We start from the raw sequence: 115,343 nt of genomic DNA, 5'->3' as shown, positions 1-115,343 counted from the left end.
GTGGCTTTATGCGCGCAAGGCAGTCGCCTCAACTGGCCAGTGCTGGCATGTCACAAAATGCATTTAAACAAGCACCTATTGAGCATGAACAAACAACAAGTACAGGATTTGCTAGTACTGCGCACGGCGACGATGTGCCTTTTAACTTACCGCCTGGCTTTGATACAAACGGCTTTTTACAAGGTGCTCGTGAGCATTACCACACACTACAAAATGCGTGGAACGAAGCTGATTATCACACTATGGCTGAGTATTTAAGCCCTGAATTAGTGGCCGAATTTAAAGCAGAGCGCGAAGCAATTACAAGCGTAGCTACTGAAGTGATGTTTATAGATGCAGAACTAGTACGCGCAGATACGCTGACTGACAAGTGGCAAGTAAGCGTACGCTTTAAAGGTAAGTATCGCGATTTAGCAGATAAACAAGAACAACCTATTTTAGAAATTTGGCATTTAGAGCGTTTAACGCTTACTGATGCACCTTGGCTGATTGTTGGCGTTGAAGATTTAATAGACGCATAGGCTCTAAATACGAGGCAAAAATAAACCGCACTAACCTAAGGTTGTGCGGTTTTTTAGTTAAATAATTTAACTAACCTGAGCTCCGGATAATAAACTTATCTCAAGCAGCTGTTTTCAGCGCTAACTGCGTTGAATTTACTTGCAATAGGCCAGCTATTGACGCGTAAATTCGCCTTGTTTTCACTGAAAACCTCTGGCTAGAGAAAATAAAATTAAATATAACGATGATTCAATATGTTAGTAAATCTCTTAACCAGAGTTCAGGTTAACTATTATGATTTACATACGTCGGCAACTGCATTTGCAAAGTATTCAATATTTGCATCACTCACGCCCGCTACGTTTACACGACTTGAGCCAACAATATAAATGCCGTACTCTTTTTGTAGGCGAGTAATTTGCTCTTTATTAATTCCTAAGAAAGAAAACATACCGTGCTGACGCTCAATAAACGAGAAGTCTTGCGCTATGTCTTTAGTCGCTAGTGTTTCTTTAATTTGTGTACGCAAACCATTTATACGGCTACGCATTTCATCAAGCTCTTGATGCCACATTTGCGTAAGCTCAGTGCTGCTTAAAATTGTATTTACAATGTCAGCACCATGCGCTGGCGGCATTGAATAAATACTACGTACAACACTAAGTAATACTGAGTTTGAAATATCAGCAGTTGCGCTGTCTTTTGCAATTAGTGAACACGCACCAATACGTTCGCGGTAAAGACCAAAGTTTTTAGAACATGAAGAACAAATAATTAACTCTTCAACTGCGTCAGCTAAAATACGTAAACCACGTGCATCTTCTTCTAGTGAAGAGCCAAAACCTTGGTATGCAATATCAACAAGCGGCGTAAAGCCCACTTCTTTTGCAAGCTCAGCAACTACCTTCCACTGTGCTTCGTTTAAATCCATACCACTTGGGTTATGACAACACGCATGTAGTAAAACCACATCGCCTTTAGGCACTTGCTTAAGTGTGTTGATCATCTCATCAAATAATAAGTCTTTATTTTCGTAATCGTAATAAGGGTATTCTTTTACTGTTAAGCCCGCTGCTTCAAATAAGCTAATATGATTAGCCCATGTTGGCGTAGTTACCCACACTGTTGCTTTTGGATTACAACGCATAATAAATTCAGCAGCAACACGTAATGCCCCAGTACCGCCTGGCGCTTGCGCCGTACGTACACGGTTAGCTAGTAATGTTTTGTGCTCACCTAATAGTAAGCTTTCCATTTTTTGACAGTAATCTAAATTACCCGCTAAACCAATATAAGATTTGCTGGTTTCATTTTCTAAACGAAACGCTTCTGCTTTTTTTACCGCTTTAAGTACCGGTGTATTGCCTAGCTCATCTTTATAGACACCCACACCTAAATCAATTTTATTAGGGTTAGTATCTTGCTTATAGGCCGCCATAAGGCCAAGAATAGGATCTGTGGGTAATGGTTTTAATACTGAGAACATTGACTATCTCTTATCATTATTTAGGGGGTTGGTGTGAGCTTAAGCTTATCATAAAAACACGCTAGGTTGACTAGTGTTATTGGTACAAAAAAGTGAGGAATTTTAATACAGCATGCCATTAATACAGTTAATGCCTTGTGCATGCAAAAAATCATTATTAAAAACCTCAACATAGTCTATTTTTGTTATTTAAACTAAAAATTGAGGAATTTTAATACAGCATGCAATTAGGACTGCGAGTACTTTTTCATCAAAAAAACCATTATGGAACGCCTCAGCATCAATAATTCCTACGCATTCACCACTCCTATTAAATAAAGGTAAGCACACCTCAGACTTAACCTTTGGGTCGCAAGTATAATACTCCCCTCCTTGGCTTAAGTATTGCTCAACATTATTAATAATACGGCCCGTTTTAGAGAGCGCAACTTGCACGTTGTTACTGCCCGCGGCAAAATCGGCTGTAAGCGGAAAAAGCGGCCTACTTGGCGCGCCATGATAAGCTAACTTTAAAAGCTGTTTACCCTGTGCAGTATCGTGAGTTTGATAAATACCATACCAATCAACCCCAGTTTGCTGCTGTATGTAGTTTACAATAGCCTGTAAGTTAGCAAGCTTAGTGTGCGTTTGCTCATTGTTAGTTACGTAAGTAGTTAACTTAAACGGTTCATCTTGCAGATAACCAAATAAACTACATGCTCCGCCCTCACCTAACTGTGGAATTTGATAATGCCAGCGAACTTCAGGCAAGCTAGTGCTTGCAAGTGCTTGTTCAAGCGCTGTTAGCTCTGCTGAAATTAAACGGGTGTCAGCACTGAGTTGTGCTTGTTGTAAATAGGAACTAATCATTTGGCCATCCATACTTCTATAGTGTGCAAATATTAGCATGGATTTTTTTACAGTGCTAGCTCAACTTATAACACATTTCAACTTGGTTCCCACTGCTGTTATAAGTCACTCTCTGTGCTATTTCGTCAAGCAGTGACAGCCCGCGACCAAACTCAGCTGCGTCATTAAATAGGGTATCTTGCTGGTGAGTGTACCCGCAGCCGCTGTCGCAAATAATAAAGTATAAGTTCAAGCTATCAGGGCAGTAACTTACATCTATAGAGAGTTTTGCATTACTAAGTTCTGCAAGTTTTTTTGCGCGCAATTTGTAATATTTAAAAAAGCCATCATCTTGAGTTTTTAATTGTGAGTCTAATTTAAGTACACCATGATCAAGCGCATTATTGTATGCCTCCGATAGGAGTAAAAATATATTCGCGCTATGTGCTTTTAAACCACTAATACTGCTGAGCATATTTACTAAATCATAAACCGGATCGGTGTTTTTTATTTGCTTCGAATCTAAACTCAATGACATATTAAACGCTAATTTAGAAAATGCCTCTCTGGGTTCCGGCTTTACACTTAGTGGTAAACAATTGAGTAACACTATGCTTATATCGTCTTGTTGTTTAGTACCATCAGCAAACTGACTTACGCTATTAACGATGTTTTCGCTGCTGATCATCGGGTTCATTTTTAAGGTTTCGATAAAGCGTTGTTCACTAAAAAAAACACCTTGTTTATTCGTTGTTTCAATTATGCCATCGGTTGCAAGTACAAGCCGTGTTTGCTCATTTACTTCAAAGTGAATAACCTCATGTTCAAACTCTTGATTGTTTAATATACCCAATGCCATATGTTGCGATTCGAGCGTTTTTTTAAGGTTACCTTGCTTATCTATTAAGTAAGTATCGGGAAGTCCGCCTAGCCATGCCGATATACTTTTACCAGATACACTTAGCTCTATAATAGTTGCAGCGCAAAACATATGTCCGGGCAGTAAATTGTATAATAATAAGTTTAATTCGCGGGCAATGTCGTGTAACGCCATACCTTTTTTAACCATAGTGTAAAACACACGCGATGCAGGTAAAGCGCCTATTGCCGCCGCTAAACCATGACCGGTAAAATCACCCAACATGCAATATAAATTACCTATAGGACTTTGCGCGACTAAAAACATATCGCCGTTAAACATGGTGGCAGGCGATAAATTAAAATCGAGGTGGGTTTTAAATTGATCTTGATTTTCGAGGGAGTTATTAAAAATATGCTCAATAATTTCATACTCTCGCTCACGCTGATTTTGATGCTCCTCAAGTAATATTTTTTGCTGGTTAGCCTTTTTACTTAATTCACGGGTTCTGCAGTGGGCTTTAATTTTGGCGTGTAAAATTACTTTTTCGAACGGTTTTTGAATAAAGTCATCACCGCCAACCGCTAAACAACGCTCAAAGCTGGCGTGATCATCCAGTGCCGTAATAAAAATAATAGGTAAATGAATATCGTTAAAGCGTTGTTTTATTATTTTTGCCGTTTCAAAGCCATCCATAATAGGCATTACTACATCAAGTAGCACAATATCAATTGGGGTTTGCGCGAGTATCTTTAGAGCGGCAACACCATTATACGCCAAAGAAACTGTATAGCCTTCTTGTGTTAATAGCCTTTGCAGTAATATTCGGTTAAGGGCTTGATCATCAACAACTAAAATATGCATCATAGGGCCTGTTTATCTTTCGAGGTTAAATTTGCAGCAGTATGTTTGGTATTTAGGCAAAGCAGAGCCTATGTAGTGTGGTTATTCCCCATAAATAGGCGATAACGCAGCATAAATGCCAAACATGCGCTGCCCTTTGGGTTCTTTCTAGGGACGATTAACTCTTTGTTGTTCGGTTTTTACTTAGCCCACTAGGTTACAAACCTCGCGCCGCGATTTAATCGCCCCTAGATAGAACAAATTTTAATCCTGAAAGGTCAACAGGCCCTAGTTAATATCAAACTTCTTATCAAACCGAGATATTTGTAATATTTTTTTTAATTGTGGTTGGCAGTTGCTGATCTCAAATTTATTGACCTGTGTATCTATGCTTTTTTGCATATTTAGCAGCATACCTAATGCTGAGCTGTCCATGTAATCGGTTTCCCTTAGGTCGATAATTACTTTAGTAATGCTTTTATCTATTTGCGCATACGCTTGGCGAAAAGATTGCACTAAATTAAAGTCAAACTTACCCTTTATATGTATTGTTAACGTAGCTGCATCGGCCGATATACTTTTAGTTAAACTCATATTATGTCCTATTAATATTCTTTGAATCAAATATAACTGTTTAAAACTAATTAGTAAAAATAAAAACATCAATACACAAATTTGCTATTATTTACGCCATTGTTTGATTCAATTTTTGTATAGGGTAATGATGAGCGATAGTCACTTAGTATATTCAACACAAACGGGGCGAATAGAGCAACCAAAACCAGAGAAAGAAGTTGCAGGTAAACTATTTAAAGACGGGTTTGTGCGTATTGAGCGCCAAACAAAAGGACGCAAAGGCAAAGGCGTTATGCTGGTAGTTGGAGTCGATCCTAAAGAGCATGATTTAAAAAAATTAGCTAAAACACTTAAAAGTAAAATGGGCCAAGGCGGCGCAGTAAAAGACGGTCTTATTGAAGTACAAGGTGATGATCGCGATAAACTAAAAGCTATTTTAGAAAGCTTAACCTTTAAAGTAAAAATTGCGGGTGGTTAAACCCGCAATTTAATTTTATTTTTCGTCCTTCGCCATTTGCTCCAATCGTTCAAAAAGCATGGGTAAATCGCGCTCTGCAATTGGCGGGCTAAAGTAATACCCTTGCACTATAAAGCAATTGTTATTTTTCAAAAACTCTACTTGCTCAACGGTTTCTACCCCTTCGGCAACCACATCGAGTTTTAGCTTTTGCGCCATGGCTATAATTGCCGCTGTTATTGCCATATCATTATTATCATCTGGAATATCTTTTATAAATGAGCGATCAATTTTAAGAATATCCACCGGAAAACGTTTCAAGTAACTTAATGAAGAGTAACCAGTACCAAAGTCATCTATAGAAATAGAAACCCCGAGTCCCTTTAATTCATGTAGTTGTGCTATAGCAGCTTCTACATTGCCCATCAGCATACTTTCGGTTAATTCTAAATGTAGGCTTTTAGCCGACACCTGTGTACTGGCTATTATTTTTTTCAGTGTAGGTAATAAGCTGGCATCTTTAAACTGTCTGGCCGATAAGTTAATCGAAATATTACTCGCTCTAACTTAACTGCAAAATTACATGCTTGGTGTAATACCCACTCTCCCAGTTCAACAATTAAACCGGTAGCCTCTGCAATAGGTATAAATTTAGTGGGTGCAATCGCCCCTTCTGTTGGATGAAACCAGCGTAACAATGCTTCGTAACCCATTACAAGCTGAGTGCGGCTATCAATCTGCGGCTGATAATAAACCGTGAGTTGTTTATCTTTTATAGCTTGGCGTAGCTCGTTTTCAATAAACAAGCGTTCATTTGCAGCAGTATTGAGCTCTTGGCTATAAAAATGAAAGGTGTTACGCCCTTTCGCTTTTGCTTCATACATGGCTAAGTCGGCATGCTTTAACAGTTGGTCTTCTTCTTGGCTGTCGTATGGCGCCATAGTAATGCCTATACTGGCACTAATAATAACTTCGTTACTGCCAAGTTGAATAGGCTCATTGAGGTTTTTTTGAATCGTATTTGCCACTTGAGTTGCATGCTCTTGATGCTCAATGCCACTGAGTAATATAGCAAACTCATCACCGCCTAAACGCGCAATAGTATCCTCGGCTCTTAGGCGTTGCTTTAATCTATTTGCAACTTCAACGAGTAATTGATCGCCTGCATTATGGCCTAAGGTATCGTTAATACGTTTAAATTCATCTAAATCAAAATAAAACAATGCAAAGGCATAATGCCCGCGTTCAGCGAGCGCCATCGATTTACGCAGCTGCATTCTAAAAAATGTTCGATTAGCAAGTCCTGTTAAAGTATCAAAATAAGCAAGCTGTTCCATTTTACGCTGGCTTTCTTTAACAAACGAAATATCCTGCGCAGAGGCTACGTAACTGGTAATTGTTCCGTCATCTTCGCGAATAGGTGAAATACTTAAAGAAACCCAAATAGGCGCTTTATTATTGCTTTCAATTAAGGTGTCGCCACGCCAACAATTACGACTGCGTAAATCAACATCTATATCATCAATTAATATAGCCATTTCGCTTGCAATAATGCTTAATAAAGGCGCTCGATTAAAATGTTCCTCTGAAAAGCTGGTCATTTCAAGCATTTTAGGGTTTACGTATTCAATGATAAAGTTTTTATCGGTGATCACCACACCAGTGCCAGAAAACGCCACGGCTTTGGATAGTCGCCTGGCTGCTTTTTCTGCAATTTCTTTTTCAATAATACGCTGGTTAAGCCCATCTATTAGCTTTCTAATTTCAATGGTCATGTCTTTAAATGAGCCGTTGAGAGTGCCTATTTCATCTTTGTTTTCTTTTGGAAATTCTATTTGTAACTGGCCTTGACCAAAGTTTGTAACGGCATAAACCAAAGAATGTATACGCCTAAGTACTAGCTGATAAAGTGCTTGATGTAAGAGCAAGGCGACTAAAATGGCATAGAGTATAAATAGCCCAAAAAACTTCATCTTTAAATCTTCTAACGCAGAGAATGTTGAAGAACGCTTTTTATATACCCCTACATACTAATCTAAGCCATCTACTTTATGAATATTAATAATATGCGCTTCATCATTTAATTTGAATGATGAAGCATATTCGGGCAGTTGCATTTTAATCGCATCATCTACAATTACTTGTAATGTGGGATCAATAAAGTCCTCAGGGAGTAGCTTTTTGCCTGCTTTACCATATTGTGCATAACTTGATTGGGTTAAAGTGGGGTGTGCTAATAACTGCCCTTGGCTGTCAAATACCACTAAGTGTTTTTCTTTGCCGCCAATTGGCAATTGCGAAATTAATGTTTTTAGCGCGATGTCGCTGCCAGTAACACCTAAAAGCTCACCCTATTTATAAATAGGAACCGTTAAACTAATAGCCCTTGAATTCAAGTATTAAGTGCAATCATTATGCAGCCACCAGAACTTCTGATTGCCCCGTAAATAATTCATGAGGGGTTTTATACCCTCTTGTTTTTCTTGGCCGATGGTTGAGCTTATCAACTGCCGCCTGTATCTCTGCTTCACTTAGCGCCATAAAGTCAGTTCCCTTGGGGAAGAAGCGTCTAAGTAAGCCGTTGGTATTCTCATTTATGCCCCGCTCCCATGATGAATAGGGATGAGCGAAATACACATCAGCTTCTAATGCTTGTGCAACATGCTCATGGTGAGCAAACTCTTTTCCATTATCTAACGTCACGGTAATAACCCTATCTTTATATGGTGTCATACACTTGATCAGCGCATCGGCTGTTATTTTCGCATGCTTGCTTTCAATTCTGTGAACGACTGTATATAACGTTTTACGTTCAACCATTGTGACAAGCGCATTTTTACGCCCTTTACCTATCACTGTATCGCCCTCCCAATCACCAATCCTAGACTTTGAATCCACAATACTTGGGCGTTCATCAATGCTGACTCGATTAACTATCTGTCCACGTTTATCATAGCTTCCATAGCGCTTTTTACATGCACGAGTGAGTGTCTTATGTAGCTTGCCACCACGAGCCTTGTCTCTGTAAATATATTGATAAATTGTTTCATGATGTAAAACGACCTGTTTCTCTAAAGCTAAGCGGCCTGCCACTTGCTCAGGGGAAAGTCCGTCATGCAACAATTTATTAATCCAGTGAGTGACGTCCTCTGTTAACTTACTTGCTTTGAAAGATGACTTACGTCTTTGTTCAGCAAAGTTATTGGCTTGGTTAGGCCGATAGCCTTTAAGTCCTTTATTGCGTTTTAGCTCTCTAGAAATAGATGACGGTGAACGAGTTAGTTCTTCAGCTATCTGCTTTTGGTTATTTCCTGCTTTTATTAACGCGTAAATCTGGTATCTTTCTTCTTGTGTCAGCTGTTTATATTTCATTAAAGCAATTTCCTTTGGCGAGAAAATGGCCGAATTATAACAGCTGGCCATCTAATCTGAGAAATTGCACTTATTATCCGAATTTAGGGCCCATTTATGCCATATATTATCGTAATAAACTTTAGACCAAACAGGCCTATGTTGAAGATTAGTAAGCGCCTTAGCGTAATTAAAGCGCGTACTTTGTGTAAATGTATAATTAGCTGGCGCATTTAAAGCCTCGTTAGGCGGCGCTATGCGAATAAAGTTATCTTTAGTAATGAGGTAAAAATTAAAAAAATCTTGAGTAAGTGTTGGCGATATGATTTTCCAGAGCGTTTCAGAGTCTGATATTAATTGTTTATAAAAAGGTGTATAGCTAGTTTGTGGGATAAATGCAGCCGAAAGCCCATCAGTAGAGACACTGCGTATCGTACCGTCATTATTTAATTGCAGTGTATTTACTTTATTACTTATTAACGATGACTGATCACTAAATAGCTGCTCACCCACGACTATATTTGCTTGCTGAGCAACTTTAATTTTAGTGTTTAGTAAGTTTTTGAATTGTTTTATAAGTAATTCGTTAGATTCTTTTAATACTTCATGCTCTTCAAAAACCAGTTGTTTTTCTTCAGATTTGAGCATTAACGCGGCCGCACACACTCCAGCAATTAAACATATTGCAGAAATCAACAATGACAACTTGACGCTAAGTGAGTTTATCCCGAAACGAGATGGGGGGCGTCGATACATCACAGGCGAGCCTTATTATTAATAATAATTATTATTTTAACCAGTAATAGAAATATACCAGATCCGAGATCATATTTATAAATTATTTGTAAATTATATATAAAAAGAAGGAGGACAATGCGAGTTTACGCATCAATAGCTGGCCTGTTGCAAGTAAATTCAATGCAATTAACGTTAGAAATAGCCACTAGAGATAGATTTATTATTCAAAGCTTAAGTTATTTAATAAAAGCGCTGTTGACATTAACAGTAACTCTCCATACATTATCAGCATGAACATTACTTACGCAGTTACTTTTTTTTCGTTTTTTAGCTTCTTTATATAGAAGAGGCTGAACTGTTTGTGAGATAAAATCAATCGAATAGCAAAGCCTCCCAACCGGGAGGCTTTTTTGTTTTTGCTGTATGAACAGCATACTTTTGGAATGAGGAAAGCCAAATGAGCAATGATGTACTAAATACACTTCGACACGATATAAATGAGATAGATTCTGATTTACTGGTTTTACTAGCCAAACGACGTCGTATTAGCCATGGTGTGGTGGAATATAAAATAGCGAACAATAAACCGATTCGTGATGAAGCCCGTGAATTAGCACTTCTAGAAAAGCTGATAGGTTATGGGAAATCGTTAGGATTAGACGCCTATTACGTAAATAATGTTTTTCAAACTATTTTAGAAGACTCTGTATTGCATCAACAAGCTATGCTGCAAAAAAACCTTAACCCGGATGCGTTAAGCGAAACCCATCGTGTTACGTATTTAGGTGGGCAAGGCTCATACAGCCAGTTGGCCTGTCATAAATACTTTAGCCGTCGCCCAGGTAAGTTAGTTGAAATAGGCTGTAGCTCATTTGACGAAATTACCGGTAAAGTAGAAAACGGCCAAGCCGATTTTGGTTTGCTGCCTATTGAAAACACCAGTTCAGGCAGTATCAACGAAGTATTTGATTTACTACAACATGCACAAGTGTCTATTGTTGGTGAAGTAACGCACAGTGTTGAACATTGTTTACTTGCCAACCCAGATACTGAGCTTAGCCAACTTACAAAAATATTTGCTCACCCGCAACCGTTTGCTCAATGTAGCCGCTTTTTACAAGGCCTTGGTGAGCTGCAACACGAAACCTGCGACTCAACTTCAAGTGCCCTGCAATCAGCACTAAATACGCCAAATAGTGCCGCTATTGGCTCTGCCCAAGCAGGTAAAAATGTAGGCCTAGAAGTGATTAAATCTAACTTAGCAAATCAAAGCGAAAACCACAGCCGCTTTATTGTTGTAGCCCGTAAGCCATTGCAGGTATCAAAGCAAATACCCACTAAAACCAGTTTAATTATGGCCACTAAACAGCAGGCTGGTTCACTTGCCGATGCATTAATGATTTTTAAACAACATAAAATTAATTTGGTTAAGTTAGAGTCTCGCCCTATGCCAGGTAACCCATGGGAAGAAGTATTTTACGTCGACTTAGAAGCAAACCTTGCCGACAGCCAAGTAAAAAATGCATTAGAGGAGCTAAAAGAATACACCCAGTATGTACGTATTTTAGGCTGCTATCAAAGCGAAACGCTCCAAGCTGTGAGTGTAAATACGCAATAGCGCGCAGCTTATAATGTAAAAAGGGCTTGATTCAGTAATGCTAGTCGTTTTTAGATAATTATTCGATCTTTCAGATATTTATCGGCTCTAAACTTTGTTAGAGCCGATTTTTATACCTGAACCTTCAAAAGAGATCATAAAACGAGCTAGTCAACAATGCTTAGTTAATGGAACTCAAACACACTTAGGTCAATTAAATTAGCCAAGCACACCCAGAATATAATAAGGTAGTTAAGCATACATTAAAGTTAGCAATAAATATTAAGGACTAATATGACAACAAAAGCTTTACGCTCAACTATTTTACTCCCCGTATTTTTGCCTGCCGTATTCATCATTCTCCTTTTAGTGATAGGTACGAGCAGTAACCCTGAACTTGCTGGTAAAGCATTCAGTATCGCCCTTACTTGGATAACAGAAACCTTTGGTTGGTTTTATATGTTATCTGTCGCTATATTTTTAGTATTTATAGTCTCTGTTGCCGCCTCTAGTTGGGGAAACATAAAACTAGGGCCCGATCACTCAGAGCCGCAATATAGCTTTGCAGAGTGGTTTGCTATGTTATTTTCTGCAGGCTACGGTGTTGCACTGCTCTACTTTGGTGTTGCTGAGCCTGTATTGCATTATGCATCTCCACCTTCGGGTGCGGCAGAAACAGTTAACGCTGCTAAACAAGCAATGCAAATTGCATTTTTCCATTGGGGATTTCATATATGGGCAATATACGGAATTGTAGGTTTAGTACTTGCCTACTTTGCTTTTCGTCATGGTTTGCCCCTATCAATTCGCTCAGCGTTATATCCTTTAATTGGCGATAGAATTTATGGCCCAATTGGTCACGCGGTCGATATATTTGCTATTTTAGGTACTCTATTTGGTATAGCCACGACCTTGGGGTTATCAGTAACGCAAATAAATGCGGGCCTACATTATTTATGGCCAAGCATTCCTATAAATACCACAGTGCAAATATCAGCCATTGCCATTATAACCGCAGCAGCAACCCTCTCTGTGGTAGCGGGTATGGATAAAGGCGTTAAGCGCTTATCTATTTTGAATATGACCTTGGCAATATCTTTAATGATGTTTGTATTTTTTATTGGTCCTAGCATTCATATTTTAGAATCTTTTTTACAAAATACTGGCAGTTACTTAAGCGGTATTGTTGAGCGTACCTTTAACTTGCAAGCTTATAGTCGCAGCGACTGGATAGGTAACTGGACCTTATTTATATTTGGCTGGACAATTGCCTGGGCACCTTTTGTGGGTATGTTTATCGCAAAAATTAGCCGTGGTCGCACCATCAGGCAATTTGTTGTTGGGGTAATGTTAGTGCCCACCATATTCACATTTTTATGGTTTTCGATATTTGGTGATACGGCTCTCAATTTAATCATGAATGAAGGCTTAGACACTTTAATTACTGATGTGCAAGCGAACCATGCCGTAGCACTATTTCAATTATTTGAAGTATTACCTTGGTCATTCTTTATTTCGCTATTAACGGTATTCTTAATTATCACCTTCTTTGTTACCTCGTCTGACTCTGGCTCACTCGTTATTGATTCATTAGCTTCAGGTGGTAATGCAAACACTCCTGCATGGCAGCGGGTATTTTGGGCGGTTCTTGAAGGTGCGGTTGCTGCAGCTTTATTACTGGCAGGCGGGCTCAGCGCACTGCAAACTATGACAATAGCCAGTGCATTACCCTTTGCTATTATTATGCTAATTGCCACTGTTGGCCTATGGCGTGCGCTTGTAATTGAAGGGCATCGCGATACCAGTTTACAAGCACATACTTTAAACGGCAGAAACTTAAATTTATCGCATTGGAAACGCCGTTTAGCAGCCATGATCGACTACCCAAACAAAAGCAAAGTACATAACTTTATTGACCAAGTAGTGACTAAAGCGATGAAAGAGGTGCAAGCCGAATTAAAATCTCGACAATGGCATGCTGAAGTAGTATTTGATGCCGACTTATGTCGCGCGCACTTAACTGTTTTACGCCATGAACATATGGACTTTGTATACGACATAAGGTTAACAGAGCATGCAATGCCTAGTTTTGTTCACTCTGAGCTAAAACCTGAAACAGATAACACTGAAACGTATTGTCGTGCAGAGGTATACTTACGCCGTGGTGGTTTGTCGTATGATATTTTTGGCTATAGCGAAGATGATATTGTGAAAGATATTCTCGACCAATTTGAAAACTATTTGCACTTTTTAGATAACAGCCCAGGCGAGCTTCCTTGGGATATGACTGAGCATGACGAAATGCTAAACACCGACAAATAATTTGCGCTAACCCAATTTAGCCCTTATCTGCATCACATAGTTAAGGGCTAAATAATCCATATCGGCCTCCTAGCCTAAGCTCCCTGTGTTTGGCCTTTTATTTTCCCTAAAAAGCAAAAAGGCACTTAAAAATAAGTGCCTTTGTTGGTTTGCTCAATTAGTTTGGTATTACAGCGCGTTAAATACGTCATCTGTTTTAGCAGCGCAAATAAAATCGTTTTTGTGTAGTCCCTTAATTGAATGGCTCCACCAAGTAACTGTTACTTTGCCCCACTCGGTTAATAAACCTGGGTGATGGCCTTCGTCTTCAGCCATATCGCCTACTTTGTTAGTAAACGCAATAGCTTGTTTAAAGTTTTTAAATTTGTAAACACGCTCAAGCTGCATAATGCCATCGCGTACTTCAGGTACCCAATCAGGGATTTTGGTAATTAATTGCGCTAGCTCTTCGTCTGATACTTTTGGCGCATCGGCATGACAGGCTTCGCATTTTTGTGCACTTAATGAAGACATTTTAAATCCTTATCTTTAGCGTTACTTTTTATATTAAAGTTAACTAGCTAATTTTTCTTTTGGTGAAAATTTTGGGTCGTGCAAGCCAAGTTCTTTTGCTTGTTCAACCAAAGCCATTATATCCATTTGCGATATATCAAACAGATCATGAATCGAATTTATGGTGTAGTACTGCGGTTGCATAATATCAATTCGGTACGGGGTACGCAGCACATCTAATACACTCATTGGCGTAATTTCTGGCGTGCTTGAGTATACGTACTGGGTTTCTCCTGGGCTTGATAAAATACCACCGCCGTATATACGCAAACCATTATCGGTTTGCATTAAACCAAATTCAACGGTAAACCAGTACATGCGCGCTAGGTATACACGATCTTTTTTCTCTGCCGCGTAGCCAAGTTTTCCGTATTTATGCGTAAACTCTGCAAAATCAGGGTTAGTAAGCATAGCGCAGTGACCAAATATTTCATGAAACACATCGGGTTCTTGTAGGTAATCAAACTCATCCCGGCTACGAATAAAAGTCGCCACCGGAAATTGCTTATTGGCCAGTAACCGAAAAAACTCATCAAAGTCGATAAGTGCCGGCACTGGCGCTACTTGCCAACCGGTAGTGGCTAGCAGTACTTCGTTTAGCTCACTAAGTTGCGGAATACGATCGTGTGGCAGGTTTATTTTTTTTAAACCTTCCATATATTCGTTACAGGCTTTGCCTTCAATGCACGCAAGTTGGCGCGCTACGAGCTCAGACCAAATTTTATTTTCTTCATCGCTCCAATGTATAACGCCATTTTCATCTGGTGTTTTGGAGGTGTATTTACTTGCTTTAGCCATTAGTACCTTCTTTGGGATTAACCCGAAACCGGTGTCAGGGTGATACCCAAGTAACTTGGATACCGATTGCAGCCATACTATGCAAAAGTGAACAAAAGTTTAATAGCTTGGGCTACATCTGTATTAGCCACGATCAGCCATCTTGTACACTTAAAATTACACGCCAGTAAATAATTTAAAACAACCTAGCAATTACAAGCTTTAAAGATGCAAAATATCGTACACAATTAAATACACTCTAATTTATTTGAGTAAATGCCTGATGAAGATCAGCAATAATATCGTTAACATCTTCAAGTCCAACCGAAAGCCTAATTAATCCATCGCTAATACCTGCAGCGAGTCTTTCCTCTGGTGTGTAAGGTGAATGGGTCATAGAGGCTGGATGTTGAATAAGTGTTTCAGCGTCGCCTAAACTTACGGCAATTGTACAAAGCCGCATACTATCAATGAATTGCGCCCCCTGCTGCAAACTACCTTTTAGCTCAAAAGCAATAACACCGCCTGCCGCTTTCATTTGTTTGCCAATAAATTTATATCCAGGGTGCGATTTAAGCCCAGGATAGTAAACTTTACTTACTTGTGGGTGCGCTTCTAAGTATTCGGCAATTGTTTGTGCGCTGATACAGTGGCGCTCAATTCTTATGGCGAGGGTTTTTAAACCTCTATTAATAAGCCAAGCATCGTGCGGGCTTATAGTGGCACCAATGTCTTTAAGCACCGTCATTTTTATTAGCGTTATATGCTCCATAGATCCACATACAATGCCCGCTACCACATCGCCATGGCCGTTTAAATATTTTGTAGCACTGTGTACTATAATATCGATACCGTACTGCTTAGGTGATTGTAGTAATGGCGTTAAAAAGGTGTTGTCGACCACGCTAATTAAGTTGTGCTGCTTTGCAACGGCGCCAATTAATGCTAAATCGATAACCGCCATAGTGGGGTTAATGGGCGTTTCTACAAATATCATTTTTGAATTGGGTTTAATTGCAGCGCGTAGTTCATCCTCGTTGGTCATATCAACAAAGGTGACTTCTATTCCCCAGCGCGGCAACATGTGCGAGAAAAACGCAAAGGTACACCCATATAAAGCACTCGATGCAATTAAATGATCCCCTTGCGATAAAAAGCTAAGTACTGAGGCCGATACCGCCCCCATACCAGTTGCCGTTGCTGCAGCCGCTTCACAGCCCTCTAATTGCGCTACTTTTTGTTCAAGCTCGGTAGTAGTTGGGTTGCCTAGGCGGGTATAAATATAGCCCGGCTCATCGCCAGCAAAACGTGCTGCACCTTGCGCTGCATTTTCAAAATGAAAAGTTGAGGTTTGATACAAAGGAGAAGTGAGTGCGCCGTGAGGGTCGTTTGCTTTTTGCGGGCCGTGAATACATTGGGTGTTTATATGATGCTTGCTCATTGAATACTCTCTTATTTTGATTGTTATTGGGTATTAGCCTTCAATCAAAACGTATGGGCATTCAAAGCACAAGCATCCCGGATGCTCAGATGGCTACTTGTGCAATATTTATACTTTTAGCTGTACATAAATATTGCCAAGTATTTCTTAATACTGCTTACTCCGTTGTCTCGGGCTTTTTACGGCTAATAATTTTACTAGCAATATTTTGTACCGTACTTTTTAATAAATTGCGTTTATTTTCAAGCCGAGGTAATGGGCGGCTTAGTTCCATTGCTTTGTAGCCAATGCGCGCGGTAAATATACCGGCACTTAAGCCCTGTGCTGCTCGCCCTGAAAGCTTACCTAATAACTCGGCGCTTAGCGCGGTTGCAGCTAAATCAGAAATAAGCTCGGCACTGCCCACAAACATTACTTGCTTTATTAGCATGCGATACAGTTTTATGCGACTTGCGTAACCAAAACCAATCCCGTAAATTTTTCCTATTTGCTCTATTAACTTAGTACCACGCCACAGCACAGCCATCATATCCACCAGCGCCAGCGGGCTAAGCGCAACTAGTAACGCCGACTCGGTTGCAAAGCGATTAATTAGCTTTTTAGCTTGGGTATCTTGCGTTATTAATAAACTATTGGCGTACAGCGTCATTATTTCTTTATCGCTGTGATGCGTTGCCACTTGATTTTTAAAAGTTTCAAAGTTATCAAGTTGCTGATGTTTATTTAGTTTTTCAAGCCAAGGTAATGCGCCGCCTACTTGCTCGCTATTTAACAGCCTGTCGGCTTCATGGCGATGTAACTGGTTACGTTTTAAACTGCGCAGCATTCGGTATTCGCGCCATAATAAGCGCCCTATTAGCAACACCCCACTCACTACAGCGGTTAAATATATACTGCCTAAAATAATCGACTGTTGAAAAGCCAGTACCAATGAAAAAGCAAACTCTAGCAATACCAGCACTATAAAACTAACAACAAAAATGCCTTTGAGCGTTTGCCATTTTGACTTTTTATATACTGGCGCTAGGTCAATTTCTGGCTCTAGCGCCTCGTCATTATCTTCTTGGTAATCACTTTGTCCATGTTCAATTATTTTTGCAGGCGCCAATTCAGGTTCGTTTTGCTCCATACTCTGGGTATTTATACGACGTCCTGCTTGAAACTCTTGGTTTGATTCACTCATGCTAACTTGTCTCCTAACAGGTACTGCATCACATGATCTAATCGAATATGTTTTAACTGCTTATCTGGGCTTGGCATTGGCGAAAACGATAAAAACTCAAACCCTTGCGCTGGCCATTCACTTTTATTAAGCATTCTATTAGGCGGCTGTGGCGGTAAGTAGGTTAGCCAATCAGGCTCGTTAAGTGGCTTGCCATAAATGCAGTCTAGCGTTTGGCCTTTGTCGGTTACTTGGCGCGGCTGTGTTGCGGTAATTGACGACATAGCCATGGTTTCTATTTGCACACCATCAAACTTTAAATGATTACTTTGCTCGTGCACTAATGAGTCGAGTAATAGTGCTAAATCTTTATGATGCTTAGCGGTTATATGATCTGATTTATTAGCGGCAAATAATATTTTATCTATATTAGGTTTAAATAAGCGTTTAAAAAAGCCCGATTCACCATAACTAAAGTGCGCCAATAACTGATTAATAACACTACTTTGCTCTTGCAAGGTTGCATGCCCTTCGTTTAAGGCACTAAGCACATCCACTAACACTATTTGGCGATCAAAATGGCGAAAGTGTTCATTATAAAAAGGCTTTACAACTTCTTTAACGTAGGCGTTAAAGCGTTTAATTAAATGCGCTAAGTTAGAGCCTGCAACTAGGTTATTACTATTTATCTCACCCGATACTGGAAAAAACAATAGCAATGGCGCGCCTTGTAAATCGCCTGGCATTAACATGCGCCCAGGTTGCAGCATAGCTAATTTAGTGTCTTTTTTAAGCCCTACCAACATGCTTTGATAAAGCTGTGCAATATGCGCAAGTGCGCTTTCATCTACCGGCGCATTTAGGTCGAGTTGCTCAACGGCTGTTAAAAACTCACTTGAGGTATGTACCCGCAAATGCTGCGTTAATAGCGGATATTGCAGCTCGCACCACTGTGCATAACTTTGCTCCAGCATAGGTAAATCAAGCAACCACTCGCCGGGGTAGTCAATAATATCTAAATAAAGTGTTGATTGCGGTGAAAAATGGCCACGCAGCCCAGCGTTACTTTGATACTTAATAGCTAAACGCAGCGTATTTATGCGCTCGGTTGAAGGCGGCCATGTTGGCTCGCCGTCACTGGGGAGTAACGCATTTAATGCTCGAGTATAATTAAATGTGGGCACTTTAAGCGCCTCTTGCGGCACTACTTTAGTGGCAATGTGACGGCGCTCGCGCATTACATCAAAAAAAGGCAGGTTTTTATCACTGGCTTGGCTTGTTAAGTGTTTAACTAATGCGGTAATAAACGCTGTTTTTCCGCTGCCACTCAAACCTGTTACAGCCAGTTTTACATGCTGATCTAAGCTGCGATGCAATGCTTTTTGTGCTTTGCCTTTAATACTGGTAAAGGTCTTTTTTGCAAATGAAGTACGACTCATAATGGTTTAGCACTTAGCACTTCACTTACTGTTTAATGTGTAGTTGCCGTGCTATTAAATCCTTTAAAGTTTGTTAATTTCACGGCTCACCGTAAATTCAGTAGAAGTAACATAGCGTTCTATATTTTGTAGGCGCGTATCTACGCGTGTTAAACGCTCTTTTAAGTCTTGCAATGCGCGGCGCGGTGGCTCGCCTTTTTGCCATACTTTAAATTTCACTTCTAGCGGATCGCCATAGTTAGTTGAATTTGTTTTATAGGCGCTAGTGGGTTCTTTTTTATCTAAAATAAACCAGGCTGCAATATACGCTACCACAAATAAAGGGCCGCCAGTTAGTAATACCGCACTAACAAATATAATACGAACTAACCATAATTCCATATTAAAATAATCGCTTAGCCCAGCGCATACGCCGGCTATTTTTCCGCGCTGCGGATCTCTTAATAATTCACGTTTGGTACTCATACTTTACGCCTCCACTGTGGCGACTCTTGATCAAGTAATGCTTCGAGTGTTTCGACTCGGTCTGCCATTTTTTCGGCTTTTTGAGCAAGCTCTAATAACTGGCGATGCTCGTGTTCACTTAACCCTTGGCTTACTTGTTTTTTGCTACGGTAGTGCAATATTAACCACAATGGCGCTACAAAAATCATAAATAAAATAAATGGTGCTACGAGTATTTCTGGATCAAACATAACCCTCTCCTGACTATCCGTATTAGTGTTTTAAGTAGGGGCACATGGGCCCCTTATATTATTATTGGTATGCGTTAGCTATACGTTACTTATCTGCTAGCTTCTTTTTAAGCTCAGCTAACTCATCGTCTACCTTTTCGTTTTTTTGCAGTTCGGCAATTTCATCTGCTAAGGTTTTTTTGCCTAAATCGTACGACTCTATTTGAGATTCTAGTCCATCTATTTTAGTTTCGTAACGCTCAAAACGATTAAGTGCATCTTCTACCTTTGAGCTATCAAGTGCTTTTTTAACTTCAAGGCGCGACTCAGCCGAACGCTGACGTAATATAATCGCTTTTTGACGAGCTTTAGCATCTGCTAGCTTTTCTTGTAGCGTGGTTACTTCTTGTTGTAACTTTTCGATGTGTGAGCCTACATGCTCAAGTTCACCCTCGACTGAGGCTACAGCTTCAGCTGACTTTTGCTTTTCGAGTAAAGCGGCACGTGCTAAATCGTCACGATCTTTGCTTAGCGCTAGTTCAGCTTTGTCTTGCCAATCATTCATTTGCGCTTTAAGTGTATCAACGCGACGTACTAATTCTTTTCGCTCAGCGAGTGTTTTAGCTGACGTAGAGCGAACCTCTACCAAGGTGTCTTCCATTTCTTGAATAATCAGACGAACCATTTTTTCTGGGTCTTCTGCTTTATCTAAAATGGCATTGATATTAGAATTAACAATGTCTGCAAAACGTGAAAAAATTCCCATAACATTTACCTCTATAATTTAAACTTAGTTTGTCTGCTATAACTGTATCAATATGCTTGCCAACTTTATAAAAGTTAAAATACATAATTTATTCATAGAGTTAAACTCAAATTACAAATTACTTTAGTTATCTCCCATTATGAAATACACTAACTGTTAGTAAAAATGACTAAGAGTTAGGAAATATGAGCCAATATCGCCAACAAGATAACTTACTCGGCCAATCTGATAGCTTTTTATCGGTACTTGATCAGGTATCGCAGTTAGCTAACCTAGATAAACCAGTGCTTATTATTGGTGAGCGTGGCACAGGTAAAGAGTTAATTGCAGCACGTTTACACTTTTTATCTAAACGTTGGGATCAAAACTATGTAAAGCTCAACTGTGCGGCGCTTAACGAAAACCTGCTCGAAAGTGAATTATTTGGCCATGAAAGTGGTGCTTTTACTGGCGCTAGTAAACGCCACGAAGGCCGCTTTGAACGTGCAAACAGCGGTACTTTATTTTTAGATGAGCTAGCAAACACCTCCGAAATGGTACAAGAAAAACTGCTACGCGTAATAGAGTACGGTGAATTTGAGCGTGTAGGCGGTAAACAAACAATAAAAGTAGATACGCGTTTAGTGTGCGCTACTAACGAAGATTTACCTTATTTAGCACAGCAAGGTGAGTTTAGAAGCGATTTGCTCGACCGCCTGGCTTTTGATGTAATAACCCTTCCCCCACTGCGTGAACGCCAAGGCGATATAATGCTGCTTGCAGAGCAGTTTGCAATGAATATGGCGCGCGATTTAGAGTGGCAATTGTTTAGCGGTTTTACCCGTAGTGCCACAGAAACACTGCTTAGTTATGATTGGCCTGGTAATATTCGAGAGCTAAAAAATGTGGTTGAGCGCAGTTTGTATCGCCATGGGAGTGAACAGATCCCCGTTCATCAGATTATTTTAGACCCATTTGAAAGCCGTTTTAGGCCAAAACCACGAGTAAAGCCCACTGCTTTTGTTAATAATAACATTAATACTCCTGAGCCAGCGGTTGCCGCAGCGCCGGTTGCTCAAGCACTACCAAGTGCAGCGCCTATTAATACTGAGTTTCCATGTAGCTTAAAAAAACTCTCTAACGACTTTGAAATTTTAATGATTAACAAAGCTTTAGAGCATAGCCAATTTAATCAAAAGAAAACTGCAGAAGTACTGGGTTTGACGTATCATCAATTACGTGGCTATCTGAAAAAATATAACTTGCTATACCCAAGCGACACCAAGGGGTGAGTTTCAGTTTACTTAGTTATAGTTCAATAATAGTTAGAGGTTACGCAGGTGCATAAATTATTACTTGCTTTGCTATCAACCAGCCTTATAGGGTGTATAGATAGTAAAGAAGAAATCTTAAAAGAAAAAAACCAAGGCTTAGTTTATTGCGCTGAAGCAAACCCTGTGTCGTTTAATCCGCAGGTAACTACAACAGGCTCAACTATAGATATTATTGCCAATCAATTATACGACCGCCTAATTAGCATTGACCCTGTTACTGCTGAATTTCAAAGTGAATTAGCCACCGATTGGAAAACGAGTAAAGACGGTAAATCGATTACTTTTACCTTACGTAAAGACGTAAAATTTCATACCACGGCGTACTTTACGCCGTCGCGGGATTTTAACGCCGACGATGTTATTTTTACTTTTAGCCGCTTATTTGATGTTTATAATCCGTATCACTTTGTTGGCGATGCTAATTATCCTTACTTTCAGAGTGTAGGAATTGATCAGCTTATTCGTAAAATTGTACGTGTGTCTGACTATCAAGTACGGTTTGAGTTGTTTAATGCCGAAAGTAGCTTTTTAGCCAATATGGCCACCGATTTTGCTGTTGTATTGTCACAAGAATATGCCATGCAACTAAAAGCCAGCGAACAAACCAATTTGTTTGATCACTACCCAGTAGGCACAGGCCCGTATATTTATAAAGAGTATAGGCGCGACCATTTAGTGCGCTTTTATAAAAACCCAGTTTATTGGAAACACGACGTGGTACTGGATCAATTGGTTTACGACATTACCCCTAACGGCACCACGCGTATAGCTAAAATGCTCACCAAAGAATGTGATGTCACTGCTCATCCAAGTAGCGCGCAATTGAGTATTTTAGCCCAGCGCGACGACATTAATGTAGAAAAAGAAACTAACTTAAATATTGGCTACTGGGCATTTAATACTGAGCGCCCCCCTTTTGACGATATACGAGTACGACAAGCACTCGCTCATGCAATTGACGTAGATAAAATAATGCAGGCTGTGTATTACGGCAATGGTATTCGCGCTCAATCAATTTTACCACCCACCTCGTGGGCGTTTGAACCACAAGCTAACATTCCAAATTTTGACCCTGCTTTAGCCAAAAAATTACTTATTGAAGCTGGCTTACCTAATGGCTTTAACATGAACATTTGGGCCATGCCAGTCAGTCGTATTTATAATCCTAATGCCCGTAAAATGGCCGAGCTAATGCAAAGTGATTTACGTAAAATAGGGGTTAAAGTGAGTATTATAGAATACGAATGGAATACCTTTATTCAGCGTGTTGGCGAGCACCGACACGACAGCGTACTACTTGGCTGGGCTGCCGATACGCCCGACCCTGATAACTTTTTTAGCCCTTTGCTAAGTTGCACGGCCACCTTTAGTGGTAAAAATGCCGCAAATTGGTGTAACCCACAATTTGACTCTTTACTTAACCAAGCGCTTAGTACAACCGATATAGCACTGCGTAAACAATATTATGACGCTGCACAAAGCATGATTATTAATGAGCTACCTTTAATACCAATAGCCCACGGCATGCGTTTTCAGGCAAGCAGTGCTGATGTAGAGGGCATAACGCTCGGCCCATTTGGTGCTATTTCGCTTGCTAATGCGAGGAAAAAATAATGCGCTTAGATTATATTTTACGCCGCATTGGTTTATTTGTTTTTATGGTATTAATGCTTAGCGTTTTTACTTTTTTACTGAGCTTTTTATTTCCTGGCGATGCATTAAGTAATTTAAGCGGTATTCCCAGTAATAACTTTGCGCAATACACCCAGTTAGAAGATAAGTATTTATATAATAGTAATTATTTTATGCAATATATCGCTTTTTTAGGGCGTATATTGCAAGGTGATTGGGGACTGTCGTTTGCCTCTGGAGATAGCGTGTTTTCGCAAATACTCGACTTAATTCCTGCCACACTCGAGCTTAGTATATACGCGCTGTTTGTTTCGGTTGTTATTGGTGTTCCTACAGGCATATTAGCCTCTGCTTATTATAAACAATGGCCCGATAAGCTTATTTCCTCTACCACTATGATAGGCTATTCCATGCCTATTTTTTGGTTAGCATTATTACTCATTATGCTATTTTCATTGCAACTGGGTTGGTTTCCAATGTCAGGAAGAATGAGCTTACTCTATGAAATACCACCCACTACAGGTTTTATTTTAATTGATATTAGCTTGGCAAGCTTTCCGTACCAGGGCATGGCTTTTATTGACGCCTTACACCACCTTACCTTGCCTACCATAGTACTGGCTATGTACCCCACTACGGTATTAATACGCTTTACTCGCGAATCTATGCTTAAAGTAATGGATCAAAACTTTATTAAAACAGCGCGCGCAAAAGGCCTTAATCGCAGGCAACTTATAATACACCATGCACTGCGTAATGCATTGTTACCGGTAATTAAGCAAATTGGTTTACAATTTAGCACGCTTATTACGCTGGCAATGATCACTGAAATTATTTTTTCGTGGCCTGGGATTGGCCGCTGGTTAATTGATAGTATTTATCAGCGTGATTACCCCGCTATACAAGGTGGCTTAATGGCAGTTTCTTTATTTATTATTTTTGCCACCATAATCGCAGAGCTAATTTATACTCTATTCGACCCACTCTCACGGAACCAAGCTCATGGCAAAGTTTAACTTATTTTCTGAAGAGTCGAATAAATCGCCCCTAGCACGGCTATGGCGAAAATTTAAAACCAACCACCCTGCACTCGTTGGTTTATGGGTGTTTATTGCTTTTGCTTTACTGGCTGCCAGTGCGCCTTTTTTAGCCCCTTATGGGGTTAATCAGCAACATAGTGATGCCTTACTTATTCCGCCCTCGTGGCGCGAAATGGGTGACGTACGTTTTCTTTTAGGCACAGACGATTTAGGCCGCGATGTGCTTTCTAGATTAATGAACGGCGCAACGTATACATTTGGCTTATCAATTATTGCAGCGTTTTTAACCACTGTCATTGGCTTACTCGTAGGCACTTTTGCTGGTATTAGTCGCGGGCTTCGCTCCAGCTTTTTAAATCACTTACTGGATATAACGCTTTCTATTCCGTCGTTGTTGCTGGCAATTATTATTATAGCGATATTAGGCCCAGGTTTAATGAATACCGTATGGGCAATTATTTTGGCACTGCTGCCGCAATTTATTCACTCTATTCGCAACTTAATTGTAGATGAGCTGAGTAAAGATTACATCACCGCTTATCGGCTCGATGGCGCCTCTAATTGGCATATATTGTCGCGAGGGATTTACCCTAATATATATGAATATATAGTGGTTATTTTTACCATGGCCCTCTCTACTGCTATTTTAGATATAGCCGCTTTAGGTTTTTTAAAATTAGGCGCGCAACCACCTACAACCGAATGGGGTGCAATTTTAGCCGAAAACCTAGGGCTTATATATTTAGCTCCCTGGACTGTAGCCCTACCAGGCGTACTGTTGTTTTTAGCGGTACTGTCAACCAACTTAGTAGGCGATGGACTTCGCCAAGTTTTACAAGCGCGTAAGGCTGATTAAATGCAATTACTTGATGTTCGAAACTTAACCATTGAATTACATACCTCTGAAACCGTTATTAGGGCCGTAGACAGAGTGAGCTTTAGCTTAAAAGAAGGCGAAGTACATGCTTTAGTGGGTGAATCTGGTTCTGGAAAGAGCTTAATCGCCAAAGCAATTGTAGGAGTGCTTAATGAACGCTGGGTAATAACAGCTGATAGAGTGCATTGGCGCGGGGTAGACTTAATGCGTTTAACCCCAGAACAACGCCGTAAAGTAGTGAGCCAAGACATAGCCATGATTTATCAAGATCCGAGTCGCTGCCTTGACCCTACCGCTAAAATATTTGATCAAATAGCCGAAACCTTACCTGAGGTAGCAAGTAAAGGGTTTTTCTTAAAGCGTAATCGCGAGCGCAAGGACAGAGTAAAAGCACTTATTCATAAAGTCGGTATTAAAAACCACGAAGAAATACTTAGCAGCTACCCCCACGAGCTTTCAGAAGGGGTGTGCCAAAAAGTGATGATTGCTATGGCAATTGCGCGTACGCCAAAATTATTAATTGCAGATGAGCCCACCACCGCACTTGAAAGCACCACCCGTGCACAAGTATTTAGATTGTTAAAAAGCTTAAATCAGTTAAAAAACATGTCTATTTTAATGATTTCTCATGAGCTAGAAGAAATTGTTAACTGGTCGCATACTATTCATGTTTTATATTGTGGACAAATGGTTGAAGCAGGCCCAACGCATCGTATTTTTAGCCAACCACGCCACCCTTATACGCAAGCACTACTAAAAAGCCTACCCGATTACGAACATGGTTTGGCGCATAAAGAGCCTTTTTACGCGCTTAAAGGCACCATTCCTACGCTGCAACATTTACCAATTGGTTGTCGGTTAGGGCCGCGTTGCCCACAAGCACAAAGAGAATGTGTTATTGCGCCAAAGCTAACTAAACACCAAGGGCATAGTTATGCGTGTCATTTTCCGCTGATCAAGGAGATGAAATAGTGCAACCCTTACTAAAAGTACAAGCATTATCAAAAAGCTTTAATTTACGGGCTGGATTATTTAGCCGTAAAAAATTTGCAGTACTTAAAAATATTTCGTTTAGTGTTGGCAAAGGCGAAACCATAGCCATAATTGGTGAAACGGGTGCCGGAAAAAGTACCCTAGCAAAATTACTTGCCGGAGCCGATAGCGCTGATAGCGGGCAAATTTTACTCGAAAACAACATAATCGAAAATAACGGCATTCGCGATCCACAATGTCGCCATATCAGAATGATTTTTCAAGACTCAGCAACCTCGCTAAACCCGGCACTGACTATTGCCGACATGCTCGATGATTGCCTGCAATTTAATACCGATTTTGACAAACAACAACGCGCCGAAAAAATAGACAGCACCATGTTAAAAGTGGGGTTATTAGTAGATCATCAACAATATTATCCGCACATGTTCAGCATAGGGCAATTACAGCGTGTAGCGCTTGCTCGCGCACTTATATTAGATCCTAAGGTTGTTGTACTCGATGAAGCACTTTCATCTCTAGACCCCTCTGTACGCGCACAAATAGTTAATTTATTACTAAAGCTACAACTAGAAACTGGATTAACCTATATATTAATAACCCATCACCTTAGTTTAGTCCGCCATATTAGCGACCAACTGGTAGTACTAGAACGAGGCGAAATTGTTGAATACGGCCCCACCGAAGCAATATTCCAAAATCCCCAATCGAAAATAACGCAAAAATTATTGAGTTGTTGATGAGACAATCCAAGAAAAACTAACTTCAATACGTAAAAGTGTACGCGTTTAGGTTTGATTTATAACATAATTAAACCTAAACGTCTGAAAAACTAAAATGTTAAAAAATTAAAATGACACCCACTCTAATAATTAATCCCTTTGGTGTTTATCTAAATAAACATTGCTGAGCTTAAAATCCCCTTAGCTTTGACAATCTCTCTGCTTATTAAAATAATATTCAAATAACACTGTTTTTATTCATTTTTAGGCATGCAAAATACTGTGCTTTCACAGTGAAGGGAAATAACGGGTAACTTTTTGAAGTAACGCTTTAAGCCAGTAGCTTTTCGCAGTTACTAACGTTGGCGCGCCGCTTTCTGTTTAGGTGTTCGCAGTATCCTTCGTGCGACGCTGGGCGACCTACTGCACCATGAAATACGCGACTAAATTGCGTGGTGAGTTTTAGCCAGTTTTCGGGGGTAATGTTTACTCTTTGTAACAGGGGGAAAGTGCTGCTTTCGATATAGCCTGCTTTACCTTCGCGTATACAACGCCCGGTTAATTCTACTAGTTCAAGGTAAGATTTAAGCGCAAAGGGTAATCCTTTTGCCATTTGCTTTTTTGGTTTACCTGAAAAGCGTAGAAGTTGCTTCGGTTGCTTACCTGCAGTGGCGCTTTCAATGCGTATTTTTACACTGGTATGGTCTGATGTTTCTGGTGTTGTTGCTGCCTTTGCTCTTATTGGGTTTAAATCAACATATGCCATACAGGCGATTAATGCGGCTTCATCTAAGAGGGCTTGTGATTTAAAGCGTCCTTCCCAAAAGCGGCCGGTACAGTTATCTTCTTTATTAGCTCTGCGCGCAATGTCTTCATTTAATAAGCGCATAAACCAACTGATATTAGCTAAGCGTTCTCGGTATTCAATGATTGTTTCATTTAGAAAGAGCCATTCAATTTTACTTAGCTCTTCACCTTGCAGATATTTGTTAGTGAGTACAGTGCCTTTACAAAGCCTGTGCCACCGCTGAATAATGGCTTTATCGGTTAGTCGCTTGGCTTTTTTATCATCAACATAGAGTACTAAATGAGTGTGATTGCTCATTACTGCATACGCGCACACATCGATACAAAATACGTTAGCGAGGGCAAGTAATTTGCTTTCAACCCACCCTCTGCGATGTTCATACGATTGATTAGTAAAGTTGTCTACGCCGCATAAAAATGCACGGCGTACACAGCGCGAAATACAGTGATAGTATTTTGTATCGACCAAACTAACCTGACGTTTTCTTGCGATAGCCATGTTGCACCCTGCTTGATTATTGAACTAACCAGAGCATAGTTAATTACACTGATATTACAAATATTAGGGTGGGTGTCTGCATTAAAAATATTTCAACTGTAAACCTAAATACCAAATTCGGTTAATCACTTACTGATATCTGGCGCCTTCTTTTAGTAATAACTACTTTTCCTAATAGCTGCTTTTTTACAAACAAAAAAGGCGCTTTAAAAAGCGCCTTTTAATTATTTTATTACGAATTTTACTCTGCGGCTTGCGCTACATTTGGTAAGTTAATTTTCGCTTGAGCTTTTAATGACTCAATAAACACCATGTAGTTTTTGTTGGCTTGTGCCATGGTAATGTTTTGCTGAATTTGTGGGTCAATATTATCTGCAACTTCAGCGTTCGTTACCGATTTAAGCGCAACAATCGCAGCATCACCATTATTTAAATTAACTAGCTCAACGATTGCTGAATCAGTTGGGTGAGCCATTTTAAATGTTTGCGTCACAATAGCTGGCGAAACAGTATAGCTCTGACGCGTTAACTGCGCTTCTTGGCGAACTGTTAAGTTTTGCTCAGCGGCAACGTCATTTAAACTCTTGCCTGCTTGTACTTCTGCAAAGAGTGTACGGGCTTTTTCTTTAGCAAGCGCTGATGTTTTCTCGTTAACTAAGCTGGCTTTAATTTGCTCGCTTACATCGCTTAGTGCTTTAGTGGCAGCTGGCTCATGTTCATTAACACGCACCACAATAACATGCTCATTACCTAACTCAATCAGCTCTGAGTTTACTTTATCTTCAAGTAAATCAACTGATGTTAATGCTGTAATAACTGCAGGGCTGTTTAACGGCTCTGGTAGCTCATTTAGCGCTACAAGTGGAGTAGACTTAATCTCTACACCCGCGGCTTCTGCTGCATCAACTAAGCGGTCTGAAATTTCAAACGCAAGCGCGGCCATTTCTGTTTGCTTTTCGTAAAATGCATCTACTTTTTCAGCTTTTTCTAGTTCTGCACGTAAATCTGCTTTTACATCATCGTAGGCTTTTACTTGCTGCGCCTGTAGGTCGGTTAGTTTAATAATGTGGTAACCAAATTCTGATGCTATAACGTCTGAGTAGTCACCTTTATTTTCGAGCGCAAATGCTGCGTCTTCAAAAACAGGATCCATTACATCACGTTCTATCCACTCTAAATCGCCACCCATTTCGCCACTTACAATATCATCAGACGATGATTCTGCTAGCTCGGCAAAATCAGCACCTTGATTTAATTGCGCTAATAAAGACTCTGCTTTTGCTTTAGCTGCATCATCGTCTTCACTGTTATCAATTAAAATATGCGAAACACGACGCTTTTCAGGCTCAACGTATTGCGCTTTACTTTGTTCGTAATAGGATTTTACTTCATCTTCAGTTACTGAAGCAACTGTAATATCTTGCGCTTTTAGCTCTATGTAATTAACCGATAAACGCTCAGGAGATAAAAACTGGCCGCTATTTAATTCATAGTAATCAGCTATTTCTTGCTCACTCACTACAACACTGTCTTGCATTGCTTCTTTATTAACTACTAGGTAGTCAATGCTGCGCGTTTGTTGTTGTAGAGCAATGGCACTCTCAAGTTCATTTTTTAGCGCAAAATCACTTCCCGCAACAGCAGATACAAGCTGGCTGCGTGTCATGTCTTTACGTAAGTACTCGCGAAATGAGTCTGGTTGAAAGTTCATTTGACGAATAACTTGCAAGTAACGGTCGTTGTTAAAGCTTTCACCAATTTTAAAATAAGGTAATTCTAAAATGGTTTGTCTTACACTTTCATCGCTTACACGAAGGCCTAACTCTGCCGCTAGTTGAGTTTGCAGTTCTTGTTGTACTAAACGGTCAATTACACCTTGGCGTATTTGCGCCATGTAATTTGGATCGGCTGCAATTTGGGTAAAGTATTCACCAAACTGTTGCTCTAATCGGCCTCGTTCATTTTGAAACGCACGATTAAATTCGGTTTGACTAATTTTAATACCATTTACTTCAGCAACAGGTTGTTCTGTGGTTTGACCTAGGTAACTACCAATTCCTGCTAAAGCAAAAGATAAAATCACGGCGCCTAAAATTACTTTGGCTATAGGTCCTTGCGAACCTTCTCTGATTTTCTCAAGCATTTGTTTATCTCTTTTCTGAGCAAGGTTTTTACCTTGTCATATGTAAAAAAAGCGTATCTTACCAGATACGCTTTTTCACTTGAAGTAACTGGCGGTAAAGTTACTTAATTCATCTTCTGTGGTCATTAAGTATTTTTACACTCGCCACAACTAATGTGTTTAAAACAGTGATTAGTTTACTGCGTCTTTTAGTGCTTTACCTGCTTTAAATGCAGGGATAGTTGCAGCAGCAATTTGAATTGTTTCGCCAGTTTGTGGGTTACGGCCTGAACGTGCAGCACGGTCACGAACTGAAAAAGTACCAAAACCAACAAGTGCAACTGAGTCGCCTTCTTTAAGTGCGCCAGTAACTGATTCGATAAATGAATCTAGTGCACGACCTGCAGCCGCTTTAGAAATGTCAGCATCAGCTGCGATTTGATCGATTAATTGAGATTTATTCACAATATCATCCTCTTTAATTGTTGTTATCAAGAGCGATTGTTTTTTACTAACATCACTGTTTTGAAAATTTAGAGCAAACTATTATGCTCATACGATTATATTTTTCTTAAGCCTAGTAACCATAAGGGCTAGGCTTGAAAACCAGTGCTTAACTTATCATACCGTTTAGATTTGAAAAGCCCCTAAAAGCACTTTTTTAGCGTTTTTTATCGGTTTTTCGGCGTTTCGACTGAAAAACTATCAACTGGGTGCACTAAAGCAAGTTTTAATACTTCATCAATCCATGTAACTGGGTGAATATCGAGGCCAGCCAATACGTTGTCTGGGATCTCTTTTAGGTCACGTTCGTTAATTTTTGGAATAATAACCGTTTTAATACCGCCGCGATGCGCTGCTAATAATTTCTCTTTTAAGCCACCAATTGGTAGTACTTCACCACGCAATGTAATTTCGCCTGTCATTGCAACATCGGCACGTACCGGATTACCCGTTAAGCTCGACACTAAACCAGTTACCATAGCAGCACCTGCACTTGGACCATCTTTAGGCGTTGCGCCTTCAGGTACGTGTACATGAATATCGCGCTTTTCATAAAAATCACTGTTAATACGAAACTCTTCCGCTCGGTTTCGTACTACTGTCATGGCTGCTTGTATCGACTCTTGCATTACATCACCTAATGAGCCGGTATAGCTAAGCTTACCTTTACCTGGTACTGCGGCGCATTCAATAGTCAGCAAGTCGCCGCCCACTTCAGTCCATGCAAGGCCTGTAACTTGGCCAATACGGTCGCCGTCTTCTGCTTTACCGTAATCAAAGCGCTGCACCCCTAAAAAGTCCTCTAGGTTGTGCTCATCGATAGTGACTGTTGTGGTGTCTTTTTCGATTAAAATATTTTTAACCGCTTTACGACATAGTTTAGATATTTCGCGCTCTAAATTACGTACACCCGCTTCACGCGTGTAATAACGAATAATACCGGTAATGGCACTATCGGCTATCTCAATTTCATGCTCTTTTAAGCCATTACGCTTAACTTGCTTGGTAATTAAGTGCTGTTTAGCAATATTTAGTTTTTCATCTTCGGTGTAACCCGACAAACGAATAACTTCCATTCGATCTAGTAACGGCCCTGGAATGTTAAAGCTGTTTGATGTAGCAACAAACATCACATCCGACAAATCGTAGTCAACTTCTAGGTAGTGATCGGCAAAATGACTATTTTGCTCAGGATCTAACACCTCAAGTAATGCAGATGCGGGATCACCACGCATGTCTGATGACATTTTGTCGATTTCATCAAGTAAAAACAATGGGTTTTTAACGCCCACTTTTGTCATATTCTGAATCATTTTACCTGGCATTGAGCCAATGTAAGTACGACGATGGCCACGAATTTCAGCTTCATCACGTACACCGCCAAGCGCCATACGAATATACTTACGGCCGGTAGAGCGTGCAATAGATTGACCTAAAGAGGTTTTACCCACACCAGGCGGCCCTACTAGACACAAAATAGGCCCTTTAAGCTTGTTAGTACGTTGTTGCACCGCTAGGTACTCTAAAATACGTTCTTTAACTTTTTCTAAGCCGTAATGGTCGCTATCAAGTATTTTTTGCGCGCCAGCTAAATCTTTTTTAACTTTTGAGCGTTTTTTCCACGGTACACTAATTAGTGTATCTATGTATGAGCGCACTACACTGGCTTCTGCCGACATTGGCGACATCATTTTTAGCTTACTTAACTCAGCCGTCGCTTTTTCTTTTGCTTCGGTTGGCATGCCCGACTCTTCAATACGCTTTTTCAGCGCTTCAAACTCATCTGGCACATCATCAAGTTCACCGAGCTCTTTTTGAATCGCTTTCATTTGCTCATTGAGGTAATACTCGCGCTGTGATTTTTCCATTTGCTTTTTAACGCGGCTACGTATTTTTTTCTCAACTTGCAGTAAATCTATTTCGCCTTCCATTAGCGCCATTAAGTATTCTAAGCGTTCGGTAACACTTGAGGTTTCTAATACTTTTTGTTTTTCAGGCACTTTTAATGGCATATGAGCTGCCATGGTATCGGCAAGGCGCGCCGGATCGTCAATCCCCGAAACCGAAGTAAGTACTTCTGGTGGGATTTTTTTATTGAGTTTTACATAGCCTTCAAATTGGCTAATTGCGCTGCGAATAAACACATCTTGCTCATGCTCATCTATTGATTCTGATTCAATAAACTGCGCATTAGCTACAAAAAATTCTTCGCTATCAATAAATTCTTCAATTTTTGCGCGCTGCGTACCTTCTACTAAAACTTTTACTGTACCGTCTGGTAACTTTAATAACTGAAGTACAGTGGCAATAGTACCAACACGATAAATATCATCTTGCTCAGGCTCATCTACGGTTGCATCTTTTTGGGCAACCAAGAAAATTTGTTTGTCTTTATCCATTGCCGCTTCAAGGCATTTTATTGATTTTTCACGGCCTACAAAAAGCGGGATCACCATGTGCGGGTATACCACTACATCGCGCAGTGCTAATACTGGGATTTCGACTCGATCGGTTCTCTCAAGCGTCATTATATTTCTCTTTGCACTTCATTTATTTTAAAGATTACTCAAGTATATGGGGATAACCTAATTAAAGTTCAACGATTTTCCCGTACTCAATTAAATTAATTATAAAAAAAAGGAGCCTTAGGCTCCTTTTTAAATCAAATAGCTTAAAAACTACTCAGATGCTGCTTTATCTTGATTATTATTTTCATAAATCAAAATTGGGTCTGATTCACCTTTAATTACGGTTTCATCTATAACCACTTTGCTTACATTATCCATAGAAGGTAGCTCATACATAGTATCAAGTAATACACCTTCAACGATTGAACGCAAACCACGAGCACCTGTTTTACGCTCCATTGCTTTGTGGGCAATTGCAGCTAAGGCATCATCGCGAAACTCAAGCTCAACATCTTCCATACCAAACAATACTGAAAACTGTTTAGTAATGGCGTTTTTAGGCTCACTTAAAATTTGTATTAGTGCAGCTTCATCAAGTTCAGTTAATGTAGCAACTACCGGTAAACGGCCGATAAACTCAGGGATCAAGCCGTACTTAACTAAATCCTCTGGCTCTACGTCTTTAAATGTATCACTTAAAGAGCGGCTCGCTGCAGACTCTTTAACATCAACACCAAAACCAATACCGGTATTTTTATGGCTACGTTGCTCAATCACTTTATCAAGACCTGAGAATGCGCCACCACAAATAAACAAGATTTTAGACGTATCTACTTGTAAAAACTCTTGCTGTGGGTGCTTACGGCCACCTTGTGGTGGAACCGAAGCTATGGTGCCTTCTATCAGTTTAAGTAGTGCTTGTTGCACGCCTTCGCCTGATACATCACGCGTAATTGACGGGTTGTCTGATTTACGAGAAATTTTATCAATTTCATCTATGTAAACAATACCACGTTGTGCTTTTTCTACATCGTAATCGCATTTTTGTAACAGCTTTTGAATGATGTTTTCAACATCTTCACCCACATAACCCGCTTCGGTTAATGTGGTTGCATCGGCCATAGTAAACGGCACATCTAATAAGCGTGCTAACGTTTCTGCTAGTAATGTTTTACCACTACCTGTAGGACCAATTAATAAGATATTACTTTTACTTAGTTCAATATCTTGCTTAGTCGACTGATTACGTAGGCGTTTGTAATGGTTGTATACCGCTACAGACAATACTTTTTTAGCATGGTCTTGGCCAATAACATAGTCGTCTAAGTGTTTACGAATTTCTTTTGGTACAGGTAGTTTGTCAGAGGCATCGTGCTTAGGCGCAATGTCTTTTATTTCTTCTCTGATAATATCGTTACACAACTCTACACATTCATCACAAACATATACTGAAGGGCCTGCAATTAATTTGCGTACTTCATGTTGGCTTTTGCCGCAAAAAGAACAGTATAACAATTTACTACTTTTGTCGCCGTCTGTAGGAGTGTCAGACATTCAGCTACCTCATTTTATACGTTGGCCACCAAATTGGTCGATGGCTATTTCAATACGTTTTAACTATACCAAAATTTAATTTTTTCGCATAGTAACTCAAAGTGGCAAACAGCCTAGCTGTTTGCCAAACGCTTACTTGCTAGCGCGATTTTTAAATACTGAGTCTACAATGCCGTAATCTACAGCTTGATCAGCACTCATAAAGTTATCACGATCAGTGTCTTTAGAAATCACGTCTAATGGTTGGCCTGTATGCTCAGCCATTAAGCGGTTTAGCTTGTCTTTAATAGACAGGATTTCTTTGGCATGTATTTCAAAGTCAGATGCTTGACCTTGGAAACCACCTAATGGTTGGTGGATCATTACGCGCGAGTTCGGTAGACAAAAACGTTTGCCCTTTGCCCCAGCGGTAAGTAAAAAAGCACCCATGCTAGCAGCTTGACCTACACAAATTGTACTTACATCTGGTTTAATGAAGTTCATTGTGTCGTAAATTGCCATACCCGCAGTAACCGAACCACCTGGTGAGTTTATATATAAAAAGATATCTTTATCTGGGTTTTCTGATTCTAAGAACAACATTTGCGCTAAAATCAGGTTTGCCATGTTGTCTTCAACAGGACCCGTTAAAAAGATAATACGCTCTTTTAATAATCTCGAATAAATGTCATACGAGCGCTCGCCTTTAGGTGTTTGTTCAACAACCATAGGGACCAATGCGTTTAGGGGATCTGTAATACCAATATTCATACTTATTTAATTCCTTATGCGCTTATACTTGTCCTTATTAAAGAAAAGCATAGTTATCATTTTTCGCAAATTAAGAACCACAAACTAAAATGGCCCGAGCACACTGCATAAACAGAGTAACACGAGCCATTTAATCGTTAGCAAGCACTTAAGTCAATGACTTATTAAGCACCTTGCTGTGGATTCATGATGTCGTCAAATGCTGTTTCAACGTCAGTCACAGTTGCTTTAGCTAAGATAGCCTCAACAGCTTGCTCTTCCATTGCTACATTACGCATTTGCTGCATAAGTTGATCATTCGCTTTGTAGTATTCTACTACTTCAGTTGGATCTTCGTATGCAGAAGCTACCGTTGCGATTAATGCTTCAACTTTAGCGTCGTCAACTTTAATCTCGTTAGCTTTAATCACTTCACCTAATAAAAGGCCAGTTTTAACACGTGTTACTGCTTGCTCATGGAACAATTCAGCAGGAAGCTCAGGCATGTTTTGCGCATCGCCACCAAAACGTTGAGCAGCTTGCTGACGTAATGCGTCAACTTCTTGATCAACTAGTGCTTTAGGCACTTCAATTTCGTTGTTCGCTAAAAGACCTTTAATAGCTTGATCTTTAACGTTAGCTTTAACCGCTTGGTCTAGCTCACGTGTCATGTTCTTTTTAACTTCAACTTTAAGCGCGTCAACACCACCTTCGGTAACACCGAATTTAGTTGCAAATTCTTCGCTTAATTCAGGTAACTCTTGCGCTTCAACTTTTTTCACTGTGATAGTGAATTGAGCCGCTTTACCTTTTAAGTTTTCAGCATGGTAATCATCAGGGAAAGTTACGTCAGCAATTGCTTCTTCGCCTGCTTTTTTACCTACGATATTATCTTCAAAACCTGGGATCATACGACCTTGGCCAAGTTCTAATGGGAAGTCTTCAGCTTTGCCGCCTTCAAATACTTCACCGTCGATAGTACCTACAAAATCAACCGTTACACGGTCGTTTTCGCCAGCAGCTGTATCAACTTCAGCCCAGTCTGCGTGTTGCTTACGAAGTGTTTCTAGCATGTTAGCTAAATCTTCGTCAGTTACTGTTACGGCTGGTTTTTCAACTGTAATTTTGTCTAAACCTTGAACTTCAACTTCAGGGTAAACTTCAAACGTAGCCGAAAACTCTAAATCTTTACCAGCTTCAAGTGCTTTTGGAGCAAATGTTGGTGCGCCAGCTGGGTTAATTTTTTCTGAAACAATTGCTTCATAGAAATTACGTTGCATTACTTCGCCAGCAACTTCTTGACGAACTGCTGGTCCAAAACGCTTGTTAATTACTGATGCTGGAACTTTACCAGCACGGAAGCCATCAATACGCTGCGTTTTTGACAGTTGTTGTAAGCGTTTTTTTACTTCATTCTCAACGTTCTCTGCAGGAACGGTGATGGTCAGACGGCGCTCAAGGCCTTGGGTCGTCTCAACAGAAACTTGCATGATTTACCTCAATCTTCAATTTTGGCGACTGTTCGCCTTCTTTACACACAAAGTCATCTTTAGGAGTCTTGATAAAATTTAAACCTTTGTGGCTTAAAAACATTCGTCGCTACCACCAGATACCATTGCTGCTCTGCCCTGCGGGCACTATATTAAAATAATAGACGCGGCATTATAACGTAATATTGATGATAGTCGAGTGTAGGAAACAATTTTTTGAAGCACAATTGTGTTATTAGTAATCAAGCGAATAAAAAACAGGCTAATTTAGCAGCTAATCAAAAGTATAAAGTTATAGTTTATAAGTTCTAAAATAGTTTATTAGTGAATTTTTATTATTTATTTTCGAATATTAACAATCTCTGCTTTAACAAAGTGCTCGATAATACTGATTTTGAAGTGAGTAGTGCGTGTAATATCAAAACCATTTTCATTTATTATTGTTAATAAAGAAAATGGTCGGCGATGCAGGATTTGAACCTGCGACCCCTTGGACCCAAACCAAGTGCGCTACCAAACTGCGCTAATCGCCGATATATTTTTTATACTTAACTTTTGAATACTTAAACTTTGTATTTAAGACCATTTATAAGAAAATGGTCGGCGATGCAGGATTTGAACCTGCGACCCCTTGGACCCAAACCAAGTGCGCTACCAAACTGCGCTAATCGCCGATACTCTTTGTAAATTGGGGTGACTGATGGGGCTCGAACCCACGACAACCGGAATCACAATCCGGGGCTCTACCAACTGAGCTACAATCACCACGGCATTTACTTGTTTTCAAATGGTGCACCCAGAAGGATTCGAACCTTCGACCCACGCCTTAGAAGGGCGTTGCTCTATCCAGCTGAGCTATGGGCGCATCGAAAACTTCATAGTTTACCAATAAGCTAATTACGTAAGTACAATGGCTTTGTGCAAATGTACTATTGCATTAATACCCAAATAATATCCACTTAGCTTAATTACTTAAGAAAGTGGTCGGCGATGCAGGATTTGAACCTGCGACCCCTTGGACCCAAACCAAGTGCGCTACCAAACTGCGCTAATCGCCGATGCTTATAATTGTTAGCGAGTGACCTCGTTGACAACGGGGTGCATAATAGTGATTTGGCTGGGTTAGGTCAAACGTTTTTTTAAGAAAACAATTCAATTGCTCACTTTTAGTTCATAATAGCCAGAATAACCTAATAGCCGGCTGAAATTTAGACTATTTTGTATAATCAAATACGCTATTAGCTAAAAGCAACTTGGCGCTTTAGTGCTTTTCTGCGAAAATAGTAAACATATTAAAAATGGATTTAATAAAGTAAGTATTTCTTTATTACATTACCCCTATTTTTTGTATATCCATTTTAAGTATCTGTATCAAGTTAATTAACCCTAATTAAAGGTCACCCATGACGGCAAACATCATTGATGGTAAAGCAATAGCAAAACAAGTACGTAGCGCAGTTGCACAACGCGTTTCAGAGCGAGTAGCACAAAACCTTCGTGCGCCCGGTCTTGCAGTAGTGCTTGTAGGACTCGACCCTGCGAGTCAGGTTTATGTTGGCTCAAAACGTAAAGCCTGTGAAGAAGTTGGTTTTATCTCTAAATCTTTTGATTTACCAGCAAATACCACTGAGCAAACACTATTAGAGTTAATTGATGAATTAAACAACGATCAAGAAATTGACGGTATTTTAGTACAACTCCCTTTACCTGAAGGTCTTGATGTAGAAAAGATTCTTGAACGTATTACCCCGCATAAAGATGTAGATGGTTTTCATCCTTACAATATAGGCCGACTAGCCCAACGTATGCCAGCCCTTCGTCCTTGTACACCAAAAGGTATTATTACCTTACTTGACTCAACGGGTGTGCGTTATAAAGGATTGCATGCTGTGGTTGTAGGTGCATCTAATATTGTAGGGCGTCCTATGGCACTAGAGCTATTGTTAGCTGGTTGCACTACCACTGTTTGTCATAAGTTTACACAAGACTTAGAAACCCATGTTCGTCGGGCCGATTTATTAGTGGTTGCAGTTGGTAAACCTGAATTTATTCCTGGTGACTGGGTTAAAGAAGGTGCGATTGTTATTGATGTAGGTATTAACCGCTTAGATAGCGGTAAGTTAGTGGGTGATGTTGAATATAGTGTTGCTGAGCAAAAAGCTGACTTTATTACCCCTGTACCTGGTGGTGTAGGCCCTATGACAGTGGCAAGCTTGATTGAAAACACCCTCGAAGCGTGTGAAAAATATCATAGCTAAGCGCTAACAGAATCAAAAAAGGGTTGCCACTTGGCAACCCTTTTTAATGCAACTAATAAAGTTAGTTATTATTTTTGAAATAAACCAATTACGCTTTACGCCAAGTGGTTTTACCGGCTGAATCTTCTAGTATTACGCCTAACGCACTAAGTGCATCGCGCGCTTCATCAGCAGCAGCCCAGTTTTTACTAGCACGCGCATCGTTACGCTTAACTATTAGCGCTTCAATTTGTGCTACTTCATCATCGTCTTGCCCACCTTGTAAAAAGGCTTCTGGGTCCTGCTGAGCAACACCTAGCACTTCGCTTATGCTACCTAGTATAAATGCTAACTGCCCTGCTTGCTGGCTATCAATATCTTTTACGCGGTTTAGCTCTTTAGCTAGCTCAAACAACACAGGTAATGCTTCTGGTGTATTAAAGTCATCATCCATCGCCTTTCTAAACTTAATAACATACTCGTTGTCATCAAGCTCACACGCTACCGGTTCAACCCCACGAAGTGCTGTATAAATACGTTCAAGTGATGAGCGAGCTTGATCTAAATTTTCTTGCGAATAATTTAGCTGGCTGCGGTAATGGCCCGAGATTAAAAAGTAACGTACTGATTCTGCATCGTACTGTTTTAACACTTCACGCACAGTAAAAAAGTTATCTAACGATTTAGACATTTTTTCTTTATTTACTTGCACCATACCCGTGTGGATCCAAGTATTTACATACTTGCCATTATTTGCACAGCACGATTGTGCAATTTCGTTTTCGTGATGCGGAAACTGTAAGTCAGAACCCCCACCATGAATATCAAAATGCTCACCCAAATGCTTTGAGCTCATAGCAGAACATTCAATATGCCAACCTGGACGCCCTTCGCCCCATGGAGATGACCATGATGGCTCACCCGCTTTGGCTTTTTTCCACAATACAAAATCAAGCGGATCGTCTTTATCCTGAGCAACCTCAACACGCGATCCTGATTGCAGCATGGTTAAATCTTGCTGCGATAATGCGCCGTACTGCTCAAAGGTAGAAACATCAAACAATACATCGCCATCGGCAGCAACATAAGCATGGCCTTTGGTAATTAAGCGCTCAACCATTTCAATAATTTCATCCATGTGCGCAGTTACTGTTGGTTCAACATCGGGGCGTAACATGTTTAAACTATCAAAATCTTCATGCATGGCTTTCGTCATGCGCACAGTTAAGTCGTTTATTGACTCGCCATTTTCGTTAGCGCGTTTAATTATTTTGTCATCAACATCGGTAATATTACGCACATATTTTAAATCGTAACCAATGTGGCGAAGGTAGCGAACAATCACATCGAAGCCAACAAAGGTACGCGCATGCCCAATATGACAGTAATCATAAATGGTGATACCACACACATACATGTCGATTTTGCCTTCGACCATTGGTTTAAATTGCTCTTTTTGTCGCGTTAGTGTGTTGTATATATTAACCATTTACTTTGAGTCCTTGACTATTAACTTGAACAGCTATGTTACCACTTGAAAAGCCCCTGCTCTAGCGCTTTATAACAAAGCAAACATCTACTTTGTTAATCTTAGCTAACTGAGATAAAATAGCGCGACTATTTAAACCAGATACAGGAAACCTCATGGTTGTTCTACACACTAATTTTGGTGACATCACCATTAAAATGTTTGCTCAAGAAGCTCCAAACACAGTTCAAAACTTTTTAGAGTATGCAAATGCTGGCTTTTTCAACGGCACTATCTTTCATCGTGTAATCGATGGTTTTATGGTTCAAGGCGGTGGTTTTATCCCTGGTATGGATCAAAAAGAAGTAAATGATCCAATTAAAAATGAAGCTAACAATGGCCTATCAAATAAAGTAGGTACTTTAGCAATGGCACGTACGCCTGATCCTCATTCAGCTACAGCGCAATTTTTCATTAACGTTAACGACAACGATTTTTTAAACCACAGCAGCGAAACGTCGCAAGGCTGGGGTTACTGTGTATTTGCTGAAGTTGTTGAAGGCATGGACATAGTTAATAAAATTAAAGGCGTAGCAACTGGTAGCAACGGCTTTCATCAAGACGTACCACTTGAAGATGTAATTATCGAAAGCGTTACTGTTAACTAATAGCGTTTACTCACATTATGTGAGTATATAAGCGGGTATTAATATAAATTAAGTTTAAATATTTACTTAATTTATATAAGCCCGCTTTTATTTTATCTAAAAAGATTCATCTATGACTCGCAAAACTTATTTTATTGCCGATTTACATCTAAGTGAAAACCGCCCTGATATTAGCGCGGCATTTTTTAGCTTTTTAAATACGCACATACTTAATCAAGATGTAGATGCACTGTACATTTTAGGTGATTTTTTTGAAGTATGGGTTGGCGATGATTACATTACAACGCTGAGCGCTAATGTAGCAAAGCATTTAAAAGCAGTCAGTGATGGCGGTACACCGGTTTATTTTATTCATGGTAATCGCGACTTTATTATGCGCGACAAGTATGCCGCAATGGCAGGCATGACCTTACTTGATGAGCAAACCGTAATAGATTTATACGGTACACCAACGGTTATTTTACATGGCGATGAAATGTGTACTCAAGATATAGAGTACCAAAAGTTTCGTCGTAAAAGCCGTGGATGGTGGTGGCCAAAACTAATGTTGGCTATGCCACTATGGTATCGTAAAAAAATAGCCCGTAATGCACGTGAAAAAAGTAAACTTAGCCAAGCCAATAAACCCCTTGAAATACTCGATGTGGTTGATGACGCGGTACTCGCTACTTTTGCTAAGCACCAAGTCACTAATATGATCCACGGCCATACTCATCGCCCTAATGTGCATACTTACACAGTAAACCAAGAAACTTTAACGCGTACGGTATTAGGTGACTGGTACACCCAAGGCTCTTATTTAGTGGTTACACCACAAGCTCAAAAGTTAATTAGCACTCCTTTTAAGGCGTAAAATGAGTGCTACAAAAGGTTAGTTTTTTAATGCAGGAATACCGCTATGAAATTTAAAGTCGGTATCGGGCGTTGCAATGAGCTCACGTTCTTTTTCTGCAAAAAACTGCACTCGCTCGGTAATATCAAAGTCGGCAATTTCTTGCGCCAGCGTTAAATAATCTTGATAATGTCGCGCTTCAGAGCGCAATAGCGATATATAAAAGTCACCTAAACGTTTATCTACATGCGGAGCAAGCTTAGCAAAACGCTCACACGATCGCGCCTCAATGTAAGCACCCACTATAAGCTTATCGACCAGAGCATCTGGCTCAAAGGTTTTCACATTGCGCAGCATACCTTTAGCATAACGACATGGGGTAATACTTCTATATTCAACACCGTACTCGTCCATAATTTCTAATACTTGATAAAAATGATGCAACTCTTCTTTTATTAGCATCACCATTTTATCGATTAACTCTTGCCCATACGGCGAGTTAGATTTAGGAATAATAGCCTTGGTAAGCTTGTTTTTAGCCGCTAAGTCACGCCAATTACCTTCACGTTTATAAATTAATGTTTCAAACGGTTTTAGCCACTCAAGCAGAGCGTCGCTACTTTCTTTATCCACCGCATACTTACGAATTAAAAACATCGCTGATTGCGCTGCCTTTAATTCACATATCAAATGGTCGATTAATATAATCGATAAATTTTCTTTTTTTATCGCTTCATCAACCCACTGCTGTGGGGTTTCGCATTTTAAAAAACTTAAAATTGGCGCTAATAATTGTTGCGTAGACACTTTTTGCATATCTCAGTATAACTTTAAACTTAATAACGATTTTACCATGAAACCTTTTTAAAAGATCACCACGACCTACTTTTACATGGGTATCATTTATAATTACAAAATGTTAATACAATGTTGCCTTGACTTTGTATTGCAAGTGAACCATAACTGTATAGTGACTGTATAAAAATAAAACAGTAAAAAAACTAATAAGTTACTTTTATGGAGTAAACACTATGATACTAAACCACCTATGGGGGCTTTACGCTCACCCACTTGAAGAATGGCAAACAATTGATAACCGCCATGAAAGCCTAACTTATAGCCTCTCGCATATTGTGTTGATAGCGCTGTTTCCCTCGGTTATGGGGTACTATTCATCGGTATATTTAGGATGGAGTATAGGTACAGGAAACCCCGTATTTTTAACCCATGACAGTGCACTACTTATTGCAATTGCAATGTATGTGGCGCTAATTGCGGGTATATTTGCTTTGGCTTATTTAGCCCACTGGATGGGAGTAACCTTTGGTGCTCAGCCCACTTTCACTCAAGCTCTCGAACTAGCAGCTTATACTGCAACCCCGGTGTTTATGTCGGCACTAGCTGCTTTTTTACCACATTTATGGTTTGTGGTGTGCGTAGGCATGGTTGCTTTGGCTTACTCGGTGTACTTACTTTATACCGGTGTGCCAATATTAATGCATATACCAGAAGAACGAGGCTTTATTTACGCAAGCTCTGTAGTAACTTGTGGCTTAATTTTACTGGTTATTATTTTAGCGGTTACCGCTATGCTATGGACTAATGGAATAGTGAGCCCCATGTTTACATAAGCACTGCACCGCGTTGGAGTAAAAGTATTTGTGCTTTTTTGCACAAAAAAAAGGAGCTAATTAGCTTAATGCCGATCAGTTAAGGTTAATTGATCGGTTGACCGATCTAAATGATCGTGAATAATCCGTAATTAGTTTCGCTAATTACGGATTTTTTATGGATATTCAAACAGCTCTTTCGACCACTTTCTCATCTGCCGAGGAATTTACAGCGCTTGATAACTTATCTGGCATCTTAGATCCCGAATTACTTAACCAAGCTTTTGAAAAATCGGGTGTCGCCACCGTTCGTAAACGTCGCTTACCACTCGATGCTGTCGTTTGGTCTGTGATTGGTATGAGTTTATTTCGTCATGAATCTGTTTGGGATATAGCCTCTAAAATGGACATCGCCTTACCAGGTAAAGGGAAACTAGTTGCCCCTAGTGCCATGGTTCAAGCGAGACAACGTTTAGGTGAAGGTGCTGTCGAGCAGGTCTTCAAGATGATGGCGTCACGGCATTATAACCATGCCCACTTTGATACATTTTGTGGCTTAAATCTATTAGCTGTTGATGGGGTTGTCTTTCGTACACATGATACGCCAGAGAATAAAGACGTATTTGGGTGTGGCTCAACCCAGTATGGTGAAAATACCTATCCTCAAATTCGGATGGTATGCCACATGGAGCTAACGAGTCATCAACTCATTAATTGTGCTTTTAACGGGCAGCATCAAGGGGAAATGACACTCGCTGAAGAGCTCATTGAAGGCACACCGGATAATTCATTAACCTTATTTGATCGCGGTTATTATTCATTAGGGCTTTTGCATCGTTGGCATCAAGCAGGGACTGAAAGACACTGGATGATACCTGTCAGAAAAGGCTTAACGGTTGATACCATAAAGAAAATGAGTAAAAATGACCAGTTAGTGCGTCTTAAAACATCGCCCCAAGCGCGAAAAAAGTTTACTGACTTGCCAGAGTTTATAGAAGCTCGGCTGCTTACTTACACGCATAATAATAAGCAGTATCAGATTCTTACATCAATGCTTGATGTAATGCGTTACCCATCAAAAGAAATAGCTGATTTGTACATGCATCGATGGGAAATAGAAATAGGATATCGAGAAATAAAACAAACGATGCTGCACTCAAACTATATCCTACGCTCAAAAAGGCCGGATATGATAAGGCAAGAGTTGTGGGGGTTACTAATTGCCTACAATATTATAAGAATAGCCATGCGTGAGGCCGCAGAGTTACTGGAAGTATGGCCAAATCAACTGAGTTTTTCTCATTGTTCAAGGCATATCAACGTATTTCTGTTAACTATCCCACTGACCAGTCCGGGAAATTTACCAAAACACTATGAGCATTTATTAGAAACGCTGACGCTATTTCAGTTACCGACAAGGCGTCATGAGCGCCGCTTTCCACGATGTGTGAAAAAGAAACCATCTAAATATCCGTATAAAAAAAAGCCAGTCAGTGTTAACTGACTGGCATTAAGCTAATTAGCTCCTTTTTTATTTAAATATTTTTAACGATTAGTCTGATTCGTTTTCATCTTGATTATGAATTTCTAACCCTGAAGACATCGCATTTTCGCGAGTACTTTTTGCAGAGTCATTACGCATTTTATCAATACGATTTAAGTAGTCTTGATCAATATCACCAGTTATATATTGGCCATCGAATACTGATGTTTCAAATTTAGTGATTTCAGGGTTTTCTTTGCCAACCGCTGCAATCAAATCTTTTAATGACTGAAAAATCAAACCGTCAGAACCAATACTTGCATTAATATCTTCCACTTCACGGCCATGAGCAATCAGCTCGGCTGCAGATGGCATATCAATACCGTACACATTAGGAAAACGTATTTCAGGAGCAGCTGATGCAAAATAAACATTTTTAGCACCCGACTCTCTAGCCATTTCAACTATTTGCGCTGAGGTAGTACCACGCACAATTGAGTCATCAACCAGTAATACGTTTTTACCTTTAAACTCACGATCTATGGCATTTAACTTTTGACGCACCGATTTTTTACGTAACTCTTGGCCTGGCATAATAAATGTGCGGCCAATGTAACGGTTTTTAACAAAACCTTGGCGGTAAGGTAAATCAAGAACACGGGCTATTTCGAGCGCAATATCACACGATGTTTCAGGAATAGGAATAACCACATCAATGTCTTTATCAGCCCACTCACGTGCTATTTTTTCACCCAATTTAGTTCCCATATTTACCCGTGCTGCATAAACAGACATACGGTCAATGGTTGAATCGGGGCGAGCAAAATAGACAAACTCAAAAATACATGGTGAATAAGATACTTTATCTGCACAGCTTAACGAGTGAAATTCACCGTTTTCGGTTACATAAATAGCTTCACCTGGTGCTACATCACGAATAAATTCAAAACCATCTTGTTTTAGTGCAACACTTTCTGAAGCAAACATGTATTCGGTGCCTTTTGCGCTTTCGCGTTTACCAAATACCAATGGACGAATACCATTAGGGTCACGAAACGCCACCACACCGTGGCCAATAATCATCGCGATAGCAGCATAGCCGCCATTCACTTTGTTATTTACTTCGGTAATAGCGGTAAAAATATCTTCTGCGCCAAGCTGTAGCTTGTTTGATTTACTTAACTCATGCGCAAGAATATTAAGCAATATTTCTGAGTCAGAGGTGGTGTTTACATGGCGTCGTGCTTCTGAAAACAATTGCTCTTTTAACTCTTCTGCATTCGTTAGGTTGCCATTATGTGCTAATGCAATACCAAAAGGAGAGTTTACATAAAATGGCTGCGCTTCTGATGAGCTTGACGAGCCTGCTGTTGGGTAACGAACATGGCCTATGCCAATTGTTCCCTGCAATCGTTTCATATGGCGAGTGTGAAATACATCTCTCACTAAACCATTTGCTTTGCGTAAGCTAAACGTATTGTTGTCAATGGTAATAATACCCGCGGCGTCTTGGCCGCGATGCTGCAAAACAGTTAAGCCATCATAAATCGCCTGATTAACTGGCGATGTTCCGACTATTCCAACGATACCACACATGTAATTTATCCTCGCCGATTAACGGTTTACTGAATTTAAAAAGCTTGAGTTGTTTTCAAGGTATGAAAAAAACCATTCAACAACAAAGCCAAATTCCGGAATCAAAATAGAGTTGCCCCACCAATGCGTACTAGGCGCACCTGTAAAAGCATCAAGAAAGAAGAGTAACGCGCTCACGACCAACACGCCTCGAAGAGCACCAAACACTATGCCAAAAACACGGTCGGTGCCTGATAAACCAGTACGCTGTACTAATTCACCTAAAATGTAGTTTAGTAAACCGCCCAACAATAGCGTCACAAAGAATAATATGGCTATGGCCGCTGCATTTCTTAAAAGGGGTTCAGAAATGGTAGTTAGGAAGGAAGCTAAATATTGATAGAACAAGCTAGAGATGATAAAAGCGCCAGCCCATACAGCTAATGACATAGCTTCTTTAACAAAGCCGCGTATTAAACCGATGACGGTAGATAGTGCAATAATGCCAAGAATGGCGTAATCAACCCAGATCATAAGAACCAATTAGTCGCTAATTTGGGGCGCATTCTATACCTAAACATCGTTAATATGCAAGTTTAAGCGGGAGATAACTGGTTGCCCAAAACAGTAAATTTTAACCTTAATTAAAATAGTTTTGACCAACATATGAGAAGTGTAATACGACTAATAAAAACACCTAACCTTGCACACAAGGCTAGGTGCAATACGTTACTTGGTTACTTCAAATTGCGTTATTTTACCATTGAGCTTAGTTAGCTCTTTAAGTGCTGGTAATTGCTTTTGTAACTCATTTTTATTAAGCGATGGGCCAACAAATACTTTAGTTAATGTACCGTTTGGCGTTTTTACTGGCTTAGTAAAGGTTTTGAACCCTTTAGCTTGCAGCTTTGCTTGCAGCGCTTTTACGTTTGCGGCATGAGAAAAACTACCTAATTGAATGACATAAGCCATGCTGGTTAGGTTCTCATTGTTTTGGCGTGGCTTGATTGATTGTACCGGCGCAGCTGCTTGTGGTTGAGCTTTAGGTGCTATTACCGCCTCTACCAGTTTAGCTTCTGATGTATAGTCACTTTGAGCAATGTTAGCTTGTTGTTCAAAAGCGATATCATCTGCTTGAATGTCTTCTATCTCATCTTGTTGCAACGAGTCTGCCCCGGCTACGTTTTCATCAATTTCTTGCTGCAGATCGATTGTTTTGAACTCAGAGCGTTCTGGAATCGCTTTAAAGCCTTCTTTATAGTGCACTTTTTCACCATCAAGTATGTTAGGTATAAACACAATTGCTGCTATTACCACGATACTTGTTCCGACTAAGCGATTTATAAAACTTGAGTTCACCGATATTCTCTCTATTTTTTAAAGTAATCAATAGCGCCAGCAACGGTAAAAAATGAACCAAAAACAATCAAAACTGTGTCGTTTTGTTGTGTTGGCAAAATTACATCGAGTGCTGCTGCTACGCTATTATAACTATGCTTAATATCATTATGCGGTATGCTTTGTAGCGCATTTTGTAAGTTGCTAGCGCTATCACCACGAGGGCCATTTAAACTCGCTAACGACCATTGATCAACTAAATGGCTTACTTCTTTAAGCACACCTGCTTTATCTTTATCGGCAAGCATAGCGACTAATGCATGAATTTTAAAGCCTTTATCTTTGTAGCTTAGTAATTTACTTGCTAAATATCGAGCCGATTCAGGATTATGCGCTACATCGGTATATACCAAGGGTTGGTCGCTTAACTGCTCAAAACGCCCTTCCACAACCAGGTTTGCTAAACAGGCTTTGATCACCGACTCACTCGGGAGTAAATTTAACACACTTAACGTGGTTAACGCTGTTGCTGCATTTTGACTAGGAATTGCTGGTTTAGCTAATTCAAGGTTGTACTGTTGGTATTGCCAGCTAAAGGTATCTGCGTGTTCTTTAAATATAAAGTCACTCCCTGATAAAACCATCTTGGCATTTATTTCATCGCCATAATCAGTCATGGTATGGGGAATATTTAAATCGCCAATAATAGCCGGCGTATTTTCACGAAAAATACCCGCTTTGTCATAAGCAACGAGTTCGCGCGTATCACCTAAGTATTCTTTGTGATCTAAATCGATAGTGGTAATAACACTCGCAAAAGGCGTAACAATATTAGTGGCGTCATAACGCCCGCCTAAACCTACCTCTAAGAGTACGTAGTCAACCTCACAGCGCTTAAAAATTGCCAGCGCAGCCAAGGTGCCATATTCAAAATAAGTGAGTGCGGTATCTTTGCGCCCTTGTTCTAGTAAATGAAAGGCATCAACATGATACTGGTCGCTAAGCTCTTGCCCATTTACCCGTACACGTTCGTTATAGTGCGTTAAATGTGGTGAAGCATACGTACCTACGCTAAGGCCTTGCGCTAAAAGTAACGACTCTAGGCAGCGTGCTGTGGTGCCTTTACCATTGGTACCGGCAATCAAAATAATTTTACTTGAGGTGTTTAATAGCCCAATGTTATTAGCAACACTGGCAACGCGTTCTAGCCCCATTGCAATATTTGCAGGGTGAACACTTTCTAAATAAAAAAGCCAATCATCAAGGCTTGATGATTGGCTAGGAATTGTTTTTGTCATAGCGTTAGATCAATAAAGCTTAAATTTACGCTACTCTATGCTCTTGCTCAGTAGAAGGCAAGTTCATAAACTTAGCCAAAATGCGTGCCAATGTATCGCGCATTTCACGACGGTCAATAATCATGTCTATTGCACCGTGTTCAAGCAAGAATTCACTACGCTGAAAACCTTCAGGGAGTGTTTCACGCACTGTCTGCTCAATAACACGCGGCCCTGCAAAACCAATTAATGCTTTTGGCTCGCCTACGTTAATGTCGCCCAACATAGCAAGCGATGCAGAAACACCGCCCATTGTTGGATCAGTCATAACTGAAATAAATGGTAAGCCTTTTTCTGTCATTTTAGCAAGCGCGGCACTGGTTTTAGCCATTTGCATTAATGAAATAAGTGCTTCTTGCATACGTGCGCCGCCAGATGCCGAAAAACAAATAAGTGGCATATTATGCTCTAAGCATTGATCAACAGCGTCAACAAAACGTGCACCTACTACCGATGCCATTGAACCGCCCATAAATGAGAATTCAAATGCTACAGCAGCTACAGGAATACCTTTTAAATGTCCCTTCATTGCCACAAGCGCGTCTTTTTCACCACTTGATTTTTGCGCCGCTGTAATACGGTCAGAGTATTTTTTTGAGTCTCTAAATTTAAGCACATCTTTAGGTTCGTGCTGTGTACCAAGTTCTACACGGTCACCTTCATCTAAAAAATACTCAAGGCGCTTACGCCCACTAATACGCATATGATGATCGCACTTAGGACATACATTCAATGCTTTTTCTAATTCGGCTTTATACAAAATAGAATCACACGATGTACACTTAGCCCAAACACCTTCTGGAATTTCTTTACGACCTGATGCTTTTGTCGTTTTAGGTAAGATTTTTTCTAGCCAACTCATTTGCAACTCTCTTAATGCTGTTCTGTGTCGCGAGCTTGCATGCTTATCATGCAAACAAATTTTCTCAATTAAAACATGAATTACACTAACACGGTATCAAAAACTGGTCTTAGTAGTTGCCAGCGCTTAGATTAAACAGTTAAAAACCACCTAATTAAATACTAATATCTGGTAAAAACAAAGGTCCTAATGGCGTTTTAGGTATGTTAAATTGTTCAGGATAATCAACATCTACCAGGTATAAACCGGCAGCTTTAGCGGTTGCACTTGCCTTTGCTCGCTCTTTTAAATCTAGCAATTCTTTTAGCCAAACAGGTTGTTGTTTATGTAAGCCTATATCCATTAAACAACCCGTTATATTACGTACCATATGATGTAAAAAAGCATTGGCTTTAATATCTATAATAACGTAAGTGCCTTGGCGCTGTACCGATAAATGCTGAATTGTTCTAATAGCAGTATTTGCTTGGCAGTGAATAGCGCGGAACGACGTAAAGTCGTATTTACCTATTAAATACTGACACGCTTCTTGCATTTTAGTTTCATCAAGCGTGTGATGAAAGTGCGTAACACCTTCGTTTAATACCGCACCACGAAGTGGGTTATTATAAATAACATAACGATAACGGCGTGCTGTAGCACTAAAACGAGCATGAAAATCATCAGCCACTGGCTGAGCAAAACGAATAGCAATATCTTTTGGCAACAATGTATTCATGCCTAAAGTAAATGCCACCATATCGCGTGGTGCATCTGTATCAAAGTGCACAACTTGCCCGGTACCATGCACACCGGCATCGGTACGCCCTGCGCATACAATTGCAACCGGATGATTACAAATACGCGATAACGCTGTTTCTACTTCTTGTTGTACGCTGTTTACGTGTGATTGTCGTTGCCAACCACTATAGCGTGCGCCGTTGTATTCAACTCCAAGTGCTACTCGCATAATTACTGCTTTACCTACTGTGCTAATGAACGGGGCATTTTATGCTATCTAGCGATGCAATAAAAGCAGCTGCGCTATAATCAAACCTATCCCGATTAAAAAAGCCCGTAATTAGTAAAATTACGGGCTTTAAATTTATGCTCTTTATTTTATTTAAGTTTAGCTTTTAAGCTAAGCGCTTCTTGTTGAACTTCTTCAGGGCCTTTATTAATAACGTCTTCGATAACCTTAAGCGCTGAGTCAAAATCATCTATTTCGATATAAGCGCGGGCTAAGTCTAATTTAGCAGAATAACCGCCACTTTCAGCATCAACATCTGTTGGGTTATCGCCGGCCAGTAATGAGTCAAAATCACCTAGCCCTACGTCCATATTCACATCATCGTAAGGTTCGTGCTCTGTATCTGCGTCGTCACTTTGCTCTAATAACGCATCAATATCTACAAACTCATCTTTGCTAGTTTGCTCAATAGTATTGCTGTTAACAGTTGGCTGTGGCGCTAAAGCTGATTCATCAGTATCTATTTCATCACTGAGTAAGTTATTAAAATCAACGTCAAACTCACTACTGTCTGCAATATCCAGCTCATCAGCATCGGCTAATTCATTTAGTAATGCATCAAAGTCGGTCTGAGTTAAATCGGCCATAAACTCGTCATCAAGCTCCTCATCCGATGCAACTTCACCGTTATGCGGTAACTCTGTTGGCATTAATGCCGCTTCACGGTCTACATTTGTTTGCTCATCAATTAACTTCTCATCTAACTCTTCATTTAATTGCTCAATTTGAATATCGTCTACTTCGTTAAGCAAATCATCACTAACGTCATCATTTAATTGCTGCTCAGACGAATTACTTGTATCCACCTCTGGTGGTGAGGTTATTGCTAATAATTCATCTTCATTTTGTTGTTCACTATCGAGCTCTGAAAAATCATTTTCAATTAATAGTTCATCGTCAAAGTCATCATTTAAACTATCTAAATTACCACCGGCTAGTAGCGAGTTTGCAAGATCTTGTTCAGCTTGACTCGAGGCCATACCTTTAGCATCACCATCTAGGTTATCGCCTTGCAGCTCTTGCGGAGTAAACGCTTGCTGTTCATCTGCTGTTAGTATTGCATCGTCATTCAGATCTAGCTCAGGGTATTCGTCTACATCAAGCTCTTCGCTTGGCGCTGCTACATCAGGCACTGACTCATCTGCTAATAATTCAGATTCATCATTTTCAATACCTAGAGGGTCGTCACCTAATTCGGCTTCTGTTACATCATTAAAATCATCAACCGACCACTGAGGGGGTTCTACATACTCTTCATCATCGGATGCTTGTTGTAGCTCATTTAAAAGCTCATCAATACTTTTTAAATTATCGTCATTATATTCTTCAAGCGCATCTTCAGGATCGAGTAACGTCTGCGATGTATCTGAGTAATCCTCTATAATTGAGTCGCCAAAATCGTCTTGCTCTTCTACTGCAAGCTCTGATTCTGACTCAAGTGCTGACTCTGTATTTTCACTGAATGATGAGGCAACAGATTCAGCGTCGTCACTATTTAACTCTTGCTGCGCTTTTTCTAAATCCTCTACTGATTCAGCAAGGGCTGTATCTATTTGTGCATCATGTTCATCAAGATCGTCGTCTAAGTTATCGATTAAGCTGTCGATATCGTCAATTTCATCTAAGTCAAAGTCGTCGGTTTCTTCTACTAACTCAGCTGTATTATTTTGCTCTTCAAGCGCTGCTTCAGGCTGCTCTTCCTCGCTTTGTTCACTAACTTCGTCGATTAAGCTGTCGATGTCGTCAATATCATCTAAGTCAAAGTCGTCGGTTTCTTCTACTAACTCAGCTGTATTATTTTGCTCCTCAAGCGCTATTTCTGGCTGTTTTTCATCGCCCTGCTCACTTTGTTCACTAACTTCGTCGATTAAGCTGTCAACATCGTCAATATCATCTAAGTCGAAGTCATCAGTTTCTTCTACTAACTCAGCTGTATTATTTTGCTCTTCAAGCGGTGCTTCAGGCTGTTCTTCATCATCCTGCTCACTTACTTCATCGATTAAGCTGTCGATATCGTCAATATCATCTAAGTCGAAGTCATCAGTTTTTTCTACTAACTCAGCTGTATTATTTTGCTCTTCAAGCGGTGTTTCAGGCTGCTCTTCCTCGCCTTGTTCACTAACCTCGTCGATTAAGCTGTCGATGTCGTCAATATCATCTAAGTCGAAGTCATCAGTTTCTTCTACTAACTCAGCTGTATTATTTTGCTCTTCAAGCGGTGTTTCTGGCTGCTTTTCATCGCTTTGTTCGCTAACTTCATCGATTAAGCTATCGATGTCATCTAAATCAAAGTCGTCATTCTCTTCTACGAGCTCTGTAGCGCTGTTTTGCTCTTCAAGCAGAACATCGCCCTGTTCGCTTGCTTCGTCAATTAAGCTATCGATGTCATCTAAATCAAAGTCGTCATTCTCTTCTACGAGCTCTGTAGCGCTGCTTTGCTCTTCAAGCAGATCATCGCCCTGAACGTTTGCTTCGTCAATTAAGCTGTCGATATCATCTAAATCAAAGTCGTCGTTTTCTTCAACTAGCTCTGTAGCGCTGTTTTGCTCTTCAAGCAGATCATCGCCCTGAACGTTTGCTTCGTCAATTAAGCTGTCGATATCGTCTAAATCAAAGTCGTCGCTTTCTTCAACTAGCTCTGTAGCGCTGCTTTGCTTTTCAGGCAGAGCATCGTCCTGCTCACTTACTTCATCGATTAAGCTGTCGATATCATCTAAGTCAAAGTCGTCGTTTTCCTCTACCAACTCTTCTGTATTGCTTGGTATTGATGATTGCTCTGATTCTAATAAATCATCAATATCAAAATCGTCATCTTCACTTGCTAACTCTTCACTAAAGGCAGATATTTCATCGTGAGAATCCCCACTCTCTGGTGCTACTTTGTCGCTATCACTCGATTCAATTTCTGGTAAGCTATCGTCTTCATCAAATAAGCTATCTAAATCATCAGCACTTAAAATATCATCACTGTTTTGTGATGTGTTTAAGTCTAAATCAATAGTGTCCTCTAAGCTGTCATCTGCAGGCTCATCAAAGCCTTGCTGCATAAAAATATCGAGCTCATCATCGTCTTGGCCGTCTTCATCATCAAAAATGATGTCATCGCTCAGTAAGCTTTCTAACTCATCTTGATCTAATAAATTGCTATCGTCTAATGAGTCGTCAAACGCTACATCGTCATCTAACAGCGCGTCATCCGCAATACCGTCATCTAATTGAACACTTAAATCATCCAACGGATCAGGAATAATAGGATCGTCGTGGCTAGCTGCACTTACAACATCATCGCTGTCATCACTGCTATAAACGGGAGTTTGCGGTAAAAATTCTTCATCTTCTTGGTTATTTTGCTCGGTGTTATTTGCGCGTTTACGTAACAACATTACAACGGCAAAAATAATTAATAATGCAGGTATAGTCATTAACAAAATTAAAACCAGCGGATTAGATAGCAAGGCTCCTAAGTCAAATTCGGCATCTTGTTTGGCGTCTTTGATTTTTTGTTGCGCTATTATTTCATTTTGTTTAACTATTAATTCTTTAAGTTGCAGCTGTATTTCGCTGTCTTGGCCTAGTTGCTCGCGTAAGTTTTTTAGCTCTTGTGAAATTCCTGTGAGTTGTTTTTTAAGCTTGTTATTCTCTACTAACATTTCTTCAACATTGTTTACCGAACTTTTAAATTGCTGTTGCAGCTCAACTAATCTATTACTTTGATCCGTTTTTATGTCATTTAATTCTTTTTGTAATTCTTTTTTAGCTTCGTCTACGTCAACTTTACGCGCTTGCGTTACTTTGGTTTGAGCTGTATTAATTTCGCTTTGCGTTAGCGTGCCGTTTTTCTTTTTTTCCCATAACTTGTCGTCTTGTTCAGAGCGCTGTCTTGCTAGCTCAGAGCTAACACTTTTAATTTCAGCTAAGGTGGGTATGTTTAAATAGGCACCACTTTGCATGTGGTTAAGGTTTTGTTCTAAAAATGAATTTGGATTTTTGTTATACAAGGCCTGCATAACTTGATAAATGCTTACAGAGTTATCAGGACGAACTTTAACAGCAATACGCCAGAGTGTATCGGTCGGTTTTATTGGCCCTATTGCTCGTCCTTGCACACCATAGTCAACGCCTTTAGGCCCCTTTAGTTGGGTACTGTCTTGAGAGTAAACAGAAGTGACTATCAATGCAGACGCCAATATAATAAGTGAAGCTAAACCGCGCATGCTGATCCTTTAATGTTTAAATGTTAACGTAGCGCCACAAAGTGGGCGCATAAACATTGATTATTCTTGCCGTTATCAACCAAATGGCTGACTCACATTTTTTATTACAATCTATTTTTATTGCAAGCTCTATTCCAGTTACAAACTATAAACCAGTTAGCCACTAATATCCATCGCAACACTTTGAAAATAAATACCTTAAATTTATAATTAAAAGTATTTAAATCTGTTATATCAACATCTTTATACGCTTTTAAATTATATGCGGCAATTAATTGACAGCCATATAAACAAAAAGCGGCAAACAAATAATGTTTACCGCTTTTTTGATTTAAAGCTATAAGTAATTACATGTAGTTAGCAATAAGCTCTTCTGCAATTTGTATGCTATTTGTTGCTGCACCTTTGCGGGTATTATCGCTTACAACCCACATATTTAAACCATGTGGATGTGAAATATCGGCGCGTAAACGACCAATGTAAACTGTGTCATTACCGCTGGCATCAGATACCGCTGTTGGGTAATCGCCCGCATCATCAATAAGCTCAACACCTGGCGCGTCGTTTAATAACTGTTTTACGTGTTCAAGGTCATATGGCATACGTGTTTCTATATTGATTGACTCTGAATGACCAAAAAACACCGGTACTCTTACACACGTTGGGTTTACTGCAATGGTAGTATCGCCTAATATTTTATGCGTTTCGTTAACCATTTTCATTTCTTCACGGGTGTAGCCGTTATCTTCAAATGCATCTATTTGTGGGATCACGTTAAACGCAATTTGCTTAGGAAATATATCGCTGTCAACTGGGCGGGCATTCATTAAGTTAGCGGTTTGCTTTGCTAACTCATCAACCGCTTTTTTACCTGCGCCCGACACTGCTTGATATGTTGATACATTAATACGGTCAATTCCGTAAGCATCGTATATTGGTTTTAGTGCCAACATCATCTGAATAGTTGAACAGTTAGGGTTGGCAATTATGTTACGGTTTCTAAAATCGGCTAAGCTTGCTGCGTTAACTTCTGGTACGATTAGAGGGACTTCAAAATCATTTCTAAAAAATGATGTATTGTCGATTACTACACAACCAGCATCTGCAGCAATTGGCGCGTACTGCTCTGACACACTACCACCAGCAGAGAAGAAGCCTATGTGCGCTTGGCTAAAGTCAAAGCCTTCAACATCTAGTACTTCAATGGTCTCACCACAAAACTTAATGTCTTCGCCTGCGCTGCGGCTGCTAGCAAGTAAAAAAAGTTGATCCACTGGAAATTTACGATCTGCTAATGTTTCAATGATTTGACGACCAACTAAACCTGTAGCACCAAGTACCACAACGTTATATTTTTGCGACATATTTATTCCTCTTTAAGCGATATTAAAACAACATCGCTAGTTAAATTAGTTTGCAACAGTAAACCCAAGCTGGGCTAAAGCGGCTAGCTGCGAGCTATCACCTTGTATTGTTAAAGTGCTAAATTCTCGTCTTACAGGGTAGTTTTTACGTAAACTATCAAAACCGTTATTCGCTAAATCACGCAGTAAAATACCGTCATCACGGCGTACGTCGTAAATTAAATGCACCAAACGCGCAATATCAGCTTCATTAAAACTTTGTCCTAATGTAGCTTGCGTAATTGCAGGCACGGGTAAAAATTCGTCGAGCGACTTTGTTGCTTCTATCCCTTTGAGTTCACAAAACTTTTGATACAATATTTGTGTACCACGGGCTTTCCCTTCAAGGGTGTGCCCTGCAATGTGAACGCTTGCATAGCGCACATGCTCTAGTAGCTCAGTTAAAATAGTGGGTTCGTTTTCCCATACATCAAGCACTAAATCTAAATCGGCACCCGCTTGCATCACTTCTAATAATGCTTGATTGTCAATCACATCACCACGGCTTGCATTAATTAACGTAAGCCCGGGTTTGAGCGCTTTTAATCTGGCTTTATCCATCATATGTAGCGTTTTATGCTCGCCACTTTTTATAAGCGGAACATGAAAAGTTACAATATCTGACTGCGCAAGTAATTGATCAAGTGCTACGTGCTCGTTTAATAAGCCTTGCGCATGTTTTATTGGATCACATAAAAGTACGGTTAAATTCAGCGCTTGTAATTTTTGCGCCAAACAACTGCCAATACTGCCTACGCCAACTATACCTATTGTTTGATTATTAAGTGGGCGGGCGTTTTCTTGGCTTAATGCATATAAACTGCTTATTACATACTCGGCTACCGCAATTGCGTTGCAGCCTGGCGCGCTACTAAAGGCAATATTTTTATCATTTAATAATTGCGTATCAATATGATCAACACCAATTGTTGCGGTGCCAACAAAGCTTAGTTTGTTAGCGTGTGCTAAAAGCTCATTATTAACCTGAGTGACTGAGCGAGTAAGCAGCACATCTACGTCTATTAGTTGATCGGCTGTTAATTGTCGCCCATCAAAACGCTCAACTTCACCAATGTCTGCAAAGTACTGCTCAACTAAAGGCATATTCTGATCGGCAAGAATTTTCATACAGAGTCCGTTTGGCAATTAAGGGTCGCTATTGTAACGAACAACCTAGGCTTTGCACAAACTAAAAAGCCGAGCAATGCTCGGCTTAGGGTATTTAGTAAGAAACTAATTAACCTTTATATTTACTCATAACTAACGTGGCATTTGTACCACCAAAGCCAAAGCTGTTCGACATTACAGTATTTAACTCAACATCACGACGCTCAGTAACAATATCAAGGCCTGCAGCTTGCTCGTCTAATTCATCAATATTAATTGATGGTGCAACAAAGCCATGCTCTAGCATTAATAAAGAGAAAATAGCCTCGTGAACACCCGCCGCACCTAGGGCATGGCCTGTCATTGCTTTAGTTGCGCTGATCATTGGTGAATTACCACCAAATACGTCTTGAATAGCGCCAAGCTCTTTAACATCGCCCACTGGAGTAGATGTGCCATGCGTATTTAAATAATCAATACTTTCTACGTCTTGCATAGCTTGGCGCATACAGCGTGCAGCACCTTCGCCTGAAGGAGCAACCATGTCGTAACCATCAGACGTTGCACCATAGCCAACAATTTCTGCGTAAATATGTGCGCCACGAGCAAGAGCATGTTCAAGCTCTTCAACCACAACAATACCGCCACCACCAGATATAACAAAACCATCGCGGTTTGCATCGTACGTACGCGATGCTTTTTCTGGTGTTTCGTTGTACTTAGTAGAAAGTGCGCCCATAGCGTCAAATTCCATTGCTAAAGTCCAGTGCAGCTCTTCACCACCACCAGCAAAAACAACATCTTGCTTGCCAAGTTGAATTTGTTCTACTGCATTACCAATACAGTGCGCTGATGTAGCACATGCAGAACTAATAGAGTAGTTAACACCTTTAATTTTAAACGGTGTTGCTAAACATGCAGACGTGGTGCTTGCCATAGTACGTGGCACCATATAAGGACCTACACGCTTTACGCCTTTTTCGCGTAAAATATCAGCCGCTTCTACTTGCCATTTAGATGAACCACCACCAGAACCAACTATAATACCCGTACGCTCGTTTGACACTTGCTCGTCAGATAAACCTGAGTCTGCAATCGCTTGCGTCATTGAAATATAAGAATAGGCAGCAGCATCACCCATAAAACGCATTGCTTTGCGGTCAACATGTTCTTTAACGTCAATATCAATTTTGCCCGACACGTTGCTACGTAGCTTGTAATCGGCAAATTCTTGGTTAAACGCAATGCCACTACGGCCTGTTTTTAACGATTCTAATACTTCTTCTTTGTTGTTACCAATACTTGATACAACACCGATACCTGTAATTACGGCTCTTCTCATGGGTAATTCCCTTAGCTTAATACTTAATTGCGTTCTATTTTACGCGAATTTAATCATCTAAGTGGTCAGCTTTCTAGCGTACACTTGTACTCTGAACTGCTAGCTTATAAATAACGCCAGACTATTTCAAAGAAAACACGTAAAATAATTAAAAAATTTCATCTCTAAAATTAAATGGGTCATGATAAAAAACGCCAACATTCACTTTAACCACCAAGGCACACCTGTTGCCAATGACTTCGATGATATTTATTATTCTGACGATAATGGCTTAGCTGAATCTTATTATGTGTTTTACCAGCAAAACAATATAGATACACGGTTACAAAGTCATGACCAAGCACATTTTGTTATAGCCGAAACCGGTTTTGGCACTGGCCTTAACTTTTTAAATACATGCCAGCACTTTACTGACCACCTTGCACGCCAACAAGTTCAAAAGCAACTAAACTATGGTGTAAAGCGACTACACTTTATTACCTTTGAAAAACACCCATTAAGTGTAAGCGACTTAAGCAAAATATTAACAGCATGGCCTGAACTTAATTTATTAAGTGAGCAACTTATCAGCCAGTATCCCATTAATTTAGCAGGCTGCCATCGACTTGAATTTAATAATGGGACAATCGTGCTCGATTTATATTTTGGTGATGCACTGGAATCGATTAAAACAATGAGCTATCCGCGCTCAGGTATAGTAGATGCTTGGTTTTTAGATGGTTTTGCACCGAGTAAAAACCCTGACATGTGGCAGCAAAGCCTGTTTAATGCCATGGTTAACATTTCAAAAGTAGGAGCCACCCTTGCTACCTTTACCGCTGCCGGCTTTGTTCGTCGTGGGTTAAGTGATGCAGGCTTTACCATGCAAAAAGTTAAAGGATTTGCGCACAAACGTAGCATGCTAATTGGCACATTAAAACACACTAACGATACGCAATCGGCGCCAAGTTATTTTAATCACGATGTAAGCCCGCTTAGTAATGTGGCGGTAATTGGTGGTGGTATTGCCAGCAGCTGTATTTTATACAGCCTAGCTAAGCGAGGTATTAGCAGCCAATTATTTTGCCAAGATGCTGCACCCGCTATGGGGGCATCGCACAACGTGCAAGGGGCGGTATACCCTCATTTACAAGCAAAAAACTCCCCACACAGCGAGTTATTTGCGCATAGCTTTTTATATGCCAAACGGCTTTATAAACAGTTACTCAATGATGGCTTTAGTTTTGATCATAGCTGGTGCGGTGTATTGCAGCATGCAGTAAAACAGCCACTCGTTGATCGCCATGAAAATTTAGCCCAGCAGCAATTATGGCCACAAACATTAATGCGTAACGTAACCGCAGAGCAAGGAGATACTATAGCCGGAGTTACTACTGGTTATTCTGGCGTCTATTTTGAACAAGGTGGCTGGGTAAACCCACCACAACTAGTTAATGCTATGTTGAGCGCCGCCCATTGTTTGGCGCCTTATAAAAGTACTTTTAACTGCCATATAGAACAATTAAAAAAAACCAGCAACGGCTGGCTACTTTTTAGTAACGGCAAACAGTTTGGCCCCTTTAGCGATGTAATTATATGTGCAGGTGAGCACAGCGATGCATTTGCACAAACTAAAGCACTACCAATCGTTGGTGTACGCGGGCAAGTATCGCATGTGCAGGCAAGTGAGCAGTCAACTAAACTAAAAACAGTGCTGTGCCATAAAGGCTATTTTACACCCGCTTATTTAGATCATCATTGTATGGGTGCAACGTTTGAAAAAAACACCAAAAGCCGACAAGTAACTGAGCAAGACAACCTTAGTAATCGCGAGCAATTACTCAACTTTTACGGCCACTGTAATTTTGCAACTAGCTTAGGCAATATAACCGCAGCAAAAGCCGCAGTGCGTTGTAGTTTTATTGATCACTTACCTATGGCAGGAGAGTGGGTAGAGCAAAGCGATTACCTAACTGCCTTTGCTAATTTACGTTTAGGTAAACGCTATCAGTACCAAGCCCTAAGTAAAAAACAACAAGGGCTACATATTTTCACCGGCTTTGGTGCACGTGCTTTATGCAGTGCGCCACTTTGCAGTGAACACTTAATTAGCAGTTTAAACAACGAGCCGCGCCCGCTCAGCGAGCGTGTAAGCCAAGCTATTCACCCTGCTCGTTTTATAGTGCGTGATTTAATTCGTAATAAAATTTAATCAGTTAGCTATACTTGAAAGGTATACCAACGAGTCACGATCTACTGTAAGCTGAAATAGCAAACAAATTTAGGAGTTAATGATGAGTAAAACCTTAATTATTGGCGCAAGCGGGCAAATTGGTAAAATGACTACCGAGTTATTACTCCAGCATGAGCATAATGTAATCGCTTTAGTGCGCAATAAAAATAAACTAAGTGATTTAAATAGCGTACATTTAACTATTATCGAACAAGATTTAGAAAGCGATTTTAGTGACGTAGTAAAAGACTGTGAGCAAGTTATATTTGTTGCTGGCTCAGGCGGCGGTACAGGTGCTGATAAAACCTTATTAATTGATCTGTGGGCTGCTACTAAGGCAATTAACTTTTCAAAAGAGCACGGGGTTAAACACTTTATTATGGTGAGCTCGTTAGGTGCTGACGATCCTGATGCAATTCAAAGTGATCTAAAACCTTACCTAGTAGCTAAACACATGGCAGACAGATACCTAATAAATAGCGGCCTTAGTTATACCATTGTACGACCGGGTGCATTAACCAACGAAGCTGCATCAATGCTTATTAGCACAACGCGACCAAGCGATCGTTCAAATGCAAAAATAAGCCGAGAAAACGTTGCTCATGTTTTATTTAACATTGCGCAAAACCAATGTAATAGCAGTTGTATTTTTGAGCTTTTTGATGGCGACAGCCCTATTAAAGCTGCGGTAAAATAATCTGCTTATAGCAATATTTCACTTATGCCTTGCCAAGCCAATTGGCAAGCCATAAGTGTTAATATAACCTTAAAAATAGCTTTAAAACGTGCTGTAGGCATACGTTTAAGTAAATAAATACCTAACCAGGTGCCTAGCGCACCACTGGCAATCATACCTATCACCAATGGCAACCATTGCCAAAAGTTAAACCCAATAACAGTATAAACAAACGCCTTTAACACATGCTGTAGGGTCATAATGCTAGAAAACGTTGCAGTGAACTTTAATTTGTCATAATTATTAATATGCAAATAACTCGCTACTAGCGGTCCACTTGCGCCAACAAACATAGAAATAAATGCCGTTATTAAACCCGCAACTAAACGCCCCAGCTTTGAGTCGTTTTTAAATTTAGGCGTTTTACCCCACAATAAATAAACCACAAATACCGCAACCGCCAACTTCATACCATCTAACTGAATATCATTAACTACAGTGCTAGAGATGCCAGCGCCAACCAACCCACCAAGCGTAAAGTAAATAAACATACTTTTATCTATATGTTTAATGCTCAACACTAGTCTATTTGCATTCGATCCTAATTGTACTAAGCCATGCACTGGCACCACGACCGTCATTGGCATAATTGATGCCATAACAACTAATAACATCAGCCCGCCACCGGCACCAAACGCGGCAGATACAAACGATGTAAAACCTGCAAGTACAATAAGTAACAGCGCTATACAGGGAGTAACAAACTCTGTAGCCAATAAATCCATATTTATGCTCTAGGGTGAATAACACCTTATATTGAGGCTTATTTTAGTGATTTTGTATAACCATTAGGTATAACATGCATAGTTTAAATTGCGTTCAAAAAATATAAGCATTGTGTAAAGCCACAGCACATTAAAGCTCAGCATTAAGTTTAAAGTTAATAACCCGCTATAAATGAGCCAAAACGCGTAACGAATAAAAATAAACGCACCTTTATCTGTGCAATTTTTAACAATAATAACCAACTTTGTTTGTTGTAAAAAAATACAACCACATTAAAACTAATGAATAAGAATTACTTTATGGCTGTGTTTGCTGCAAAATAGTATACAAACTTAAAATATGCATCTTGATCGGTAACCGGTATATGCTAAGCTCCTGCCCTCAAAATTAAACTTTGCCTGTTTTTTATTAATGATTTGCTAAGTTGCAAGGTACTGCTTTTGCTTATGGCGCTCTAAAGTTTTGAACTGCTAATCTGTTGATTACCTCTTCACGGTCAAACTTTGGTTCATGTGCAAACAAAAATATACCGTATTAAAAAGGTTAAATGCGCTTATGAATATTGAAATTTCTATTATAGAAACCTTGTTAGTTTCTTTGTTAATACTTTTTGCAGGCTATTATCTCAATAGCAAAATTGCTTTTCTTAAAGACAACAACATTCCTGAACCCGTTGTGGGTGGTATTGCCTTTTCTATTATTGCGGCCATTCTGCACGTTTACTTTGATATTAACTTTCAATTCGATATGACTTTTAAAACCCCATTAATGACCATGTTTTTTACCACTGTTGGTTTGGGTGCGAGTTTTAGCTTATTAATTAAAGGTGGCCCTAAAGTCGCGCTGTTTTTGGGCGTCGCAACAATTTATTTATTGGTGCAAAATGCCTTAGGCATATCTATTGCGGTAGCAACCGGTATGGAGCCTTTAATGGGCTTAATTGGCGGCTCTGTAACACTCTCTGGTGGCCATGGTAGTGGTGCTACGTACGCTGATTTATTTATTAATGAATATGGTATGCAAAGTAGCGTATTTGAACTGGCAATGGCAGCCGCTACGCTTGGGCTTATTCTTGGTGGCCTAGTTGGCGGCCCAGTCAGCAGACGCCTCATTAATAAATACAACTTAAAAGCAGACACTTCATACCATGAAGAGCGCGATGACACAGTTACCTTCGACCCAGATGATCACGACCTAGTAACACCGCGTAAAATGATGGAAACCTTGTTTGTTATTTTATCGTGTATGTACTTAGGTAGCATGGGCTACGACGCTTTAAAAGCGATTGATATTATTTTACCAGCATTTTTAATCCCATTACTATTTGGTGTTTTTATTACTAACCTTACTGAATTTTCTAAAATTTATAAGGTAAGCCGCGCCTGTATAGACTTATGGGGCACCATGGCACTATCGATGTTTTTAGCCATGGCTTTAATGTCGTTAAAAATATGGGAGCTGCTAAGTTTAGCCGGCCCAATGATATTTATGATATTGGTACAAGCCGTTATGCTAATGCTGTTTGCCTACTTTATTACTTTTAGAGTAATGGGTAAAAACTACAACGCCGCAATAATAGCGGGCGGTCATTGTGGTTTTGGTTTAGGCGCAACCCCTACCGCAGTAGCAAATATGGAATCTTTAGTATCTCGTTACGGCCCCTCACCACAGGCATTTTTAGTAGTACCTTTAGTCGGCGCATTCTTCATTGATATTACCAACGCACTCATTATACAGCTGTATTTAAGCTTTCCTTTTGTTAGCGGTTAATAGCCGCACTTAAGCTATTGTATTAAACATTAAGCCAGCCTTAGCGCTGGCTTAATGTTTACTTCGTATCTACTTACTGCTTTATCTCATCGCTAAGCAGCAACCTTACAAACGTATCAAATCTCAACTTACTTTCAATAATCTAAAGCAATACAAGTTTAGTATTATTTACTAAGGTAGATCCCCCCATAAAAGCCCTTCACAGCCTGCTACAGCGCTTTATAAGAAGTTATCTATCGTTGTGGTTAAACCTTGTTAAAATCTCTTACAAGCTATTGGTTTTTTGAGCATTAGGTATTAAGTTGCCAATAACCCGTTTTTTAGCGCCAATTCGCTTCACCAGCCCAGCTTCTTTTAAAACCTTAATCCGCCTTTAGATGGCGCTCAACGACGTTTCGCTAGCGACAACTAACTGTGCGTTTGTAATATGAGGATCGTTGCTAATAAGGTTGATTATTAATTTATCTACATCAGACAGTTTTAAACTCTCAGTTACTCCCCTCATTTAAACCTTCATTTTTTAAAAGCTTAGCTTCGGTTACTGCATCAACACTCAATAAAGAGCGCTACCGGCTTGGTGGGTACTTTGGCGAGTAGCTTAATGGGTCTGTGATCTTAATTAACCTTTAGCCATAAAAAAACCCGCAAGGCTCGAATTAACTAGCGTTGCGGGTCTTTTACGGTTCTTAGCAACATATCTAAAAACCTTTAATGGTGGAGCTGGGGGGATTTGAACCCCCGTCCGAAAAGCCTCGACCGTCGGTACTACATGCTTAGTATTGTCATTTAATTAACCTTTAAGTCCCGGACAAACACGGTAAATAAAGGCGAGGCCGCTTAGTTTTAACGCTTCAACCCCGGCCAGGGTTTCCGTCGCGATCAGGTGTTAGGGTGACACTCCAAAATCTAGTCCACAAGAATACATAGAAGGAGCGCTAGCTGGCCTAAGCCGCTAGAGAGTAGTTATCGTCGTTTGCGATTACTTTAGGTTGCGGCTGTTTAACGAGGCAAACCGCACCTCGACATGCACCTTGGGCTTCTTGAATTCCGTCGAATCCTAATCAGCCCCTGAATTAGTAACTCATTCAGAGCGTACGGCTAGTATAACCGAGTAACATGCTGATACTCAAGGCCCTTCGATGCTTTATTTTTACTTACTAGGCACTGTTGTTCATTAAACGGGCAAAACTATACAAACAACCCAAGTAGAATGTTACATTGAGTCAAACTAAGCGAAGGTAAAATTACTCAGACGTTTTAGCATCATCACTATCATCTACTTGTAACTCAGTATCGGTGTTTTCTAATGCCGCTAGTGGCCAACCGCCTAGTTGTTGCCAGCGATTCACTATTAAACAATAAAGCTCAGCGGTACGCTCTGTATCGTAAAGTGCTGAGTGTGCTTGGCTATTATCAAATTCAATACCCGCTGCTCTACATGCTTTGGCAAGTACAGTTTGCCCTAAAGCAAGCCCTGCTAACGATGTAGTATCAAAACTTACAAATGGATGGAACGGCGTGCGCTTTATATTATTGCGCTCTATTGCTGCATTTAAAAAACCATGATCGAATGCTGCATTATGCGCAACCACAACAGAACGTTGGCAGCCGGCTGCTTTTTGCGCTTTGCGCACAACTTTGCAAATTTCTTTAATTGCATGCTCTTCAGGCACGGCACCGCGCAGTGCTGAAAATGGATCAATACCATTGAACTCAATGGCCGCTTGTTCAATGTTAGCGTCTGCAAACGGTTCTACATGAAAGTGCACCGTGTGATCTATGCTAAGCAATCCTTCATCATCCATTTTTAAAACAGATACTGCAATTTCTAATAAAGCGTCGGTCTCTTTATTAAACCCGCCAGTTTCAACATCAATTACCACTGGAAAAAAGCCACGAAAGCGTTTTGCGAAAAGTGTTTGCTCAGTATTTGCCATAGTCTTCTTGGTTTGTAGGTGTAAGCTATCTATTATGTCAAAATTGAGGGCCTTTCGGCTAGGGGATTTATTGATTAATTATAGCTAAAACTATAGGCATGTAATTTGCTTTACAGTTAGAGCTTACTCAGTATTGTTTACTATTAAGTGCTATTACACGGTATTTTGCCAAATTATTGGCAATACTGATTTACTGGAGAATTCCCGATGAAGTTTAAGTTGTTATTTATTAGCCTTGGTATTACCAGCGCACTTTGCAGTTATAGCAGCTATGGTGCTATGCGCCAATACATTGCCGATCAAGACAACTCTAATTGGCAAGTAGTTAAAACCACTCGTTTACAATGCCAGTTAAATCATGAAGTTCCATATTATGGCGAAGCCATATTTAATGTTAATGCAAGTAAAAACAAAGATCTTACTTTTAATTTAGATATGGTTGTTCGCCCTGATAATTACGCTATTGCGGGCTTAAAAGCAGTGCCACCAGCATGGCGAGCCGGTACGCCAGTTCGCGATATAGCTGACATGAAGTTACTTAAAAAGTTTGACGGCGAACTGGGTAATAAAACCGCATGGGAAATGCTCACCGAACTTGAAAAAGGTAATCAGCCTACTTTTTATTATCAAGACTGGCAAAATAGTGCCGATAAAATTGCCGTAGGCATGTCGGGGGTTAATTTTAAACAAGCCTATTGGGCCTTTTTACAATGCCGCGATGAATTATTGCCATATAGCTTTGAAGATATTTCGTTTACGGTAATGAACTATCAGTCTAACAGCAGTAAATTAACTAAATCTTCGCAGCAACGTTTAGATAAAATTGCTGAATACTTAAAAAATGATCCAAGTATTGAGTCAATTAATATAGCGTCTTATACCGATAGCTATGGCGGTCGATGGAATAACCTAGACCTTTCTAAAACACGCGCTAAAGCAATTAAAGATTATATGATTAGTTTAGGTGTTGATGAAACTAAAGTGCATACCGATGGGTTAGGTGAAAAACGTTTTGTAGACACTAACGATACTATTTTAGGGCGCAACAAAAACCGTAGATTAGTAATTCAAATAGCGAAAATATGATGCTTTAACATCATATTTTTTGCTTATTTCGATTAACTATTTGCTCGCCAAACTGAAACACACCTAAGCTTAGTAAAATAATAACCGCACCACTAATAAGCTCCTTGCTAAGCGGTTCATTATTAAGCCATGCGCCAAGCCCTAATGCAAAACTTGGGGTAATAAGCGTGGTAAGTGCAACAGTACTGGCATTTAAGTTTTGCAATACATGAAAATACGCCAGCGCTCCTAACAATGAGCCAAATACTCCTAAATAACCAATAGCCCATATTGATTTAGCACTCCAATTTTGTATATTTAATTCACCGTCTAGCAGCAACCAAGCAATAAAAAATAAAGGTGTTACAAACACCAGAGCACCAAATGTAGTTGCCATAGGATGAATAGCAATTTTAACCCGCTTGATCATCACTCCACTTAAACTAAAAAAACACACCGCTATAAACACATATAACAAACCAAGCCCCTGAGTTTGCGAGTGCTTAATTTGGTTATAGCTGACAAAATATAATCCGATTAGGGCACATGCAAGTGCGATTAGCTTAATTGCACTAAACTTAGGCTCGTTAAGGAGTTGCTGGGCAAGTAAGCCCGATAAAATAGGCGCTAAGCCAAACATTAATGAAATAATGCCTGAGGGCACTGTTTTAGCCGCCATATAACTAAGTAACATGCCACCAAAAATACCTATGCTAGAGTAAAAATAAAGTAAGCAGGCATTTTTATTCCACGGCACCCTAATACGCGTAATAGCTATAATTACAGCACCTAAAGTAAGCCCTACCAACATACGTAATAAAACCGCTAATGTTGGCGATACTGTATCGCTGCTCCACACTATACCTAATGGTGTGGTTGACCATATAAGAATCATTATAAAGTACGATACTTTAATTGGCACATGCCGCTCCTTAGCCATTAACAATAAAACTCAAAAAACTTCAAATAAACTATACGCTTAAAGCACTTTTTTAATAGTTAATATTAATAAAAGATGCATTTAAATTACAGTTGTAAATAGATAATTACACTTTATTTTATTTCTTTTATAACAAAACTATTTAAGTTTTGGTTAACTAGTTATATCTTGCGTACCTCTCAAGATTGATCAGGATCATTAAGTGCTTAAAAATAAAACAATAGGTAGCATGTTAATTGTTGCAGGTACTACCATAGGTGCAGGTATGCTGGCCTTACCAATTGCATCAGCCGGACTAGGGTTTAGTACTGCGCTGACATTAATTGTCGGTTGTTGGTTATTAATGACCTACACTGCACTGCTAATGCTTGAGCTCCATCAATATGCTCCTCGCGATGCGACGCTAAATACCTTAGCTAAACTTTGGCTTGGCAAACGCGGGCAATATGTAGCTAACTTTTCGGTGATATTTTTATTTTACGCTTTGTGTGCAGCTTATATTGCTGGTGGTGGCGCACAACTTCAAGATCGCATAAACACGGGGTTTAACGTGAGTATTGCACCGCAACTGGCCTCTGTTTTACTGGCGGTTTTAATTGCTGGTGTCGTAACTCTGGGTACCAGTAAGGTCGATAAATTTAATAGAGTGCTGTTTTCAATAAAAATAGTGGTACTTGCCAGCCTGTTTTATATGTTAACGCCTTATGTACATGGCCAACATTTACTTGAAATGCCAGTAGAGCAAGGCTTAATACTCTCGGCTATTCCGGTGGTATTTACCTCATTTGGTTTTCATGGCTCTATTCCTTCAATTGTTAAATACGTAGGATTAGAAATAAAAACACTGCGTAAAGTAATGATAGCGGGTGCAACGCTACCGTTAGGTATTTATATTTTTTGGCAAATATTAAGCCAGGGTATTATGAATCAAAATGATTTGCTCAATAGCCAAGGTTTAAGTGGCTTTGTACAAAGCATGGCGAGCATAGCGCACAACCCAAACGTTGCCACTGCCGTTAAGTTATTTGCTGATCTTGCATTGGCCACTTCATTTTTGGGTGTAAGTTTAGGCTTGTTTGACTTTTTTGCCGACACTTTCAAAAAAACAGATACAAAAGCGGATCGAATTAAAACGGCATTAATTACCTTTATACCTCCTCTTGGTTTTGCCATATTTTATCCGCAAGGGTTTATTATGGCGCTTGGCTACGCAGCGATTGCCTTGGTTATTTTGGCCGTTTTTTTACCTGTAGCTATGGTTTATAAGCAACGTAAAAGTACACAGAACACAGGTTATAAAGTACGCAGCGGTAATATTGGCTTAGCCATTGCAGCATTATGCGGTTTAACTATTATTAGTGCCCAAGGCTTACAAATGGCCGGATTAATACCCGCAATAGGCTAATTCGAATAACCCCCGAGCTCAATGCTCGGGGCTCAATAAACCGTAGTTACACCAAGTATTGAGCCAATTTAAACAGCTTAGGGCAATCACTTTTATCCATTAATTTAAAATTTAATCGTTTTGTTACGGGTATGTTCATTTTCGTTACTTATAATAGTGTTAAATATTATTTTATATCGATGGAAAAATTACACATGAATAAATTAGCAGGTTTAGCATTATTAGGCACTTTACTTACATTAACCGCGTGTGAAGATGCCAAAGAGATCAAAGAAGACGCTAAAGACACCGGTGCTCAAGTGCAGCAAGAGCTAGATAAAGCGTGGACTAAAGTAAAAGAAACCACTCACGAAATTAAACATGACGAGTCGCTAAATCAGTTATTACAGCAAAGTAAAGCAATGGGTTTAGATATGTACGATGACGGCAAAGAAGTTGCTGTTGATGCGTGGATAAAAAGTAAAGAAACGGCAGGCGAGCTAACCGAAAAAACCAAACAAAAAGCACGTGAAATTGCCGAAGAAATTGAGCAAGCACGTAAAGATCTAAACAAAGATTAATTTTGCCCTACTAATATTAAAAAAGGTAAGCCGCGGCTTACCTTTTTTGTTTAAATGCGTTAGCTAAATTAGTTTACAGCTCGAAGTCTTTTTGAACTTTAAACCAAATTCACTGCGGTCATTACTACGCATAACGCCAACAAAACCAGTTTGTTGTAGGCGTCCTACATCGTACACTTCGTTTAATACGTTTTCACCATATAGCGTTACTTCCATATCGCCGTACGGGTTAGTGTAAGAAATATTAAAGCCAACTAACTCACGAGAATCAATTGTTTCGCTATAGTTAAATACTGACTGACCTTGCATTTCACTGCGGTACGAGTAGTTTGCATTAAAAGCCAGAGTGCCACCGTTATTTAAATCCATAAAACAGCATACTGAGGACTTAAATTAGATAACTAATTAAGGAGATAATTTTAGTGCTTATAGCAAAAAACCTATGCTAGGTTTGATAAAAACTCAGCATAGGTTTTGTTTTAATAGAGTATTAGCGCAAGCTCGCAAGCATTTGCTTGGTTAAACCATGCCGATACTCCTAAAATTATAATAGATATAACCACTAAACTTAATTTAACGCCGCCCTGATTAGACTTCATAGTATTCTCGATATTATTTTTATTAGTAAGAATAAGTTTCATACAATAATAAAAATTACACCTGTTAACAAGATGTTTATCAAATCATTTTCTTTGTGGCTAATAGCCTTTGGTTCTATCAACCCGGTTTTTAAGTGGTGTGCCATTAGTTAAGCATTGAATACTCACTTCAATTTGTTCAATAACGCAGTTAACATCTGATAATGCAGCGCAATGTGGTGTTATGGTTATTTTAGGATGCAGCCAATATGGATGCTCACTTGGCAATGGCTCTTGATCGAATGCATCAAGCGTGGCGGCGCGTAAACTGTCACTATTAAGTGCCTGTAATAAATCAGCTTCTATTACGTGCTGGCCGCGTGCCGCATTTACTAATACTGCATGGGCGGGTAATTTAGCCAATAAATCTTTGTTAATAATTCCGGCCGTGTTTTCGGTCAGCGGTAATAAGCACACTAAATAATCTGTATTAGGCAGCATTTCGTTTAGCCCATGTTCTCCATAATACATGGTCACGTTATTCACGTCTTTATGGCTTTGTGCCCACGCGTTCACGCTAAATCCATTATCAACGAGTCTTTGCGCACAAGCTCTGCCTAATTGACCAAAGCCTAAAATAGCCACTTTGTTGTGACTTAATACCCGATTTGGTTTCCATTGCGTTGCGGCTTGTTTTTGATAATATTCTTTTAATTGTAGTTTTTGCGCCAATACGTGAGTAAGTACATACTCGGCCATATCTACTTCTAATTGGGAGTCAACAATACGCACTACTTCAACATGCTCTGGCAGCAAATCTAAATCAATGCTATCAACCCCAGCACCAAACGACGACACCACTTTTAAATTAGGTAATTGTGCCCATAGTTCTTTTGGTGCATACCAGGCTAATACAAACTCAACTTTACTGAAATCTTCACACTGTGAATATTGCTCAATGTGTATATTAGGTAAGCGTGCTTGTAACTGCGACACCAGCTTAGAATTATCACGATCCCCTATAGCAACCAAAACAGACATAGTTATTCCTTATAAAATTAATTATACGGCAGCAAACCCCACCGCAATGTTTAGTGACTGCCTTCTTCGATGAAAGCTTCTTGGCTAATTTTAGCTATGTCTCTGTCTTCTTTGGTTAAAATAGTTTTTTGCCACGAACCTTGAGCAAACCACGCATAGGTAATAAGCGCAATAACTACGTTGGTAATGGCAAATGAATACCAAATACCGTGATCTCCTAATTGCGTATGTTTAGATAAAATATACGCCGCAGGAAACTGTACAACCCCCTGTGATAACAGGGCAACTAACATAGCATTAAGCATATTGCCTGATGCCCTAAAAGCAGCCACGACACAAAGTTGTACACCAATTCCCCCCCAAGTTAAACACATTATGCGAATAAATTTTGCGCCTTTAGCGATTACAGCCCCATCATCGGGAATAAAAAATGCAACTAAATGCTCGGCAAAATAATAGGCTACCCCTCCCACAAACGACAGGCCTAGTAAGCCCCATAAACTAGCAAGCTGAGTTATTTGCGCAGCGCGTTTGGGGTTTCCTGCGCCCATATTTTGCCCCACTAATGTAGACACAGCCATCGACAAACCCATTGCTGGGATCATCACCATTTGTAAAACATTGGAGCCAACACCGTAAGATGCAATCGTTTGCGTGCCAAAACTTGCCACTAAAAAAGACATGATAATTAAACCAAAAGCACGAGCCGACAATTCAATTGAACCCGGAGCGCCTAAAAAGAAGGCTTGTTTTATATATTGCCAATCGGGGTAAAAGCTTTTTAGCTGTAATTGAATACCATGACGGCCGCGTAAAAATATAATTACCCCAGCAAGTGCAGCTAAGCTCTGCGTTACTAAAGTTGCCAGTGCAGCTCCCATTACCCCTAAGCCTTGAAAACTGCCATAGCCAAAAATAAATAACGGATCGAGTACAAAATTAAGCAACACGGTCACGCTCACAATAATTAGCGGTACTTTTGTTTGGCCAATACCACGCATTAACGATTGGAACATGGCATAAATAAATACAAAAATAACCCCAATAAACGATACATGCATAAACTTAAGTGCATCGCCATAAACAGCGTCTTCTACCCCTAAAAGGGTTAAAAAATAAGGCGATAGCATATAACCTATGCCCCCCAGCACTATGGCTGTTAGCGTCACCATTAACATAGTTTGCGCGGCAACATGATTTACTTTGTCTTGCTGCCCTGCTCCCATATATTGCGCCGATAAAATAGCCCCCGCCATCGCCAACCCTGCACCTATGGCAATGACTAAAAAAGTAACAGGCATACTAATAGACACAGCAGCAACTTGCGCAGCCCCTAAACGCCCCACCCAAAAAGCGTCAGTGAGTTGATACGCCGACTGTAAAACATTGATTAAAATTATAGGAATACCTAACTTAAGCAGCGCTTTAGAAATTGAACCATGAAGAAACAGCTGCTGGGTAGTGTTCATTTAACCTGCTTAATATTGAAAGGGAGACATAAAGATAAGTTTAACAAACTTGGCTGATTTTATTCTGAATATTACCTAAATAAGTCAATAGCTTTTGTTATGTACTGTGGAGAAACTTAATCTAAATCAATAAATGATTTTGCTAACTTCAAACATTTCTGAAACCTTGATCTAAAACAAGTTATTGTTTGTGTTAATGAATAATAATAGCGGCAATCACAAAGTAGTTCTTGGAGAACAACATGAAAACTAAATTAAGCATTGCATTACTCACCTCTTTATTAGCACTCTCTCCTGCTGCACACGCTAACTTTAGCGTAAACGTGGGTGCTATAAACGTAAACCCTGATAGTACTAGCTCACCAATTAACGAAAATTCTGCCCTAGGACTTAATCCGGGTTCAGATACTCAGTTAGGTATTACTGTTGATTATGCTTTTAATGAGCAATGGGTGTTAGAGTTAATTGCAGCTACACCGTTTTCACATGATATAAATGGCGCGGGTGGTTTAGCGGGCAATAAAATAGCTAACATTAAACATTTACCTCCTTCGTTAGTAGCGCAATATCACTTTTTAGATTCAAGCTACGCGTTTCGCCCTTTTGTTGGTGTAGGTGTTAACTATACAACTTTCTTTGATGAGCAACCTTCTCAAGCACTAAAAACAGTACTTAGAACAGATGATGTAGAAGTTAAACTTGATGATTCGTTTGGCTTTGTAGCGCAAGTGGGTGCTAACTATAAAATAGATGAAAAATGGGGCCTACACGCTATGGTTTCAATTATGGATATTGAAACTGATGCAACTGTCTATGCCGATGGCGCTCAAGCATTAACGTCAACCGTTAAAATTGACCCAATTGTGGCGATGTTTGGGGTTAAATACAGCTTTTAATAGTAATAAGCATGTGTGTTAAAAAGGCCGTAAGGCCTTTTTTTTCAACTATTGATTATTACTCATAACTAACCAGAGCTCAGGTTAACTATTATTATCGTGGTAAATTAGTTACTTTTTTCTGCTCTAACATTTCTTTCCAGTGCATTACTTCACTTGGTAAAATAGGGGCTACACCTTTAAAGTCAGCTACTTCCAGCATTTCTTCAATGCTAATTATGCCCTTTTTACTTTTAAATACGCCGCGCACATAAGCAATTGCGTGTAAGCCACGCTGAGAGTGAAATTTTTGCTCTATATAAAAGTACTTATGATCCCAGCCCACTAAACGGGTGCTAATTGTATAACGCTGCATAGGTTTTATATCGCGAATATAAGTAATAGCAGTCGCGTTTACAATTGGAAACCAACGACGTTTTAATATGTGCTTTAATAAACCCACCCGCTCTGTCATCCAAGTGCGCGATAAATCCATCATAGCCAAGTAACGTGAATTAGTTAAATGTAAGTTTATATCGCAATCTGTAGGTAGGGCTTTGTAATCAATATCTACCGTATCAAGTAAGTGTTGATAGTCATGGTTACGTTTAATTTTAAAAAACAATAAAATAAGTCGAATGTATAAGTTCACGGCAGAGGTCTTACCAGTTAAAGTTAAATTAAGTGTATCACACGCGTTTAGCCAAAGTTTACTTTATTAAAGTAAATAACTATAAGCTACCCGCGCACGTTTAAGCTTATAGTTATTACTTTGCGTTACTAAACTTTTACTGTTTTACGATTAATACCATAATCACGTAACTTGTTTGCCACCGCGGTGTGGCTTAAACCAAGGCGCTTTGCTAGTTGGCGTGAACTAGGATAAGCAGGATATAGCTTACGTAATAACGTAGCTTCAAAGCGTTTAACTGCTTGATCAAGTGAGCCTTCAAAATCTGATTCTAAATACCCTAAATCATGGGTAAATGTAGGGAGCTGTAAATGCTCAACGCGTAATTCACTGTCATCTAACAAAGACACAGCACGGTAAATTGCGTTTTCTAATTGGCGCACATTACCCGGCCACGGATAATCTTGTAAAAAGCTTAAACACTCTTGTGATAACAACGGCACGTCATGACCATTTTGCTGTGCGTACTTTTGAATAAAGTGCTCAGCAAGCGGCCCCACATCGGCTTTGCGATCTCTCAGTGGTGCTATTTCTAGCGTTAAAACGTTAATACGGTAATATAAGTCTTCCCTAAAAACCCCCTCTTGTACCATAGCAGGTAAGTCTTTTTGAGTGGCAGCAACAATACGTACATTAACTTTTACTTCGTTTTCATCGCCTACTTTTCTAAATGTGCCATCTTGTAAAAAGCGCAGTAACTTGGTTTGTAATTGAGTAGACATTTCGCCCACTTCATCCAAAAATACAGTACCGCCATCGGCTTGTTCAAGTACGCCACGTTTTGGCGCGGCGTTTTCTTCGTAACCGGCATAACCAAATAATTCAGATTCGGCCACATCATCGGGTAGCGAAGCACACGACAAAGCAATAAAAGGCTTAACAGAGCGATTAGAAGCGTAATGACATGCACGTGCGAGCAACTCTTTACCAGTACCGGTTTCGCCAGTAATTAAAATAGGCGCTTCTAACTGCGCCATTTTACGTGCTTCACGCACTACTCGGCGCATTGCAGTGCTAAAGTTATGAATAGTAGCAAAGCTCTCTTGTCCATAGCGTCTAAAAGCACTTACTTGTTGGCCTAAGCGACTTTGCGATTTAATATTTATTACCGCCCCGGCTAGCACATCGCCTTCGTTACTTTGCGGAACGGCAATGGGTAAAATATCCGCAATAAAATCTTCACCTGCCACTTCTACGCGCGTAGTTTGGCCAAGTACTTCTTTACCCTCAAGCCAGCGAGTGAAATTAAAACCTTTAAGTAAGTTATTAATATTGGCACCAATAACTTCTTTTTCTGTTAGTTGTAAATCTTTGCACGCTGCGTCATTACATAAACGCACCCAACCTTTGGCATCTATAGAAATAACGCCATCGGGTAGTGCTCTTAGTAGCGTATTTAATTCGTTATGTTCACGCTCTGAGGGTAAAAATGCCGTGGTGCGTACATCATGCACACCATCAATTAAGCGAATTGATGGCATGATTTTTTGAAACTGCTCAAATTCTATTTCAGGAAAGCTAACATACATACGACAATTAACTGAGTCGACTTCAATCCCTTTTAAATCAACATTATAGTTAACTAAAATATTAAGGATTTCTTGAGCAATACCAACTCGATCCGCACAATGAATATCTAAACGCATACAGCCTCAAATAAGGGGAAACTATTTGCGCTGAATAATACGCTAACTCTGATCAGCTGGATAGTTTAATGTAAACAAATTTGGACATATATGCATTTTTTTTGCTTGAGCTAAATATAAAAAAATAACTCACCCTCGGGGATATAAAGTCCACTCACCGCCATCTAATTGAATATATGGACGTTTATTAACATACATCATTATTGTTCCGGCATTTTCTGCTACTTTTTGCGAAGTGGGTAACTGACTCACTAATTCTGCCATATTATTACTTTTCCCTGCAAAGTAATTACTCTTCATCACCTTAGTTATCAGCTCAGATAGAGCAAAGTAGCTGCTTGTATTTGCCACTGTTATTTGCGACATACGAGGCAAGTCAGGACCTATAAACTTAATTGCCGCTGGCACTGTTACTATTGAAGGGCTTGGTATTTCGCGCAGCCCTGCAAATTGTACTTTGTCGCCTTGCAGTGCAGCGCCATGCTCTGGCACTAACATTAGCATCACGTTGCGGCCGCGTTTTTCTAAGTTTTTAATAAACTGATTAATATCTGAAAATAAATTTTGTTGTCTAACAGGATAACTTTCATCACTATTCATGCGCCTGCTATTAGCCAGTTGATTGCCATCGTGCAAGCTAATCGTATTGTAATACATAGCGCATGGTGCGCAGCTATCGCCTTGCTCTTCAAGCCAACTATTGAGCACTGCCTCGTCTGAATAAATAGGTTTACTGTCAAAGCTATACTGCGCAACAGGTAATGATGTGGTATCAAATAGTGGGCTATTTAGCTTACCTTGTTTTTTCACCAAATCTTTAAAGCCGTCAAAATGGCCATCATGATTCATAACTAAATGACTGTCGTATCCTAGTTTTTCTAGGTTATTAAATAAGTGACATTGCTCTGGCGCATCATCAAATAGTGCTGGTTGGCTTGTTTGCCCACAACTTGCCCGTAGTAACCTAATAGCGGCAGGACCACTGTAGGACGTAGCTGAATTAAAATCAGAAAAAACAATATCAAAATCACTATAAACATCATCTAAACTAACGCCTATAGCGTTTAAGTCTGCAATAGCTAGGGAGCATATATTTAAAACAACAACGTCAAATTGCGTGCCGTTATACTCATCTGGAAAGTAGCTAACTAATTGGCTCTGCTGCTTATAAAAATCATTTAATTGCTGATCTGCTGAATCTAGCTTTTGGGTAACTACAGCAGTATTACTAAACTCTTGCTCTTGATTAGGCGCATTTTGCACCGACACTGCCATATCATTTGGCTTTAACGCCCCCTGGTAACCTATAAAAATTAATCCAGCTATTGTTACTGTAGTAAAGCGGATCCACTGCGAGGTATACCAAAAACAAATAACAATAATAAATAAGCCCAACAGCATATCGTAATTAACTATGCGGCCAAACAACTCAACAAAATAACCTAAACTAAAATCTTGAATATTTCCCGCTTGTTTGTTTAATCTATCAATTGGAGGTAACCATGAATCTTTATAAAGCAATACAATCGCAAACACCGCGCCAATAAAGTGCTTTAACTTATCTACTTGTGAATTACTAAAGGTAAGTGCAAATAAGGCAGCTAAAGCAGCATTACTTAAAAAATCAAATTTTATGGCACCATAATAAAAAAGTACAAACTTTACTAAAAAATAGAGATTCCAAATACCTAAACCCGATAACTTCACGGTTTGTCCTTTTCATTTTTTTTAAATATGTACGGCTCTAAAACTTGGTGTTTAAAAGTGAGCTGTAGATAGTATGTTTTTAATTTAGATAATATAAACGAACCCGCTAGGCACAATATACCACCGAGCAACATTGCCAATAAGGTCGTAATAATAAATTGATTCATACTCATAATTTATATCCTTAGCTTCATTACAATAGGCGTTGCATCTGCGCGCTCTGTAATAACAAGTTCGGGGCTGTCTATATCAATAGCTGAATTATTAATAAAACTTGGGGCAAACTCATAACTGTTGTTTTCAGTTAGCTGCTCAGAATAATCGATAACGCTTTTATCTTTATAAAAACGCCTAAGTTGCTTACATTCTTGTTGAATATAAAAATGCTCCGACATCAGGTTTTGCTGTACAAAAAAGTCACTGATTTCTAACTTAAATAAATGTTTAATCGCATTATCTACATCGTTTTCTCTACACGCGTGTAAATATAAATAAATTGTATTTTCAGCAACACTTAACAAATCCCCTTCGCGCTTTATGTGAAATAAATGCAGCGGATGTATAGGGTCTATTCTTGGTAATAGCTCTAATTTGACTAACACACCACTCACTCCTAAATTAACCGCGGAGTTGCTGTGTATTTCAACCTGGCGAGTAAATTCTATAAAAGGTAAATACCCCTTCGAAAAAGTATTTTCTGTGTACTGCAGTACATGCTCAACAGAAGGCGGTAAGGGTCTGGAGAATTGAAAACCTTGAATTGACTGAATTTGCGATAATAATCGTGACGGCTCAGAAAAACTATATAAAATAAGGTTTACTCCAAGAGTTAAAAATAAACACTCATCTTGATGACGAATAATACCATCTACATTTTGAATTACTAACTTTAGCCAACGACCACAGTGTTTTCTTAATTCAAAACAATGTGTTGCTAGTTGTTTTAGATCAGTATATCGGGTTACCGAAAAAACAAGCGTAGCAGCTTCTATCCTGGGGCCTTTTTTATATAAGTCTTTATTATCACCCACAATGCGATAATGTGCTGGCAACTTAGTCCCCTCAGGAACTGCATTTTGTACAAGCCACACATCGTCTTCATCAAAAAAGTTCTTACTACCGGGCTTTTCTACTTCGTTACCTATAGCTTGCTTTGCTATTAATTTATTGTGTTTAAAAACCAACTGATATTGCTCGTTAGCTAATATACCTGTGCTATGGCGCCAGTAATCATAGTCGATGGTACGTATTGCAGCATCATTATCAATAAAAACACTGCCATCGAATAATTTATTTAAACGCCTGATTAAAAAGCGATACTTAACAACTTCAGGCCCAGAAACTAATAGTAACAAAGTTGCATTAGTGCGCTTAGTAAACTTCGTAAAGTACTCCATCAGCTGTTCAACTTCTGGCTCTTTTATAGACTCTAATTGCATCGTACTTAAATGAATAAACACTAAGGATTCGGTTATTTCTGAGTAAATACTTAGTTCACTGAGCATTTTTTTTACTAACTCTTTAATACCAAAGTCTTTATTTTGTGCGCTAAATGAAAATGAATGCACCTGGTTATTTTCATAAGCTGTAATTAAATTAGTTGAGGAAGGAAGCTCAAAAAAAGATTCAATCTGCGCAGATGCAATAAATATATTGCATGCACAACTTTCGTTAACGCTTTGTAACGCAAATTCGATAACTATATTGTCTTGAGGGGCTAAAACAGCATAGCTTGAGGTTACTTTTAGCTCTTGAGCAAAAGGCGCTAATCCCGATATGTTAAGCTGATGCAATTAAGAACCCTTATTTTAAAATACTTTTTCACTAGTTTTAACCACTATTCTATATATAATAGCTAAATAAAGTCCACTTTAAAAAAATAAAGTCTATTAACAAAGCAGTATAACTATCAATGAGAAGCTTAGCTTTTAAAGAGTCAAAAACGTTAACATCTAATGACATTAAAAACTTATCGCATCGCTTTGGCGGCCAAAGTGACGATTATGTCGAAATAGTTAATCAACAACAAAATATAAAAACAATAAATAAGTATCCTTTATTAAAGGAAATAGACAGTGCAGTTAATACCACAAAATAAATAGGTAGCTTAATAAAGTGCAAAGAGTTTTCATAAAAGGGATAAAAGGCGGTACAGGAGGCACATCTATTGTAGCCAACCTCGCATGCGCACTTAAAAAATCAGATGTTGATGTTATTGCTATCGACTTAGACGCAAAAAGTGATTTAAGCTTACATTTTGGTTTACCTTGGACACAAACTCTTGGTTGGAGTAACGCTGAAACATTTAATGATGCGCTATCAATGTTTCAACAAGATAGTAATGGCATTATATTTCTGCCCTTTGGCGATAATTCAGCCACAACAGATGATGTTATAGATACAGTAAATAGCTGCCAGCAATTAGACTTTGCTCCTGATACATGGATGCTATACGACTGCCCTTCACATATAGATATTACGCATTACAGTTTAAATCACGACGATATTTTTGTTGAGTTAGTAAACTGTGATGCAACTTGCCACAGCTTAATTCACAAGCGCTTACTAGCACTTAAAAAGTCTAAGAATAACTGGAAACACTACTTTTTAGTCAACAAATACAATTCAGCTTCATTACTTGAGTTTGATTTGTTTGCACTGTGGCAAACAACACTGCCGCTAATAGCCCCTTTCTTTATTAACCATGATGAAGTTGTTAAAGAGGCGACTGCTTATCGTAATGTTGCATTTAATTGCGCCCCCTATAGTGTAGCAAATGACGACATTGAAACACTTGCTGGCTGGTTGGTCAGCAAGGCAGCGTTATAGTTATGAGTACCTTAAATAGGCGCCCATTAAATCGTACTTTATATTTATTTTTGCGCCTTTTATTTACAGAAAAGCTAGCTCGCTTCGTGATGTTTAAATTTCATAGTTATTTTAATCAACACAAAATGAATGTAGTAGAAGCGTTTTTATTTCCTTTTATAACGCTTATTAGCTCATTATTTATAAAGTTTAATCCTCATAAATTAACTACTCATAACTCTTTGCGTACATATTACCCGCAGTTAAAGTTACCTTATCGTAGCTTTATTTACTCAAATAGCCTGCGCTTTGTATTACAAAGTTTATTTTTATTGTTTTTTAAATATGAGCCTAAAAATAGCGCTGTAAAAGAGCCTATTACTCATTATTTTCACTCGTCAGTAAACTATACATTTAGACAACTACGCTGGATTGACTTAAAGCTAGGGAAGTTACTAAAAAGTTTATTATCTAAAAGCACTAAAAAAACAAAAAAAAGTGCTTTTAAAACAATGGCAGATGCGAGTATCTGGCAAAATAAACTTATAAAATATATTGCTATTACATTTATATTATTTTTAATGGCTATTTTTATCACTATTCCGTTTAGCTTAGAGGCTCAAGCTGTATTTATTAGTTTTATTTTATTGGTAGCCTATTCACTAAGACGAGTAAAAGGGCAAATGGCGACTATTATCATGATCACCCTATCGGTCACTACCTCCTCGCGCTATTTATGGTGGCGGTACACTGAAACACTAAATTGGGATGATCCTCTCGCTTTATTCCTAGGTTTGGGCTTATTGCTTGCTGAAACCTATGCTTGGCTAGTACTAATTCTTGGTTTTTTCCAAACTATTAACCCGCTTGAGCGTAAACCTATTGCCATGCCTAAAAATACCGACCTATGGCCAACCGTAGACGTTTATATTCCAACCTATAATGAACCTCTGAGCGTAGTGAAACCCACTACACTCGCGGCGATGAGCATTGATTGGCCCGCAGATAAGCTTAATGTATACATATTAGATGATGGCAAACGCCCTGAGTTTGCTCAATTTGCTGAACAAGTTGGCGTAGGCTATTTAACTCGCCCTGATAATAATCATGCCAAAGCGGGTAATATGAATAGTGCGATGCGCTATACAGATGGCGAATACATTGCTATTTTTGATTGCGACCACGTTCCTGCTCGATCATTTTTACAAATGACCATGGGGCAGTTTTTAAAAGATAGTAAGGTATGCTTAGTGCAAACCCCGCATCACTTTTTTTCAGCCGATCCCTTTGAAAGAAATTTAAATAACCACAGTCAAGTCCCTAACGAAAACATGCTGTTTTATGGCCTAATTCAAGATGGAAATGATATGTGGGACGCTACCTTCTTTTGTGGCTCGTGTGCGGTATTAAAACGCCAAGCACTTGATGATATAGGCGGCTTTGCGTTTGAAACCGTAACTGAAGACGCGCACACAGCACTAAGAATGCAGCGCGCAGGTTATAAAACAGCTTATATTAATATTCCACAAGCCGCGGGATTAGCCACCGACAGTTTATCGGCTCATATTGGCCAACGAATTCGTTGGGCACGTGGTATGGCGCAAATATTTCGTCTTGATAACCCGCTATTAGGCAAAGGGTTAAACCTGCCACAACGATTGTGCTATATAAATGCCATGCTACACTTTTTATCTGGGGTTCCTCGCATTGTATTTTTAACCGCTCCTTTAGCACTCATCTATTTCAACGCTTATATTATCTACGCACCATTTTTAGCCATATTTATTTATGTTGTACCCACACTCATTCAAGTAAAAGCGACTAACTCACGTATTCAAGGTAAATACAGGTACTCATTTTGGGGTGAAGTTTACGAAACAGTACTGGCTTGGTATATATTAAAACCCACCACAGTTGCTTTATTTAACCCAAATAAAGGCAAGTTTAATGTAACTGAAAAAGGGGGACTTAATAATAAAGAGCATTATGATTGGGGTATTTCTAAACCCTATATGGTATTACTCGCGATTAACTTATTAGGCATTATTGTGGGTACTTTAAGAGCCTTTTTTGGTGAGCCAAATCAAATTGGAGTGCTAATTATTAGTATGGCATGGGCCACCTATAATATTATTATTTTAGGTGCTGCCGTCGCGGTAGCAGCTGAAGCTCGTCAAGTAAGAAACTCACACCGCGTAAAAGCAAACTTTCCGGCGGGTATTCGTTTAGCGAATGGACATACTTTAAAAGTTAAAATTACCGACTACTCTGATAACGGAGTAGGTATTGAAACCGAGCATGCGCATTTATGCAGGGTTAACGATAAAATAGAGCTATTAATGAGCAGAGGTAATAAGCAGTTTTCGTTTACTACCTATGTAACTAATACTCGGGAGAAGCAATTTGGTCTTACACTCAAAGATCTCAGTATAGAAAAGCAACTGGCGTTTATTCAGTGTACTTTTTCAAGAGCTGATGCTTGGTTAGATTGGCAAAACAATTTTAAACATGATCGCCCATCTTATAGCTTTAAAGAAGTTAAAAAAACAAGTTTGCGAGGGTTTACTAATATATTGTTTCACGCACCAAGACAACTTCAACCTATTATTAAGTTTATGACTAATTTAGTTATTTACGTAAATTCATTCATTCCCAAAAAACCGATAGTGCAGAATAATTATGATTAAAATGTTGCTTAATACACTCACCCTACTTCTGTTTACTAGTACGGCGTGGCACGTTATTGCTATCGAACCTATGTCAAATAAATCACTTTTTGCAAATGGTTACCCCGAAAGTGCAGCCGTATCGGGCTTAAAACTTGATTTTAATGCTTTAGGTTTTACTAACTATAAACTAGATGGAGTAAACAATAATTCTCGCGTCGATTTTACCAACAGTATAGATAAACTAAGCAAAAACTTAATGCTTAACTTTTCTTATACTAACTCGCCATCATTGCTTGCTAATGTTTCACACTTAAAAGTATATTTTAATGAAAACTTAGTCACAGTATTACCTGTTAATAAACAGCTTAGTACCGTTGAAAACTTAATTACGCATAACATTCAACTCAATTCAAAATACATACAAGACTTTAATCAAATTCGTTTTGAGTTAGTGGGCTATTACGACTTGACCTGTCATGATTACCATAATCGCTCTATTTGGGTTGAAATAAGTAAATCAAGCAATATTACTCTTGATCAGACTGAGCTGGCTATTGATAGTCGTTTAGAGTATTTACCTGAACCCTTTTTTGATAGTAAAGATTTTAGTAAATTAAACCTGCCATTTATATTTGCTACAACGCCAAACAAAGAAGCCCTAAATTCGGATAATAAGTGCAATTTCTCAGATTAGATGGCCAGCTGTTATAATTCGGCCATTTTCTCGCCAAAGGAAATTGCTTTAATGAAATATAAACAGCTGACACAAGAAGAAAGATACCAGATTTACGCGTTAATAAAAGCAGGAAATAACCAAAAGCAGATAGCTGAAGAACTAACTCGTTCACCGTCATCTATTTCTAGAGAGCTAAAACGCAATAAAGGACTTAAAGGCTATCGGCCTAACCAAGCCAATAACTTTGCTGAACAAAGACGTAAGTCATCTTTCAAAGCAAGTAAGTTAACAGAGGACGTCACTCACTGGATTAATAAATTGTTGCATGACGGACTTTCCCCTGAGCAAGTGGCAGGCCGCTTAGCTTTAGAGAAACAGGTCGTTTTACATCATGAAACAATTTATCAATATATTTACAGAGACAAGGCTCGTGGTGGCAAGCTACATAAGACACTCACTCGTGCATGTAAAAAGTATAAAAAACGCTATGGAAGCTATGATAAACGTGGACAGATAGTTAATCGAGTCAGCATTGATGAACGCCCAAGTATTGTGGATTCAAAGTCTAGGATTGGTGATTGGGAGGGCGATACAGTGATAGGTAAAGGGCGTAAAAATGCGCTTGTCACAATGGTTGAACGTAAAACGTTATATACAGTCGTTCACAGAATTGAAAGCAAGCATGCGAAAATAACAGCCGATGCGCTGATCAAGTGTATGACACCATATAAAGATAGGGTTATTACCGTGACGTTAGATAATGGAAAAGAGTTTGCTCACCATGAGCATGTTGCACAAGCATTAGAAGCTGATGTGTATTTCGCTCATCCCTATTCATCATGGGAGCGGGGCATAAATGAGAATACCAACGGCTTACTTAGACGCTTCTTCCCCAAGGGAACTGACTTTATGGCGCTAAGTGAAGCAGAGATACAGGCGGCAGTTGATAAGCTCAACCATCGGCCAAGAAAAACAAGAGGGTATAAAACCCCTCATGAATTATTTACGGGGCAATCAGAAATACTGGTGGCTGCATAATGATTGCACTTAATACTTGAATTCGAGAGCCATTGAAGCTGCCGCCACTTTATCTAGCTGGTTTGGTGCACAAGCCGATTGGCGCGGAGCACAATTTCCGTTATTAAAAAATAAAGCACCTAATGAACATAGCGTGGTGTTTATCACTAACGACTCTAAGCCTGATTTTTTACGTGACTACCCTGATGTTGATAAACCAACAATTGAAATTATTTCTAACCCACTCCATCGCTATAAAAAAATGTTACTTATAGTGGGCAAAGACACTGCTGATTTAAAAACTGCAGTAACGGGTTTAGCATTTGGTCATAAACTGATGACGGGTCGCACCGCTAGTATAGAGGCTATTAATCAGCTCCCGCTAAGAGAAGCATATGATGCTCCTCGCTGGTTAAGAGGCGATCGCCCCGTACATTTTGATGAGTTAATTGACTACCCAAAACAATTACAAGCTCAGGGCTTAAATAATGGCCCGGTAAAATTAAACGTACGCCTTGCACCTGATTTATTTACTTGGCGCGAAAAAGGTATTCCAATTACGCTGCAATATAGAAATACGCCTGAGAGCAGCATGCTTGACTCACGCCTAAACATGCTAATTAATCAAGAGTTTATTAGTGGTTTTTTACTCAGTAAAAATGATTCATTACTAAGTAAAACCAAAACAATTATGCCTTTAATTGGTAATACAGATACCACAAAAAACGCAGAAGATTTTTCCTTAAATGGGATTAACTTAGCAATTAGAAATGAGCTTAACTTTGACTTTCGCTTTGGTGTACTTAAAAAGGGAGAATGCTCTGTTGTACCTGCAGGAGGGGAGTATGGCGTAATAGATGGTAATTCAAATATTGATGTTAGTGGGTTTCATCATTACATTGCCCTACCCGATTTAAATGTATTTGCTAATAGCGGTTTCCCATTTACTAAATATGCCGACTTACATCAAACCTTGGTTATTTTAGATGATAATCCAACACCTGAAGCAATCACTTTGCTACTCAATTTAACCGGTCGCTTTGGTGCTATCACAGGCTACCCTGGACACCGTTTAGAAATACAATCAGTCAGTGACGATAATAGTAATTATGATGACAAAGATATTATGATTATTACCGCCGCAAATACAGCGGTGAGTGACATTGATGAGAACGCGCCCACCAGTAAGCTTTTAAAAAATAACCACAGAATTATAAAGCAAGCTTTTTATAATGGCGCCTATGATGCTGATACAACAGTAGATGTACAGGTAAGCTTAGTTAGTAGCGGAGACTTAGCCGTTATTGCAGGGTTTCAATCGCCATTTGACTCTGAGCGTTCAATCGTGTCGTTAACCGCCAGTACTAATAGCGCTTATAAACTACTAGATGCTGCATTTAACGAGTCGCAATGGTTATCGCAAATTAAAGGCAGCGCTGCCGTTATTACTAGCCAAGGTGTAAGCTCTATTAAAGCCGATGATACTTATTTTGTTGGGTATGTACCTGTGTATACTTTAATTTGGTTTCATTTATCTGATCATCCATTTGGGTTAGCTTTTTTATCTATTTTAACCCTGTTACTTATTTCTTTTATAATTTGGCGCTTGCTACAAGCCCTTACCTACAAACGTTTAGCTGAAGGAGATAAATAATGAAATTGTTTATAACTAAAGCATTTATAATGCTGATTTTATTTACTCCTTTGAGCCACGCACAACAATGTGCGCCTTGGCAGCAATGGCAAACGTTTAAAACACACTTTATGAGTGATGATGGTCGGATTATAGATTTAGGCAGCGAGCAAAATATTACCACTTCTGAAGGGCAATCCTATGCGCTATTTTTTGCGCTAATTGCCAATGATAAAACCGCTTTTGATAAAGTATTAAACTGGACTGAAGAGCATTTAGCCGAAGGCGATTTAAGTACTCGCCTACCTGCATGGCTATGGGGAGTTAATAAAAACAACGTAGGTAATATTCTTGACTCAAACCCAGCATCTGACTCTGATTTATGGATTGCTTATAGCTTATCGCAAGCAGCTATACTTTGGGATGACCGCCGTTACCGTATTTTAGCAGCCGTGCTAGCACAGCGTATAATGCGCGAAGAAACAGCGTATATTAAAGGACTTGGTTTATCTTTATTACCCGCACCTAGCGGCTTTGAGTTTGATAACAAGCGCTATAAATTAAATCCAAGCTATTCGCCGCTGTTTATTTATCAGCAATTTAGCAAACTTTATCCTCATTCACCATGGCAAGAGCTGCATGACGGTTCTGCCAACCTAATTCTTGAAACAAGTAAGCAAGGTGTTAGCCCTGATTGGATTATGTTTGATACTAACAAAGGCTTTTACTTTGATAAAAAAGTAACCGACTTGGGAAGCTATAATGCAATTAGAGTCTATTTGTGGGCAAGTATGATGGCAGAGGATGCACCTTACAAAAAGCAATTAGTCGCACAGTTTGCTCCTTTCATTAAAACGATAAATAAGCGTGGTTATGTGCCTTTAAATACCTATGCACAAACGGGGAACTCAGATAAAAGAGGACCTGTTGGCTTTAATGCCGCATTACTGCCTTTACTAGCAACAGCAAATAATGACAATGACGCTGTAACAATGTCGATTCAACAAAAGTTAATGGTTGATCAATCATTTAGTAAATCGCGTTATTACGATAGTGTATTAAATTTATTTGGTAGCAGTACCTTAGATAAACGCTTTGCAATTTTAGCAGACGGGACGCTGCAACCTAACTGGAGCGATGAATGTCGTTAAGGTTTAGCTTAGTTTATGCCTTAGTAGCGTGCTCAATGTTAAGTGCTAAAACAGTCGAGGATATAGACACTCAGTCTGTCGCATGGCTATTAAAGCAGATAAATATTGGCAAAGGACAAAAAAATAAAAAACTCGTTGAAGATAGCTTACGTAAGCTCGTTGCTATAGCCCCACTGCGCATTGAAACCCAATGTGCTTTAGCACGTAATTACTTTGCTAACGGCGCAACTAATAAAGCAACCTTATTACTAAACCAGCTTGATAATGGCGCAGCAAAACAACACCCATGTATTGAGCAACTTCGAGTTATTGCCCGTATTGAAACAACCGACAAACCATTAGTACAACAAGCAAAATTACTAGCAAGAGCTGGACAATATGTTCAAGCCCAGCAGATTTATAACACCCTTTTTGATACAGCCTACCCCGATCTTAGTTATGAGCTTGAACATTTAAACTGGTATGCACAAGACAGTGCCCAATGGCAAAGTGTTAAAAACGGTTATGAGAAACTACTACAAGGCTATTCTAACATTGCTCTAGTAGAAATAGCTTACGCAAGGCACTTACTCAGACAAAGTCCAAATGACAAAAATGCAATTAATATATTGAGCAAGTATGGTTCTACCTCGTCTTTTAGCAACGAAGTAGAAGAAATCTGGCTTAGTGCATTAGCTAATATGCCAATAGATAGTAAAACAGATAAACAATTTCAGAATTACTTTACTCTTTACCCGTTTAGCAGCAAAGGTGAACTGCAATATCAAGACTTTAAAAAGGATCTAAAAGCCCGCCAAATACTGCTTGCCGATCCGGCTTATCAACTTTGGGTTACGGGTGATGAATTACTTAATAAAAACAAGTTAAATAAAGCCGAGCCTTTACTTTTAAAGGCTTTAATAGGTCGCCCACAAGATGGGGCTATTATGCGAAGTCTCGGTATTCTTTATTTAAGACTCGGTGATAATAAAAAGTCATATCAATTCTTTACTAACGCACAAAAATACACAGCTGACTTTGCTGAACGCGAAACATTACAAGGTTTAGCAAAAACTGCAAAATTTTGGCTTTATATACGCCAAGCTAAAGATGCTATTAACAATAATGAATTTAAAACGGCCGAACTTAAACTCAATTTAGCCCATGTTTTAGAGCAAGATCCTGATACCGTTCTTTATAATAAAGGTTTACTGCAATTTGCTCAGGGCCAATACACACAAGCTGCAATAACGTATCGAACTGTTTTAAAAAATGATCCTCTTAATAATAGTGCCTTGTTAGGCTTACTTGAAATAGCAGAGCTTGAACAAAATGAGCAGGCGTTAACCTCTTTCTATAATGGTTTATCTATTAAGCAAAAAAGGCAAATCCAACAATCTTATTCAATTTCTCTTAGTAGCCAATACCGTGCAAAAGCAACAAGCCTTGCGCAATTTGGAAATTTAGAACAAGCAGAGGACATATTAAAACAAGCTATTGAAGTCGCACCTGAACAATCTTGGCTGTATTACGATTTAGCATTTATCTACCAACAAAAAGGGCTTACACAAAAAGCCCGTACCTTGTTTAATAATGTGCTTTGGCAATTCCCGTTAAATCCTCAAATGCGTTATAGCCACGCATTGTTTTTACGCTCTATTGATGACTACCAAGGCGCTATAAAAACCTTACAATACATACCTTTTAAATCCAGAGATGAGGGGATCGTTGCGCTAGAACAACAACTTCAACTTAATGAATCATTAACACAAAGTGAGCGTCACCTTGATGCTAAAAACAAAGCGACTGCAATTTATCATTTAAGTAGTTTAGAAGCGCAAAATTTAACGCCTTTAATGCAAGCAAAACTATCGAGTAGTTGGTATAGAATTGATGAAAAAATGCATGCAATAAAACTTATTGATAAAGCATTAATAGCACAGCCTTTACTTTCTCCATATTGGCATATGCTTTATGGTGAATGGCTTTTAGAGCAAGGCATTGAAGAGAAAACGCATAACTGGTTTACAAGTTACACATTGCCAGAGCGCACAACTGAAAACGAAATCGCTCAATATGTGCAATTACATAATAATTATATAAATCAATATTACAGTGGTAGTGATTTAATCGCTAAGCTAAACCAGCTTGACCAAAAATATAAAAATACGTCGGCAATAACTACCGCTCTTATAAATGCTAACTTAGCACTTGAGCAACGTGAAGCGGCAATTATTTTATATCAGCAAAAAATACAAAATAAACAAACTCTTGAGCCCCAAGCTTTAATGGCTATTGCCACCGCTTATAGAGAGCTTGGTGATGACTATCAGGCAAAGCAGGTTACGCAACAGGCTATAAATCAAAGCACCTCTCAAGAGGGGTACTTACAACGACAAATAATGGCATCCCTTAATGAGTTTAACTACGCGGGTGATGCGCTGTATCTTGCGAAGCAATTAGTTGATAAATCGCCGAACGATCAAGAGCTTCGGTACTTAGGAGCTCAAGTTGCCGATAAGTTTAACAATGTCGAGCAAGCAAATACCTGGTATCAGCAAACACTGTCGCCTAACCAAGCTCTCAATGATAAACAGCTATACAGCAGCCTAGCGCGTATTAACGATACTGACCCTTGGTATATTAATGGTGCAAAACGTGAGTTAATAAATCAACAAAATAAAAACCAAGCTTATATTGCCATTGGGGTTAATTTTAGTGGCCAAACAAGCACCCAAAGCGAAGCAACGCTGGGAGCTGGCTTAATGCCTATGGAAGCTTATTTTCCGCTTTGGCAAGGCCAAGGGTTTATTAAAGTCGACCCCACAACTATAAGCGCACAAACAACACTATTTGATGAGCAATTTGCAGGTAGCCGCTATGGACAAGGTGCATTGTGTATTTTTACCTGTTCATTAGATGAAGTAAGCCCTAAGGAAAGTGGCGTTGATATTGGTATAGGTTGGCAAAATGAAAACTGGCGTGTTGATATTGGCACTACCCCACTTGGTTTTTTAATTGAAGACATTGTGTGGGGCATAAACTACGCAGACGATTTTGGCGACTTTGGATACAGCCTAGAACTTGAAAAACGCCCTGTTACCAGCTCGGTACTCTCCTATGCTGGTTTAACCGATATAAACTCAGGTAAAGTTTGGGGTGGCGTGCGCTCAACTGGCCTAACCGCCAATTTATCGCACGACTTGGGTGGTAATTGGGGGTTTTGGTCAAGTGCCGACTTTCAATTATATAAAGGTCAAAACGTAAAAGACAATCAACGTTATCGGCTAATGGGGGGCAGTTACTATCGCGTTATTAGTAACCAAGAGCGTGAATTTACCGCTGGTGTCAGTTTATTGCATTGGTCTTATAAGTTTAATTTAAGCGAAGAAACCTATGGTCATGGCGGATATTACAGCCCGCAAAACTATATAGGTATTTCATTACCATTAAGTTATGACGCACGTTGGGGAGATGATTTTGTTTATCGAATTAAAACCGGTATTTCTTACTCACAAACTAAATCGAACGCGATTGACTTTTTTCCAAACAATCCCGACTTACAAGCCCAAGCATTCGTAAGCCAGCTTGAAACAGGCGTCGTTCCTGCTTTTAACGGTGATACTAGCGCCGGTGTTTCGTATAACTTAGAAGGCAGTTTTGAGTACCGAGTAACCCCGCATTGGTTTTTTGGAGGCTACTTAGCAATTGACCGCTCTGACTTTTATGAGCCTAACTTTGGACAACTTTATGTACGTTACTATTTCAATCCTGTTTACGGCACATTAGCATTCCCAGGCAAACCTATAATACCTTATGCTGACTTTTAACAAGGTTTATTGTGTTTAAACCATAAAGCTTAACACTTCCCCTCGCACTAAGGTCTATGTATACTAATGCGCAATTGTAGCTAGGATAAGGGTGTGACTCTTACCTACAGCTTTACTACCTTAACGGCAAACCATTACCTTAGCTGCATTAAACAATACTGATGGTCGAGCATTTAGCGTGTAATACATGGCGCTAAATAGCTAAAGCAAAAATATATAAGGCCATTACAACAATACTTAAAGTTAGGAAGTAAATATGAGTTCAGCTCCAGATAGTGGTTGGTTTGGCCACCCTAAAGGACTTTCAACCTTGTTCTTCACCGAAATGTGGGAACGAATGAGTTATTACGGTATGCGAGCTATGCTCGTATTATTCATGACAGCAAGTTTACAACAAGAAGGCTTAGCCTTCACCGTTGCTTCAGCTGCTGCTATTTACGGTTTGTACACAGGCGCAGTATACTTTTTAGGCTTACCTGGTGGTTGGCTAGCTGATAGATTATTCGGCGGTCAAAAAGCGGTTTGGTATGGCGGTATTATTATTATGTGTGGCCACATTATTTTGGCTATTCCACATGATTACTCATTTTTTATTGGTTTAATTTTTGTAGCAACGGGTACCGGCTTACTAAAACCAAATATCAGCGCTATGGTTGGACAACTATACAGTGATGCTGATGAACGTCGTGATGGCGGGTATGCTATTTACTACATGGGTATTAACTTAGGTTCATTAATTGGTTATTACGTTTGTGGTTACTTTATGGAAAATCTAGGTTGGCACTGGGCGTTTGGTGCTGCAGCTGTGGGTATGGCTATTGGCTTAGTGCAATACAAGCGCTCACTTAAAAACTTACCTGAGCATAGTGCTCTACCAGCTAATCCTTTAGGTCCTAAAGGTACTGCTCGCGCATGGGGCAGTATTGCTATATTTATCATTATAGCGGCTGCTATAACTACCGCAGCTATGACTGGTGCTATAATTATTAATCCAACGGCAGTTGCAGGTTATACTGCGATTGCATTCACTATTATTTTCTTTGTTTATTTTGGTCTTATCTACTTTAAAGGTAAGTTAACCGATGCTGAAAAACAAAGAATGTGGGCACTGTTTTTAGTATGTATAGCTTCAGCCTGTTTTTGGTCTGGCTTTGAGCAAGCAGGTTCATCATTAAACTTATTTGCACGTGATTATACTGACCGTCTTATTGGTACTTTTGAAATCCCTACAACTTGGTTTCAGTCATTAAACTCGCTGTTTATTATTGCGCTATCACCATTTTTTGCAGCGCTTTGGATTAATATGTCAAAGCGTCTTGTTTCACCATCTTATAGTGCAAAATGTGCTGTTGGTTTAATTATAATGGCAACAGGTTTCTTAGTTATGTTTATGGCAGCGCATTATGCGGCTGAAGGCCTAAAAGTAGCACCTTACTGGCTTGTTACTACCTACTTTTTACACACTGTGGGTGAGCTTTGTTTGAGCCCTGTGGCATTAAGTGCTGTAAGTAAGTTATCGCCTCGTCGCTACACAGGCCAAATGATGGGCGTATTTGTATTAACTTATTCTATCGGTAATATCATTGCAGGATTACTTGCTGGTAACTTCGATCCAAATAATGTTGATGAAATACCTAACTTATACCTACAAATAGCATTATTTAGTATTGGTGTTGGTGTTATTTTAGTACTAATGACCTTTAAATCTAAAGTGTGGGAAAGACAGGGGCTAAGCGAGGAAGCTTAATCCCCTCTTAACTAAACCTTTATTAATGAGCTTTTAACGCCTCCCCATAGCAATATGGGGAGGCGTTATCTTGATAGTTAAATACAAATTTCATTTTGTATAAAATAAGTTTAGCTACTTTTTCATTGTTTTTATCTGCTTACCTCGCATCAAGTCACTCCCAACATCAACACCCTTTACCCAGCCTCTAATTAGTACATTGCTTACTACTACCAGTGCTAGCTGGTATGTAACCCTTAAATGACTTTAAAATTATTAGTTCCTGTAAATACTATAACCTCTGATACAGAGCTTCACTGAAAAAGCTTACAAGTAACGCACAAAAAAAGCTGACTTTTAAGCAAACAACCCGAGAGCTCAATCAAAGTGTTGAACGCCATTACCAACTTGCACCCGCAATAAAACCTAATTTATGGTTAGAGCAACGTAGCAAGTTCTTTAACAATAGCAAACCGTAAACAATTAAATACAAAAAACCTTGTTTTTACTAGAGTAAAAAAAGAGATTTAAGTTAGCTTAAATCTCTTTATAAAAAATAAACCACAACAAAATCAATAGCTAAAACTTAAAACACCGTATTTATTCAAACATTTTCATACATACGCGTATTTAAAGCACTCAGCAAAAAAGTAACTTACTGCTAACCGTCCTATAAAATTTACACACGCGCTGTTTACTAAATAACAACGCCCTCTTCCCCAAAGTACAAATTTAGTTAATCATCTACAGCAATACGACAACAAATAATCGCAGTGCTTAATTGCGGGAGTAATGATAATGAGTGAAGTAAATAACCCTTTAGGTTTAGTTGGTATCGAATTTACCGAGTATGCGACACCTGATGCAGATTACATGGATAAAGTATTTACCGACTTTGGCTTTTCAAAGCTAAAAAAATTCAAAGGTAAAGACATTGTTTATTACAATCAAAACGATATTCATTTTTTATTAAATAACGAGCGTGATGGTTTTTCGGCACAGTTTGCTAAAGATCATGGCCCGGCTATTTGCTCTATGGGTTGGCGAGTAGAGAATGCACAAAAAGCATTTGAAGCAGCGGTAGAGCGCGGTGCAAAACCAGCAACCGACTCGGCAAATAAAGATTTACCTTACCCTGCAATTTATGGCATTGGCGACAGCTTAATTTACTTTATTGAGCAATTTGGCGAAAAAGGCTCTATTTACGCACAAGACTTTGAAGATCTAGCCGAGCAAAACGTGGTTGACGATAAAGGCTTTATTCGCATCGACCATTTAACTAATAATGTTTATAAAGGCACCATGGAAAAATGGGCTAACTTTTATAAAGATGTATTTGGTTTTACAGAAGTTCGCTACTTCGACATTAAAGGCCAAAAAACAGCGTTAATTTCGTATGCGCTTAAATCGCCTTGTGGCACCTTCTCTATTCCTATTAACGAAGGTAAAGGCAACGATAATAACCAAATCGATGAATACCTTGGTGAATACAATGGCCCTGGCGTACAGCATTTAGCATTTTTAACTGACGACTTAGTAAGCTCACTTGATAAGCTTGATAAATCGACTATTGCAACTTTAGATATTATTCCTGAGTACTACGATACTATTTTTGACCGTGTACCTTGGGTTGCTGAAGATAAAGAAAAAATTCGTGAGCATCAAATTCTAGTAGATAGCCAAAGTGAAAACTGTTACTTACTACAAATTTTCTCTAAAAACCTATTTGGTCCTATTTTTATTGAAATGATTCAGCGAGTTGACGATGGTGGCTTTGGTGAAGGTAACTTCCAAGCACTATTTGAATCAATTGAACGCGACCAAGAGCGCCGTGGCGTTTTATAAGTAGTTAGCATTTATATTTTAAAAGCAGCGTAACTCGCTGCTTTTTGTCGTTTTACGCTGATATTGAGTAACAATTCTACTCTGTCTGTTTAAATCGTGCTATTCATCACCATATAAGCTGTTAATAATAGATGTTTTTAATCTTTATATGCTTATTTAATAAATTGATATTTATACTGATTAGCACGACCAACTAAACCAAAGGAAATGTAATGAGTTTAATTAACGAAACCCATGATATAAATTTAACAAGCTGGGTAGCCTCTGCAAACGTTGCAGATTGCGACTTCCCTATTCAAAATCTACCTTTTGCTGAAGTTCGTCGTAAAAATAGCAACGAAGCTTTTCGTGGCGCTGTCGCTATTGGCGATCAGGTTATCGATTTAGCAAAACTAAATGAACTCGCTATTTTTAGTGGTGATGCGCAAACAGCCATTGCTGCTGCAAGTAACACAACATTAAATGAATTTATGAGCCTTGGGCAGCAATATTGGTCAGCACTGCGTTTAGCATTATCTAAAGCGCTGCGTGAAGGCTCTGAGCATCAGGCTAAATTAAGCGAAGCGCTTATTGCACAGGCTGATATTGAGTTTGCATTGCCGTGTCGCATTGGTGATTACACCGACTTTTACACCTCTATTTACCATGCAACTGCTGTGGGTAGCTTGTTTCGCCCAGACAACCCACTACTACCTAACTATAAATGGGTACCTATTGGTTACCATGGTCGCTCATCATCTATTGGTGTATCGGGCCAACAATTTCATCGCCCTAAAGGCCAAACCAAAGCGCCAGATGCTGAAGTACCATCGTTTGGCCCGTGTAAACGCCTTGATTATGAACTAGAAGTAGGTATTTACTTAGGTAAAGGTAACGCGTTAGGTGATGCTATAGCGATTGAAAATGCTGAAAACCATGTATTTGGCTTTTGTGTATTTAACGATTGGTCAGCACGTGATTTACAAGCGTGGGAATATCAGCCGTTAGGGCCGTTTTTAGCTAAAAACTTTGCATCAACGGTATCTCCTTGGATAGTGACAACTGAAGCGCTAGCACCATTTAGAACAAGCTGGACACGAGATGAAAACGATCCACAACCATTGGATTATTTAGAATCTAAAGCGAACCGTGAACAAGGCGCGTTTGATATTCAAATGGATGTAAAAATTCAAACTCAGCAAATGCGTGATGAAGGTCATACACCAACGCGTGTATCAACCTCAAGCTTTAAGCACTCATACTGGACAGTTGCGCAAATGGTAACGCACCATACTGTGAATGGTTGTAACTTTATGCCAGGTGATATGCTGGGCTCGGGTACGCAATCTGGCCCAACCCATGAAGAAGCGGGTTCGTTACTTGAGCTTTCTCGTGGTGGTAAAGAAAAAATCACGCTGAGCAATGGCCAACAACGTAGCTTTTTAGAAGACGGCGATAACGTTATTATGCGTGGCTGGTGTGAAAAAGAAGGTTACGCACGCATTGGTTTTGGCTGTGTAGAGAGTACTGTACTCGCTGCAAAATAATTTAAAGAATAAATTGTTTTGCTAAAAAGGATGGCATTTATTGCCGTCCTTTTTTATTAATTCAGTCATAGTTACAATTTTTTTCTAGCTTTTTAAACTCAAATTGCTATCTTAGCTTGGTTAATAGCCAGTATTTATGTGTCATGCCTATATTTATAAAGTCTTTTTTTGAACAGTTTTTTCCCTCTCGTCAACTACTTATTCGCCAAAATGGTGAAGTTAAGCATGTGGTTTTGGCGCCTTGGCTGCAAGTTTTTATCGTATTACTTGTATTAGTTACTCTTAGTTGGGTAAGTATTTCGAGCTTTCGGGTTTACTCACAAACTACAAAAATATCAGATATTGAGCAAACTCAACTCGATGAGCAAAAACAATGGCAACAGCAAGTCAGCGAGCAAAAAACACGCCATGACGAACAAATAGCACAATTAGCTGAGCTTGAACAAAAACAAGCTTTACTCCAAAGCATGATCGAATCTCTTCCTGCTTCTCTTAGTAAAGATGTTATAAAGCTGGGTGACGAACTTGAATCTCCTATTGAAGAAGAGCAAAGCGAGTTTCATGAACCTTTAGTCGATGACAGCGCTCAAAGTAAACAGGTGCAAAATACGCCCCCTAGTACATTCGCTGCTCGCTATGCACAGCTAAATCAATACTACGAGCAAAATTTTTTATCGCTTGAAAGTCAAATTACCCAACGTCATAACGCCATTTTAGCCATGCTTAAAGGTGCAGGGCTAGAGTCTGCATTAGCGCAACATTTAGCATTAAGCGAGCAAACAACCGCTCAAGGTGGTCCGTTAGATGTATTCGATGAAGCAAAAATTCCTGGCACATTTTTAGCTATTGCCGATAAATTATTACTACTAAATAATTTAGAAAACTTTTTAAATGAACTGCCTAATACCTTACCGCTGCCAGCTGCAAAGTATTATATTTCTAGCAACTTTGGATTGCGAAAAGATCCAATGAACAGTCGCCGCGCCTTTCATAAGGGCGTTGATTTAGCCGGCTGGCATAAAACTGAAATATTTGCTCCTGCCGACGGTACTGTACTGCGCGCTGGGCGCAATGGCGGTTATGGTAACTTTATAGAACTTGAACATAAAAATGGCTTAGTCACTCGCTTTGGTCATTTAAATAAAGTTAAAGTAAAAAAAGGCCAAGCAGTCACTAAGCACGATGTAATAGGCTTAATGGGCAGCACCGGCAGAAGTACCAGCACTCACTTACATTATGAAGTGCTTATTGATGGCAAGCATGTCAATCCTCTTAAAATAACAAAGGCGCTCTCTCGTGTTTGGTAAAAAAAAGAAAATTAAAAACGACTCTCCATTAAAACGTGTAAATCACGCACCTTCTATAATCTCAGAAGATATGCGCCTTACCGGGTCAATAATAAGCCAAGGTGAAGTACAACTTGATGGCCGCATTGATGGCGACATAAAAGCAGCACACTTAGTAATTGGCGCTACAGGCGTAGTTGAGGGTGTTGTAGAAGCGACAAGCGTGATTGTTAAGGGCAAAATAATTGGTTCATTAAATGCCAGTGAAGTTAACATTAAAAATAACGCTCATGTGCATGGTGATATTTTTCACGATACGCTTAGTATAGAAGCTGGTGCAATTATTGAAGGTAATTTAAAACAGCGCTTTGAAAAAGAAAACTTAACACTCATTAATGATGAGTCAAAGCCGGTGAGCGATGTAAAACCATTAATTAACGAGGACGATATCGGCTTGTCATTCGTAAATAAACAAGCCCCTAATAAAAGCTAGTTACTTTTTAGCTGTAATGTACATAGTAATATCTGCAGTGAATACTAGTTCATTGCGGGTATTATATAATTTTACTGGCACCACTAAGTCTTCTTTATCTAGCCACTGGTGCGGTAAATCAATCTCTGCAATAGCGGTTACATCGGTATCTACTTTAGCTAAATACCGTACCGTCATACCTTTTGGGATCCAACGGTGAGTTTTAACCGGTACCGTGGCATCCACCATCACTCCAGCACATAACTCGGCCAAATTACACTGCGCTATTGCATGTATTGTACCTATGTGATTATGAACCCTACGCCGGTTTTTAACCCGCGCACTACAATGTCCTGCTTTTAAATTAAGTATGTAAGGCTTCATCGAGCCAAAGTATGGCGCTTTAAAACAGACTATTTTAGTAAATAGCCAGTGCCCAAAGGGTAGCTTTTTAACAATGCGCCATGCTGTTAAAACTGAAGATTTATTGCTCATTATTATTTTCCATCGTTTATTCTTTTGCAAAAGTAACACATCAGACCAGTTTGAGGTAGTGTCTTTAAAAGTCCCTTTTAGCTATTTAACCTTAACTTTGGTGAAGAGATTTACTAACGTATTGAATCATAGTTATATTTAAATTTATTTTTTCTAACCAGTGATTTTCAGTGACAATAAGGCGAATTTACGCGTCAACTGCTGATCTATTGCAAGTAAATTCAGCGCAGTTAGCGCTGAAAATAGCTGCTTGAGATAGATTTATTACCCAGAGTTCATGTTATTTAAATTAAAAAATATCAATGTCGACGATACTAAGGGTCATAAGCCCTTTCTTTTTTATTAGTCCCCCCCTAAAATACGCGACAAAAGGAGAACTAATGCAAACACAGCCCGCTAAACCAAACTTAACTTTATTACTTATATTAGCGTTACTCGTTATTTTTTGCCCTATGGCTATTGATATTTACCTACCTGCATTTCCAACTATTGCTGAGCAATTTGCTGTTTCAGAGCAGCAAGTACAACAAAGTGTTGCTATTTTTATGCTCACTGTAGGCTTAGGGCAATTAATTGCAGGCCCCCTTGCCGATAAGTTTGGTCGTAAACCGGTCGCTGTCATTGGTATTAGCCTGTATGCGGGCTCTGCCTTGTTAGCCTATTACGCTCCTTCATTTAATATATTGCTGCTCGCGCGTGCTTTACAAGGATTAGGAGCATGTGCCACTTTTGTGGTTGCTTTTGCCATAGTACGTGATAAATACGGTGCACAGCGAAGTGGGCAAATGATCACTTATTTAAATGGTATTATTTGTTTTATTCCAGCATTAGCGCCCATTTTAGGGGCATGGTTAACCGTGCAGTTTGGCTGGCGGATGAATTTTTTATTTTTAACTTTTTTTGCCATTTTTGGCTTAGTTATAACCTTATTATTTTTTAAAGAAACACGCCCAGCAGACAGCTACTATCAAGGCCATATTTTAGATTTACGCCGTTTTATGCCCATTATTAGCACTCCTATATTTTTATTTAATAGCTTACTTTGTATGGTCGCAATGTCGGCAATACTGGTGTACGTAACACTTGCGCCGGGTTGGTTAATTACTCACTTAGGCGGTACAGTTGCTGACTTTACTTTTTGGTTTACACTCAATGCGGTATGTAGCATTGTGGCGAGTTTTATAGCGCCTATGTATATTAAAAATAATAGCCAGCGTGCTTTGCGTCTTGGGGTTGGTTTATTGATTTTTTCGGGGTTATTAATGCTTGCGCTTAGCACCATACAAACCGCGCTGGCACTTATGTTACCTATGCTTATTGCTGCACTTGGTTTTGCTTTAAGTTTAGGCTCAGCAGCTGGTATGGCACTTTCTCGCTTTGCAAAACAAGCCGGAACCGCTTCAGCGCTACTTGGCGCAATGCAAATGAGTGGTGCGAGTATATTAGTGTTTGCAACACAGTTTTTAGGGTTAACTACACCATGGCTAATAGCCTTTCATTTACTATTGTTACTTCCTCTTTGGCTTATTTTAATAAGTAAAAAAGGACATGCTTTACACCCAACTCAAGGCTGATCATGATAAACCCTGATTTTTTAGTTTCTTTTTTACTGGCTAGCTTTTTAATTGCGGTGGCCCCAGGGCCTTCTAATGCCTTTTTAATGGCACAAACCTTTGCTAATGGCCGTACGGCAGGAATGCAAAGTGCGTTTGGTTTTGCCCTCGGTGGAGTAGTACATACATTTTTTGCTGTTGTTGGCTTAACCGCCATACTTAAAGCCTCTGAGGTAGCTTATAGTGCAGTGCAATATGCAGGCGCTGCTTATTTGTGCTACTTAGGGATAATGATGCTTAAAAGCACTTTTATAAAAGAGCCTATTGAGCAATCAGACAAACCACATATAACTACGAAGAAAAGTAAAAATGTAATGTTTCAAGCCATGATGACCGAAGTACTTAACCCTAAAGTGGCATTATTTTTTATCGCGTTTATTCCACAATTTGTTGATCCAGCACTTTCTTCGGCTACTTTTCAGCTCGCCTTTTTTGGTTTGCTGTATCCGCTTTTTGCTTTTCCGATTGATTGCGCTTATATTTATTTTGGCGATAAAATTGCGCGCTTTTTTAGAGATAACCCAAATAGCCAAACTTGGATAGATAGGATCACCGGCATTGTTTTCATTGCCCTTGCTATTAACTTATTACTTTAACAATAAAAAGAATTTTTTATGGACCAAAAAATACAATCGCTACCGGCTAAAAAAAATATTGCACTAGTAGCGCACGATGGTAAAAAAGCGGCTTTAAAATTATGGTGTATAAAACACCTAAACGCACTGAGCGAGCATACATTATATGCCACAGGCACCACAGGGCATTTAATCAATAAAACCACAGGGCTAGATGTAATTCAATTGCTTAGCGGCCCAATGGGTGGCGATCAGCAATTAGGGGCTAAAATTGCTGAGCATGAAATACATATGCTGGTGTTTTTTTGGGACCCGCTGGCATCGCAACCCCACGACCCAGATGTAAAAGCACTACTACGCTTAGCGGCAGTGTGGAACATACCAGTAGCCTGTAATGAAGTAAGTGCTGACATGCTCCTAAGCTCGCCATTAATGAATGTTGAGCTTGAGCGCACCTTGCCAGATTACGAAAAGTATTTAGCAACCCGACAAATAGATATTTAATATTTAATGGCTTAGCTGTAAAGCATGCTAGCCCATTTAGTTAAGCCGGCGGTTACACTACCAAAGTGATCGCCATTAACCATTTTAATATCACCTAAATGTTGGCTAAGCGCCGCTTTAATAAGAGGCGACTGTGCACTACCACCGGTTAAATAAATAACATCGGGCGTAGTATCTGCATCATTTATAGCTTGCTTCGCTAAAGTGACTATTTGGCTAATGCTATCATCTACCGCTAATGCTAAATCACTGACTGAAACATCTTTACTTAATGACGCATCTAAAAAGCTAAGATCGCAGTTATAATTAGTGGCTGAAGTTAATGCTATTTTAGCAGCCTCAGCTTGTTGTACTAATTGATGCCCTTGCCTATTTTGCTGCAAATGTATTAATCGTTTAAATAGCTCTGGCGCGCTTACATCACGCAATTGTGCGCTAAGTTCTCTATAATGGTTAGCACTATAAAATTGGCTTTGTAAGTTTACATCGTTAATTTTACAGGCTTGCCAAAAAGCTTGATTAGGCAAAGGTAGCCCTGATTTAAACGTACTGCCTAAGCCTAAAAGCGGCATCAAGCCATAGTAACTTAAAGCTATGTCTAAATCGTTTCCACCAATACGCTTACCGCTGTGAGCTAAAAAGTCAGCGTCACGGTCACTTTTATCCCGAAAGCTTGGCCCCATTTGCACAAACGAGCAATCGCTGGTACCGCCACCAATATCAATAACCAGTACTTTTTGGTTTTGTGTTAAATTGCTCTCGTAATCAATACCGGCCGCCAGTGGCTCGTATAAAAATGCTACATCTTTAAAGCCGGCACGTTTCGCAGCGCGCTCTAAAATACCAATTGCTTGCTGATTTGACTCCTCACCGCCTACCGCCTGAAAGTTAACCGGACGACCAATAACGGTTTGGGTTAACGTTTTGCTTAGTGATTGCTCAGCACGTTGTTTTATTTTTAAAATCATTGCGGTGGCAATGTCTTCAAAAAAGTTAATTTGTCCTTGTTTTAAACCTGTAGCGCCAAAAAATGATTTTGGTGATTTAACAAAATAACCCTCTTCAGGAAATTGCACATACTCGCTAATTGCTTCGCGGCCAACAAATAAGGTTTCGTCTGTGGGGTGTAAATCTAAGTCAGATTTAATTCGTGGTAATGAATTTAGCAATGCTTGGCGCTGAGTTTTAAACGCAAGCTCATCGCTGCTACCTTGTAAATGCTTGGCAACATAGTCAACTACCAACGCACTATGGTGGGTATAAAGTGTTGAAGGTAGGTAATGTTTTCCTTGCTCTAACGGCACTAATTGAACGTTACCCTCGTTCATTACACCCATAGCACAATTAGAACTACCATAATCAAAACCAACAAACATATATCACCATACATCACTAAAAAGGCCGCGCAATTTAGCATACCTAGCAATAAATATATACTCATATAGGGCTGAATAACTGTTAGAGTGACTCTCTCACGCGTAAAAAACTAGCAAAACGAGGTAAGCCATTTTTTGTTAAACCATGGAATCGATAAGTAATGGTGCTACCCAATGCTGGCGGGCTTTCGCGCTCGGCATCGCTAAATCCGGTGCCAATTGAAAACAGTTGCCCTTGCGCTGTTTTTACTCTTAACGCTCCTAACATGCCTTGGTATTTACCTTTACCCGGTAGGTATGCAATCACTATTGCCTCTGCATCTAAGTAGGGCTTTAATTTTAATAGCGCATCGCTGCGCCCATCGGCATGTTTTGCGCTTGCTAAATGCAGCATAACGCCTTCGCCACCTTGCGCTGTTATATTTTTAAAATAGTTAGTTAATAATTGGTTATTAGTAAACTGATGCTGCTTAACAGCTTTTATATGAGGTGAATTTAAACCCGTAACAAGGCGGTTGTAATTATTGTAGCGCTGGCTAAAAGGCGCGTCTGCATCAGGCATATCAAATACTTGATACGTAATACTTTGCCAATCATGATTGTTAGGGATTTTAGTACGCACAATGCCACTGAGCACCGCAAAGTGCTGATGTTTAGTCCACAGTTCACCATCAAGCCATACTTTTGGTAAGGGCGCTGTAAACCATTCTGGCGCGTTTATTACATTACCTTGCCGAGTGACAAACTGTTCACCTGTCCAAATTGCCCTTACACCATCAAACTTTTCGCTGACTAAATAGTTACTTACATCGCTGTGCTTAGTTTCATCATACACTTTAGCAAGCAGCACCTTGGGCAATGTTGCATTCACAATAGAGCTAAAAAGTACTGCTGTGATTAAAGTAATTAATTTTATATAAAACATCAGCGCGTCCAAGCAAGGTAATGTGGCTTAAACTATAGTTGAAATTGCAGCCATTGCCAAAACTCTTGCAGATCATCCATACGGTAACTGGCTTGGCTAAAATCATGGTTTTGCGTATGGCTATTAGCAATCGCCACAACACTTACAGCGGCGTCGTTTGCTGCAGTTACTCCGGTAAAGGTATCTTCTACTGCAATGGCATCTTTAGCAGCTACATTTATCTGCTTGAGTGCTAATAAGTAAGGATCTCCGGCTGGCTTTGGATTAATAACATCATCTTTAGTGACTACTGCGTCAAATAGATCATAAAAGCCAAGCCCTTTAAATATTGGTTCTGCTTCGTGGCGAGCGCTGCCTGTTACTAACGCCATTTTTAAGCCGCTGCTTTTAACCGCTATTAATGCTTGTTCTGCAAAAGGCATTAGTGCTGGTAAATTGGTTTTTACATATTGTGCAAATAAACGGTATTTTTCATCGGCTAAATAGTCACTGCTAACCGATAAGTTATGCTGTTGCTTTATTTCACTTGCAGCTTCGAGCGTTGGCCGCCCCGAAAAACGCTGACAAAACTCACCCTCTTCGTAGTTTACATTAAATGGCGCAAGTACCTGGCTCCAACATGCAAAGTGCATGCTTTCAGAGTCGACTAACGTGCCATCCATATCAAATAATACTGCTTTTAAAGTCATTTTTATTCCTTATCACAGCGCTAAAAAAGACGCCTAAGCGCCTTTAATATGTTTATAAATTACTCCGTTAAACCCGCCGGTGGCTCACCAGTGGCTTCTTCACCTGTTTCAACATCAACCAACTCATAACCACGCGCTTTACGCGCCACTTTTAAAACAGGTTTTTCAAACGCTGTTTTTAATCGCTCAGAATCAGCTTTTAATTCATCAAGCGATGTACCAAAAGGAGCTGCTCCGGTTTCAGACCAATTAGTTACTTTACCATTAAGGTTATATTCTACTTCATGTATTTGATACTGCGCTGCTTCATCTTTTGTGGCTTCACAAAAAATCACTCGGTAGTTCCAAAATCCAGCCATTTTTCATCTCTTTATTTTGCAAATCAATTAACGCTACTTTAGCAGTAATATTAATGAATATAAACGAAAAAGCCCGCTATAAAAGCGGGCTCTGTAGTATTTTTACTATTAGTGTTTAAGCTTAAAAGAAGTTAACTTTAAACTCTACACCAACGTAACGCTCTTCATTAACCATTACAGTATTATTGTTGAAGTCTACGCCACCAATAGATTGTTGCTCGTCAAATAAGTTACGCACAAATGCTGACACTTGGTATTCATAGTCGCCATCTGCCCATGCGTAACCGGCACGTAAGCCAGTTTCAACAAGCGGCTTACCTTCAAACTCAACTGATTCATATAAGAAAAAGTTAATTTTGCTACGATAAGAAACATCGCCATAAGCAAAGAATTCACCATCAGCTAGCTCTTTGGTATAACGTAATGTGAAGTTAGAAATCCACTCTGGAGCATGCGGTAAGCTGTTACCATCGAGTAATACTTTACCATTTACTACTGGGTTAGTAATTGTCAACGTTGGGCGGCTTGGAGCTGCTATGCTAAGCGTGTCATCTTTAAGCTCAGTTTTGTTATAACTTAAGTTGAATGTAGCATTTAGCTCATCACTTAACACCCACTCAGAATCTAGCTCAAAACCATAACCTGTGGTTTTATCGACATTTAACAAACGGTTAAAGTTAGCACCACCACCTACAGCTGTTAACTGTTGGTCATTCATTGTGTAGTAAAAAACAGTGGCGTTAACACGACCTTGACCATCAAGTACGTCTGACTTAATACCTGTTTCGTATGAGGTTACCGTTTCTGTTTCTGCGGTAGTTACATCATTACCATATAAAATACGCCCTTGTAAGCTAGGTGCACGGAAGCTATTAGCAATACGTGTGTACCAGTTTACGTCATCATTTACTTTATAGCTTGTTGAAATATCCCAGCTAATATGGTCATCACTTACATTGATGAGTCCACTAGATAGCGGACCAGCACCAATTGGGCTTTGAGTACGGTTTGCAGAAAATTCTTTTTCATCGTCTGAATAACGCAGACCTGCAGTTACTTTTAAATCATCGCTAATCGTGTAATCAACTGAGCCAAATACCGCCCATGCTTTTGTATCTTGTTGCTGTATTACATAACCGGTTTGATTGCCCGCAGGTGATGAAAACGTATTATAGCTGAAATTTTCAATTGTCAGCGCTTCATCAAAGTAAAACACACCTACTTGGTAGTTTATATCGCCAGCAAAGTTGCTTGATAAGCGTAACTCTTGGGTATACTGATCATGATCTGGAATACCATCAGCACTTTCTGCTGAGCTAAAACCTGTCTCATAAGCGCCGTCAATGTCTGCACGAGAATATATTTCTGCACTTTCCCACGCCGAAATAGAGGTTAATGTGTGATTATTAAAATCCCACTCAAGCTTTAAGCTCGCACCTTCTGACTCAACTTGCTGCGTCGCACGTGATGCCGCATCGTGGTAAACCACGTCATTTTCAAAGCCATCAACTAAATCGTTAGTACCTGGCTTGATAGAATTACCAAAGAAGGCAATTGGTTTACCGTCCATATCACGCACGTGGTAGTTAAATAAACCAGTGAAGTCATCGCCTTCGTATAAAAACTGAATACGGGCTGCTTTATCTGTGTAGCCGCCTAGCGCGTCTTTTTGTTCAAACCCTGGAGCACGACTATCAATGTAATCGTCTTTATCTTGCCACAGTACTGATACACGCGTTGATAAACGGTCAGTTAAACCACCGCCTACCGCACCTTCAAAATCTACAGCGCCACGGCTACCGTAAGATACCGAGCCGTAACCTTCAAATTCTTGGCTTGGTTTTACTGAATCAAATTTAACAAGGCCCGCAGGCGTGTTACGCCCAAACAAAGTACCTTGTGGTCCACGTAGTACTTCTACACGTGAAACGTCAAATACTGGAAAGCCTTTTAAAATAGCGTTTTCTTGTACTACTTCATCTACAACCAATGATACCGGTTGTGATGCGTTTAAATCGAAATCTGTATTACCTAAACCACGTACATAAAAGCGTGGGAATGAACGACCAAATGAAGACTCAATTGATAAACTTGGGATTTTCGCATTCATAAAACGAATATCCATACCAGCAGAGCTGTAAGCATCCAAGCTATCGCCTTGCAGTGCAGAAACAGCTACTGGTACTTCTTGTGCATTTTCTACACGTTTACGAGCAGTAACTTGAATAACTTCTAATTGATTTTTCTTTACCGCTGGCGCTTGCTCAGCAGCAATAGTAGAAAATGAAGTGCCTGCTACGGCAGAGAGTAACGCTGCATTTACTAGGGTTGCTAACGTAGATCTTTTCATTGCTTTCATGTCGGGGATTAACCTTTTTAGTGCACTCTTGTTCAACGGTTGATGTGTTGCGCCACTTACAATAGCGGACTCAGGCAATTTTTCGCGATACGCTACGCGGACCTCTTTCTCGAGAGTGCAAAACGAATTAAAGAGGCTGAATGAGTGGTTAATATTATAACACCCTGACGCTCTTTTACTGCATAAAAGAAACATAAAAAAACAATTTGTGCAAAAAATACATCTCTTAAAATAATTAAAAATAAACCCTTTAAAAAAACAAAAATAGCGGACATTTGACCTGTTTCAAATTAAAGTTATGCTATATAGACTTGATATTAAACTTGTTTGACCCTGCTAATAACAATAGCTACCTTATCTGGGCGCTCATACTATTTACTTAAGGATTAAAATGAATCTTACGAATACACTCACCAAAAACTGGTCGTTACTTTTACTTCGTGGTGTTATAGCCATACTGTTTGGTTTAATAACCTGGTTTGCACCTGAGGCGTCGTTGCAAGTTATGTTATTAGTTTTTGCTGGCTACTTTTTATTTGATGGCATATTAAGAGTTTGGGTTGCCATAACATCAAAAAAATCAAATCCCTTTTGGATGCTATTATTAATTGGTGGCTTACTGAGTATTATTGCCGCTTTTGTCACTTTACTTGCACCAAACCTTACCGCCTTATTGTTACTTTATTATGTTGCTGCGTGGGCGATTGCAATTGGTGTAGTAGAAATATTTTTAGCCCAAAAGTTACGTAATGAAATTAGTAACGAATGGATTTTAATTATTAGTGGTTTTATTTCTATAATATTTGGACTGTACTTAGTATTTAACCCAGGTGCAGGCATTTTAACCTTGCTTTGGTTAGTTGCTGCATACGCTATAGTATTTGGCGCGCTTATAGTTGGTTTAGCGCTTAAATTAAAAAAATTAAATCAAAGCCGCTAATTCAGTTGGCTTAGCACCAAAATGCTAAGCCACTTTTCTTTATATTTAATGGGTGCTAATTACAGTGGCGTATTGAATTTTTTATCATCAATATGAATAATACGTTGTGGTAAGGCAATTTTAATATTATTTAACTTAAACTGCTTATAAAGACTAAAACGAATATCGCTGCGAACTTGGCGCAACATCGTTTCAGACTCTGCATACACCCAAAAATAAGCACTAAACATCATCGCGCTTTCAGCAAAGTCATCTAACAACACCGCTTTTGGTAAGGTGGGTAATATTGCCGGATGATCTGCAAGCACTTGTTGCATCAGTTTTTCAACCAATTCAACATCTGAGCCATACATTACACCCACATTAACCGAGGTACGTGCATTACGATCAATTAGCGTCCAATTAGTTACTGTGTTTTCTAATAATTGGCTGTTTGGTACTAGCATATGTACGCCATCGTTACGGCGAATACGGGTTGAGCGAGTGTTTATCGTTTCAACTACGCCCTTAGCATTGCCCACCTCTAAAAAGTCACCAATACGAATTGGTCGCTCCCACATTAATATCCAGCCACTAATAAAGTTATTAATGATATTTTGCGCACCAAAACCAACACCTATCGCAATAGCACCCGATACAAAAGCAAAAGCGGTAAGCGGTATATTTAACACCTCTAAAGAAGTGAAAATTAAAATTGCGATACTTAAAATAAAATAAATTCGCGTAAACAATAGCACCGCATCAGGGTTCATTTTACGTTTAAGTAATGATTTTTTTATTAACTTACCAATACGAGTAACCACAAACCACATAGTAAAGAATATCAATGGGATCTGAATTACTTTTACCACTGTAATTTGCACATCGTTGTAACTAAAAAGTACAAAAGCAAGCATTTGATTTAATTGTTCTAGTGTCATTTATTATCCAAATAAGTAAGAAGATACCGCTCTATAAACGTGTGTCTAAAATAAAAGTAAAACTGGTTCAGGGTTCGCTAAGTTTAGCACGTCATAATATTAGGGGAATAAAATCAATTTATACAATCAACTAACCTTTTATGGTACTTAGTGCTATATAAATAGTGTACTTGCACTGGAGATAACATTATGACGCAACTAACTTTAGCTCAAAAACTAGCAACCTTGCAGCCGCAGGTTGACCTTAATTTATTTGAAACTAGCCTCGAATACCGTAATAAAATTTTATCTTTACTCGCTCAACAAGAACAAGCACTGGCAACTATTAATCAAGAATTTGGCCAACAGCAACCGGTAAACTTTAGCTCTGATAAAAAATTTGTACTAGGTTACAATTAAAATTTGGATACTTTTTTTGCTTATTTACTTAACTAAGTAGCTCAAACGTTTATATTTAGAGCTACTTTTACCCACCTTTTCCTCTATTATTCGCTAACTTGCGTTTAAATCCCGCTTAATACCGATAAACATGATTGTATATAACTCTAAATTTGATAAGTTAACTGTGTTTTTCGACTCGCACAGCCTATTTCGGCTAATATTTTTATGGAGTTACTATGCGTAAAACATTGATCGCCACTACTATTGCTAGTGTTTTAGTATTATCTGCCTGTACATCAAACGATTCAAACAACATGGCAAAAGAGAGCGCTACACAAGTGCAAAACATTAACGCAAACAATGTATTGTTCAAATCAAGCCCATTACAATATATGGCACCAGAATTTAATAAGTTCTCTACTAAAGATTACGAAGCTGCTTTCGATGCCGGTATTGCTCAGCATAAAGCACAAGTATTAGCAATTGCTAACAACCCTGCCCCAGCTACATTTAAAAATACGTTAGTTGAAATGGAGCTGTCGGGTGAGTTATTAAATCGCGTATCTACTGCATTTTATAACTTATCAGGATTAATTTCTGACAGTGAATATCAACGTATCGATGAGAAAATGGCGCCTGTACTTTCAGCGCACTCAGACGATATTTACTTAAATGGCGCATTATTTAAACGCGTACAAACTATTTACGACAATAAAAGCAAACTAAATGCAGAAGATCAGCGTCTTGTTGATTTTTACTACAAACAGTTTGTTAAAGCCGGTGCCAAATTAAACGACGCTGAAAAAGCAAAAATGCGTGAAATTAACTCTGAGCTTGCTAAGCTTTCAACGGCATTTTCGCAAAACGTTTTAAAATCGTTTAAAGAAGATGTAATTGTTGTTACCGATAAAAGTAAATTAGCCGGTCTTTCTGAAGGCGAAATTGCAAGCCTAGCCGATGCAGCTAAAAAAGCAGGCAAAACCGGTTACATGATCACTTTAGTAAACACCACGCAGCAGCCAATTTTAAGTAGCCTAGAAAACCGCGACTTACGCGAGCAAGTGTTTACAGCTTCAACTAAGCGTGCGGCTAAAACTAACGGCCCTATTATTATTAAAGAAACCAACCTTCGCGCTCAAAAAGCAGAGCTTTTAGGCTATAAAGATTGGGCTTCTTATGTAATGACTTCGCGTATGGCGCAAACCACTGAAAATGTTTACGGCATTTTAGATGACCTTGCACCTAAAGCAGTTGAAAAAGCAAAAATTGAAGCTGCAGCAATTCAAAAAGTAATTAACGATTCTGGCGAAAGTTTTGAACTTAAACCGTGGGATTGGGCTTTTTACGCTGAAAAAGTACGTGCTGAAAAGTACAACCTAGACCCAGCCCTAGTTAAACCTTACTTTGAATTACAATCGGTAATTCATAATGGTTTATTCTTCGCTATGGAAAAACTATACGGTATTACTTTTAAAGAACGTAAAGATCTACCGCTTTACCACGAAGATGTAACTACCTTTGAAGTATTTAATGCTGATGGCAGTGCAATTGGTTTATTTTACATGGACCCATACGCACGTGAAGGTAAGCGTGGCGGTGCTTGGATGAGTGCATACGTAGGACAAAGTGGTTTAAAAAATACTAAACCTGTTATCTACAACGCGCAAAACATTCCAAAACCAGCAGCAGGTCAGCCTACATTATTAACGTTTGACGAAGTATCTACTTTGTTCCATGAATTTGGTCATGCGGCGCATGGTTTATTCTCAGATGTTAAGTACCCAAGCCTAGCGGGCACAGCAACAGCGCGTGACTTTGTTGAGTTTCCTTCTCAAGCAAATGAAGACTGGATGATTGAACCGACTGTATTAGCTAACTACGCTAAGCACTACAAAACTGGTGAGCCAATTCCACAAGACTTGCTTAACAAAATGTTAGAATCACAAAAATTCAACCAAGGCTTTGGTACTACTGAGTACTTAGCTGCGGCATTGCTTGATATGGAATGGCATTCATTTGGTTCTGATAAAAAAATAGCTGATGTAGAAGAGTTTGAGCAAAGCGCGCTAGAAAAACATGGTATTGCTTACTACCCTGTACCACCGCGTTATAAATCAAACTACTTTAGCCACACTTTTGCCGGTGGTTACTCTGCAGGTTACTACGCGTACCTTTGGACTGAAGTATTTGCAGCCGACGCCTTTGCCCATATGGAAAACAACGGTGGCTTAACGCGCAAAAATGGCGATAAGTTCCGTAAAGAAATCCTATCTAAAGGCAATAGCCGCGACTTAATGCAAAGCTACATTGAATTTAGAGGTCAAAAACCAACTACCGACGCACTTCTTAAGCGCCGTGGTTTAGTAGACTAATTAGTTAACTAATTTACACCTTTTAAAAAGCCCGCTTGCGGGCTTTTTTATTGCCATTAACTTAACCCACTTTTATAACCTTTTAACTCAAAGAAAATACCACTTTAAACAACTATGTTAATCTGAATAAAAAATTCAGGTGCCGCTATGAAACTCATATTAATACTCCCCATCACGCTTATTTTAGCTGCTTGTAACCAAGTGACTCAAAAACAACAAGCCGACATTATTATTAACCACGCCAATGTAATTAATATGATGACAGGGCAAATTACGGCTAATCAATCCATTGTTATCAAAAACTCTACTATTGTAGCCCGCGGCGGCAATGAGCTAAATTTACGTTACAGCGCTACGAGTCAAATTGATGCCAGTGGTCAATATGTAATGCCTGGGCTTTGGGATATGCATGTACACTTTGGCGGCGGTGAGCAACTAATAACAGAAAACAAACAGTTACTGCCGTTATATTTAGCCTATGGCATAACCACAGTGCGCGATGCAGCCGCTGATTTAAGTGAATCGGTATTACAATGGCGCGAGCAAATTAATCAAGGCACATTAATAGGCCCTACTATTTATACCTCAGGACCAAAGCTCGAAGGTAAAGACTCAATTTGGCCTGGCGACTTAGAAGTAGAAACCAGCGCAGAAATGCACGCCGCCATTGATAAACTTGAGGCCATGAATGTCGATTTTATTAAAATTACCGACAGCGCTTTAACGCCACAGTTATACTTACAAGCAGTAAAAGAAGTTAAAAAGCGCGGTTATCAAATTTCGGGGCATATTCCTTTTTCGCTTTCGGTAACCGATGTGTCAAACGCAGGGCTTGATGCGATTGAGCATATGACCTACATGTTAAAAGCCGCCGCCGATAACGAACAAGAAATTTCTGCTAAGGTAAAATCAGGTATACTGAGCTACTCCAGTGCGCTGCCAATTATTACTGAGCATGTTGACAAAGCCACAGCAATGAAAAAATATCGCGTACTCGCAAAAAATAATACCGCTGTTGTGCCTACCTTAATTGGCGGCCAAATTACGGCCTACATTGATGAAAACGACCATCAACAAGACGAGTACCTAAATTATTTAGGCAAAGGATTAAAAGCCACCTACCAATGGCGAGTTGATCGCGCAAATAAAGATACCCCTGAGCAAATAACACAACGAAAAGAGCGCTTTATAAAAACGGCAAAATTACTCCCTTGGGTGCAGCAAGCTGGCGTATCAATTATTGCAGGTACCGACGCCGGTTTTTTAAATTCTTATATTTATCCGGGATTGTCGTTGCATCAAGAACTCGCTATTTTTAGTGATTATGGGCTTACCCCGTTACAAACACTACAAAGTGCCACAATAGCTGGGCCTAAATTTTTAGGTAAAACGCAGCAATTTACCAGTTTAGAGGTAGGTAAAGTGGCAGATATTATTATTTTAGCGCGCAATCCGTTAGTTGATATTCGTAACACGCAATCATTACAAGGCGTTATTAGCCATAACCGCTACTACAATAAAAAAGCGCTAGAGCATTTAAAACTACAAGCAAAGCAATTTGTAAGTTCACAATAGTTACTTTTTTAGTCCACTTGTTTTATCAAGTGGACTATTACCCTTTTTTATTATCTAGGTTAAACTCGTTGTTTTATTTGGAGTTATAAAAACCATGGCTTACTTGTTTGCCGTCACCCTATTATGGGCGTTCTCGTTTAGCTTAATTGGTGTGTATTTAGCAGGCCAAGTTGATGCATGGTTTAGTGTGCTAATCCGCATTGCACTGGCTGCATTAATCTTTTTACCGTTTTTAAAGGTTAAACAGACTCCTAAACCATTGGCGTTAAAATTAATGCTTATTGGCGCAGTACAACTTGGCGCTATGTACAGCTTTTACTATCACTCCTTTTTATATTTAAGCGTGCCTGAAGTACTACTATTTACAGTAATGACCCCGCTTTATATCACCCTACTAAACGATGCTTTAGAAAAACACTTTAACCCTCGCTTTTTTATTGTTGCTATTATTGCCATTGGTGGCGCGGTAGCCATTAGGTATGAAGGCATAAATAGCGACTTTTTGCTTGGCTTATTATTAGTCCAAGCGGCTAACCTGTGCTTTGCCATTGGCCAAGTGGCCTATAAACGCTTAATGAGTAACAGTACCCTTGAGCACAAATCGGTGTTCGGTTGGTTTTTTATCGGCGCTTTGTGCGTTGCTTTAGTGTGCTACCTGCTGTTTGGCAATACCGATAAACTACCGACAACCACAACTCAATGGAGCGTGCTTATTTATTTAGGAATCGTAGCGTCTGGGT

88 protein-coding genes, 5 tRNA genes, 1 other RNA gene, 6 pseudogenes and 1 other annotated feature (2 of these 101 cut by a window edge) are annotated in these 115,343 nt (G+C 39.4%); of the genes and pseudogenes, 43 read left to right on the top strand and 57 right to left on the bottom strand.

Going from position 1 to position 115,343, the window contains the following annotated elements:
* Positions 1–521 carry the 3' portion of a Tim44-like domain-containing protein gene (locus tag CIK86_RS03230; RefSeq protein WP_086998258.1) on the top strand. 328 nt of this gene lie to the left of the window's left edge, so 521 of the gene's 849 nt are visible here — the last part of the coding sequence; the start codon falls outside the window, past its left edge; the stop codon is at positions 519–521.
* 272 nt (positions 522–793) lie between these two features.
* Here CIK86_RS03230 and CIK86_RS03225 read toward each other — a convergent pair whose 3' ends face one another.
* The 4 genes from CIK86_RS03225 to CIK86_RS03210 all read right to left on the bottom strand — a co-directional run bounded on the left by CIK86_RS03225 (position 794) and on the right by CIK86_RS03210 (position 5,111).
* On the bottom strand, positions 794–1,987 hold the full coding sequence (locus tag CIK86_RS03225) for an aromatic amino acid transaminase (RefSeq protein WP_011327645.1): 1,194 nt from the start codon (positions 1,985–1,987) through the stop codon (positions 794–796).
* Positions 1,988–2,176: 189 nt separating this feature from the next.
* The gene (locus CIK86_RS03220; RefSeq protein WP_086998378.1) at positions 2,177–2,836 is read right to left on the bottom strand and encodes a GAF domain-containing protein; all 660 of its coding nucleotides are present in this window, start codon (positions 2,834–2,836) and stop codon (positions 2,177–2,179) included.
* Between the two features lie 55 nt (positions 2,837–2,891).
* On the bottom strand, positions 2,892–4,541 hold the full coding sequence (locus CIK86_RS03215) for a fused response regulator/phosphatase (RefSeq protein ID WP_086998255.1): 1,650 nt from the start codon (positions 4,539–4,541) through the stop codon (positions 2,892–2,894).
* Positions 4,542–4,805: 264 nt separating this feature from the next.
* Positions 4,806–5,111 carry an STAS domain-containing protein gene (locus tag CIK86_RS03210; protein ID WP_011327642.1) on the bottom strand — a complete coding sequence of 102 codons (306 nt, stop codon included), beginning with the start codon at positions 5,109–5,111 and terminating at the stop codon, positions 4,806–4,808.
* Positions 5,112–5,241: 130 nt separating this feature from the next.
* On the opposite strand from CIK86_RS03210, the gene CIK86_RS03205 reads away from it, so the two are divergent.
* Positions 5,242–5,571, top strand: a complete 330-nt coding sequence (locus tag CIK86_RS03205; protein ID WP_011327641.1) for a translation initiation factor — start codon at positions 5,242–5,244, stop codon at positions 5,569–5,571.
* Between the two features lie 15 nt (positions 5,572–5,586).
* Here the strand turns inward: CIK86_RS03205 and CIK86_RS03200 are convergent.
* From CIK86_RS03200 to CIK86_RS03190, 3 genes and pseudogenes are all read right to left on the bottom strand, one after another.
* Positions 5,587–7,931: pseudogene (locus CIK86_RS03200) on the bottom strand (EAL domain-containing protein); the annotation flags it as partial.
* 31 nt (positions 7,932–7,962) lie between these two features.
* On the bottom strand, positions 7,963–8,922 hold the full coding sequence (locus CIK86_RS03195; protein ID WP_096317083.1) for an IS30 family transposase: 960 nt from the start codon (positions 8,920–8,922) through the stop codon (positions 7,963–7,965).
* An 81-nt stretch (positions 8,923–9,003) separates the two neighbouring features.
* Positions 9,004–9,657: pseudogene (locus CIK86_RS03190) on the bottom strand (diguanylate phosphodiesterase); the annotation flags it as partial.
* A 439-nt stretch (positions 9,658–10,096) separates the two neighbouring features.
* Here CIK86_RS03190 and CIK86_RS03185 point away from each other — a divergent pair.
* Both CIK86_RS03185 and CIK86_RS03180 read left to right on the top strand, forming a co-directional pair.
* Positions 10,097–11,257 carry a chorismate mutase gene (locus CIK86_RS03185; RefSeq protein ID WP_086997942.1) on the top strand — a complete coding sequence of 387 codons (1,161 nt, stop codon included), beginning with the start codon at positions 10,097–10,099 and terminating at the stop codon, positions 11,255–11,257.
* A 273-nt stretch (positions 11,258–11,530) separates the two neighbouring features.
* Positions 11,531–13,558 (top strand): BCCT family transporter, encoded by a 2,028-nt coding sequence (locus CIK86_RS03180; protein WP_086997940.1) that lies wholly within the window; start codon positions 11,531–11,533, stop codon positions 13,556–13,558.
* Positions 13,559–13,726: 168 nt separating this feature from the next.
* Here the strand turns inward: CIK86_RS03180 and CIK86_RS03175 are convergent, their stop codons facing one another.
* The 8 genes from CIK86_RS03175 to pspA form a co-directional block, all read right to left on the bottom strand.
* A complete protein-coding gene (locus CIK86_RS03175; RefSeq protein ID WP_011328700.1) occupies positions 13,727–14,071 on the bottom strand; it encodes a 4a-hydroxytetrahydrobiopterin dehydratase in 345 nt (114 codons plus the stop codon).
* 39 nt (positions 14,072–14,110) lie between these two features.
* Entirely contained in the window at positions 14,111–14,908 is a 798-nt protein-coding gene (gene phhA, locus CIK86_RS03170; protein ID WP_011328701.1) for a phenylalanine 4-monooxygenase, read from the bottom strand.
* A gap of 238 nt (positions 14,909–15,146) precedes the next feature.
* Positions 15,147–16,328, bottom strand: a complete 1,182-nt coding sequence (gene megL / locus CIK86_RS03165) for a methionine gamma-lyase (RefSeq protein WP_011328702.1) — start codon at positions 16,326–16,328, stop codon at positions 15,147–15,149.
* A 157-nt stretch (positions 16,329–16,485) separates the two neighbouring features.
* Positions 16,486–17,511 (bottom strand): YcjF family protein, encoded by a 1,026-nt coding sequence (locus CIK86_RS03160; RefSeq protein WP_011328703.1) that lies wholly within the window; start codon positions 17,509–17,511, stop codon positions 16,486–16,488.
* Positions 17,508–18,929 (bottom strand): YcjX family protein, encoded by a 1,422-nt coding sequence (locus CIK86_RS03155; protein WP_086997937.1) that lies wholly within the window; start codon positions 18,927–18,929, stop codon positions 17,508–17,510. Before CIK86_RS03155 ends, CIK86_RS03160 begins: the two co-directional genes overlap by 4 nt.
* Before the next feature lie 63 nt (positions 18,930–18,992).
* On the bottom strand, positions 18,993–19,394 hold the full coding sequence (gene pspC, locus CIK86_RS03150) for an envelope stress response membrane protein PspC (protein WP_011328705.1): 402 nt from the start codon (positions 19,392–19,394) through the stop codon (positions 18,993–18,995).
* The gene (gene pspB, locus CIK86_RS03145; protein WP_011328706.1) at positions 19,391–19,624 is read right to left on the bottom strand and encodes an envelope stress response membrane protein PspB; all 234 of its coding nucleotides are present in this window, start codon (positions 19,622–19,624) and stop codon (positions 19,391–19,393) included. The genes pspC and pspB overlap by 4 nt, the downstream gene beginning before the upstream one ends.
* Positions 19,625–19,709: 85 nt before the next feature.
* On the bottom strand, positions 19,710–20,369 hold the full coding sequence (gene pspA / locus CIK86_RS03140; RefSeq protein WP_041454499.1) for a phage shock protein PspA: 660 nt from the start codon (positions 20,367–20,369) through the stop codon (positions 19,710–19,712).
* Positions 20,370–20,554: 185 nt separating this feature from the next.
* Here pspA and pspF point away from each other — a divergent pair, with 185 nt between their 5' ends.
* The 6 genes from pspF to CIK86_RS03110 are packed head-to-tail and all read left to right on the top strand — an operon-like array spanning position 20,555 to position 26,964.
* The gene (pspF, locus tag CIK86_RS03135; RefSeq protein WP_086997934.1) at positions 20,555–21,640 is read left to right on the top strand and encodes a phage shock protein operon transcriptional activator; all 1,086 of its coding nucleotides are present in this window, start codon (positions 20,555–20,557) and stop codon (positions 21,638–21,640) included.
* A 48-nt stretch (positions 21,641–21,688) separates the two neighbouring features.
* Entirely contained in the window at positions 21,689–23,296 is a 1,608-nt protein-coding gene (locus CIK86_RS03130; RefSeq protein ID WP_011328709.1) for an ABC transporter substrate-binding protein, read from the top strand.
* Positions 23,296–24,330 (top strand): ABC transporter permease, encoded by a 1,035-nt coding sequence (locus CIK86_RS03125; protein WP_086997931.1) that lies wholly within the window; start codon positions 23,296–23,298, stop codon positions 24,328–24,330. Before CIK86_RS03130 ends, CIK86_RS03125 begins: the two co-directional genes overlap by 1 nt.
* Entirely contained in the window at positions 24,317–25,210 is an 894-nt protein-coding gene (locus tag CIK86_RS03120) for an ABC transporter permease subunit (protein WP_011328711.1), read from the top strand. Before CIK86_RS03125 ends, CIK86_RS03120 begins: the two co-directional genes overlap by 14 nt.
* A complete protein-coding gene (locus CIK86_RS03115; RefSeq protein WP_011328712.1) occupies positions 25,211–26,203 on the top strand; it encodes an oligopeptide/dipeptide ABC transporter ATP-binding protein in 993 nt (330 codons plus the stop codon).
* On the top strand, positions 26,203–26,964 hold the full coding sequence (locus CIK86_RS03110) for an ABC transporter ATP-binding protein (protein WP_011328713.1): 762 nt from the start codon (positions 26,203–26,205) through the stop codon (positions 26,962–26,964). The genes CIK86_RS03115 and CIK86_RS03110 overlap by 1 nt, the downstream gene beginning before the upstream one ends.
* Before the next feature lie 313 nt (positions 26,965–27,277).
* On the opposite strand, the gene CIK86_RS03105 is transcribed toward CIK86_RS03110, so the two are convergent.
* From CIK86_RS03105 to CIK86_RS03050, 12 genes and pseudogenes are all read right to left on the bottom strand, one after another.
* Positions 27,278–28,252 (bottom strand): transposase, encoded by a 975-nt coding sequence (locus CIK86_RS03105; protein WP_096317082.1) that lies wholly within the window; start codon positions 28,250–28,252, stop codon positions 27,278–27,280.
* 241 nt (positions 28,253–28,493) lie between these two features.
* On the bottom strand, positions 28,494–30,395 hold the full coding sequence (locus tag CIK86_RS03100) for a SurA N-terminal domain-containing protein (RefSeq protein ID WP_086993301.1): 1,902 nt from the start codon (positions 30,393–30,395) through the stop codon (positions 28,494–28,496).
* A gap of 171 nt (positions 30,396–30,566) precedes the next feature.
* Positions 30,567–30,875, bottom strand: a pseudogene (locus CIK86_RS03095) (HU family DNA-binding protein); the annotation flags it as partial.
* 170 nt (positions 30,876–31,045) lie between these two features.
* Positions 31,046–33,406 carry an endopeptidase La gene (gene lon / locus CIK86_RS03090; protein ID WP_011328718.1) on the bottom strand — a complete coding sequence of 787 codons (2,361 nt, stop codon included), beginning with the start codon at positions 33,404–33,406 and terminating at the stop codon, positions 31,046–31,048.
* Between the two features lie 150 nt (positions 33,407–33,556).
* Positions 33,557–34,840 (bottom strand): ATP-dependent protease ATP-binding subunit ClpX, encoded by a 1,284-nt coding sequence (clpX, locus tag CIK86_RS03085; RefSeq protein WP_011328719.1) that lies wholly within the window; start codon positions 34,838–34,840, stop codon positions 33,557–33,559.
* Between the two features lie 132 nt (positions 34,841–34,972).
* Entirely contained in the window at positions 34,973–35,590 is a 618-nt protein-coding gene (gene clpP, locus CIK86_RS03080; protein ID WP_011328720.1) for an ATP-dependent Clp endopeptidase proteolytic subunit ClpP, read from the bottom strand.
* A 164-nt stretch (positions 35,591–35,754) separates the two neighbouring features.
* Positions 35,755–37,059, bottom strand: coding sequence for a trigger factor (tig, locus tag CIK86_RS03075; RefSeq protein WP_011328721.1), 1,305 nt, complete (start codon positions 37,057–37,059; stop codon positions 35,755–35,757).
* Positions 37,060–37,515: 456 nt separating this feature from the next.
* Positions 37,516–37,592: transfer RNA gene (locus CIK86_RS03070), tRNA-Pro, on the bottom strand.
* Positions 37,593–37,656: 64 nt separating this feature from the next.
* Positions 37,657–37,733 (bottom strand) — tRNA-Pro (locus CIK86_RS03065).
* A 15-nt stretch (positions 37,734–37,748) separates the two neighbouring features.
* A tRNA-His gene (locus CIK86_RS03060) sits at positions 37,749–37,824 on the bottom strand.
* A 23-nt stretch (positions 37,825–37,847) separates the two neighbouring features.
* Positions 37,848–37,924, bottom strand: a tRNA-Arg gene (locus CIK86_RS03055).
* Positions 37,925–38,040: 116 nt separating this feature from the next.
* A tRNA-Pro gene (locus CIK86_RS03050) sits at positions 38,041–38,117 on the bottom strand.
* A gap of 345 nt (positions 38,118–38,462) precedes the next feature.
* Between CIK86_RS03050 and folD the strand changes: the two genes are divergently transcribed.
* On the top strand, positions 38,463–39,317 hold the full coding sequence (folD, locus tag CIK86_RS03045; RefSeq protein ID WP_011328722.1) for a bifunctional methylenetetrahydrofolate dehydrogenase/methenyltetrahydrofolate cyclohydrolase FolD: 855 nt from the start codon (positions 38,463–38,465) through the stop codon (positions 39,315–39,317).
* Between the two features lie 88 nt (positions 39,318–39,405).
* Here folD and cysS read toward each other — a convergent pair whose 3' ends face one another.
* Positions 39,406–40,785: a cysteine--tRNA ligase gene (cysS, locus tag CIK86_RS03040; protein WP_086993300.1), complete on the bottom strand. Its 1,380-nt coding sequence runs from the start codon at positions 40,783–40,785 to the stop codon at positions 39,406–39,408.
* 155 nt (positions 40,786–40,940) lie between these two features.
* Between cysS and CIK86_RS03035 the strand changes: the two genes are divergently transcribed.
* Positions 40,941–41,432 (top strand): peptidylprolyl isomerase, encoded by a 492-nt coding sequence (locus CIK86_RS03035; RefSeq protein ID WP_086993299.1) that lies wholly within the window; start codon positions 40,941–40,943, stop codon positions 41,430–41,432.
* A gap of 112 nt (positions 41,433–41,544) precedes the next feature.
* Positions 41,545–42,285, top strand: coding sequence for a UDP-2,3-diacylglucosamine diphosphatase (locus CIK86_RS03030; RefSeq protein WP_086993298.1), 741 nt, complete (start codon positions 41,545–41,547; stop codon positions 42,283–42,285).
* Between the two features lie 18 nt (positions 42,286–42,303).
* Here the strand turns inward: CIK86_RS03030 and miaE are convergent, their stop codons facing one another.
* The gene (miaE, locus tag CIK86_RS03025) at positions 42,304–43,071 is read right to left on the bottom strand and encodes a tRNA isopentenyl-2-thiomethyl-A-37 hydroxylase MiaE (protein WP_011328726.1); all 768 of its coding nucleotides are present in this window, start codon (positions 43,069–43,071) and stop codon (positions 42,304–42,306) included.
* A 224-nt stretch (positions 43,072–43,295) separates the two neighbouring features.
* Here miaE and CIK86_RS03020 point away from each other — a divergent pair, with 224 nt between their 5' ends.
* Both CIK86_RS03020 and CIK86_RS03015 read left to right on the top strand, forming a co-directional pair.
* Positions 43,296–43,895, top strand: a complete 600-nt coding sequence (locus CIK86_RS03020; protein ID WP_011328727.1) for a Yip1 family protein — start codon at positions 43,296–43,298, stop codon at positions 43,893–43,895.
* Between the two features lie 157 nt (positions 43,896–44,052).
* Positions 44,053–45,378, top strand: a complete 1,326-nt coding sequence (locus CIK86_RS03015) for an IS4 family transposase (RefSeq protein WP_096317081.1) — start codon at positions 44,053–44,055, stop codon at positions 45,376–45,378.
* Positions 45,379–45,426: 48 nt separating this feature from the next.
* Here CIK86_RS03015 and purF read toward each other — a convergent pair whose 3' ends face one another.
* From purF to fabB, 10 genes are all read right to left on the bottom strand, one after another.
* Entirely contained in the window at positions 45,427–46,953 is a 1,527-nt protein-coding gene (gene purF, locus CIK86_RS03010) for an amidophosphoribosyltransferase (protein WP_011328728.1), read from the bottom strand.
* An 18-nt stretch (positions 46,954–46,971) separates the two neighbouring features.
* Positions 46,972–47,466 carry a CvpA family protein gene (locus CIK86_RS03005; protein WP_058373811.1) on the bottom strand — a complete coding sequence of 165 codons (495 nt, stop codon included), beginning with the start codon at positions 47,464–47,466 and terminating at the stop codon, positions 46,972–46,974.
* A 195-nt stretch (positions 47,467–47,661) separates the two neighbouring features.
* The gene (locus CIK86_RS03000; protein ID WP_041454504.1) at positions 47,662–48,291 is read right to left on the bottom strand and encodes an SPOR domain-containing protein; all 630 of its coding nucleotides are present in this window, start codon (positions 48,289–48,291) and stop codon (positions 47,662–47,664) included.
* Between the two features lie 11 nt (positions 48,292–48,302).
* Positions 48,303–49,568, bottom strand: coding sequence for a bifunctional tetrahydrofolate synthase/dihydrofolate synthase (gene folC / locus CIK86_RS02995; RefSeq protein ID WP_086998467.1), 1,266 nt, complete (start codon positions 49,566–49,568; stop codon positions 48,303–48,305).
* 25 nt (positions 49,569–49,593) lie between these two features.
* The gene (gene accD, locus CIK86_RS02990) at positions 49,594–50,469 is read right to left on the bottom strand and encodes an acetyl-CoA carboxylase, carboxyltransferase subunit beta (protein WP_011328732.1); all 876 of its coding nucleotides are present in this window, start codon (positions 50,467–50,469) and stop codon (positions 49,594–49,596) included.
* A gap of 154 nt (positions 50,470–50,623) precedes the next feature.
* Positions 50,624–51,418, bottom strand: a complete 795-nt coding sequence (truA, locus tag CIK86_RS02985; protein WP_086998470.1) for a tRNA pseudouridine(38-40) synthase TruA — start codon at positions 51,416–51,418, stop codon at positions 50,624–50,626.
* A gap of 149 nt (positions 51,419–51,567) precedes the next feature.
* On the bottom strand, positions 51,568–55,692 hold the full coding sequence (locus CIK86_RS02980) for a FimV/HubP family polar landmark protein (RefSeq protein WP_096317080.1): 4,125 nt from the start codon (positions 55,690–55,692) through the stop codon (positions 51,568–51,570).
* 347 nt (positions 55,693–56,039) lie between these two features.
* Entirely contained in the window at positions 56,040–57,056 is a 1,017-nt protein-coding gene (locus CIK86_RS02975; protein ID WP_011328736.1) for an aspartate-semialdehyde dehydrogenase, read from the bottom strand.
* A gap of 45 nt (positions 57,057–57,101) precedes the next feature.
* A complete protein-coding gene (locus CIK86_RS02970) occupies positions 57,102–58,223 on the bottom strand; it encodes a 4-phosphoerythronate dehydrogenase (RefSeq protein WP_086998476.1) in 1,122 nt (373 codons plus the stop codon).
* 109 nt (positions 58,224–58,332) lie between these two features.
* Positions 58,333–59,544 (bottom strand): beta-ketoacyl-ACP synthase I, encoded by a 1,212-nt coding sequence (gene fabB, locus CIK86_RS02965; protein ID WP_011328738.1) that lies wholly within the window; start codon positions 59,542–59,544, stop codon positions 58,333–58,335.
* Positions 59,545–59,725: 181 nt separating this feature from the next.
* On the opposite strand from fabB, the gene mnmC reads away from it, so the two are divergent.
* Both mnmC and CIK86_RS02955 read left to right on the top strand, forming a co-directional pair.
* A complete protein-coding gene (mnmC, locus tag CIK86_RS02960) occupies positions 59,726–61,735 on the top strand; it encodes a bifunctional tRNA (5-methylaminomethyl-2-thiouridine)(34)-methyltransferase MnmD/FAD-dependent 5-carboxymethylaminomethyl-2-thiouridine(34) oxidoreductase MnmC (protein ID WP_086998479.1) in 2,010 nt (669 codons plus the stop codon).
* 82 nt (positions 61,736–61,817) lie between these two features.
* On the top strand, positions 61,818–62,453 hold the full coding sequence (locus CIK86_RS02955; RefSeq protein WP_011328740.1) for an NAD(P)-binding oxidoreductase: 636 nt from the start codon (positions 61,818–61,820) through the stop codon (positions 62,451–62,453).
* Between the two features lie 5 nt (positions 62,454–62,458).
* Here the strand turns inward: CIK86_RS02955 and CIK86_RS02950 are convergent, their stop codons facing one another.
* Positions 62,459–63,217, bottom strand: coding sequence for a sulfite exporter TauE/SafE family protein (locus CIK86_RS02950; RefSeq protein ID WP_086998482.1), 759 nt, complete (start codon positions 63,215–63,217; stop codon positions 62,459–62,461).
* A 556-nt stretch (positions 63,218–63,773) separates the two neighbouring features.
* On the opposite strand from CIK86_RS02950, the gene gltS reads away from it, so the two are divergent.
* The gene (gene gltS / locus CIK86_RS02940) at positions 63,774–64,988 is read left to right on the top strand and encodes a sodium/glutamate symporter (protein WP_086998488.1); all 1,215 of its coding nucleotides are present in this window, start codon (positions 63,774–63,776) and stop codon (positions 64,986–64,988) included.
* Positions 64,989–65,700: 712 nt separating this feature from the next.
* Here gltS and ssrA read toward each other — a convergent pair.
* Positions 65,701–66,057: a transfer-messenger RNA gene (ssrA, locus tag CIK86_RS02935) on the bottom strand.
* A gap of 175 nt (positions 66,058–66,232) precedes the next feature.
* A complete protein-coding gene (gene rnt / locus CIK86_RS02930) occupies positions 66,233–66,925 on the bottom strand; it encodes a ribonuclease T (RefSeq protein WP_086998491.1) in 693 nt (230 codons plus the stop codon).
* A 207-nt stretch (positions 66,926–67,132) separates the two neighbouring features.
* On the opposite strand from rnt, the gene CIK86_RS02925 reads away from it, so the two are divergent.
* Positions 67,133–68,011: an OmpA family protein gene (locus CIK86_RS02925; RefSeq protein ID WP_086998494.1), complete on the top strand. Its 879-nt coding sequence runs from the start codon at positions 67,133–67,135 to the stop codon at positions 68,009–68,011.
* Positions 68,012–68,021: 10 nt separating this feature from the next.
* On the opposite strand, the gene CIK86_RS02920 is transcribed toward CIK86_RS02925, so the two are convergent.
* Positions 68,022–68,912: a DMT family transporter gene (locus CIK86_RS02920; RefSeq protein ID WP_041454509.1), complete on the bottom strand. Its 891-nt coding sequence runs from the start codon at positions 68,910–68,912 to the stop codon at positions 68,022–68,024.
* A gap of 220 nt (positions 68,913–69,132) precedes the next feature.
* Between CIK86_RS02920 and CIK86_RS02915 the strand changes: the two genes are divergently transcribed.
* A complete protein-coding gene (locus CIK86_RS02915) occupies positions 69,133–70,335 on the top strand; it encodes an aromatic amino acid transport family protein (protein WP_086998497.1) in 1,203 nt (400 codons plus the stop codon).
* Positions 70,336–70,529: 194 nt separating this feature from the next.
* The gene (locus CIK86_RS02910) at positions 70,530–70,895 is read left to right on the top strand and encodes a hypothetical protein (RefSeq protein ID WP_041454510.1); all 366 of its coding nucleotides are present in this window, start codon (positions 70,530–70,532) and stop codon (positions 70,893–70,895) included.
* Between the two features lie 63 nt (positions 70,896–70,958).
* Here CIK86_RS02910 and CIK86_RS02905 read toward each other — a convergent pair.
* From CIK86_RS02905 to CIK86_RS02895, 3 genes and pseudogenes are all read right to left on the bottom strand, one after another.
* Positions 70,959–71,267: pseudogene (locus tag CIK86_RS02905) on the bottom strand (TonB-dependent receptor); the annotation flags it as partial.
* Positions 71,268–71,593: 326 nt separating this feature from the next.
* Positions 71,594–72,514 (bottom strand): glyoxylate/hydroxypyruvate reductase A, encoded by a 921-nt coding sequence (locus CIK86_RS02900; protein WP_086998500.1) that lies wholly within the window; start codon positions 72,512–72,514, stop codon positions 71,594–71,596.
* Positions 72,515–72,564: 50 nt separating this feature from the next.
* Positions 72,565–73,983 (bottom strand): MATE family efflux transporter, encoded by a 1,419-nt coding sequence (locus tag CIK86_RS02895; protein ID WP_086998503.1) that lies wholly within the window; start codon positions 73,981–73,983, stop codon positions 72,565–72,567.
* 242 nt (positions 73,984–74,225) lie between these two features.
* Between CIK86_RS02895 and CIK86_RS02890 the strand changes: the two genes are divergently transcribed.
* Complete coding sequence (locus CIK86_RS02890) at positions 74,226–74,879, top strand: OmpW family outer membrane protein (protein ID WP_086998506.1); 654 nt, start codon at positions 74,226–74,228, stop codon at positions 74,877–74,879.
* A 94-nt stretch (positions 74,880–74,973) separates the two neighbouring features.
* Here the strand turns inward: CIK86_RS02890 and CIK86_RS02885 are convergent, their stop codons facing one another.
* The 4 genes from CIK86_RS02885 to bcsE all read right to left on the bottom strand — a co-directional run bounded on the left by CIK86_RS02885 (position 74,974) and on the right by bcsE (position 80,695).
* Entirely contained in the window at positions 74,974–75,510 is a 537-nt protein-coding gene (locus CIK86_RS02885; RefSeq protein WP_011328813.1) for a thioesterase family protein, read from the bottom strand.
* A 128-nt stretch (positions 75,511–75,638) separates the two neighbouring features.
* Positions 75,639–77,195: a transcriptional regulator TyrR gene (gene tyrR, locus CIK86_RS02880; RefSeq protein WP_011328814.1), complete on the bottom strand. Its 1,557-nt coding sequence runs from the start codon at positions 77,193–77,195 to the stop codon at positions 75,639–75,641.
* A gap of 129 nt (positions 77,196–77,324) precedes the next feature.
* Positions 77,325–78,902, bottom strand: a complete 1,578-nt coding sequence (bcsG, locus tag CIK86_RS02875; RefSeq protein WP_086998510.1) for a cellulose biosynthesis protein BcsG — start codon at positions 78,900–78,902, stop codon at positions 77,325–77,327.
* A 176-nt stretch (positions 78,903–79,078) separates the two neighbouring features.
* Entirely contained in the window at positions 79,079–80,695 is a 1,617-nt protein-coding gene (bcsE, locus tag CIK86_RS02870) for a cellulose biosynthesis protein BcsE (protein WP_086998513.1), read from the bottom strand.
* 119 nt (positions 80,696–80,814) lie between these two features.
* Here bcsE and bcsR point away from each other — a divergent pair, with 119 nt between their 5' ends.
* The 13 genes and pseudogenes from bcsR (at position 80,815) to CIK86_RS02805 (ending at position 99,541) form a co-directional block, all read left to right on the top strand.
* Entirely contained in the window at positions 80,815–81,000 is a 186-nt protein-coding gene (gene bcsR / locus CIK86_RS02865; protein WP_086998516.1) for a BcsR/BcsP family cellulose biosynthesis protein, read from the top strand.
* Positions 81,001–81,017: 17 nt separating this feature from the next.
* Complete coding sequence (gene bcsQ / locus CIK86_RS02860) at positions 81,018–81,731, top strand: cellulose biosynthesis protein BcsQ (protein ID WP_086998519.1); 714 nt, start codon at positions 81,018–81,020, stop codon at positions 81,729–81,731.
* A 2-nt stretch (positions 81,732–81,733) separates the two neighbouring features.
* Positions 81,734–84,397, top strand: coding sequence for a UDP-forming cellulose synthase catalytic subunit (gene bcsA, locus CIK86_RS02855; RefSeq protein ID WP_086998522.1), 2,664 nt, complete (start codon positions 81,734–81,736; stop codon positions 84,395–84,397).
* Positions 84,390–85,040, top strand: a pseudogene (locus CIK86_RS02850) (cellulose biosynthesis cyclic di-GMP-binding regulatory protein BcsB); the annotation flags it as partial. The gene bcsA and the pseudogene CIK86_RS02850, both read left to right, overlap by 8 nt.
* An 84-nt stretch (positions 85,041–85,124) precedes the next feature.
* Entirely contained in the window at positions 85,125–86,093 is a 969-nt protein-coding gene (locus CIK86_RS02845; RefSeq protein ID WP_096317079.1) for an IS30 family transposase, read from the top strand.
* Between the two features lie 19 nt (positions 86,094–86,112).
* Positions 86,113–87,726: pseudogene (locus CIK86_RS02840) on the top strand (cellulose biosynthesis cyclic di-GMP-binding regulatory protein BcsB); the annotation flags it as partial.
* Entirely contained in the window at positions 87,726–88,856 is a 1,131-nt protein-coding gene (gene bcsZ, locus CIK86_RS02835; protein ID WP_086998873.1) for a cellulose synthase complex periplasmic endoglucanase BcsZ, read from the top strand. The pseudogene CIK86_RS02840 and the gene bcsZ, both read left to right, overlap by 1 nt.
* Entirely contained in the window at positions 88,847–92,665 is a 3,819-nt protein-coding gene (locus tag CIK86_RS02830; RefSeq protein ID WP_086998871.1) for a cellulose synthase subunit BcsC-related outer membrane protein, read from the top strand. The genes bcsZ and CIK86_RS02830 overlap by 10 nt, the downstream gene beginning before the upstream one ends.
* Positions 92,666–92,921: 256 nt before the next feature.
* Positions 92,922–94,412 (top strand): peptide MFS transporter, encoded by a 1,491-nt coding sequence (locus CIK86_RS02825; RefSeq protein ID WP_086998868.1) that lies wholly within the window; start codon positions 92,922–92,924, stop codon positions 94,410–94,412.
* Positions 94,413–95,189: 777 nt separating this feature from the next.
* Positions 95,190–96,236: a 4-hydroxyphenylpyruvate dioxygenase gene (gene hppD / locus CIK86_RS02820; protein ID WP_011328825.1), complete on the top strand. Its 1,047-nt coding sequence runs from the start codon at positions 95,190–95,192 to the stop codon at positions 96,234–96,236.
* Between the two features lie 212 nt (positions 96,237–96,448).
* Entirely contained in the window at positions 96,449–97,762 is a 1,314-nt protein-coding gene (fahA, locus tag CIK86_RS02815) for a fumarylacetoacetase (protein ID WP_086998865.1), read from the top strand.
* A gap of 143 nt (positions 97,763–97,905) precedes the next feature.
* Positions 97,906–99,069, top strand: coding sequence for a M23 family metallopeptidase (locus CIK86_RS02810; protein WP_086998862.1), 1,164 nt, complete (start codon positions 97,906–97,908; stop codon positions 99,067–99,069).
* Positions 99,059–99,541 (top strand): polymer-forming cytoskeletal protein, encoded by a 483-nt coding sequence (locus tag CIK86_RS02805; protein ID WP_086998860.1) that lies wholly within the window; start codon positions 99,059–99,061, stop codon positions 99,539–99,541. The genes CIK86_RS02810 and CIK86_RS02805 overlap by 11 nt, the downstream gene beginning before the upstream one ends.
* On the opposite strand, the gene CIK86_RS02800 is transcribed toward CIK86_RS02805, so the two are convergent.
* The gene (locus CIK86_RS02800) at positions 99,542–100,015 is read right to left on the bottom strand and encodes a hotdog fold domain-containing protein (protein WP_058373868.1); all 474 of its coding nucleotides are present in this window, start codon (positions 100,013–100,015) and stop codon (positions 99,542–99,544) included.
* A gap of 380 nt (positions 100,016–100,395) precedes the next feature.
* On the opposite strand from CIK86_RS02800, the gene CIK86_RS02795 reads away from it, so the two are divergent.
* Genes CIK86_RS02795 through CIK86_RS02785 form a run of 3 tightly spaced genes read left to right on the top strand, consistent with a single transcriptional unit; the run spans position 100,396 to position 102,707 of the window.
* Positions 100,396–101,589, top strand: coding sequence for a multidrug effflux MFS transporter (locus CIK86_RS02795; RefSeq protein ID WP_011328830.1), 1,194 nt, complete (start codon positions 100,396–100,398; stop codon positions 101,587–101,589).
* A gap of 2 nt (positions 101,590–101,591) precedes the next feature.
* Complete coding sequence (locus CIK86_RS02790; RefSeq protein ID WP_011328831.1) at positions 101,592–102,224, top strand: LysE family translocator; 633 nt, start codon at positions 101,592–101,594, stop codon at positions 102,222–102,224.
* Positions 102,225–102,242: 18 nt separating this feature from the next.
* The gene (locus CIK86_RS02785) at positions 102,243–102,707 is read left to right on the top strand and encodes a methylglyoxal synthase (RefSeq protein ID WP_011328832.1); all 465 of its coding nucleotides are present in this window, start codon (positions 102,243–102,245) and stop codon (positions 102,705–102,707) included.
* Positions 102,708–102,718: 11 nt separating this feature from the next.
* On the opposite strand, the gene yegD is transcribed toward CIK86_RS02785, so the two are convergent.
* The 5 genes from yegD to CIK86_RS02760 form a co-directional block, all read right to left on the bottom strand.
* The gene (gene yegD / locus CIK86_RS02780; protein WP_086998857.1) at positions 102,719–104,083 is read right to left on the bottom strand and encodes a molecular chaperone; all 1,365 of its coding nucleotides are present in this window, start codon (positions 104,081–104,083) and stop codon (positions 102,719–102,721) included.
* A gap of 82 nt (positions 104,084–104,165) precedes the next feature.
* On the bottom strand, positions 104,166–105,008 hold the full coding sequence (locus CIK86_RS02775) for a DNA ligase (RefSeq protein WP_086998854.1): 843 nt from the start codon (positions 105,006–105,008) through the stop codon (positions 104,166–104,168).
* Positions 105,009–105,040: 32 nt separating this feature from the next.
* Positions 105,041–105,697 carry an HAD family phosphatase gene (locus CIK86_RS02770; RefSeq protein WP_086998851.1) on the bottom strand — a complete coding sequence of 219 codons (657 nt, stop codon included), beginning with the start codon at positions 105,695–105,697 and terminating at the stop codon, positions 105,041–105,043.
* Positions 105,698–105,756: 59 nt separating this feature from the next.
* A complete protein-coding gene (locus CIK86_RS02765; RefSeq protein ID WP_011328836.1) occupies positions 105,757–106,056 on the bottom strand; it encodes a hypothetical protein in 300 nt (99 codons plus the stop codon).
* A 63-nt stretch (positions 106,057–106,119) separates the two neighbouring features.
* Positions 106,120–106,214: a sequence feature (Trp leader region), on the bottom strand.
* Positions 106,178–108,415, bottom strand: a complete 2,238-nt coding sequence (locus tag CIK86_RS02760; RefSeq protein ID WP_086998848.1) for a TonB-dependent receptor — start codon at positions 108,413–108,415, stop codon at positions 106,178–106,180. It overlaps the preceding feature by 37 nt.
* Before the next feature lie 391 nt (positions 108,416–108,806).
* Between CIK86_RS02760 and CIK86_RS02755 the strand changes: the two genes are divergently transcribed.
* A complete protein-coding gene (locus tag CIK86_RS02755; RefSeq protein ID WP_086998845.1) occupies positions 108,807–109,355 on the top strand; it encodes a DUF308 domain-containing protein in 549 nt (182 codons plus the stop codon).
* Positions 109,356–109,414: 59 nt separating this feature from the next.
* Here the strand turns inward: CIK86_RS02755 and CIK86_RS02750 are convergent, their stop codons facing one another.
* Positions 109,415–110,275: a mechanosensitive ion channel domain-containing protein gene (locus tag CIK86_RS02750; RefSeq protein ID WP_086998842.1), complete on the bottom strand. Its 861-nt coding sequence runs from the start codon at positions 110,273–110,275 to the stop codon at positions 109,415–109,417.
* A gap of 189 nt (positions 110,276–110,464) precedes the next feature.
* Between CIK86_RS02750 and CIK86_RS02745 the strand changes: the two genes are divergently transcribed.
* From CIK86_RS02745 to CIK86_RS02730, 4 genes are all read left to right on the top strand, one after another.
* A complete protein-coding gene (locus tag CIK86_RS02745) occupies positions 110,465–110,674 on the top strand; it encodes a hypothetical protein (RefSeq protein WP_011328840.1) in 210 nt (69 codons plus the stop codon).
* Between the two features lie 218 nt (positions 110,675–110,892).
* A complete protein-coding gene (locus tag CIK86_RS02740) occupies positions 110,893–113,028 on the top strand; it encodes a M3 family metallopeptidase (RefSeq protein ID WP_086998839.1) in 2,136 nt (711 codons plus the stop codon).
* Between the two features lie 147 nt (positions 113,029–113,175).
* The gene (locus CIK86_RS02735; protein ID WP_086998837.1) at positions 113,176–114,603 is read left to right on the top strand and encodes an amidohydrolase family protein; all 1,428 of its coding nucleotides are present in this window, start codon (positions 113,176–113,178) and stop codon (positions 114,601–114,603) included.
* Between the two features lie 94 nt (positions 114,604–114,697).
* Positions 114,698–115,343 carry the 5' portion of a carboxylate/amino acid/amine transporter gene (locus CIK86_RS02730; RefSeq protein ID WP_086998834.1) on the top strand. Its footprint extends 209 nt past the window's final position, so 646 of the gene's 855 nt are visible here — the first part of the coding sequence; its start codon is at positions 114,698–114,700; the stop codon falls past the right edge of the window.

This window comes from Pseudoalteromonas sp. JB197 (genome assembly GCF_002332205.1).
GTDB classification, from domain to species: Bacteria; Pseudomonadota; Gammaproteobacteria; order Enterobacterales; family Alteromonadaceae; genus Pseudoalteromonas; species Pseudoalteromonas nigrifaciens.
Note: the sequence above shows the minus strand (reverse complement) of the source record. Positions and strands in the feature narration are given on the sequence as shown.

Excerpts from the sequence above, each read along its gene's own strand:
- CIK86_RS03160 (WP_011328703.1), bottom strand. The coding sequence starts at position 17,511 with ATGAGTGAATCAAACCAAGAGTTTCAAGCAGGACGTCGTATAAATACC.
- CIK86_RS03210 (WP_011327642.1), bottom strand. The coding sequence starts at position 5,111 with ATGAGTTTAACTAAAAGTATATCGGCCGATGCAGCTACGTTAACAATA.
- accD (WP_011328732.1), bottom strand. The coding sequence starts at position 50,469 with ATGAGTTGGCTAGAAAAAATCTTACCTAAAACGACAAAAGCATCAGGT.
- CIK86_RS02890 (WP_086998506.1), top strand. The coding sequence starts at position 74,226 with ATGAAAACTAAATTAAGCATTGCATTACTCACCTCTTTATTAGCACTC.
- CIK86_RS03225 (WP_011327645.1), bottom strand. The coding sequence starts at position 1,987 with ATGTTCTCAGTATTAAAACCATTACCCACAGATCCTATTCTTGGCCTT.
- folD (WP_011328722.1), top strand. The coding sequence starts at position 38,463 with ATGACGGCAAACATCATTGATGGTAAAGCAATAGCAAAACAAGTACGT.
- CIK86_RS03030 (WP_086993298.1), top strand. The coding sequence starts at position 41,545 with ATGACTCGCAAAACTTATTTTATTGCCGATTTACATCTAAGTGAAAAC.
- CIK86_RS02955 (WP_011328740.1), top strand. The coding sequence starts at position 61,818 with ATGAGTAAAACCTTAATTATTGGCGCAAGCGGGCAAATTGGTAAAATG.
- clpP (WP_011328720.1), bottom strand. The coding sequence starts at position 35,590 with ATGAATATTGGTATTACAGATCCCCTAAACGCATTGGTCCCTATGGTT.
- yegD (WP_086998857.1), bottom strand. The coding sequence starts at position 104,083 with ATGTTTGTTGGTTTTGATTATGGTAGTTCTAATTGTGCTATGGGTGTA.
- CIK86_RS02770 (WP_086998851.1), bottom strand. The coding sequence starts at position 105,697 with ATGACTTTAAAAGCAGTATTATTTGATATGGATGGCACGTTAGTCGAC.
- pspC (WP_011328705.1), bottom strand. The coding sequence starts at position 19,394 with ATGAGTACCAAACGTGAATTATTAAGAGATCCGCAGCGCGGAAAAATA.
- CIK86_RS02950 (WP_086998482.1), bottom strand. The coding sequence starts at position 63,217 with ATGGATTTATTGGCTACAGAGTTTGTTACTCCCTGTATAGCGCTGTTA.
- CIK86_RS02785 (WP_011328832.1), top strand. The coding sequence starts at position 102,243 with ATGGACCAAAAAATACAATCGCTACCGGCTAAAAAAAATATTGCACTA.
- lon (WP_011328718.1), bottom strand. The coding sequence starts at position 33,406 with ATGACGCTTGAGAGAACCGATCGAGTCGAAATCCCAGTATTAGCACTG.
- CIK86_RS02895 (WP_086998503.1), bottom strand. The coding sequence starts at position 73,983 with ATGAACACTACCCAGCAGCTGTTTCTTCATGGTTCAATTTCTAAAGCG.
- fabB (WP_011328738.1), bottom strand. The coding sequence starts at position 59,544 with ATGAGAAGAGCCGTAATTACAGGTATCGGTGTTGTATCAAGTATTGGT.
- pspF (WP_086997934.1), top strand. The coding sequence starts at position 20,555 with ATGAGCCAATATCGCCAACAAGATAACTTACTCGGCCAATCTGATAGC.
- tyrR (WP_011328814.1), bottom strand. The coding sequence starts at position 77,195 with ATGCGTTTAGATATTCATTGTGCGGATCGAGTTGGTATTGCTCAAGAA.
- CIK86_RS03125 (WP_086997931.1), top strand. The coding sequence starts at position 23,296 with ATGCGCTTAGATTATATTTTACGCCGCATTGGTTTATTTGTTTTTATG.
- CIK86_RS02755 (WP_086998845.1), top strand. The coding sequence starts at position 108,807 with ATGAATCTTACGAATACACTCACCAAAAACTGGTCGTTACTTTTACTT.
- CIK86_RS02765 (WP_011328836.1), bottom strand. The coding sequence starts at position 106,056 with ATGGCTGGATTTTGGAACTACCGAGTGATTTTTTGTGAAGCCACAAAA.
- CIK86_RS02775 (WP_086998854.1), bottom strand. The coding sequence starts at position 105,008 with ATGTTTTATATAAAATTAATTACTTTAATCACAGCAGTACTTTTTAGC.
- CIK86_RS03115 (WP_011328712.1), top strand. The coding sequence starts at position 25,211 with ATGCAATTACTTGATGTTCGAAACTTAACCATTGAATTACATACCTCT.
- mnmC (WP_086998479.1), top strand. The coding sequence starts at position 59,726 with ATGATAAAAAACGCCAACATTCACTTTAACCACCAAGGCACACCTGTT.
- CIK86_RS03220 (WP_086998378.1), bottom strand. The coding sequence starts at position 2,836 with ATGATTAGTTCCTATTTACAACAAGCACAACTCAGTGCTGACACCCGT.
- CIK86_RS03205 (WP_011327641.1), top strand. The coding sequence starts at position 5,242 with ATGAGCGATAGTCACTTAGTATATTCAACACAAACGGGGCGAATAGAG.
- CIK86_RS02980 (WP_096317080.1), bottom strand. The coding sequence starts at position 55,692 with ATGCGCGGTTTAGCTTCACTTATTATATTGGCGTCTGCATTGATAGTC.
- CIK86_RS02825 (WP_086998868.1), top strand. The coding sequence starts at position 92,922 with ATGAGTTCAGCTCCAGATAGTGGTTGGTTTGGCCACCCTAAAGGACTT.
- CIK86_RS02750 (WP_086998842.1), bottom strand. The coding sequence starts at position 110,275 with ATGACACTAGAACAATTAAATCAAATGCTTGCTTTTGTACTTTTTAGT.
- CIK86_RS03120 (WP_011328711.1), top strand. The coding sequence starts at position 24,317 with ATGGCAAAGTTTAACTTATTTTCTGAAGAGTCGAATAAATCGCCCCTA.
- gltS (WP_086998488.1), top strand. The coding sequence starts at position 63,774 with ATGAATATTGAAATTTCTATTATAGAAACCTTGTTAGTTTCTTTGTTA.
- bcsA (WP_086998522.1), top strand. The coding sequence starts at position 81,734 with ATGAGTACCTTAAATAGGCGCCCATTAAATCGTACTTTATATTTATTT.
- CIK86_RS03015 (WP_096317081.1), top strand. The coding sequence starts at position 44,053 with ATGGATATTCAAACAGCTCTTTCGACCACTTTCTCATCTGCCGAGGAA.
- CIK86_RS02795 (WP_011328830.1), top strand. The coding sequence starts at position 100,396 with ATGCAAACACAGCCCGCTAAACCAAACTTAACTTTATTACTTATATTA.
- truA (WP_086998470.1), bottom strand. The coding sequence starts at position 51,418 with ATGCGAGTAGCACTTGGAGTTGAATACAACGGCGCACGCTATAGTGGT.
- CIK86_RS02740 (WP_086998839.1), top strand. The coding sequence starts at position 110,893 with ATGCGTAAAACATTGATCGCCACTACTATTGCTAGTGTTTTAGTATTA.
- CIK86_RS02800 (WP_058373868.1), bottom strand. The coding sequence starts at position 100,015 with ATGAGCAATAAATCTTCAGTTTTAACAGCATGGCGCATTGTTAAAAAG.
- CIK86_RS02790 (WP_011328831.1), top strand. The coding sequence starts at position 101,592 with ATGATAAACCCTGATTTTTTAGTTTCTTTTTTACTGGCTAGCTTTTTA.
- CIK86_RS03105 (WP_096317082.1), bottom strand. The coding sequence starts at position 28,252 with ATGGCTATCGCAAGAAAACGTCAGGTTAGTTTGGTCGATACAAAATAC.
- CIK86_RS02975 (WP_011328736.1), bottom strand. The coding sequence starts at position 57,056 with ATGTCGCAAAAATATAACGTTGTGGTACTTGGTGCTACAGGTTTAGTT.
- megL (WP_011328702.1), bottom strand. The coding sequence starts at position 16,328 with ATGAGCAAGCATCATATAAACACCCAATGTATTCACGGCCCGCAAAAA.
- bcsZ (WP_086998873.1), top strand. The coding sequence starts at position 87,726 with ATGAAATTGTTTATAACTAAAGCATTTATAATGCTGATTTTATTTACT.
- cysS (WP_086993300.1), bottom strand. The coding sequence starts at position 40,785 with ATGGTTAATATATACAACACACTAACGCGACAAAAAGAGCAATTTAAA.
- pspB (WP_011328706.1), bottom strand. The coding sequence starts at position 19,624 with ATGTTTGATCCAGAAATACTCGTAGCACCATTTATTTTATTTATGATT.
- CIK86_RS02970 (WP_086998476.1), bottom strand. The coding sequence starts at position 58,223 with ATGAAAATTCTTGCCGATCAGAATATGCCTTTAGTTGAGCAGTACTTT.
- CIK86_RS02910 (WP_041454510.1), top strand. The coding sequence starts at position 70,530 with ATGAATAAATTAGCAGGTTTAGCATTATTAGGCACTTTACTTACATTA.
- CIK86_RS03100 (WP_086993301.1), bottom strand. The coding sequence starts at position 30,395 with ATGCTTGAGAAAATCAGAGAAGGTTCGCAAGGACCTATAGCCAAAGTA.
- CIK86_RS03155 (WP_086997937.1), bottom strand. The coding sequence starts at position 18,929 with ATGAGTCGTACTTCATTTGCAAAAAAGACCTTTACCAGTATTAAAGGC.
- purF (WP_011328728.1), bottom strand. The coding sequence starts at position 46,953 with ATGTGTGGTATCGTTGGAATAGTCGGAACATCGCCAGTTAATCAGGCG.
- CIK86_RS02925 (WP_086998494.1), top strand. The coding sequence starts at position 67,133 with ATGAAGTTTAAGTTGTTATTTATTAGCCTTGGTATTACCAGCGCACTT.
- CIK86_RS02845 (WP_096317079.1), top strand. The coding sequence starts at position 85,125 with ATGAAATATAAACAGCTGACACAAGAAGAAAGATACCAGATTTACGCG.
- CIK86_RS03195 (WP_096317083.1), bottom strand. The coding sequence starts at position 8,922 with ATGAAATATAAACAGCTGACACAAGAAGAAAGATACCAGATTTACGCG.
- CIK86_RS03020 (WP_011328727.1), top strand. The coding sequence starts at position 43,296 with ATGATACTAAACCACCTATGGGGGCTTTACGCTCACCCACTTGAAGAA.
- CIK86_RS02830 (WP_086998871.1), top strand. The coding sequence starts at position 88,847 with ATGTCGTTAAGGTTTAGCTTAGTTTATGCCTTAGTAGCGTGCTCAATG.
- hppD (WP_011328825.1), top strand. The coding sequence starts at position 95,190 with ATGAGTGAAGTAAATAACCCTTTAGGTTTAGTTGGTATCGAATTTACC.
- CIK86_RS02900 (WP_086998500.1), bottom strand. The coding sequence starts at position 72,514 with ATGTCTGTTTTGGTTGCTATAGGGGATCGTGATAATTCTAAGCTGGTG.
- CIK86_RS03180 (WP_086997940.1), top strand. The coding sequence starts at position 11,531 with ATGACAACAAAAGCTTTACGCTCAACTATTTTACTCCCCGTATTTTTG.
- pspA (WP_041454499.1), bottom strand. The coding sequence starts at position 20,369 with ATGGGAATTTTTTCACGTTTTGCAGACATTGTTAATTCTAATATCAAT.
- CIK86_RS03175 (WP_011328700.1), bottom strand. The coding sequence starts at position 14,071 with ATGTCTTCATTAAGTGCACAAAAATGCGAAGCCTGTCATGCCGATGCG.
- CIK86_RS03185 (WP_086997942.1), top strand. The coding sequence starts at position 10,097 with ATGAGCAATGATGTACTAAATACACTTCGACACGATATAAATGAGATA.
- fahA (WP_086998865.1), top strand. The coding sequence starts at position 96,449 with ATGAGTTTAATTAACGAAACCCATGATATAAATTTAACAAGCTGGGTA.
- rnt (WP_086998491.1), bottom strand. The coding sequence starts at position 66,925 with ATGGCAAATACTGAGCAAACACTTTTCGCAAAACGCTTTCGTGGCTTT.
- bcsR (WP_086998516.1), top strand. The coding sequence starts at position 80,815 with ATGAGAAGCTTAGCTTTTAAAGAGTCAAAAACGTTAACATCTAATGAC.
- clpX (WP_011328719.1), bottom strand. The coding sequence starts at position 34,840 with ATGTCTGACACTCCTACAGACGGCGACAAAAGTAGTAAATTGTTATAC.
- phhA (WP_011328701.1), bottom strand. The coding sequence starts at position 14,908 with ATGGCTAAAGCAAGTAAATACACCTCCAAAACACCAGATGAAAATGGC.
- CIK86_RS02760 (WP_086998848.1), bottom strand. The coding sequence starts at position 108,415 with ATGAAAGCAATGAAAAGATCTACGTTAGCAACCCTAGTAAATGCAGCG.
- CIK86_RS03005 (WP_058373811.1), bottom strand. The coding sequence starts at position 47,466 with ATGATCTGGGTTGATTACGCCATTCTTGGCATTATTGCACTATCTACC.
- CIK86_RS02735 (WP_086998837.1), top strand. The coding sequence starts at position 113,176 with ATGAAACTCATATTAATACTCCCCATCACGCTTATTTTAGCTGCTTGT.
- folC (WP_086998467.1), bottom strand. The coding sequence starts at position 49,568 with ATGACAAAAACAATTCCTAGCCAATCATCAAGCCTTGATGATTGGCTT.
- CIK86_RS02810 (WP_086998862.1), top strand. The coding sequence starts at position 97,906 with ATGCCTATATTTATAAAGTCTTTTTTTGAACAGTTTTTTCCCTCTCGT.
- CIK86_RS02745 (WP_011328840.1), top strand. The coding sequence starts at position 110,465 with ATGACGCAACTAACTTTAGCTCAAAAACTAGCAACCTTGCAGCCGCAG.
- CIK86_RS03215 (WP_086998255.1), bottom strand. The coding sequence starts at position 4,541 with ATGATGCATATTTTAGTTGTTGATGATCAAGCCCTTAACCGAATATTA.
- CIK86_RS03035 (WP_086993299.1), top strand. The coding sequence starts at position 40,941 with ATGGTTGTTCTACACACTAATTTTGGTGACATCACCATTAAAATGTTT.
- tig (WP_011328721.1), bottom strand. The coding sequence starts at position 37,059 with ATGCAAGTTTCTGTTGAGACGACCCAAGGCCTTGAGCGCCGTCTGACC.